This window comes from Streptomyces sp. NPDC020422, assembly GCF_044386705.1.
Taxonomy (GTDB): domain Bacteria; phylum Actinomycetota; class Actinomycetes; order Streptomycetales; family Streptomycetaceae; genus Streptomyces.
Genome location: NZ_JBIRVJ010000004.1, coordinates 1 through 115,343, shown reverse-complemented (window position 1 = coordinate 115,343; position 115,343 = coordinate 1). Strand labels below are relative to the sequence as shown.

Here is a 115,343-nt window from a genome sequence, read left to right as displayed (position 1 = left end):
TCTCCACGTCGTCGATCACCCGCTGGTCGCCCACAAGCTCACCACGCTGCGCGACAAGCGCACGGACTCCCCGACCTTCCGCCGGCTGGCCGACGAGCTGGTCACCCTGCTCGCCTACGAGGCGACCAGGGACGTGCGCACCGAGCAGGTCGACATCGAGACCCCCGTCACGCCGACGACCGGTGTGAAGCTGTCGTACCCGCGGCCGCTGGTGGTCCCGATCCTGCGGGCCGGTCTCGGCATGCTCGACGGCATGGTGCGGCTCCTCCCGACGGCCGAGGTGGGCTTCCTCGGCATGATCCGCAACGAGGAGACGCTGGAGGCGTCCACGTACGCCTCGCGGATGCCGGAGGACCTGTCCGGCCGCCAGGTGTACGTCCTGGACCCGATGCTCGCGACCGGCGGCACGCTGGTGGCGGCGATCCAGGAGCTGATCAAGCGCGGCGCCGACGACGTCACGGCGGTCGTGCTGCTCGCCGCCCCGGAGGGCGTCGAGGTCATGGAGCGCGAGCTCGCGGGCACGCCGGTGACGGTCGTGACGGCCTCGGTCGACGAGCGGCTCAACGAGAACGGCTACATCGTCCCGGGCCTGGGCGACGCGGGCGACCGCATGTACGGGACGGCCGACTAGTTCCCGCCGTCCATAGGCGGCTGACCGGCCCTGGGCGGCCGACCGGCTCCGGATCGCCGGCGGGCCTGGACGGCCGACCGGCTCCGGATCGCCGGCGGGCCTGGACGGCCGACCGGCTCCGGATCGCCGACCGGTACTGCTGATCGGCTCCGGGGGCGACCCCTCTGGGGACCGACTGCTCCGGATCGCCGACCGGCTCCGGGCTAGCAGCGGCCGGGCAGGGGCTGCTTGGGCTTGTTGAGGGCCACGAGTGCCGCGTCCGCCGCGGCCTTCGGGTCGAGCGTCTTGAAGGCCGTGCCGATGATCAGGTCGACGTCCGCCGTGGTGCGGGCGTCGACCTTTGTCGTGGCGCCCTTCAGCTGGGTGCCGAGCACGGAGAAGCTGCCCTTGGTGGCCGCCGGGGCGCCGAGCAGTATCCCGGTGCCGGGGACCTTCTTGTCGTAGGCCGCCGGGGCGTTGCCCACCTTGCCGATGGCGAAGCCGCGCTTCTTCAGCTCGTCCGCGGTCGTCTTGGCGAGCCCGGCGCGCGGGGTCGCGTTGTAGACGTTGACCTTGATCTGGGCGGGCTTGGGCAGGGCGGCGGCCGCGGGAGGCGTGGTCGCCTCGGCGGCGGGCTTGCAGTCGGCCTGCTTGCCGGCGGCCGTGGTGGTCTTCCCGTCGCCTCCGGTGAAGACGTCGACCAGCTGCAGAGTTCCCCAGCCGGCCGCACCGAGCACGACCGCGCCGGCCGCGGCTCCGAGGATGATCCTGCGCCGGCGATGGGGGCGGCGCATGCGCGGGTAGACATCGCCCGTGATGCGGTACTTTCCGCCCATTCCGGGGGGAGTGAGCATGCTCATGAACGCAGCGTAGTGCCGCCCGTGGGCGATGCCTACTGGATGATCATGTGATCGCGTCCGGATGGGGGCGAAGAGGCCCCGAAAGGATCAGTCGGGACGCGGACCGAAGGGTCAGTCCATCTCCAGGACGCGGGCGTGCAGCACCTGGCGCTGCTGGAGGGCGGCGCGGACCGCGCGGTGCAGTCCGTCCTCCAGGTAGAGATCGCCCCGCCACTTCACGACGTGCGCGAAGAGGTCGCCGTAGAAGGTCGAGTCCTCGGCGAGCAGGGTCTCCAGGTCCAGCTGGCCCTTGGTGGTCACCAGCTGGTCGAGGCGGACCGGGCGCGGGGCGACGTCCGCCCACTGCCGGGTGCTTTCCCGGCCGTGGTCGGGATACGGCTTTCCGTTACCGATGCGCTTGAAGATCACACGGAAAGCCTACCGGGCGAGCGGCTCCCGGCGCAGCCACGCACACCCGATGCGATGCTGGGGCGAATCGTGACAATTCGTACACACCTGGGACAGGGGTCCGCCATGACCGCGAGCGACCAGCCGACGGCCAACCCCTCGGCGCAGCCTCCGACGCAGCCCTGGGCGGAGATCGCCGCCGGGTACGCCTTCGACGGAGCCGCACTCGATCTGGGGGCCCTGCTCTGGGACGGGCAGTGTCACCCGGACGCGCAGGTCCGCATTCCGCTGCCCATGCTCAACCGGCACGGTCTGGTCGCCGGCGCGACCGGCACCGGCAAGACCAAGACGCTCCAGCTGATCGCGGAGCAGCTGTCCGCGAACGGCGTGCCCGTCTTCCTCGCCGACATCAAGGGCGACGTCTCGGGCGTCTCGGCGCCCGGCGAGGACGGCGAGAGGGTCAGGGAGCGGGCGGCGCAGGTGGGGCAGGAGTGGACGGCGACGGGCTTCCCCTGCGAGTTCTACGGGCTCGGGGGCACCGGCCCCGGCATCCCGGTCCGGGCGACCGTCACCAGCTTCGGCCCGGTGCTGCTCTCGAAGGTGCTCCAGCTCAACCAGACGCAGGAGCAGTCGCTGGGCCTGATCTTCCACTACGCCGACGCCAAGGGCCTGGAGCTGGTCGACCTCAAGGACCTGCGGGCGGTGGTCGCCTTCCTCGTCTCGGACGTGGGCAGGGCCGAGCTGAAGGGGATCGGCGGGCTGTCGACGGTGACGGCCGGGGTGATCCTGCGCGCGATCACGGCGTTCGAGCAGCAGGGCGCGGGCGGCTTCTTCGGGGAGCCGGAGTTCGACACGAGCGAGTTCCTGCGGACGGCGGCGGACGGCCGCGGCGTCGTCTCCGTACTGGAGCTGCCGGCGGTGCAGGACAAGCCGCAGCTGTTCTCGACCTTCCTGATGTGGCTGCTGGCGGATCTGTACGGGGACCTGCCGGAGGTCGGCGACCTCGACAAGCCCAAGCTGGTGTTCTTCTTCGACGAGGCGCATCTGCTGTTCAACGGGGCCTCGAAGGCGTTCCTGGAGTCGATCACGCAGACGGTGCGGCTGATCCGTTCCAAGGGCGTCGGGGTCTTCTTCGTGACGCAGACCCCGAAGGACGTCCCCGCGGACGTGCTCGCCCAGCTGGGCAACCGGGTGCAGCACGCGCTGCGGGCGTTCACGCCGGACGACGCCAAGGCGCTGAAGGCGACGGTGCGGACCTTCCCGAACTCGGCGTACGACCTGGAGGAGGTGCTGACCGGCCTCGGCACGGGCGAGGCCGTGATCACCGTACTGAGCGAGAAGGGCGCCCCGACGCCGGTGGCGGCGACCCGGCTGCGGGCACCGCAGTCGCTGATGGGCCCGGTCCCGGCGGCCGACCTGGAGGCGGCGGTGAAGGGCTCGCCGCTGTACGGGCGGTACGCGGAGGCGGTGGACCGCGAGTCGGCGTACGAGCGGCTCACGGCCGAGCAGCAGGAGGCGGAGGCGGCGGCGCTGCGGGCCGCCGAGGAGGCCGCGGCGGCCAAGGAGGCGGCGAGGGCTCCTCGCCGGAAGGAGGAGCCCTCGCTGGCCGAACAGGTCGTCGGCAGTGGGATCTTCAAGTCCCTCGCGCGGTCGATCGGGACCCAGGTGGGCCGGGAGATCTCCCGGTCGATCTTCGGGACCGCGCGGAGGAGGCGCTAGCGCGCCGGCGCCTACTCGGTGACCTCGTGGTGGTCGTCGTGCAGACCGCCGCCGCTGCCCGCGTCGCCGGTGGTCGGGACGGAGACGACGGGCCGCTTCAGGGAGCTGATGTCGTGGGCGTAGGTGCCCACGGCGTGGGCGATGACGTCGATGTTGACGTCGAACGCCGTCATGTCGATGTTGGCGAGGGTGTCGCCCTTCTCGTGGTAGTTCACGTCGTACGCGACGCCCGCCTGGCCGCCGAACTTCTCGGCCTGGGCCGCCGTCTTGATGCCCTCGGCACCGGTGAAGGTGCCGCCGGAGGCGATGCCGGCGTCGACGAACGGGCCGTAGTCGGAGCGGCCGGTGAAGTCGGTGCCCTCGTGCGGGATCCCGCGCTCGTCCATGAAGTCGGTGATGTCGCGCTCCAGCTGGGCGGAGCCCTCGGGGCCCGCGCCCGCGCCGACGTGGTCGGAGTCGTCGCCGTCGTAGACGAACAGCCCGTAGTTCGGCGAGGCGATCATGTCGAAGTTCAGGTAGAGCTTGATCTCCTTCTTGCCGAGCTCGCCGAGGTTCTCGACGTAGTGCTCGGAGCCGAGCAGGCCGTTCTCCTCGGCGGACCACCAGGCGAAGCGGATCTTGTTGCGGACCTTCTCCTTGGACTTGGCGAGCTCCAGGGCGGTCTGCAGCAGACCGGCGGAGCCGGAGCCGTTGTCGTTGATGCCGGGGCCCGCGGTGACGGAGTCGAGGTGGGAGCCGAGCATCACGGTGTTGGCGGCGTTGCCGCCGACGGTCTCCGCGATGACGTTGTTGGTGGAACGCTTCTCCTGGAGCTGGCGGATCTCGAAGGAGAGGCGCACCGGGCCCTTGGCGAGGTCGGCGACGAGCGCCTCGCCGGCGGCCTTGGTGATGCCGCCGGTCGGGACGCCCTCGGCGGACGGGGCGCCGAGGGTGCCGGCGAGCACGCCGTCGGCGTTGTTGTAGACGATCGCGCCGATCGCGCCGGCCGCGCCCGCGTTCTTCTGCTTGACCGAGAAGTTGCAGCCGCCGCGCTTGATGAGCGCGACCTTGCCGGTGAAGGCGCCCGCGGCGAAGTCGCCCGGCTCGCAGCCGGTGCTGCCGTCGGCGTCGACCGGGACGGCGGCCAGGTCGGCCGTGACGCCGCCGACCGCGGTCGACTTGGTGTAGGTCATCGCCTTGATGGCGAGGTCGCGCGGGGCGGGGGAGAGGACGGCGGCCTTCTCGGCGAGCGTCTGGGTGTAGATGAAGTCGAACTTCTGGTACGTGACGGCGTAGCCGGCCTTCTTGAGCTGCGTGTACACGTACGCGGCCGAGGCGTCGTGGCCGAGGGTGCCGGCCGCGCGGTTGCCGCCGGCCGAGTCGGCTATGGCCTGGAACTTCTGCAGGTGCTTGTAGGCGTCCTGGGCGGACGTCTCGCGGACCAGCTTCCTCGCCAGCCGGGCGGCGTCGCGGGCGGCCGCGGCCCCGGGGTCGGGGGTGGCGGTGGCGGGCGCGGCGAGCACCAGCGGGGTGGCGAGTGCGGCAGCGGCCAGAACGGCGGCGGCTCTGCGCTGGGTAGCGTTCACAGAAGTCCTTCCCGGTTCGTACGAGGTGAAAGGGAAGTTAGCGACGGGTGAGGGATTCTGTGAACACATCCGGCGCAATTCCTGTCAGGTCGACCGAGATTGACATCAGGAATTATCAATTCCTGTTCGTTTCGGCGCTCTTGGCCGACTTGGCCGACTTGGAGGGCCTGGCATCCTTGGTGCTCTTGGTGCTCTTGGTGCTCTTGGTGCTCTTGGTGCTCTTGGTGCTCTTGGCAGTCTTGGCCGCCGCCTTCATCTCCTGCTTGTGGGCGCGCACCTTCGCCAGCGACTCGGGGCCCGTGATGTCCGCGGCCGAGCGGTAGCAGTTCGCCTCGCCGTACGGGCCCGCCGCCTCCCGCCAGCCCTCGGGGCGCACCCCGTACCGCTTGCCGAGCAGCGCCAGGAAGATCCGCGCCTTCTGCTCGCCGAACCCGGGCAGCGCCTGGAGCCGGTCGAGGAGCTCCCGCCCGGTCGCCGCGTCCCGCCAGACCGCCTCGGCGTCGCCGTCGTACTCCTCGACGAGGAACCGGCACAGCTGCTGGATGCGCCCCGCCATCGAGCCCGGGTAGCGGTGCACGGCCGGCTTCTCGGAGAGCAGGGCGGCGAAGGCCTCCGGGTCCCGGGCGGCGATCTCGCGCGCGTCCAGGTCGTCGTGGCCCATCCGGCTCGCGATCGTGTACGGGCCGGAGAACGCCCACTCCATCGGCACCTGCTGGTCGAGCAGCATGCCGACCAGGGCGGCGAGCGGGGAGCGGCCGAGCAGCTCGTCGGCCTCGGGCTGCTGGGCGAGGTGGATCTCGGGACTCATGACCGGATCATCGCGCCCGCGCACCCCGCCCGCCCGGTGGTTCACCCCTTTGCGAAGCGTTCGAGGGCGGCGAGCACTCGCGCCCGGGTCTCGCCGTCGCCCAGGTGCCCGGCCTGCTCCACCACGTACAGCTCCGCGTCCGGCCAGCCGCGGGTGAGCTCCCAGGCGGTGGTGAGCGGCCCGCCCATGTCGAGCCGGCCGTGCACCAGGACGCCGGGGATGCCGGCGAGCCGGTGGGCGTTCCCGATCAGGACGCCCTCCTCCAGGAAGGCGCCGTGGGCGAAGTAGTGCGAGCAGATGCGGACGAAGCCGAGCCGGGCGGCGTCGACCCGGTCGGTGTACGGGGTGCCCTGGCCCTCCATCGACAGGACGGCGTCCTCCCAGGCGCACCAGTCGGCCGCGGCCTTCTCCCGTACGGGCAGCTCGGGGTGGTTCATCAGGGCGGCGTACGCCCGGACCAGCTCCGCCCCGCCGGCCGCCGGGGCCGCTCCGCCCGCGCCCGCGCCCGCGCGGAACCGCTCGTGGGCCTCGGGGAAGAAGCGGCCGACGCCCTCGTACAACCAGGCGGTCTCGGAGCGGCGGGTGGTCGTGACGGAGGCGAGCACGATCTCGCTCACCCGCTCGGGATGGGCCTGCGCATAGGCCAGGATCAGCGTCGAGCCCCAGGAACCGCCGTACAGCAGCCAGCGGTCGACCCCCAGGTGGACCCGGAGCCGCTCCATGTCGGCGACGAGGTGGGCGGTGGTGTTCACCGACAGGTCGACGGCCGGGTCGCTCGCGTGCGGGGTGGAGCGGCCGCAGCCGCGCTGGTCGAACTGGACGATCCGGTACCGCTCGGGGTCGAAGAGCCGCCGCGCCCCGGGGGAGGACCCGGAGCCCGGCCCGCCGTGCACGACGAGGGCGGGCTTGCCGTCGGGGTTGCCGGCGACGGACCAGTACACGTGGTTGCCGTCGCCGACGTCGAGCAGGCCCTCGGCGTAGGGGTCGGACTCGGGGAAGGGCCGGTGGCGATCGTTGTGCGGCATCCGGCCGACGCTAGCGGTTGGCGCCCACCCGCGCCGCCGGGTTTTCGCACCACTCCAGGACCGAGGGCCACTCCCCGTACCCGGAGTCCGGGGTCAGATGGGCCCCGCCGGGCACCTCGTCCAGGTCGAGGCCGAGCGGGACGCCGTAGTGGAGTGCGGCGCCCTCGGGGCAGTAGGGGTCGCCCGCCGCGTACACGAGCCGGGCGGGCGCGCCGAGGCGGACGGCGGCGAGGTCGAGGCCGTCGGCGAAGCCGGCGATCTCGGGGATGGAGGCGGTGACGCCGGGGGAGGGCGGCGCGACCAGGAGCACCCGGTCCGCGTGGGGCAGCCGCCCGGCCGCCGCGGCGCGCAGCCAGAGCAGTACCCCCAGGCTGTGCGCGAGGACCACGAACTCGCCCTCGGCGGGCCGCTTCCCGTGTTCCTCCAGGGCGTCGAGCCACTCGGCGAGGACCGGGGCGTCGGGCTCGGGCAGCTGCGGGTAGCGCACCTCGTGCCCGCGCTCGCGCAGCGTGCCGGCGAGCCAGTGGTGCCAGTGGCCGGGCGGGCGGTGGTTCTGGTAGCCGTGCAGGATCAGATACGTGGTCATGGCGCCGATCGTGCGGCCTGGACGGCCTGCCGGTCCACCGCTGTCCGGGGAGCGGTCGGCCCTAGCGCGCGGCGCGGCTCTGCAGCCGGAGCAACTGCCGCATGCCCGACTTGAGTTCCTCGGACGACAGGCCCTTGTCCACCGAGAGGTGGTGGACGAGGCTCGGCGAGAACGGCGCGAGGAGCAGGTGCGCGAGGAGCGCGGCGTTCGCCTCGGGGCGGGCCTGGCCGATGAGCAGGGTCAGGTGGAGGTGCATCGCGAGGTAGGCGCCGTTGCCGTAGCGCGCCACGGGCGCGGCGGTCTGGGCGGCGAGCAGGATCTCGCGCTGTTCGACGGAGCGGTCGACGAGGGCGTCGAGGAAGGCGTCGATCCGCTCGTCTGCCGGGGCGCCGGGGCCGAGTGGCGGGGGTCCGTTGAGATACGCGTCCTGGAACTGCCGCTCACGGTCGTCGAGGAGCGCGAGGAGCAGCTGGGCGACGTCGCCGAAACGGCGGTAGACCGTCCCGACGCCTATACAGCTGGCGTGGGCGACCTGGTTCATGGTGACGGCCTCGGGGCCTTCCTCGGCGACGATCCGGGCGGCCGCGTCGAGGATCTTGCGCCGGTTGCGGGCGGCGTCGGCGCGTTCGGGGGCGGGGCCTCCGGCGATCGGCAGCAGGTTGAGCATCGGCGCCGACCCGTCTCTGGCCTGCGGGTTCTTCGTGCTCATCTGCGGATGCCTCCCTTGTGGCGCACGTCCCCCTCGATTCGTTCCTGACCACGAGCATACCCGTCCCCCTTGCAAATCGGATAGCGCTCCGCTTAGCCTCGGAGAGTCGAATCGGAAAGCAATCCGCTTAGCTCGATCGAGGAGCCCGCCATGTCCGTCAAGGTCGCCGTCGTCTACTACTCGTCCACGGGGAACGTGCACCAGCTCGCCCAGGCCGTCGCCGAGGGTGCCGAGAAGGCCGGCGCCGAGGTCCGCCTCCGCCGGGTGCCCGAGCTCGCCCCCGACGCGGCCATCGACGCGAACCCGGCCTGGCGCGCCCACGTCGAGGCGACCGCCGACGTCGAGATCGCCACCCTCGAGGACCTGGAGTGGGCGGACGCGTACGCGCTCGGCTCGCCGACCCGCTTCGGCAACGTGGCCGCCCAGCTGAAGCAGTACATCGACACCGCCGGCGGCCTGTGGCAGCAGGGCGTGCTCGCCGACAAGCCGGCGACCGCCTTCACCAGCGCCTACAACACCCACGGCGGCAACGAGTCGACGCTCCTCGCGCTCTACAACACGTTCCACCACTGGGGCTCGGTCATCGTCTCGCCCGGCTTCACCGACCCGTCGGTCTACGCGGCCGGCGGCAACCCCTACGGCACCTCGCACGCCAGCACCAACGGCGCCCCCGAGGAGAACGTCCTCGCGGCGGCCCGCCACCAGGGCGAGCGCCTGGCGAAGATCGCGAAGCGCCTGAAGGGCCTGGCGGTCGACTGACCCGTCGCGCGACGGCGCGCGATGTGCGAGTACCCCCGGGGCGGAGGCTCCGGGGGTACTTCTGTTGGGGGTGTGTGGGTGTGTGGGTGTGTGGGTGTGTACGCGTGCCCGTGCGCTCGGGCCTTCGGGCCTTCGGGCCTTCGGACCTTCGGGTGCCTTCGGGTGCCCTCGTGTGCCTTCGGGCGCCCTTCGGGTTCCTTCGGCCTCAGGGGGCCGCCGGGCCTCACGCCAGGGACAGGAAGAGCTTCTCCAGGCGAGCGCGCATCTGCTCGCGGTCCTCGCCCGTCCTGCGGCCGTCCTCGACGTCGGTCAGGCACTGCTGCAGACCGGTCGCGATGATGGCGAACCCGGCCCGGTCCAGCGCCCGGGAGGCGGCGGCGAGCTGGGTCACGACCTCCTCGCAGTCGCGCCCCTCCTCGATCATCCGGATCACGCCGGATATCTGGCCCTGGGCCCGGCGCAGCCGGTTCAGCACGGACTTGAGCTCGGCGCCCGCGAGATCCAGTTCCACAACCACTCCTCCACAGATACGTGTCCGCCCAAGGATGACACCTGCCGCTGCGGTGTTCCGGTGCCCATGGGTGCCGTGGGCACGCCCGTCACGGATCGAGGCGGGCCGCGCGGGTCTGGAGGTAGCGGCGTTCCGGGAGGCTGAGGGTGCCCCGGGCGGCGGTGCGGTAGGCGTCGGCGGCGGCCTGGTGGGCGCCGGTGCGTTCCAGGAGGTGGGCGCGGACGGCGGCCAGGCGGTGGGAGTCGGGGAAGCGGGGCTCCAGGGCGGTCAGGGCGGCCAGGCCCGCCTCCGGGCCGTCGACCATCGCCAGGGCGACCACGCGGCCCAGCTCCGCCATCGGGTCCGGCGTCTTCGTCACCAGGACGTCGTAGAGGCCGAGGATCTGGGGCCAGTCGGTGGTCGCGGGACCGGTGGCCTCGTCGTGGAGGGCGGCGATCGCGGCCTGGAGCTGGTACGGGCCGGGCGGGCCTTCCGTCAGGGCCTCCTCGACCAGGGCGGTGCCCTCCGCGACGGCCGCCCGGTCCCAGCGGCCGCGGTCCTGCTCGTCGAGGGGCACCAGCTCGCCGTCCGGGCCCGTACGCGCCGCACTGCGGGCCTCGGTCAGCAGCATCAGCGCCAGCAGACCCGTCACCGCGCCCTCGCGGGGCAGCAGCCGTCGGGTCGCCCGGGTCAGCCGGATCGCCTCGCGGGCCAGCTCGCCGCGGTGCAGGGCGGGGCCGGAGGTGGCGGTGTAGCCCTCGTTGAAGATCAGGTAGAGGACCTGGAGGACGGAGGGCAGGCGGGCGTCGCGGTCCTCCGGGGACGGCGGGCGGAAGGGGTGGTCGGCGCCGGCCGCGCGCAGCCGCGCCTTCGCCCGGCTGATCCGCTGCGCGATCGTCGCCTCCGGCACGTGATGGGCGCGGGCGATCTCCGCCGTCGTCAGACCGCCCACCGCCCGCAGCGTCAGCGCGATGCGGGCGGGCGGCGTCAGCACCGGGTCGCAGCAGAGGAAGAGCAGTGTGAGCGTGTCGTCGTCGGCCGGCGCCGCCCGCGGGTCGCGCGGTTCGAGCCGCAGCGCCGTCTCCTCCCGCCGGGCCCGCGCCTCCTCCGCCCGCAGCGCGTCCGCGAGACGCCGGGACGCCACCCGGATCAGCCAGCCGCGCGGATTGCCCGGCACCCCGTCCTGCGGCCACTGCCGTGCGGCGGCGAGCAGCGCCTCCTGCACGGCGTCCTCGGCGGCGTCGAAGTGCCCGTAGCGGCGTACGAGCGCGCCGAGGACCTGCGGGGCGTGGCGGCGCAGCAGGTCCTCGGTGGCGGGGCCGGCGGCGGGCCCCCGCCCTTCCGGGAGGGTCAACCGATCTCGCCTCCGCCGAGGTCCGCCCCGCCGGCCTCGTCGATCTGCCGGATCACCACCGGGTAGACGGGCGAACCGACCGGCGCCGGGCACTGCGCCACCCGCGCCGCGATCTCCGTCACCCGCTCCAGGCTCGCGCAGTCCAGCACCCAGTACCCGGCGAGCACCTCCTTCGTCTCCCCGTACGGGCCGTCCGTGACGACCGGCCGCCCGTCCTCGTCCGCCGTCACGAACCGGGTCCTCGCGGGCTCGACCAGCCCCTGGGCGTCCACGAACTCCCCGCTCTCCGCCAGGTCGTCGTTGATCGCGTTCATATAGGCGAACATCGCCCTGAGCTCCTGCTCGCTCCAGGCGGGGCTGTGCTCGGACGCCTTGCCGTTCATGGCGTCGTAGTCGGCCTGGGCGCCCTGCACCATCACCAGGTACTTCATGGCCATCTCCTTGTCCGTGGATACGGGGTCCCTCGGTACGGGATCCCTCCGTACGGGATCCCTCCGTACGGGATCCCTTGGTACGGGATCCCTTGGTACGGGATCCCCCGTACGGGGCTCCCTCCGTGGTGCCCTTCACAGGAGACGTCGGAGCCGGGCCGCGTTCCTCGACACCTCGCCGGAGCTCACCTGTACGGGTTCCCCCGGACGGGCGAGGCGCGGCCCTCAGGCCCCGGCCGCCGACAGCTCCCGCTCCAGCGGGGTGCGGAAACGCGGAGTGATCCGGACCTCGCCGACCCACTCCGCGAGCCGCGCCGCCTCCGCCTCCACCGCCCTCGCGGCCTCGGCGCCGACGTCGGTGAGGAGCCGGTGGACGATCCGGCCGTCCGGGCGCTGCGCCCAGCCGCCGACGATCCGCCCGTTCCACCACACGGTCGGGCCGATGTTGCCGCTGCGGTCGAAGAGGGCCGGACGATGGTCCGGGTCCAGGTACCAGTCGCGGGACTGCCAGCCCATCGCCGTCGGGTCGAGCGCCGGGAGCAGCGCCGCCCAGGGGCCCGCGGCATCCGGTCGTACGGGATCGAGGTCGTCGGGCAGGACGTGTCCCGGGCCCTCGTCGAGCAGCACCTGCCGGGCGTCGACCGCCGCCAGGGCGCGCCGCACGTCCGTGACCTTCCACCCCGTCCACCACTTCAGGTCCGCCTCGGTGGCCGGTCCGTACGCGGCGAGCCAGTGCCGCACCAGCTCCGACCGGGCCTCGGCGGGAGGGAGTTCGGCGTGGGCCGGGGTCAGCGCCCAGCGGTAGCGGCTCGACGTCCAGCCGCCCTGCGGCCGGCCCCGGGCGATCCGGCCCTCCATGCCGAGGACCCGGAGCACCCGGCTGGACACCGCCTGCGGCCCCTCCTGGGCGGTGCCGACCCCGTACACGTACTGCTCCCGCAACCGCGGTACGGCGCTGCCGAGTTCCGCTCCGGTCGCCTCGCCCCGGGCCGCCAGCTCGGCGAGCACCTGGCGCTCGGTCTCGGCGAGCCACACCGCGTCGAGGTCGCTGCCCGCCGCCAAGTGCTTGAGGAGGGACGCGCGTTCGCGGGCGGCGGCGGCGTCGGCGGTGGAGTGGTGGACGGCGGCGGCGAGACCGGACGGGACGACGAAGACGGTGTGCCGCATGCCGTGCATCCGGGTCAGCGTCCGCTCCTCGTACAGCGCCCGCTCCACCTCCGCCACCGGGTCCCGGTCCGCGCCCAGCCGCGCCCCCGTCGCCAGGAACACGGTCGCGGGGTCGGTCGCGTGCAGTGCCACCAGCGCACCGGCGACCTCCTCCGCGGTCTCCGCCCGCGCCGCTCCGGCCAGCCGGTGCCGCAGCGCGAGGCGGGCGCGGCGCTCTTCGGGGCCGATGACCCGCGGGGTGGCCGCGGTGGCCGGGCGAGGAGCCCGCGGGGTGCTGTGCTCGCGGTTCTTCTGCATGGGTCCAGCATGACGCCCGGCAGGGCCTCGACGAGGTCAGACGGAACGGATCGGGAGGCCTCCCAGGCACCCCCGCCCACACACCCCCGCCCACGCACGCACCCCCGCCCACGCACGCACCCCCGTCCACGCACGCACCCTCGTCGGCACACCCAAGCCCGTCAGTCGGCCGCTGCCCTCTCTCCCACCGGGCGGCGTCGCAGGGCGGCGTCGGTGAGGGCGGGCGGGCGCCAGACCCCGTCGGGGCGGTAGAGGTCGGTGCCGGGCGGCACGATCGCGTCGATGCGGTCCAGGGCCTCGTCCGTGAGGACCACGGACGCCCCCTTGAGCAGCCCCTCCAGCTGCTCCATCGTGCGCGGGCCGAGGATCACCGAGGTCACCGCGGGGTGCGCGGCGGCGAAGGCGACGGCCAGTTCGGGCAGGGTGCAGCCGAGGGAGTCGGCGACGGCGACGAGTTGCTCGACGGCGTCGAGCTTGGCCTGGTTGCCGGGGATGGCCGGGTCGAAACGGTGCGGGGTGAGCGCGGCGCGCCCGCGGGTCAGGTCGACGGGCCGCCCCTGGCGGTAGCCGCCGCTGAGGAACCCGGACGCCAGCGGGCTCCAGGTCAGCACCCCCATCCCGTACCGCTGGGCGACGGGCAGCACGCCGGCCTCCACACCGCGGGCGAGCAGCGAGTAAGGGGGCTGCTCGGTGCGGAAGCGGCGCAGACCACGCCGTTCGGCGACGGCGTGCGCCTCGACGATGTCCTCGGCGGGGAAGGTCGAGCAGCCGAAGGCCCGGATCTTGCCCTGGCTGACGAGGTCGCCGAGGACGTCGAGGGTCTCCTCGATGTCGGTGCGGTGGTCGGGACGGTGCACCTGGTAGAGGTCGATCCAGTCGGTGCCGAGCCGCTTGAGGCTGTTCTCGACGGCACGGGTGATCCAACGGCGGGACGAGCCGCCCCGGTTGGGCCCCTCGCCGCCGACCGGGAAGAACACCTTGGTGGCGAGCACGGTGTCCTCGCGGCGGCGCCGGTCGCGGAGCGCCTTGCCGACGATCTCCTCGGACTCGCCCGCCGAGTACATGTCGGCGGTGTCGACGAAGTTGACGCCCTGGTCGAGGGCGGCGTGGATGATCCGTACGGCGTCCTGGTGATCGGGGTTGCCGACCGCCCCGAACATCATCGTGCCGAGGCAGTACGTGCTGACTTCCATCCCGGTCCCGCCGAGTACCCGATATCGCATGCGCCGCACCCTAGGGGTTGGAGTCCACTCGAAGGCAAGCACCCGGCGGGCCAACGGGCTCCCGGATCACGGCATTTCGGCGACGAAGGCCGCTATGAGGCGGTGCAGCACGTCGGGACGTTCCAGGTGCAGGTCGTGACCGGCGCCGGGCAGGCAGACGCCCCGCAGCCCGGGGCGGCGGCGGGCCATCTCGTCGTACTCCGCCGAGGCGATGATCCCGTTCTCGCCGACGACGGCGAGGAGCGGCAGCGAGGTGTCGATGGCGGCCCACTCGTCCCACCAGGCGCGTTCGCCCCGCCCGACGAGCTCGGTGAGCGAGGCGACCATCACCTCGGGGTCGAACCGGGGCCACCAGCCCCCGTCCCGCTCTTCGAGCCCGCCGGCCCAGCCGTCCCCTACGGGCCCGCCGCCGAAGTACGCGGCGGCCGCCTCCCGCGAGGGGAACGGCACCGGCCAGGCCCTGAGCCACCCGCCGATCTCGTCCAGGAGGCCCGGTTCCGCCCCGCCGGGCCCGGCCTCGACGAGGACGGCTCCGGCGAGGCGCGCGGAGTGCGCGGCGGCGGTGAGGAGGGCGGCGTGCCCGCCGTACGACTGCCCGACGAGGACGGCCGGTGCGGGCCCGAGGTCCAGGCCGGGGGCGTCGAGTACGGCGATGACGTCGGCGACGTAGGCGGCGCGCGAGGTGTCGGCGGGGTGCCGCTCGCTCGCACCGTGACCGCGCTGGTCGAGGGCGAGGACGCGGTGCCCGTCGGCGCGCAGCAGCCGCGCGAGGGCGTCCCACTCGCCGGCCTGCCCGGCGAGCCCGTGGAGGAGGAGAAAGGTTCGGCTACGGGGGCGGGGGATGGGGCTTGGGCTGGGGCGGGGGATGCCGAGGCGGCCCCAGTCGCGGCAGGAGAGCCGTACCCCGTCGTCGCGTACGAGGGTGTGCTCGGTCCAGTCGATGCCGGTAGCGTCGCTCGTCGGGGCGGTCATACGGGTTCCTCCGTAGGGCAGAGCAGGCTGTCGGCGACGGCGGTACGGGCGTAGAGGACGGATCGGCCGCTGCGGTGGGCCGTGACGAGCCCCGCGTTCTTGAGGGCGATGAGGTGCTGGGAGACGCCGGCCGCCGAGAGGCCCGAGGAGGCGGCGAGCTGGGTCGTCGAGGCGGGGGTGTCGAGCTCGGCGAGGAGGAGGGCGCGCGAGCGCCCGAGGACGGCGGCGACGGCATCGGTCGCGGTGCGGGTGGTCCGGGGCTCCCACAGGTTGCCGATCCCGCGTGCGGGATAGGCGAGTTGGGGCGGGTCGGGCGCGACGGAACGGGTCAGGACGCGCGGCCAGACGAAGGCCGAGGGGATCAGCAGCAGCCCGGAACCGGCCTGGTCGCGGGTGAGCGCGCAGGCGCGCCGTACGAGGCGCAGGGTGCCGTCGTCCCACCGCACGGTCTCGTGGAGTTCACTGAGCACCCGCGCCGAACCGTGCTCCGCGACCTGCCGGGCCCGGTGGAAGACATCGGCCTCCAGGAGGCTGCGGATACGTGCCCAGTAGGGGGCGAGGGCGAGTTCCCAGTAGGTGCCGATCTCGTCGGCCAGCCGATCGAGGTCGAGGGAGGTGCCGGGGCGGAGGCCGAGGAGCTCCAGGTCGTGGGCGATCCGGTCGGGCGGGGTCTGCCGGATGGCGTCGAGTTCGGCGTCGAGGGAGGGGAAGGGCCCGGTGGGGGTGGGGTTGAGGAAGTCGGCGAGGTAGCCGCGGGCGGGGACGAGCGAGGCGAGCCGGCCGCGGTCGAGTCCGGCCCGGACGATCCGGGGCCGCACCTGGGCGGCCCAACGGCGGTGGAGCGGAGGGTCGGCGGCGTCCCTGAGGAGCCGGAAGCTGGTGGCGACTTCCCACATGGGGGAGACGGCGAAGCGGGTCTGGGCGAGATCGGCGGCGGAGAAACTGAGCCCGGACTCCATGCGTACTACCCCCGGCGGTGTCGGTCGGATTCGGTCTGAGCTTAATCATTGGAGCCGGGAGCGGCCGGAGAGCAACCTCCCCCCATGCCTTCCGCACGGACCCCTTCCAGCAGCCCGCGCAAGTCCCACAGCCGGCGCGAGTCCTATAGCCCCCGCGAGCCCCGCGAGTCCCGCGAGTCGCGTGAGCCCCGCAAGTCCCGCGAGTTTTCCACCCCCACCACCCCCACCACCCCCTTCAGCTCGTTCAAGAACCTCCCGCCGGTGGTCTGGACGGTCTTCGGCGGCACGGTCGTCAACCGCCTCGGCTACATGGTCACGCCCTTCCTGGTCTTCTTCCTGGCCTCGCGCGGGGTGACCGGCACGGACACCTCGTACGTCCTCGGCGCGCTCGGCGCCGGCAACCTCCTCGGCCCGGCGGTGGGCGGCGTGCTCGCCGACCGCATCGGGCGCCGCCCCACGATGCTCATCGGCCTCCTGGGCGCGGCGGGCGCCCAGGGTGCGCTGTTCGTGGCGCCGGGGGTGTGGACGATGGCCGCGGCCGCGCTGCTGATCAGCGCCACGGGCACGCTCGTCGCCCCCGCCGCGTACGCGCTGATGGCGGACGCCGTGGACGCCGAACGCCGGCAGCGGGCGTACGCGCTCTTCGGCTGGGGCGTCAACATCGGCACGGCCGTCGCGGGCGTCCTCGGCGGCGTGCTCGCCGCGCAGGGCTACTGGCTGCTGTTCGCGGTCGACGCGGGAACGATGCTGATCTACGCAGCCGTCGTCGCCTTCCGGCTGAGCGAACCGCCGCGCGGGCCGCGGCCGGAGAAGGACGGCATCGGCTACGGGGTGGTGCTGCGCGACCGGCTCGTGATGCTGCTGCTGCCGTTGTTCGGCGTCGAGCTGTTCGTGTACTCCCTCACCGAGGTCGCGCTGCCGCTCGCCGTCCACGACAGCGGCCTCTCGCCGGCGGTGTACGGCGCGATGGCGGCGGTCAACGCCGTCCTGGTGGTCGCCCTGCAGCCCTTCACGACCGCGCGGCTGGCCCGGCTGCCCCAGCTGCCGGTGCAGGCGGCGGGCACCGTCCTGATCGCGCTCGGCGTGGCCCTGACCGGCGTCGCCGACGGCATCGTGGGCTTCACGGTCTCGGTGGTCGTCTGGTCCCTGGGCGAGGTCGTCGTCGCGGGCATCGCGGCCGCCGTCATCGCCAACCTGGCCCCGGCCCACGCCCGCGGCCGCTACCAGGGCGCCTACAGCTGGACCTGGGGCGTGGCCCGCTTCGGAGCCCTCACCGTCGGCGTCACCGTCTACACGGGCGTCGGCGCGCCGGCCCTCTGGTGGTCCGCCCTCGCCGCCGGACTGGCCGCGGCGGCCGCGACCCTGGCCCTGGTGGGCCGGGTGAGCAGGCGCACGGCAGGGCCCGGACTACTTGCGGTCGGCGAGGACATGGGCGACGAGGGCGTTGGCGTGGCCGTGCCCGAGCCCGTGCTCGGACTTGAGCCAGGCGACGAGCTCCATGTGCTTGACGAGCGGGGAGCCGTCGATGATCTCGAACCACTCGCTGACGGGGCGCCCGTACTTCTTCTCGATGGAGGGGAAGTAGCTGGCGGGACCCTTGACGGCGGGGGCGTCGGCGGACATGGAGAGGCCTCTTCTCTGCGGGGCGCGGGCTGAACGCGCGGGTTCGACGTCTGTCGGGCGGTCGCCGACTTCACGTAGGAAAGACCGGGGCCGCGCCGAAAACTCATCGGCGGGGCCTCAGGTGATTTTGTCGGCGGTCGGCTTGGGCCGGGCCGGGGTCGGATCAGGTCGGCTTGGACCGGGCCGGGCCGGGGCGGATCAGGCCAGCTTGGTTGGGTCGGGTCGGATCAGGTCGGCTTGGTTGGGTTGGGCCGGGTCGGGTCGGATGGCCGGTCGGTGTCAGTCCCGCCGGATGTGCTCGGGATCGACATGCCGCCGTACGAGCGGCAGTGAGGCCACCCCGCCGACCACGAGCACCCCCAGCGCGGACACCACCAGCAACGGCAGCCCGGCCCAGTCCCAGTGCACGGCGCCGCCGCCGGTGATCAGATAGCTCGACTCGGCCAGCCACCCGGTCACCACGGCCGCCCCGAGCCCCACCCCGAGCGGCAGCACCACCTGCGCACACTGCGCCACCCGCAACGTCCCGCCCCGCGCCCCCAACAGTGCGAGCGCGGTCACCTGCCCCCGCCGCTCCATCGCCCGATCGGCCACCGACACGACGAACGCGGCGACCCCGACGACGAGCCCGAGCACCATGCCGGCGGCGAGGAGGCTGCGGATGACGGTGAGCTGGTGCAGGGACTCGAAGACGATGCCTACGGGTTCGACCTTGGCCGTGGGCGCGATGGCGCCGATGGCGTCGAGGGTGCGGCGGACGGTGGCGTCGTCGGCAGCGGTGGCGAGGCTGAGGGTTCCGTCGGCAAGAGCCGTGCCTGGGGGGAGGGCAGACGGCGGGATCAGGACGTCGATTCCTGAGAACGCCGAAGGCTGCCAGGCGAACACCGTCACCTGCTCCCGCGGAACGACGACGGTGACCTTGCTGCCGTTGTCGAGCAAGAACGGAAAGCTGCGACCGGGCTGGCCGGCCGGGCTCTGCAGAGTGTCGGGATCGTGGACGCGGAGCACACTGCCGTCGACGCAGCCGCTTGATGACTTGGTGAAGGCGGCGAGTTGTGCACACGTGGCGACGCCCGCGGTGATCCTCGGAGTGTCCTCTTCGAGGGAACGAACCCATGAGTCGGCGGTGAGCCCCTGCCCCTTGACTGTTTCCACGTGACTGAGCCGAACCCGCTGATGGGCGTCGACCGAGTCCAAGGGCAAGGCGTACTCCTGAACGGGCGCGGTACGGCGGCTCACCTGGTCCAGCTCGACGAGCACCCCCTGCGTCAGCGAGGTCGCGTACACCAGCAGCACCAGCCCGGTCACGACCCGCAGCGCGCTGCCCGGCTCGACCTCGGCCCGTCGCATCGCGAGGGTGAGCGGCAGGGAGCGCACGTGGCCGGCCAGTCGGCGGGCCAGCCAGGCGGTGACGGGTGCGAGCCCGAAGACCAGCCCGGCGCCGGTCAGGAGCACGGCCCCGGGAATGAGCACCGAACTGGCGCTGCCTCCGGACGGGTCCCGCCCGAGCACGCTGAGGACGCAGTACCCGCCGATGACACCGAGCCCCGGAACCAGCAGCAACGTCCCGTACTTCTTCGGCGGCTTGCGCTGCGCGGTCCTGCGGACGTTCAACGGCGTGAGTGCGGCCTCACGGGCCGAACGCCGCCCGACGAACCAGGCGAGCGTCGGGCAGAGCACCAGACACACGGCGAGCGTGCCGACACCCGGCCGCCCGTCGGCCGGGTACCAGTGCAGCCCGGGCAGGCCGATCCGGGCCATGACCTCGTTGAAGCCGAGGTATCCGATCACCCCGACCACCGCTCCCAGGAACGCCGCGGCGACCGTCTCTCCGGCGTTGACCCGCAGGGTGTCCTTCACGCTCAGCCCGACCAGACGCAGCGCGGCGAGCCTGCGCGCCCGCGACTCGGCCGAGAGCCGGGCGCAGACGGAGAGGAACACGGCAAGCGGGAGCAGGACGATGCAGGAGAGGGTGAAGCGCAGGATGTCGAGCGTGGACTCGTCCACGACGGGAGTCGAGGGATAAGGCGTGCCGAACCAGGCGAGTTCGCGTGCATCGGATGGAAGTTGGTGCTCTGTCTGGCCGATGTACGCGTAGAGGTCGTCGGGACCGGCCAGCCCGGCGGGCCCGATGACGCCGGTCACCTTGCCCGGCACCAGTCCGGAAACCCCCGGATGATCATGCAGAATCTCGCGGAGCCGGGGCGAGGGGATGACCTCGCCAGGACCGGGAAACCGGTTCAGCCCGGGCGGCAGCGGCGTCTGGCCGGGACCTGTGCGGGCGACGAAAACCCGGTAGAGCGGCTCGGCACCATACGCGTCCTCACGAGTGGCGAAGGAGATGTGGGAGACCGGTTGAGGGTCCATCTCCTTGATGACGGGCCGGGGATTCCGGTCGCCGGAGCGGGCGTCGTGCGCGGCGGTGATCGCCGGAATGGTGAGTACGGCGGCCAGACAGGCCACCCCCAACGCGCATCCGCCGGTCATCAGCAGGAAGCGGGCCCGCCCCCGGCGCCCGCCGCGCCACAACAGCCGCAGCCCGAACAGGAAGCTCTTCACTTCAGGACTCCGTCGGACATCGTGTACCGGATGTCGGCCTGCGCGGCGACGCTCTCGTCGTGCGTCACGATGACGACGGCCGTCCCCTGGTCCCGGGCCAGCCTCAGGAACTCCTCCAGAACGGCTGCGGCGTTGGCGCTGTCGAGGGCCCCTGTGGGCTCGTCGGCGAACACCACGGCCGGCCGGTGCACCAGCGCCCGTGCCACGGCGACGCGCTGGCTCTGCCCACCGGAGAGCTGGGAGGTCCTGCGCTGGAGCAGGTCGGTCATGCCGAGCCGCCCGAGCACCTCACCGGCCGCCGCGTGCGCGGGCGCTTTGCGCTGCCCGGCGAGCCGAAGCGGCAACGCGGCGTTCTCCTCGACGGTCAGTTCGGGCAGGAGCTCCCCGTACTGGAAGACGAAGCCGAACCGCTCGCGGCGCAGCGTGCTGAGCTCGTCGTCGTCGAGGGTGGCGAGGTCGACACCGTCGAAGACGACGCGTCCGCTCGTCGGGGCCAGGACCCCCGCCAGGCAGTAGAGCAGCGAGGACTTTCCCGAGCCGCTGCTTCCCATGACAGCGGCCACTTCTCCGCGCCGCAGCGTGAAATCGGCGCCGCTGACGGCTTGGTGGGCCCCGTAGAAGAGATCCACGCCCTCGGCGCGGAGAACGGCGTTCATGATGATGTGCCCTCCCTCGCCGTCACTTCCGCTTGTAGGAGAGCTCGGGGGAGCAGTTGTCCGGTCGCAGCGAGCCTCGATCGCGGCACGTTCGAATCCAGGCCTGCGTGGAGTACAGGGCCGCGCCGTCGTACACGACCTGGTCCAGGTGGACGGTCTTCCTTTGAACGCCGTTGAAACGACTCCAGCCGTACCCCTGGACCTTCACCTGCAGATAGACGTTGTGCCCGTCATTGGGGAGGCTGTCGACCAGATCGCCCTTGAAGTGGAAGCCCCCATGGTTGCTGTCCTTGGGCTCCCAGCGGTACTTCGCTTCGCGAAACTTGGACCCGTCGGTGGTCCGCGTCGGGATCACCTTCCACGAGTCCGCCATCGCCCCACCGACGCCCCCGACGAACAACCCGGCGGCCACCGCCACCGACACCCACTTGCGCACAACGCCTCCACTCAGAGCACCACGAACGGAACCTGTGGCAGTGAGTATTGGGGCCGTTGCTCACGGTAGTGAAATGGTGGATCGTTTCCTTCCTACCATCTGGTGAATCAGAGCCCGGACCGACAACAACACCCGCACCCCCCAAGCGCGTTCGCTCACACCCCGACCCCCGCCAGGAACCCCCGCACCCGCTCCGTCAGCAGCCCCGCAGCCTTCGCGTCGTACGTGGCGAGCCCCGGGTCCGCGAACAGGTGCCCGTCCCCCGGGTAGAGGAACAGCTCACCGCTCTCCGCGTGCGCCTCCACCAGCGCCCGAGCCGCCTCCACGTCCCCCTCGCCCACGAAGAACGGATCGGCGTCCATCCCGTGGATCTGGACCGGCACCCCCGCCGGCCAGCCCGCCCCGAACTCCTCGACCGGCACACACGCCTCGAACAGCAGCGCCCCCGCCGCGCCGTCGCGGGTCTGGGCGAGCTTCTGGGCGGGGAGGACGCCCAGGGAGAAGCCGGCGTAGACGAGCCGGCGGGGGAGCGAGTCCGCCGCCCGTACGCCCCGCTCGACGATCGTGCCGAAGCCGACCTCCTGCGCGTACCCGGCACCGGCCTCCAGGCTGTCGAAGGTCCGGCCGTCGTAGAGGTCGGGCACGTGGACCGTGTGCCCGGACCGCCGCAGCTCCTCGGCGAAGGCGAGGACGCCGGGCGTGAGCCCTTGAGCGTGGTGGAAGAGCAGTACCTCGGCCATGGCGGTGGGCTCCGTTCGTCGTCCGGGCGGTCGCGGCCATCATTCAGTGCCCCACTGACAACACAAGCGAACGAAGCGAACGAAGCGAACGTAGCGAACCGAGCGAACCCGACTACCCCAACCGCCCCAACCGCCCCAACCGCTCCAGCAACCTCTCCCGGCACTCCGGCCACTCCGCATCCGTGATCGAGAAGATCGCGGAGTCCCGCAGCTTGCCCTCCTCGCCCGGCGCCCAGGAGCGGGACCAGTTGCGCAGGACGCCTTCGAAGTGGGCGCCGGTCTTGGCGATGGCCGCGCGGGAGCGGGCGTTGCGGGCGTCGGTCTTGAGGTCGAGGCGGGAGACGCGCCAGCTCTCGAAGGCGTGCCGGAAGAGCAGGTACTTGGCCTCGGTGTTGATGCCGGTGCCCTGGGCGGAGGCCGCGAGCCAGGTGAAGCCGACCTCGATCGCCTGGAGCGCGTCGCCTGACTCCCGCAGCCGGGGGTCCCAGAAGGACGTGACGCCGACGGCCCGCCCGGTGTCCCTGCGTACCTGCGCGTACGGAGCGAGCGTCCCCGCGGCGACGCGGCCGAGCTGGGTGTCGATGTACGTGTCGACCTCGGCGGCCGTCGGCACCCAGGTGTACGTGTACGAGCCGCGCTCCTCCTCCGCGGCCACCGCGAGGTCCGCCGCGTGGTGGTGACCGAGCGGTTCGAGACGTACGCGTTCGCCTTCCAGCACGGGCCCCTTGAGTACGAACGCCATCGATCCCCCAGTCTCGGCTGTCCCCATACAGGGCGCAGGGTTGCAGAGCCGCGGGTCTCGTGTCGCGCCATTTCGGCGCGGGTCGGCTCCTAGGCTCGGCCTGTGAGGGAGAACGAGATCAAGCTCAAGGCCATCGCCGCTCTGACGGCGCTGCGCGGCGGTGTCGAGGAGAGCCTCGTCTCGGACCTGCTCGGCGAGGTGATTCCACGGGAGTTCTCGGTGCCGGCCGGCGCGACGGCGGAGGAGGCGGGGCTCGCCGTCCTCGGGCAGCTCTCCGAGCCGTTGAGCGCGCTCGTGAACGGCTTCATCCTCGCCTTCGACGCCGTGGCCGACGCCCACGACGCCGCGGGCGCGGAACCCGGCACCGAACCGATCCTCCAGGAACTGGCGCTCCGCCTGGCCAGCGACAACTTCGACTGAGGGGCGCCGATCCGCGCGGCACCGACGCGGGGCCCCACGCCGACGGGCCGCCCCCACCCCCCCCAACCCCCTTTTAGAGGCGGCCAGGTGGCAAGGTGGCCTTTGCCACCTCCGCCACTCCATCACGGGGCCGGCGCAGCCACGCCGTCGGCCGGCTCGGCGGCCACGGTGACGTGCAACTTCGGCACCCCTTCTCCCGAGGCGCGGGCGCGATCCTCGCCATGAACACGCGGGTGAGCCGAGCCGCCCCACGCACGAGTGATCATGCGGCGTGCCTGCGTGAACGGGCCCGGCGCGGTTGTCGAGGATGCGCCCATGCGCCCTCCCTCCTCGCTGCCGCGCCGCGCCCTGCTGCCCTTCGTGGCGGTCGTCGCGCTGCTGACCACCGCCGGTTCCGTCACGGCGACCGCGGCGGAAGCCTGCGGCTCGATCATCACCGCCCCGCTCGCCCCGCCGGTCCCGGCCGACGACCCCTGTCCCAGCGCCGACCCGGTGGTGTGCCGTATCCGGGTGATGCCGATGGACCAGAAGGTCGAGGCCCAACGGACCCGCATCCGCTATCACGACCTCCTGGAGGACATGCACCGCACCGAGGCCGACATGCGGGCGGCGGGCGCCTCCGAGGAGGAGATCGCCCGTGAGCTCGTCGACATGCGCAACCAGGCGAAGGAGATCACCCGCGCGGGCATGACCCCCGAGGAGGTCCGGGTCCTGGAGGAGCGCAACCAGGCCAAGTACGGCAACCCGCTCGGCCCCACGGCCGACCAGCTCTACGCCAAGTACGGCTCGTGGGAGAAGGTCACCGACGCCTCCATGCGGACCAGCTACGCAGTCGACCGCGAGCTCAGCCTCGAGTACCGCCCCTGCCCGGTCTAGGCCGTTTCTTTCGGATCATCTCGCCGACCAGATGAGATGGCGGCGATGTGGAGTCCGGCGAGGTAGATGGTGGCGGTCTTGTCGCAACGGGTGGCCAGACCGGGCCATTGCTTGAGCTTGTTGATGCACCGCTCGACAGTGTTCCGCTGCTTGTACGCCTCGCGGTCGAAGGCCGGCGGGCGGCCGCCGAGTCGGCCGCGGCGCTTGCGGTTCGCGGCCTGGTCGGAGGGCTGTGGGATCACGGCACGGATTCCGCGCCGGCGGAGATGGGTCCGGATCGCGCGGGACGAGTGGCCTTGTAGGCCAGGACCACGTCCGGTGTGATCCTGGGCCGGCCGATGGGTCGGGGCACCCGTAAGCAGGCCATCACGTCCGCAAACGCGGGTGTGTCACTGGCCTGACCGGGCGTGAGGACAAACGCCAGCGGTCGGCATTGGCCGTCGGCCGCGAGGTGGACCTTGGTGGTCAGTCCGCCGCGGGACCGTCCGATGGCATGATGCTCCGGCTCGCTGGCCGGAGCCCCTTTTGACAGGCCCCGGCGGCGTGCTGGTGGGCTCGGACGATGGTGGAGTCGACCGAAACGATCCAGTCGAGGTCGCCTTCGGCGTCTGCCTGGGCGAGCAGGGCGGTGAAGACCTTCTCCCAGGTGCCGTCGGCGGCCCACTTCCGCAATCGGTTGTGGGCGCCTCTCCACGAGCCGAAGTGCTCGGGCAGATACATCCACGGCGCGCCGGTGCGGTACTTGAACGCGATCGCGTCGATCACCTGCCTGTGATCACGCCACCGCCCACCCCGCTTCGGTGTCCGGCCCGGCAGCAACGGTTCGATTCTCGCCCACTGGGCATCAGTCAACGACACGCATCAACCAACGATCAGATGATCCGAAGGCTACCGGTCAAGTACCTTGGCGCCGCTGATGCTCTCGAAGTCGTCGCACACGCCTGGCGTACTGCCCGGCCCGAGACCTTTGGGCACGGTCAATCGAAAGCACCTGGGGATCTGCCGCACGTTCGTACAGCTCGACCTCGAAGGAGTCCGTGTCCGATTCGACGAGCCGGGCCAGGGCGTCCCGATCCTGCTCAGCCGTCGGACGTGCTCTGACCTCGTCCCTCCATGCCTGGCCACTCGCCTCGGCTTCGTCCATCCCGCCAATATATGCGCGGGCAGCAGCGTGCGAAGTCAGCCCGAACCGAGATCCGGAAGAAGCGCCCTAGCCCCGAATCCACCCGGGCCGCGCGGCCGCACGGGCTTCCAGACCCGCAAACGACCTGAGGGCCGGACCGCTTCGGCGGTCCGGCCCTCAGGGCTGGCGGAGGATACGAGATTCGAACTCGTGAGGGGTTGCCCGCAACACGCTTTCCAAATGTTCGTACGGGGGCCGGCGGGGGCCGCACCTGTCCTGACCTGCAGCGAAGAGTTCAGGGTGACTCTGTGCGGACGGGCCCGGATGGGGGTGAATGAGACCAGAACTGAGAACAGAACGGGCGGTCTGACGGCGCTAGCGCTGCCGGTAGAGGCCGAAGCGATGCGTGTCTTCTGCCTCCCTGGTATCGCCGGACGCGAGGATCGGCCACGAATGGCAAGATCCTTAAGTTTCCTGCGGTCTGAGGAGCCCTCTGGTTACACTCGATCGCACTAAGTGATCAAGCGTCCTCGGGAAACGGACCCCAGAGTGACAGAGGCCAACCCCTTCGCGCCGCCACCGGGACATGCGAACCCGCAGGTGTGGTCATCCCTGGACGACTATCTGTGGCACTCGTCTGAGATCGTCGCAGACCTGCTTACGGGCGGCCTGGTTCGCCGTCCGCTGATCGCCACAGCAGCGCCACTGGAGCATGGCGACCGTGCCCTTGCCGTCGGCCCCGGTCAGCGTTCGACCTGGCGAGCCCTGGGTAACGGACGCTACCAGCACAACAGTGTGGTTGCCGTTGGCAATCCTGCATTCGTCATCGGAAGTCTTATGGGTTCCGCCGTAGGCAACTCTGCCAGGCGGCGCCAAGCGGCGCGTGACGCTCAACCGCGGTGGGTGGTCGATGGCCCGGGAGAGGTGACGATCACCCGTCAGAAGTTGCACTTTGCGAGCAGCACGATCGGACTTGACCTCGATTGGAAGGCCCTCAGCACGGTTGACCTCGTGAGCGTTGCTACGTTCCAGACCAGCTTCGTCAACACTCGCGGCCAGCAGGTGACGACGATGGTGCACACGCCATGGGCTTCCCTCGCCTTCGCTGTCGCTGCCATCACTGCGTTTCCCGCGCATCCTCGTCTGCTGAGCGGTGGATGGCTCCCCCCGGGGTTCGAGCAGAAGTGCGCCCGCTTTGGTCGGCCATGCCGCCCCGCCGCCACACTTGCGGCGCGCGCGTGATTCACCCTGCCTCCTGGCAGAATTCGCCGTCGGCATGGGCTTGGGCGGGGCATCGCCCGCCGTAGGTGTTTCGCGAGTGAGCTGCGGCGACCTACCCTGCTCGGGGATCAACTCTCAAGCAGGGTATCGATCGTGGTCTCAGGTGCCGCGCAGCGGAACCCCGTGTCGTCGTCGAGCATCTCCGTGGAGGCGTCGTTGAAGACGGCGGGGGTGGCGCGGGCGAAGGGGCTGGTCCAGGCGCCGGCCTTGAGCTCGTAGCGGCCAGGCTCGGAGCGGGTCGAGCACCACTCCCAGGTGTTGCCGCAGAGGTCGTAGACGCCGTACGGGGAGACTCCGCTGTGGTAGCGGCTCACCGGGGTCGTGGAGCCGATGCCGCTCTCGCGGGAGTTGCACTTGGCCGGGGTGGCGTTGTTGCCCCATGGGTATGCATCGCCGCGCGTGCCACGGGCCGCCTTCTCCCACTGCTGGGCGGTCGGCAGTTCCTTACCCGCCCACGCCGCGTACGCCGAGGCGTCGTGCCAGGTCACGAAGACCACCGGGTGATCGAGGATGGCCTCGGGGCACTTGCCTCGGTGCCAGTGCTGGGGCGGCTCGTGGCCGGTGGCGGCCACGAAGCGCGCGTAGTCGTTGTTGGTGACCGGGAAGACGTCGATGAAGAAGGACGGGAGCCAGACAGGCTCGTTCTTCTCGCCGCACAGGAACGTGCCGGCCTCGACCAAGGCCATCTTCTTGCCGTCGCGAGGATGGCGGACCTGGTGCTGCTGAGGCTGGGGCCCTGGACTCGGGGTCTCCTGCGTGGGGAGCACCGTGCCCAGCGAGCGGGCGAGGCTCGCGAACCGCTCGTGGACGTCGGGGGCGGAGCCGGCGAGAAGTGTGTCCAGAGCCGCTTGGTTCACCTGCCTGAGCCGGATCGTGTCCTTGCGTGATTCCCACTTGGACACCATGCGGTCGCTGACACCGAGGCGTGCTGCGAACTCCTCCGTACTCATCCGCGATGCCTCGCGTAAGGCCCGGACCTCCAGTCCGGACCATCGCTCAACTGTCGCCACCCCAGGACTCCTTGTTGCTGGACGGTCCTGTCCAGCCTAGCCAGTGGGAGTCCGGCTTCGGAGCGTTACAACAAGTCGCCCTCGATCTCCATGTACTCCTTGCGGAGCGTGTCGATGATCGCGTGGGATTCCGGCAGCTCGATTCCGTCGATCGCGCTGACGGCGCGGACGCCGATCGCCGCGTTGGTCGCGAATGCGGCCCGCATGTTCGTCAGGTCGTTCAGGCGGACCGAGCGGGTTTCGTGGCCGTGGGCGCCCTTCAGGAGCTCCATGGTCACGCCGACCAGGCAGTCGGCGTTCGGCCAGATCACCTCGCTGCCGTCGAAGAAGCCGACGTTCCAGGTGCCTCCCTCCGAGATCACGTGCTCCTGGTCGAGGAAGAGGGCGTCGTCGAATCCGTTCAGCTGGGCCTGACGACGGTGGTGCAGGGTCGCGAAGAGACCGACGCTCTTGACGCTCGGTACGTCGCGTACGTAGGTCGTGGACTGCACCTTGAGCGGCGGCAGCGGGAGGGCGCCCGCCGGCCGGGAGGTCACCAGGATGTGCGGGTCGTTGGCCTTGTCCGGGTGGCCGAGGTCGAGGCTGGGGTCGAAGACGGTGACGCGGACCGTGGTGGATCCGGTGGAGGGAGCGGCACGCCTGGCCAGCTCGCGTACACGCTGCGGGTCGAGGTCGGTGCCGAAGAGCGTTCGGCAGTCGCGCTGAAGTCGCTCCATGTGTAGGGACAGGCCGCGTACGCGCCCGTCGTCCACTCGCATGGAGGTGAAGTGGCCGTAGTTGGTCAGGGCCAGGTTCTGAAGCTGGGCCGGCTCGACCGGTTCTCCGTTGAGTTCTGCCATGCGGCCAGCGTGCCACCTCGTTCACCCCGCTCGGCCATGAACGACCTGGTAGGGCGCCTAAGTTCGGTGAAAGTTCGGTCCTGGGGCGGTGAGAGGACGTTCCGACGGGGCGGCCCAGACAGCAGCCTTGTGGTGTGAACACGAGCCCCCCCGGCTTCCTCGCTGGCGCCGGGGAGGACAGCTCCGTCTCCGGCTAGTAGGCCATCTTCGCGATCTTCAGAAGAAGGCGATCACGGCCGGGGCCACCAACGTCCGATCTGCTTCGGAACAGCTCCGAACAGTCACAGCACGAGTGGGAGCAATGCGGATGAGAACCGACTTTCGAACGTCTCCGGCGACGTCGACGCCGATCCCCATGCAGCCGACCCTCCGCTGCATCGAGGAGCCCGGAGGACGAGCCGCCGCTCCCGGTCCCCGCCCCGACACGCGTCGCCACAACCTCGTCGTGGTCGGCTTCGACGAGATCGTCGCCAACAAGTACCTGCCCTGCATCAAGGACGCCATCGAGGCCGGCCACGTCGACTCGTACTCCGTCATCGACCTGGAGTCGGAGCGGCCGACGATCGAGGAGCGCATCCAGGGCGTCGACTTGAAGCCCCGGGAGGTGGTCTACCTCCCGGAGTCGGGCCGTGGCTCGACCGCGCAGCAGACGCAGCCCGAGCTGATCGGAGCGGCATTACGGCGCCTCCGCCTGCCCGAGCTGCCGACGAAGGTGTACATCGCGACCGAGGTGCGGGCGCATGAGGCGTACCTGCGCTACTGCGTCGAGAACGGGATCGACTCCCTGGTGGAGAAGCCGGTCCTGGCGCCCATGGCGGATGGCCGGTTCGCGCCGACCCGCATTACCGAGGTCATGCGGGAGCTCATCGCCCAGGCCGGCCGCACCGGTGCCAAGCACTCCGTGATGACGCTGAGCCGGTACCACCGCATCTACAACGGGGAGGTGCTGCGCTCGCTCGAAGAGCGGGTACGGGACTGGCAGGCCCCCGTCACCTCGTTCCACCTGCGCGCCGCCGGCGGGGTGTGGAATCTCCAGCACGAGTACGAGACGCGGGACGATCACCCCTACCGGTACGGCTACGGGATGATGATGCACGGCGCCTACCACTACGTGGACCTCGCCGTGCAGTGCCTGTCCCTCAACAAGCTCGTGTTCCCCGACCGCCGCTTCCGACTCGAAGTCAGCTCCTTCGGAGCCTTCCCCGCCGATCAGCACCTCCGGATCCCGAAGCCGGCCGCCAGCCGGTTCGAGGACGGACACCCCCGCTGGCCGCACTCCGCGACCCTGGAGAACGCCTTCGGCGAGACGGACATCACCGCCACGTTCCGCCTGGTAGACGTCGAGTCGGAGCGGACCCTGACCATCGGGACGCTGTCCTTCGAGCAGACGACGCCGTCCGTCCGCAGCTGGCGTGACCTCCCGGACGACGTCTACAACAAGAACGGCCGCACCTCCAGCGTCGACCTCGAAGCGCAGCTGTCGACCCTCTACTCCGCGCACGTCCACTGCTACGACGTGCCCCGCGGACAGAACGCGGACAGGATCGACGCCTTCGCCCGGCTGACCACGAGGGCGAACGCCTCCCTGCTGCCTGAAGAGCAGTACACGTCGGTCAGGACGTTCGACGGGCTGTTCCACAGCGACAGCAACCGGCAGCTCATGGAGAACTGGCTGCGGGGGACCGAGAACCGGAGCTCGCTCGCCGCGCACCTGCTGCCGATGCAGGTCACCGAAGCGCTGGCGACCTCCCTGCTCACGCCCGGCCGGCCCGTCGAGATCGCCGACTTCTAGATGCCTCCCCTCGCTCATCCCTCCAGCCCCAGGGGGTGCCCCTTGCCTGTACAGCACTCGAAGGCGTCCCTCCACGCCTTCTACGCGGACGCGTTACGGAACGGTCGAAGCACCGGAGAGCAGCTGCATGCGCCCGTCTCGGTGCGGTTCCGCGCCCTGCTGACGTCCCTCCCCGCCGACATCCCGCGTCGCGCTCTCGACCTCGGATACGGCGCCGGGGCCTACACCATCGCCCTGGCGAAGGCCGGCTTCACCGTCGTCGCGGTGGACCAGGCCCCGGCCGAACCGCTGCTCCGGCGACTCTCGCCGCACGAGGACCTGGCGGAGCGCGTCACGGTGGTGGAGTCCCTCATCGAGCAGTACGTGGTCGAGGAGGACTTCGGCCTGGTCGTCGCCAAGGACGTGCTCCACTACCTGTCCCAGCGCGACGTCGAAGCCGTGCTCACCCAGGCCGTACAGAGCTCCCGATCGGTCAACGTGCACTACCTGGAGGTCTTCACCGGGATCTCCCGTACGGATGCCCAGGGCGGTCAGGTCCACATCGAGGGCGAGGCTCGCTACACGCCGGAGACCCTCAGCCGCGCGGTGGAGCGGATCTACGAGGGCTGGGATGTGACCGTGAGCTGGGGCGACCACGCCGAGCAGGACACGCGCTCGGGGCGCACTTACTTCGAAGCGACTCGTGCGACCGTCACCGCGGTGCGGAGGTGCCGCGTTTCGGCCGGTACCGCGACCATGAAGGGACGGGAAGCCTCGTGACGACAACCGGCCGTGAAGGCATCAGCTTCGTCATCCCTTGCCACAACGCCGGCGACTACCTCGTCGAGGCGGTGGAGTCGATCGTCGAGCAGCCGCTTCGACGTCCGTACGAGGTGGTGATCGTGGACGACGGGTCGGACGATGAAACGACCCGGAAGGCCATCGACACCTGCGCCGAGCTGCCCGGCGTACGCATCGTCCGCCTCGAACAGCGCCAGGGGCACCACGCGGCCAGGAACGCCGGCCTGGCGGCCGCCCGGCTGGAGTACGTGATGCAGGTGGATGCCGACGACCGGCTGGCCACCGAGCCGTTCCTCCTGGCGGCCGGGTCCTACCCGGACAGGGCGGTGGAGATCCTCGAATCTGACCCCGACACCGCGTTCGTGCACACGATGTCGTGGATGTTCGGTGCCTTCGAGGGCTTCACCATCTCCTCGTACCCCTGTCGCGAGGACCTCGTGGTGCGCAAGCACCACGTCCCGACGTCGATCGTCTGCCGCAGGGCTGACGCCCTGGAATGCGGCCTGTACGACCCGAGGGTCCTCAAGTGGGGAGACTGGGCCTTCGCCGTCAACCTGCTGGCCAGTCGGTTCAGGCGAGGGGCGGCCAACAACATCCACTGCGTCGCCGGCCCGTTCTACGAGTACCGGGTGCACTCGCGAGTCGACCGAGTGTCCGACGCGGAGGTCTCGGAGCTCGACATGACTCGCCTCGTCGTGGAGGAGAACCTCGACTTCTTCCGGGACCGGCTGGAGCGAAACGACAGCGCTGCCGAGATCTCCCTCGACGTGCTGGGGCAGAAGCCGACACGCCTCGACGACCTTCTGTACATGGCGCAGTTCGATCTCCACCAGGCCCAGATCGTTGCGCAGCAGCGCGAGTTCTCTCTGTCGAGCCCGTACGAGGCGCTGGGGATTCCGTAGGGCCAGGGCCGGAGGCCGAGAGCCCGAAGGGGGCCCAGACCGTCTGGTCTGGGCCCCCTTCGGGCGTGTTTCGGCGCCTACTGCTGCGGCAGCCGGTCCAGCTGGGCCTGGATGCGGGCGATGTCCTCGTCCGCCTTGGCGAGCCGGCCCTTGATCTTGTCCACGACGTTGTCGGGGGCCTTGGCGAGGAACGCTTCGTTGCCGAGCTTGCCCTCGGCCTGGGCCTTCTCCTTCTCGGCCGCCGCGAGGTCCTTCGCGAGCCGCTTGCGCTCGGCGGCGACGTCGATCGTGCCGGACAGGTCGAGTGCGACGGTGGCGCCGGCGACCGGCAGGGAGGCGGTGGCGGCGAAGCCCTCGCCCTCCGGCTGGAGCCGCAGCACCTGGCGGATGGCCGCCTCGTGCGGGGCGAGCGCGGTGTCGGCCAGCTCCAGGCGGGCCGGGACCTTCTGGCCGGGCTGGAGGCCCTGGTCGGAGCGGAAGCGGCGGACCTCGGTGACGACCCGCTGGACCAGCTCGATCTCCTTCTCCGCGACCTCGTCGCGGAAGCCGGAGTCCTTCGGCCACTCGGCGATGACAACCGACTCGCGGCCCGTCAGCGTGGTCCACAGGGTGTCCGTGACGAACGGGACGATCGGGTGCAGCAGCCGCAGGGTGACGTCGAGGACCTCGCCCAGGACGCGGGCCGAGACCTTGGCCTGCTCGCCGCCCTCGAAGAACGTCGTCTTGGACAGCTCGACGTACCAGTCGAAGACCTCGTCCCACGCGAAGTGGTACAGGGCGTCGGCGAGCTTCGCGAACTGGTAGTCGTCGTAGTAGGCGTCCGCCTCGGCGACGACCTTGTTCAGGCGGGACAGGATCCAGCGGTCCGTCGCCGACATCGCGGAGGCTTCCGGCAGCGGGCCCTCGACCGTCGCGCCGTTCATCATCGCGAAGCGGGTGGCGTTCCAGATCTTGTTGGCGAAGTTCCGGGATGCCTGGACCCAGTCCTCGCCGATCGGGACGTCGACGCCCGGGTTGGCGCCCTTGGCCAGGGTGAAGCGCAGGGCGTCGGAGCCGTACTTGTCCATCCAGTCGAGCGGGTTGACCGTGTTCCCGAACGACTTCGACATCTTCTTGCCGAACTCGTCGCGGACCATGCCGTGGAACGCGATCGTGTGGAACGGCGGCTGGCCGTCCATCGCGTACAGGCCGAACATCATCATCCGGGCGACCCAGAAGAACATCAGGTCGTAGCCGGTGACCAGGACGGAGTTCGGGTAGAACTTCTCCAGGTCCGGCGTCTGCTCCGGCCAGCCGAGCGTGGAGAACGGCCACAGGCCGGACGAGAACCACGTGTCGAGGACGTCGGTGTCCTGCGTCCAGCCCTCGCCGGTGGGCGCCTCGTCGTCGGGGCCGACGCAGACCAGCTCGCCGTTCGGGCCGTGCCAGACGGGGATGCGGTGGCCCCACCACAGCTGGCGCGAGATGCACCAGTCGTTGAGGTTGTCGACCCAGTCGAAGTAGCGCTGCGACATGTCGGCCGGATGGATGTTGACCCGGCCGTCACGGACGGCGTCGCCGGCGGCCTTGGCGAGGGTCTCGACCTTGACCCACCACTGCATCGACAGGCGGGGCTCCAGCGTCGTCTTGCAGCGCGAGCAGTGGCCCACGGAGTGGACGTACGGCCGCTTCTCGGCGACGATCCGGCCCTCGGCGCGCAGGGCGGCGACGATGGCGGAGCGGGCCTCGAAGCGGTCCAGGCCCTGGAAGGGGCCGTGGGTGGTGATCACGCCGCGCTCGTCGAGGACCTCGATGGATTCGAGGTTGTGGCGCTGGCCGATGGCGAAGTCGTTCGGGTCGTGCGCCGGGGTCACCTTGACGGCGCCGGTGCCGAACTCGGGGTCGACGTGGGTGTCGGCGACGACGGGGATCGTACGGTCGGTCAGTGGCAGCTTGATCTGCTTGCCGATGAGGTGGGCGTAGCGCTCGTCGTCGGGGTGGACGGCGACGGCGGTGTCACCGAGCATCGTCTCGGCGCGGGTCGTGGCGACGACGATGGTGTCGTCACCCTCGCCGTACTTCATGGAGACGAGCTCGCCGTCGTCGTCCTGGTAGTCGACCTCGATGTCGGAGATGGCCGTCAGACAGCGCGGGCACCAGTTGATGATGCGCTCGGCGCGGTAGATCAGACCGTCGTCGAACATCTTCTTGAAGACGGTCTGGACGGCCCGGGACAGGCCCTCGTCCATGGTGAAGCGGTCCCGGCTCCAGGCCAGGCCCTCGCCGAGGCGGCGCATCTGGCCGGCGATCTGGCCGCCGGACTCGGCCTTCCATTCCCAGACGCGCTCGACGAAGGCTTCGCGGCCCAGGTCGTGGCGGGACTTGCCCTCCTTGGCGAGCTCGCGCTCGACGACGTTCTGGGTGGCGATGCCGGCGTGGTCCATGCCCGGCTGCCACAGCGTCTCGAAGCCCTGCATGCGCTTGCGGCGGGTGAGGGCGTCGATCAGTGTGTGCTCGAAGGCGTGGCCCAGGTGGAGCGAGCCGGTGACGTTGGGCGGCGGGATGACGATGGTGTACGCGGGCTTCTCGCTCTTCGCGTCGGCCTCGAAGTACCCGCGCTCTACCCAGCGCTCGTACAGCGGCCCCTCTACCTCGGCCGGCGCGTACTGGGTCGGCAGTTCGGTGGTGGGCGCTGTCTGCTGCTGAGTGTTGTCGGTCACGACGGCCATTCTAAGGGGGTGCCCCGGCTACTCTCGCCTGGCTTTTGCTGGCGTCACCGGGGCCCGATTACTCCCTTTACCGCCTCCGGCAGGTGATTCACTGTCGAACGGGGAACGCATTGTCGAGCGGTGGCACCAGGAGCTTGCCCGACTTCATGGACTGTTGGACATCGTGGATGGTCACATAGCGTCCCTGCTGGATGACGGGAGTGATCATCTCGACGCTGCCCACCTCGGAGAGGAAGAAGATCGTCCACGGGTACGTGGTCCGATCCTCGCTTTCCCTCGTGCGCGTGATCTCCACGGTCTCGGGAGTCGTGGCCCGGGTTCCGGGAAGCTCCTGCTTGACGGTCTCGACGGCCGTGACTTCGAATACGCGACCGCCGCCGCCAGGGGTGTACATGACCAGAAGCCGTGGCCGGGCCAGGCTCAGGTGGTTGCTGGTCGCCGGACACATGTAGATGCCGTGGTCCCGCAGCTCGGCGAAGGCCAGCTCGTTGCCCGGAACGACGACCGCGTGGTCGTGCAGTGCGCGGAACCAGTCCATGGCCACCGACTTCTCCCAGATGGGCTTGCCCTGGTGCTGGTGGGTCGGTTCGGCCAGGAGGCCACGGCTGGCCATCTTCGCGACGCTCTTCGGCTCCCGCTTGGCGAGACCACCGAAATCGGCCCGGTTCAAGATCTCCGGCAGCTCGGGGCGTACTGGCATGTGGCTGTTCCTGTTCAGGTGTGATGTCGTGCGAGCTTTGTGGGGGCGATTCGGCCCGTACGTTAGCCGGTTGCCGTGTGAGTGTGCTCGGTCCCAGGAACCGCGCTAATCGCATGTTCGATCTGTCGGATGCACCACTGGGCTGTCGCTGGCGCGGAAGGATTCTGTCCGCCGGCTACCGACTCTCGCGGTCTGACTTTTGCGGTCCGATCCGGTGGACGACGGGTCGCGGCCGGTGGCGGGGAGCACTCCCGACCACCGGCCGTCGGTTTCTTGTGGCTGGGGCCGTGCCTCTGCTGCGCTCAGTCCTGGTGTCGGCGGAGGCTGCTGGCGCCCGCAGCGACGACGGTCTTCAGCCGGCCGTACTCGAGCATGTCCTCGTGGGTCATGAAGGGGATGAGGACTTCACGGTGCGGGATGACGTACTTGAACAGAAGCTCGGCCATTTCGTGCGCGGCTGCCTGGGCCTCAGCTTCAGCCTCGGGGTTGTGGACAGGGAACGGTTACGTCACCGTCGGGGTCAAGGACGACGGCACCCCGGACCGGCGCCACGTCAGCCGCAAGACCCGCCCCGAGGTCACCGAGGTCGTCCGCGAGATGGAACGGCAGCGCGACAAGGGTGCGGTCCGCAAGGTCGGCCAGAGCTGGACGCTGGAGACGTGGCTGACGCACTGGGTGGAGAACATCGCCGCCGCGCACGTCTCGGAGAACACCATCGACGGCTACCGCGTCGCGGTGAACCACCACCTCATCCCCGGCCTCGGCGCCCACCGCCTGGAGAAGCTCCAACCCGAGCATCTGGAGCGCTTCTACAAGAAGATGCAGGACTCCGGCAGCGCGGCCGGCACCGCCCACCAGGTCCACCGCACCGTACGCACGCCCTCAACGGTGTGATCGTCGGCACCCCCGGCTGGACGCCGCCACCCCGCGCCGTGAGCCCCCAGGAGAAGGGCACCAAACTCGGGCTCGCCTTCCAGGCCGTGCAGCGCGCGATGAAGGAGAACCCGGACCATCCGTGGCCCAGCGTGCCCGTGCAGGCGTCCGACGTGGGCTTCGCCCGGCCCGCCAACGGCCTCGCCCGCTGGCACTGGAACGGTGCGGAGCTAGTGCCGGACGGCCGCTTCGACATACCGGCGCAGGAAGGGGAGGTCACGATGAGTTATGGCGGCACACTGCCGGGGACCATCCGTTTCACCGTGGACCCCGAAGCGGTCCGGGAACAGCTGCGCGGTGACGGCCCGCTGCCCCGGTGATCGGTTGTTGGGGGCCAACTGCAACCAGAACTGCAACCACACAACGACGAAGGTCCCGACCGCTGTGCGGTCGGGACCTTCGTTTCGGCTGGTAAGCCGTGGCGGAGGATACGAGATTCGAACTCGTGAGGGGTTGCCCCCAACACGCTTTCCAAGCGTGCGCCCTAGGCCTCTAGGCGAATCCTCCGTGGAGAACATTACATGACCGGAGAGGGTGCTCGCGCACACGATCCGGCGCGGGGGTCGATCGAAGGGTGCAGGTGGGTGGGGGTGGCCGGGCGGGGTCCGGGGAGGGGCGGGGATCGGGTACTCTGGGCGGAGCCCCTCACGTGGCGCTATCTGACTGAACTCCCCCAGGGCCGGAAGGCAGCAAGGGTAGGTCGGCTCTGGCGGGTGCGTGGGGGGCGCTTGCGTTTCCGGGGAGTCGTTCCCCCCGGGTGTCTCCGCCCAGGGAGTCGTTCCCCCCGGGTGTCTCCGCCCAGGGAGTCGTTCCCCCCGGGTGTCTCCGCCCAGGGAGTCGTTCCCCCCCCCCGGGTGCCTCCGCCCAGGGCGTCGTCCCCGGGTGCCTCTGTCCGGGGCCTCCTTCCCTCAGCGTGCTTCCCCCGGCACCCCCGAGCCCCTGGCCCCCCCGAACCCCGCCGCGCCCGGCACCCCGAGCACCCGGCACCCCGAGCACCCGGCACCTCCGAGCCCCGCCGCCCCAGCACCCCCCGCCCCCCTCCCCCCTCGCCATGCCCGGGTTGTCAGCGGGCGCCTATAACCTCGTATACGTGTCGTCTCTCGCGCTGTACCGCCGCTACCGCCCCGAGTCCTTCGCCGAGGTCATCGGGCAGGAGCATGTCACCGACCCGCTGCAGCAGGCGCTGCGGAACAACCGGGTCAACCACGCGTACCTGTTCAGCGGGCCCCGTGGGTGTGGCAAGACGACCAGTGCGCGCATCCTCGCGCGGTGTCTGAACTGTGAGAAGGGTCCCACCCCCACGCCCTGCGGCGAGTGCCAGTCCTGTCGGGACCTCGCGCGCAACGGGCCGGGATCCATTGACGTCATCGAGATCGACGCGGCTTCGCACGGTGGCGTGGACGACGCCCGTGACCTGCGGGAGAAGGCCTTCTTCGGGCCCGCCTCCAGCCGGTACAAGATCTACATCATCGACGAGGCGCACATGGTCACCTCGGCGGGCTTCAACGCCCTGCTGAAGGTGGTCGAGGAGCCGCCGGAGCACCTCAAGTTCATCTTCGCCACGACCGAGCCCGAGAAGGTCATCGGCACCATCCGGTCGCGTACGCACCACTATCCGTTCCGGCTCGTCCCGCCCGGCACCCTGCGCGAGTACCTGGGCGAGGTCTGCGGGCGCGAGGGCATCCCCGTCGAGGACGGCGTGCTGCCGCTCGTCGTGCGGGCCGGTGCCGGCTCCGTGCGTGACTCGATGTCGGTGATGGACCAGCTCCTCGCCGGCGCCACCGAAGCCGGTGTGACGTACGCCATGGCCACCTCCCTCCTCGGGTACACGGACGGGTCCCTGCTCGACTCCGTCGTCGACGCCTTCGCCGCCGGTGACGGCGCCGCGGCCTTCGAGGTCGTCGACCGGGTCATCGAGGGCGGCAACGACCCGCGGCGGTTCGTCGCCGACCTGCTGGAGCGGCTGCGCGACCTCGTGATCCTCGCGGCCGTCCCGGACGCCGCCGAGAAGGGGCTCGTCGACGCGCCCGTCGACGTCATCGAGCGGATGCAGGCGCAGGCCTCGGTGTTCGGCGCCGCCGAGCTCTCCCGGGCCGCCGACCTGGTCAACGCCGGTCTGACCGAGATGCGCGGCGCCACCTCGCCGCGGCTCCAGCTGGAGCTGATCTGCGCGCGGGTCCTGCTGCCCGCCGCCTTCGACGACGAGCGCTCGCTGCAGGCCCGGCTCGACCGGCTGGAGCGCGGCGCCGCCGCCGCGCCCCCGGCCGTGTTCACGACGAGCTCCCCGGCGCCGCAGATGGGGTACGTGCCGACGGTCGAGGCCCATGTCCCGCCGCCCGTCGCCCCCGCCCCGGCCCAGCCGGTCCCGTCGGGCCAACCGGTCCCGTCTGGCCAGCCCGAGCCCGGCGCCTACCAGCAGGCCCCCGGAGCGCAGACGCCGGCAGCACCGGCCGCCGCCCCGGCTCCCGCGCCCCAGGCGCAGGCCGCCGACGCGCCGCGGCCCGGTGCGTGGCCCGGGGCCGCCAAGCCCGGCGGCGGTGGGCCCGGGGCCTGGCCGGGAGCCGGCCCCGCGGCCGCGCCCGCCCCGCAGGCCCAGGCGCCGGCTCCGCAGGCCGCTCCCCCGTCCGCCCCCGCGGCGGGCGGCGGGGACATGGCGGCGGGCGCGGCCCAGGTGCGCAACATGTGGCCGCAGATCCTCGAGGCGGTCAAGAACCGGCGCCGCTTCACCTGGATCCTGCTCTCGCAGAACGCCCAGGTCGCGGGCTTCGACGGCACGACCCTCCAGCTCGGCTTCCTCAACGCGGGCGCCCGGGACAACTTCGCGAGCAGCGGCAGCGAGGACGTCCTGAAGGCGGCGCTCTCCGAGCAGTTCAACGTGAACTGGCGCATCGAGGCGATCATCGACCCCTCGGGCGGCGCCACTCCGCCGCCCGCCGCCGGCGGCTTCTCCGGAGGCGGTTCCTCCGGTGGCGGTGGCTTCGGCGGAGGCGGTGGCTTCGGCAGCAGCGGAGGCGGCGCGGCCGGTGCGGGCAGCGGTGCGGGCGGCGGCTTCGGTGGGCGCCCGGCCGCGTCCGCGCCCGCCGCCGCGCAGGCCGCGCCGCCCGTCCAGCAGGCCCCGGCTCCCGCGCCCGCGCAGGCCGCGCCGCCCGTCCGGCAGGCGCCCGCCCCGTCGACGCCGCAGGCGCCGCCGCCGGTGGCGCCGGAGGACGACGTGCCGGAGGAGGACGACCCGGACCTCGTGGACTCCGCGCTCTCCGGTCACGAGCTGATCGTGCGCGAGCTCGGCGCCACCGTCCTGGAGGAATACACGAACGAGTAGCGGCGTCTCGCTCGGTGGCCCGCACAAGGGGCACGTCGCCCCGCGGGCTACCCTGGCTGGCGTGAAGGTCCTCGTCATCGGCGGCGGCGCCCGCGAACACGCCCTGTGCCGCTCCCTCTCGCTCGATCCCGACGTCACCGCTCTGCACTGCGCGCCCGGCAACGCCGGAATCGCGGAGGTCGCCGAGCTGCACCCCGTCGACCAGCTCGACGGCGACGCCGTCGCCCGCCTCGCCACCGAGCTGGGCGCCGACCTGGTCGTCGTCGGCCCGGAGGCCCCGCTCGTCGCGGGCGTCGCCGACGCCGTCCGCGCCGTCGGCATCCCCGTCTTCGGCCCGTCCCAGGAGGCGGCGCAGCTGGAGGGCTCCAAGGCGTTCGCCAAGGACGTCATGGCCGGGGCCGGCGTCCCGACCGCCCGCAGCTACGTCTGCACCACCCCCGAGGAGATCGACGAGGCGCTCGACGCCTTCGGCGCTCCGTACGTGGTGAAGGACGACGGCCTCGCCGCCGGCAAGGGCGTCGTGGTCACCGAGGACCTGGAGCAGGCCCGGGCGCACGCGCTCGCCTGTGAGAGGGTCGTGATCGAGGAGTTCCTGGACGGCCCCGAGGTCTCCCTCTTCGCCATCACCGACGGCACCACCGTCCTCCCGCTGCAGCCCGCACAGGACTTCAAGCGCGCGCTCGACGGCGACGAGGGCCCGAACACCGGCGGCATGGGCGCCTACTCGCCGCTGCCGTGGGCCGACCCCCAGCTGGTCGACGAGGTCATGGCGACGGTCCTGCAGCCGACCGTCGACGAGCTGCGCCGCCGCGGCACCCCGTTCTCCGGCCTGCTGTACGCGGGTCTGGCGATCACGAGCCGTGGTGTCCGGGTGATCGAGTTCAACGCCCGCTTCGGCGACCCGGAGACCCAGGTCGTGCTGGCCCGGCTGCGGACCCCGCTGGCGGGCGTGCTCCTGAACGCCGCCCAGGGCACCCTCGACGACCAGTCGCCGCTGTCCTGGCGCGAGGAGGCCGCCGTGACGGTGGTCGTGGCCTCGCACAACTACCCGGGCACCCCGCGCACCGGCGACCCGATCGAGGGCCTGGACGAGGTCGCGGAGAAGGACGCCCCGGAGGCGTACGTGCTGCACGCGGGCACCAAGCGGGACGGCGACGCCGTCGTCAGCGCCGGCGGCCGCGTCCTTTCGGTGACCGCCACCGGTACGGACCTGGCGCAGGCCCGCGAGCGGGCGTACGCGGCAGTCGGCCGCATCCGCCTTGACGGTTCCCAGCACCGTACGGACATCGCGCTCAAGGCCGCGGGGGCCTGACCGGTCCGCGAGGCACCCGCGGGAAACCGGGTCGGAACCCGGAAGGGGCCCGGAAAGAGCGCGGAACAAAGACGGAACAAAGCAGGACGAAAAGCAGTACCGAGCGCGGCCGTGCAGTCAACAGCACGGCCGCGTTTCCGTCATCACCTTTACCCAAAGCCATTCCATCGAGTGACTGTTCGCCCGTCTGGATGACGCCCGCCGAAGCCCCAACTAGGGTGCGGCGGAGGCGTTCCGACGCCGGTCCGGCCACTTGGCCCACCGGCATTGCGATGTCAGTGGCGGATGCCACAGTGGGGGAGTGAGCAACACCGCCACGGCTAGTCCCGATCAGGGCAGGAGGGGGTGATGTACGGCGTGTCCGGTACCGGTTCGGTGATCGGCGAAGAGCTCGGCGCACGCGCCGCGCGTGCCCGGGCCCTTGCCGTGCTCCGCGTGCGGGGCAGGGCGCTGGGGGCCGCGGTGCTCCCCGCCGCCGTCGCCGTCGTCCTCTACGCGGGCGGCGTCACCGGCCACTTCACGGGCCCCGGCTGGGACACCGCCCGCTGGGTGGTGACCGCCCTCGCCGTGGTCGTGCTCCTCGTCGCCGCGGCCGTCGCCCTGGTCGTCGCGCGGGCCCGCCCGGCCGTGACGCCGACGGTGGAGCTCGCCGAGTCCTCCGCGCCCGACCTCTACCGGATGGTCCGCGACCTCGCCGACCGCCTCGGCGTGCCCGCGCCCTCCGCGATAGCCCTGACCCCCGACTGCGACAGCTGGCTGGAGGACCGCTCGCACCCGGCGCACGGCCGGCACCGCGGCGGGGACGCGCCCGTGCTCGTCATCGGCTCGCCCTTCCTGTGGTGGATGCGGGTGGCCGAGCTCCGCGCCGTCCTCGCCCCCGTCGTCGCCGGTACGGGACCGGCCGCCCACCCCGACATAGCGGCCGCCCGCCGCTTCGTGCGGGGCCTGGACGCGGCGGTGGCGGTGCCGCGGCACCCCGACCTCGACCCGGTCCGCAGGCTCGGCGCGCGCGGCGTCGGCCGGCTCGCCCGGATCATGCTCAAGGGCTGTCGGGGACACGCCGCCGAGATGGAGCGGGGTGTCGCCGCGGCCGGCTCCGAGCGCGCGCAGGCCGTGGACTACGGCGTACGGATCGTCGCCCAGGAGCAGGTCGGCCTCGCCTACGCGGGCTGGGACCGGCTGCTGACCCGGGTCGCCCTGCCCGCCTGGCGGATGGGCCGCTGGCCCGCCCGGCTGGACGCGGGCGTGGTCTCCGCCCTCACCGAGCTCTCCCGCCGCGACCGCCTCGCCGAGGGCTTCGCCTCCCGGCTCGGCGAGCGGCCCGCCTGCGACCTCCTGGAGGAGCCGGGCGCCGTGGACGAGGCCACCTCGCTGCTCGCCGCCCGCCTCTTCCACGGCGGCCCCGCCGAGCCGGGCCCGGACTGGGCGCCGGTCGAGTGGAGCCAGTATCCGGAGGAGGTCGTCGACCGCAAGTGGCGCGCCGACGCGGCCCGCCTCCACCAGGTCCTCGACGGCCTGGGCCCGGCCGGGCGGCCGGACCCCGGACCCCACGCCGGCGCGGGCGCCGCCCCCGGCGAGGCCTCCGACGCCTCCGACGGCCCGACCCTGTCCCGTGTCATGGCCCGCCTGTCCACGGCCCGGCCCGGCGCCGGGAACACGCCCGGGGCAGCCGAAGCCGCGCACGACGCGGGCGAGGGCGCGCACGCGGCCGCCGCCGGCGAGGGCGCGTACGAGGCCGGCGCGTACGAGGCCGGCGCGGGCGAGGCCGCTGACGAGGCCGCGCTCCCGGAGGGCAACCCCGCCGCCGACGCGCTCGCCGCCGCCCTGACCGCGCAGGCGGCCCGCGAGGAGGGCTTGCGCCCGGCCGCGCCCGCCGCCGAGGGGCCCGACGGGCCGCTGCCCCTGTTCCCGCTCCAGCCGCCCCGCACCGGCCGGGACCTGCTCGCCGACCATGTGGCGGCGATGGTCTGCTGCGCCGCCGTGGACACGGCGGAGGCCGCACCGGGCCTCGACTGGCTCGACGGCCCGGCGCTGCTCGTCGCCGGCGAGCGGAGCACGGATCTGAACGCCGTGGTCCTCGCCCTCGTCGAGGACGGCGACCCGGAGCCCCTGCGCGCCTGGCTGACCAGGACCGGGGTGCGCCCGGAGAAGCCCGTCCGGCTGGTCTGAGCCGCGGTCCGCGCCCCGTGCGGGGGCCCGGCAGCGGACGCCCGGCTTCCACTCTCGTCAATTCACGACGAACGGTGACGGAGTGCGTGCGTTATGTGATGTGCTGGAGACCGGCACTGACAGAGGCAGAAACCAGAGGCACTGACCAGCCGACCGGGGGAGTCGAAGGAGGGGCGCAGCATGGGGGCGGAGCAGATCAGGCGGTGGGAATCGGGCGCGCTCGCCCATGCCGTCTCGGATCCGTTCGGCCAGGGCCCGCTGCCCTGGCTGCGCGGTTCGGAGAACTACTTCGACGACACCGGCCAGGTGGTGCCCTGGTACGCCGACGAGACCCTGGCCCGGGGTGGCGGCGGCGGCCCGCACACCGCCGACGACGTGCACGGCCAGATCAAGGGCTTCGTCTCCACCGGGGCCGTCGCGCCCGGCGAGGCGATCGATTTCCACATCACGGTGGACCCTCCGCAGCAGTTCTCGGTCGACATCTACCGGATCGGGCACTACGGCGGCGACGGAGCCGCCAAGATCACCACCAGTCCCCGGCTCTCGGGGATCGTCCAGCCGGCCCCGCTGACGGCCGACCGGACGGTCTCCTGCCACCACTGGTGGCAGTCCTGGCGGCTGCAGATCCCGTCGTACTGGTCGATCGGCGCCTATGTCGCCGTCCTCACCACCGTCGGCGGCTACCGCTCCCACATCCCGTTCACGGTCCGCGACAGCCACCCGGCGGACCTGCTGCTGGTCCTGCCGGACGTGACCTGGCAGGCGTACAACCTCTATCCGGAGGACGGCAGGACCGGCGCCAGCCTCTACCACGCCTGGGACGAGGAGGGCCGGCTGCTCGGCGAGGAGGAGGCGGCCGTCACCGTCTCCTTCGACCGCCCGTACGCGGGCGCGGGCCTGCCGCTGCACGTCGGCCACGCCTACGACTTCATCCGCTGGGCCGAGCGGTACGGCTACGACCTGGCGTACGCGGAGACCCGCGATCTGCACGCGGGCCGGGTGGACCCGAGCCGCTACCGGGGCCTGGTCTTCCCGGGCCACGACGAGTACTGGTCGGTGCCCATGCGCCGTACCGCGGAGCTCGCCCGCGATCAGGGCACCTCGCTGGTCTTCCTCTCCGCCAACACCATGTACTGGCAGGTGGAGCTGGGCCCGTCGCCGTCCGGCGCCCCGGACCGGCTGCTCACCTGCCGCAAGCGCCGCGGCCCCGGGAAGTCTGCGCTGTGGCGCGAGGTCGACCGGCCGGAGCAGCAGCTCCTCGGCATCCAGTACGCGGGGCGGGTGCCCGAACCGCACCCGCTGGTCGTACGGAACGCGGACCACTGGCTGTGGGAGGCCACCGGCGCGGGCGAGGGCGACGAGCTCCCGGGCCTGGTCGCGGGCGAGGCCGACCGCTACTTCCCGCGCACCGCCCTCCCCGAGCACCAGGGCCGCATCCTGCTCGCCCACTCGCCGTACCGGGACGGCGAGGGGGCGCTCCGGCACCAGGAGACGAGCCTCTACCGGGCCCCGTCGGGCGCCTGGGTCTTCGCCTCCGGCACCTTCGCCTGGTCGCCGGCGCTGGACCGGCCGGGCCATGTGGACACCCGGGTCCAGCGCGCCACCGCGAACCTGCTCGACCGGATCTGTAAGAGGGACTGACCAGGAGAGGGGCGGGGCACGTCACGTGCCCCGGCGGTCGGCTCCGCCCGGATGTGCGAGAGAATCGGACACGCTCCTGGATCAACCTACGCGGAGGAACCGTGTCCGGATTCGTAGAAAAGCCCGAGCCCGTCCAGGTCCCGGGCCTCACCCATCTCCACACGGGCAAGGTTCGCGACCTGTACCGCACCGAGGCGGGCGAGCTCGTGATGGTGGCGAGCGACCGCATGTCGGCGTTCGACTGGGTGCTGCCCACCGAGATCCCCGAGAAGGGCCGGGTGCTCACCCAGCTCTCGCTGTGGTGGTTCGACCGCCTCTCGGACCTGGTCCCGAACCACGTCCTCTCCACGGAGCTGCCGGCCGGCGCCCCCGCCGACTGGGCGGGCCGCACCCTGGTCTGCAAGCCGCTGAACATGGTTCCGGTCGAGTGCGTGGCCCGCGGTTACCTCACGGGCTCCGGCCTGCTGGAGTACGAGGAGTCCCGCACGGTCTGCGGTCTGGCGCTGCCGGAGGGCCTGAGCGACGGTTCCGAGCTGCCCGCGCCGATCTTCACCCCGGCGACGAAGGCGGCCGTCGGCGACCACGACGAGAACGTGTCGTACGAGGAGGTCGCCCGCCAGGTCGGCGCGGAGACGGCCGCCCTCCTGCGCCAGACCACCCTGGCGATCTACTCGCGGGCCCGGGACATCGCCCGTGAGCGGGGGATCATCCTTGCCGACACCAAGTTCGAGTTCGGCTTCGAGGCCACCCCGGAGGGCGACCGCCTGGTGCTCGCCGACGAGGTCCTGACCCCGGACTCCTCCCGCTTCTGGCCGGCCTCCGAGTGGCAGCCGGGCCGCGCCCAGCCCTCCTACGACAAGCAGATCGTGCGGAACTGGCTGCTGTCGCCGGCCTCCGGCTGGGACCGCAAGAGCGAGCAGCCGCCGCCGGCCCTCGCGCCGGAGGTCGTGGAGAAGACCCGCGACAAGTACGTGGAGGCGTACGAGCTGCTGACCGGGAAGTCCTGGTCCTAGGGCAGGCCCCGGCAACGAGAAAGCCCCCGGTCGATTCGACCGGGGGCTTCTTCATGGAGCGGACGACGAGATTCGAACTCGCGACCCTCACCTTGGCAAGGTGATGCTCTACCAACTGAGCCACGTCCGCGTGCGCCGTAGCGCGCTGCTAACTATACACAGGATCGCGGGGGCCGATGACCACCCCCCGAATCCCCCCATCGGCGGCACGCACGACGGCATGCGACGGTGCGCGACGGCACACGACAAAGGCCCCGGTTCCGAAGAACCGGGGCCTTTGCTCCCTGAGCGGACGACGAGATTCGAACTCGCGACCCTCACCTTGGCAAGGTGATGCTCTACCAACTGAGCCACGTCCGCATGCCTCCGACCGGCTTTCACCGGGCGGTGCGAGCACCACTCTACCTGATGCACCGGAGTGCTCGGTAACCGTGATGCAGAGCGGGTGACAGGGATCGCACACTGCGCCTTCCCCCTGGAAGGGGGCTGTTCTGCTACTGAACTACACCCGCACGCTGCGTGAGGTCCGGGGCCTTGCGGCCTCGCCCCTCGGCGTGATCCAGACTCTAGCGGATCATGGGGGGTGCGAGGCAAATCGGCTTCAGCTCGCGGCGCGGAAGGCCTCGTAGACCCGCTTCGGGATGCGGCCGCGGGCGGGCACGTCCATCTTGTTGGACTGCGCCCAGGCGCGGACGGCGGCCGGGTCGGGTTCGAGGGTGGTGTGCCGGAAGTCCCCGACGTCCGGCCTGGCGTTCTTTCTGTGACCTGTCGCACTCAGCTTCCGGCCCGCGGCCAGGTAGGGGGCGAGGGCCTTGCGCAGTTTCTTTGCATTGGCGGGATTCAGGTCGATCTCGTACATCTTCCCGTCCAGGCCGAACGCGACCGTTTCCGCCGCTTCTCCGCCGTCGATGTCGTCGAAGAGGGTGACCACCACACGCTGTGCCACGGATATCGGTCCTTTCCTGCGGAGAGCCATGTCGTTTCGGGGGGTTCGCACCGCTCTGACGTGCGGTGATGCCGAAGCGGTAGCTCTCCGGGGGCAATGCCGGGCCTGCTGAACTCTCGCTGTGCTCTCTCTGCATTCCCTTTGTACAGCGACCGGTGTCGCATTGTGAAGCCCAAGCAATTGTTTCCGCGTGTCTCGCTCGGCGGACGATATTCCACTTGAATTCATCGGGGTGATGTTTGAGGGTCTTTGTAGGATCCTTCAGACTTCTACCCGCGTAGAATTTGGAGGCAGGTACGCTGAGGGAACCGCCCGCAACACACCACCGGGAGTGCCAGTGGCACGCGTCGTAGTCGACGTCATGCTCAAGCCGGAGATCCTCGACCCGCAGGGACAGGCGGTGCAGCGTGCACTGCCCCGCCTCGGATTCGAAGGCATCGCCGACGTCCGCCAGGGGAAGCGCTTCGAGCTCGAGGTGGAGGGACCGGTCGACGAGGCCGCCCTCGCCCGCATCCATGAGATGGCCGAAACCTTCCTTGCCAACACCGTGATCGAAGACTTCATCGTGAAGGTGGAGTCGTGACCGCACGCATCGGTGTCGTCACGTTCCCCGGAACGCTCGACGACCAGGACGCGCTGCGCGCCGCCCGCCTCGCGGGCGCCGAGCCCGTCTCGCTCTGGCACCGCGACAAGGACCTCAAGCAGGTCGACGCCGTGGTCCTGGCAGGCGGCTTCTCCTACGGCGACTATCTGCGGGCCGGAGCCATCTCCCGCTTCTCGCCGGTGATGGAGTCGATCATCGAGCAGGCGAAGGCCGGCATGCCCGTCCTCGGCATCTGCAACGGCTTCCAGATCCTCACCGAGGCCCACCTGCTGCCGGGCGCCATGCTGCGCAACAACCACCTGCACTTCATCTGCCGCGACCAGAAGCTGCGGGTGGAGAACGCGGAGACCGCCTGGACCTCGGACTACACCCGGGGCCAGGAGATCGAGGTCCCGCTCAAGAACATGGACGGCCGGTACGTCGCCGACGAGCGCACGCTCGACGAGCTGGAGGCCGAGGGGCGGGTGGCCTTCCGCTACCTCGACGTGAACCCCAACGGCTCGCTGCGCGACATCGCGGGCATCACCAACGCCGCGGGCAACGTGGTCGGCCTCATGCCCCACCCCGAGCACGCCGTCGAGCCGCTGATCGGCACCGGCAAGACCGACGGCCTCGGTTTCTTCACCTCGATCCTCAAGAAGCTGGTCAACGCCTGATGACTCTGGACACGGTCAAGCACGCGACCGAGACGCCCGACGTCGAGCAGCCCTGGAAGGAACTCGGACTCAAGCAGGACGAGTACGAGCGCATCCGCGAGATCCTGGGCCGCCGTCCCACCGGCGCCGAGCTCGCCATGTACTCCGTCATGTGGTCCGAGCACTGCTCCTACAAGAGCAGCAAGGTCCACCTGAAGCAGTTCGGCGAGAAGACCCCCGCCAACGACGCCATGCTCGTCGGCATCGGCGAGAACGCGGGCGTCGTCGACGTCGGCCAGGGGTACGCGGTCACCTTCAAGGTCGAGTCGCACAACCACCCCAGCTACATCGAGCCCTACCAGGGCGCGGCCACCGGCGTGGGCGGCATCGTCCGCGACATCCTCGCCATGGGCGCCCGCCCGGTCGCCGTGGTCGACCCGCTGCGCTTCGGTGCCGCCGACCACCCCGACACCCGGCGCGTGCTGCCCGGCGTGGTCGCCGGCATCGGCGGCTACGGCAACTGCCTCGGCCTGCCGAACATCGGCGGCGAGGTCGTCTTCGACGCCTGCTACCAGGGCAACCCGCTGGTCAACGCCGGCTGCATCGGCGTGATGAAGCACGAGGACATCCACCTCGCCAAGGCCTCCGGCCCCGGCAACCAGGTCATCCTCTACGGCGCCCGCACCGGTGGCGACGGCATCGGCGGCGTCTCGGTCCTCGCGTCCGAGACCTTCGACGACACCAAGCCCACCAAGCGCCCGGCGGTGCAGGTCGGCGACCCGTTCCAGGAGAAGCTCCTCATCGAGTGCACCCTGGAGATCTTCAAGGAGAAGCTGGTCGCGGGCATCCAGGACCTCGGCGGCGCCGGGCTCTCCTGCGCCACCTCCGAGCTGGCCTCCGCCGGCACCGGCGGCATGCGGGTCGACCTGGAGAAGGTGCACCTGCGCGACGCGACGCTCTCGCCCGAGGAGATCCTCATGAGCGAGTCGCAGGAGCGCATGTGCGCGATCGTCGAGCCGCAGCACGTCGACCGCTTCCTGGAGATCTGCGAGAAGTGGGACGTCATCGCGGTCGTCATCGGTGAGGTGACGGACGGCGAGCGCCTGGAGATCTTCTGGCACGGCGAGCAGATCGTCGACGTCCCGCCGCGCACCGTCGCGCACGAGGGCCCGGTCTACCACCGCCCGTACGCGCGCCCCGAGTGGCAGGACGCCCTGCAGGCCGACGACGCCGGCAAGCTGGCCCGCCCGCAGGACGGCGCCGAGCTGAAGGACCAGGTCCTCAAGCTGGTCGGCTCGCCGAACCAGGCCTCGAAGTCCTGGATCACCGACCAGTACGACCGCTTCGTGCAGGGCAACACCGTGCTCGCCCAGCCCGAGGACGCGGGGATGGTCCGCATCGACGAGGAGACCAACCTCGGCGTGGCCATGGCGACCGACGGCAACGGCCGGTACGCCAAGCTCGACCCGTACACGGGTGCGCAGCTCGCGCTGGCGGAGGCGTACCGCAACGTCGCCGCCTCCGGTGCGAAGCCGCTGGCGATCTCGGACTGCCTGAACTTCGGTTCGCCCGAGGACCCGGCCGTGATGTGGCAGTTCGCCGAGGCCACCCGCGGTCTCGCGGACGGCTGCCTGCAGCTGGGCACCCCGGTCACCGGCGGCAACGTGTCGCTGTACAACCAGACCGGTGACGTGGCGATCCACCCGACGCCCGTCGTGGCCGTCCTCGGTGTGATCGACGACGTCAACCGCCGCACCCCGATCGCCTTCGCGGAAGAGGGCCAGCTCCTCTACCTGCTCGGCGACACCAAGGAGGAGTTCGGCGGCTCGGCGTGGTCCGAGGTCATCCACGGGCACCTCGGCGGCATGCCGCCGGCCGTGGACCTCGACCGGGAGAAGCTGCTGGGCGAGATCCTGATCTCGGCCTCCCGCGACGGCATGATCGACGCGGCCCACGACCTGTCCGACGGCGGTCTGGTCCAGGCGGTCGTCGAGTCCTGCCTGCGCGGCGGCAACGGCGCGCGACTGGTCGTGCCCGAGGGCCTGGACGCCTTCACCTTCCTGTTCAGCGAGTCGGCCGGCCGTGCGGTCGTGGCCGTCCCGCGCAGCGAGGAGCTCCGCTTCACCGACATGTGCGGTGCGCGGGGTCTGCCGGCCACCCGGATCGGCGTGGTCGACGGCGACGCGGTCGACGTGCAGGGCGAGTTCAGCCTCTCCCTCGAGGAGCTGCGCGCGGCGCACGAGGCGCCGATCCCGGGCCTGCTGGCCTGATCGGTCTCGCCGGCGACGCGGTCGTACGGACCGGAGCCCCCACCCCCGCAGGGTGGGGGCTTCGCCGTTCAGCCGTCCAGCGAGTAGAAGGCGTCCAGTTCCGCGATGTCCTCGACGCACTCGTCGATGTCGGAGACCTTGCCGCCGATGATCGTGAAGAAGAGGGCGCCGGGCATCTCGATGCCGCGGTCGCCGTGCTCGGCGAACCACTTGTGGCTCGCGATGGCGTGGCCGCGCCCGTCGACGCAGATGCCGCCGAGTTCGACGCGCATGCTGCCGCCGGTGTACTCGGCCAACGCGCCGTACATGGCCAGGATGTTGTCCCGGCCCTTGAAGTGCCCGCCGAAGCGGGTGCTGCCGGGTGCGTGGTGGGTGCAGTCGCTGGTCATCATGGAGGCCAGCGTCTCCATGTCGCCCTTGCCGAACGCTTCGTAGCCCCGGCGCACCAGGGCGGCATCGGGGTGCTCGTGGTGGGTCATGGTCCCGTCGCCTGCTTTCGCTGCGAGTGGCTCCCTTCCTTCCCAGTCTCGGGGCTAGCCTCGGGCCATGCCACCCGCCAAGAAGCGCACCCGCAGTTACGACTCCGCCAAGATCCGCGCCGCCGTGTCCGCCCAGTTCGGGCACGTACGCGACGCGGTGCTCGCGCTGCCGCCCGAGGCGCTGGACGGGCCGACCCGGCTGGGGGAGTGGACGGTGCGCGACCTGGCGGGGCACATCGCGTGGATGGTCGACTCGGTGCCCGCGCTGCTCGCCCGGCCCGAGCCCGCGAAGCAGGGCCTGGCGCTGCTCGACTGGCCCTTCGCGACGGCCCCGGCCGCCGAGCGGATCGACGCGCACACCCGTGGCCTCGACACGGCCGATCTGGGCGCGCTGTACGACCGGACGCGGGAGGCGTACGACGCGGCGCTCGCCGATGCCGCCGATGCCCGGCTGCTCCCGGTGAGCCTCGGCGCGATGACGCTCGCCGACTTCCTGGTGACCCGGACCGTGGAACTCGTCGTCCACACCGACGACCTGAGCGCGGCGACCGGCGTCGGCATCCCGTACGACCGGCAGGCGCTCGCCGCCTGCACCCGGCTGCTCGCCGACACCCTCGCGGTGACGGCGCCGGGCGGTGCGGTGGAGGTACGGGTCCCGCCGTTCGCGGTGGTGCAGTGCGTCGAGGGGCCGCGGCACACCCGGGGGACCCCGCCGAACGTCGTGGAGACGGATCCGCTGACCTGGATCCGGCTGGCGACCGGCCGGGCGGAGTGGGCGGTGGAGCTGGACGCGGCGCGGGTGAGCGCGAGCGGGGAGCGGGCCGATCTGTCGGGGCTGCTGCCGCTGATGGGCTGATGGGCTGACGGGCCGGGCGGGGCGGTGGCGGTCCCGGCCGGGCCGGGTCCGGAACCGGATGGCCGTGGGGCCCGTCCCATCGCCATGAAGAAGCCGCGTGTGCTCGTAGCGACAGCCCTGCTGGTCCTTCTCTCCGCGTGCGGTTCGGGGCAGGGCGCCGGCGGACCCGATGCGCCCGACGTGCCCGTCGCGGGCACCCACTGGACGGTGGGCGCGGTCACGGTGGACGGGGTGAGGTCGGTGGCCCCGGCCGGGGCCACCGTGGAGTTCACGCGGGACGGACGGGTGCGGGGCAGCAGCGGCTGCAACGGCTTCGACGCTGCCGTCGCCGTGCACGGGGAGACCCTCTCGGTGTCCCCGGCCACCAGGACGCTGATCGGCTGTCCCGACGACCGGCAGCGCTTCGAGGACGCCCTGATCGGGTCGCTGGAGGGCGAGGTCGAGGCGCGTCTGAAGGGCGGCGGGCTCACCCTGGTCTCGGCCGACGGGCGGCACCGCGTCGAGCTCGTCACCGAGCCCGACGTCCCGCTGCTCGGCACGGCGTGGACGGTGAACGCCCTGCTCGACGGGGACACCGCGGGCTCCCTCCCGGCGGGCTCGGAGGGGAAGGCGAAGCTGACCTTCGGCAAGGACGGGCGGCTGACCGGGAGCCTCGGCTGCAACCGGGTCACCGCCCCCGCGAAGGTCACCGGCGACACGATCACCCTCGGGGCGGTCGCGACGACCCGGATGATCTGCACGGGTCCGGAGATGGACCTGGAGACGAAGCTGTACGACGCCCTCGACGGGCCGCTGCACTACCGGCTCGACCACCGGACGCTGACCGTCACGGACGTGGACGGCGGCGGCTTCACGGCCACGGCCGGCTAGCCGGCGCTGCGAACTCCGTCACATCCCGACCGTCCGGCCTGTCCTGTACGAGCGTCCGCTCGGGGGCGCCCGAAGCATTGCTACCAGTCGGTAACCCTTGGGGGCCCTGCTTTGTGGGCTCCGACAAGGATCCAAGGATCAGTTGGTGGGATCCTACGAGCAGGTCAGGGGGCCTATCACGGCCCGCTCGCGCATTCGGACCGATGGTCGATCTCGCCTACACTCGGTGGCGTGCCACGTGGTGACGGACGACTCAACCACGACCTGCTCCCCGGCGAGAAGGGCCCCCAGGACGCCTGCGGCGTTTTCGGAGTCTGGGCTCCCGGCGAAGAGGTCGCAAAGCTCACGTACTTCGGGCTCTACGCCCTCCAGCATCGGGGTCAGGAATCCGCGGGAATCGCGGTAAGCAACGGCTCCCAGATCCTCGTCTTCAAGGACATGGGACTTGTCTCCCAGGTCTTCGACGAGACCTCTCTCGGTTCCCTCCAGGGTCATATCGCGGTCGGTCACGCCCGCTACTCGACCACCGGGGCCTCCGTGTGGGAGAACGCGCAGCCGACCTTCCGGGCGACCGCCCACGGCTCGATCGCGCTCGGCCACAACGGCAACCTGGTCAACACGGCCCAGCTCGCCGAGATGGTCGCCGAACTCCCCAAGCGCGAGGGCCGGTCCACCCAGGTCGCCGCGACCAACGACACCGATCTGGTGACCGCGCTGCTCGCGGGCCAGGCGGACGAGGACGGCAAGCCGCTCACCATCGAGCAGGCCGCCGCGAAGGTCCTCCCCGAGGTCCGGGGCGCCTTCTCCCTCGTCTTCATGGACGAGCACACGCTCTACGCGGCCCGTGACCCGCAGGGCATCCGCCCGCTGGTCCTCGGCCGTCTCGAGCGCGGCTGGGTCGTCGCCTCGGAGTCCGCCGCGCTCGACATCTGCGGCGCGACCTTCGTGCGCGAGGTCGAGCCGGGCGAGATGGTGGCCATCGACGAGAACGGCATCCGCACCTCGCGCTTCGCAGAAGCGAAGCCCAAGGGCTGTGTCTTCGAGTACGTGTACCTGGCCCGTCCCGACACCGACATCGCCGGGCGCAACGTGTACCTCTCCCGCGTGGAGATGGGGCGCAAGCTCGCCAAGGAGGCCCCTGTCGAGGCCGACCTGGTGATAGCGACGCCGGAGTCCGGCACGCCGGCCGCCATCGGCTACGCGGAGGCCTCGGGCATCCCGTTCGGTGCCGGACTGGTCAAGAACGCCTACGTCGGCCGGACCTTCATCCAGCCCTCGCAGACCATCCGCCAGCTGGGCATCCGGCTGAAGCTGAACCCGCTCAAGGAAGTCATCAAGGGCAAGCGCCTGGTGGTCGTCGACGACTCGATCGTCCGCGGCAACACCCAGCGCGCGCTGGTCCGGATGCTCCGCGAGGCCGGCGCGGCCGAGGTCCACATCCGGATCTCCTCGCCGCCGGTGAAGTGGCCCTGCTTCTTCGGCATCGACTTCGCCACCCGCGCGGAGCTGATCGCCAACGGCATGACGGTCGAGGAGATCGGCACGTCGCTCGGCGCGGACTCGCTCTCGTACATCTCGCTCGACGGGATGATCGAGGCGACCACGATCCAGAAGCCCAACCTGTGCCGCGCCTGCTTCGACGGCGAGTACCCGATGGAGCTTCCGGACCCCGAGCTGCTCGGCAAGCAGCTCCTGGAGACCGAGCTGGCCGCCGGCCCCGCCGCCACCGCGGCCGCCGACGCCCTGCGCCGCCCGTAAGACCCCCGCCGCTCGCGCCGCGACCCGCGGCGCGAGCGGTAACGAGCAGCACGACGACACGAAAGCTCTGAAGCCATGTCTCAGACCACCGGTGCCAGCTACGCCTCCGCGGGCGTCGACATCGAAGCGGGCGACCGCGCCGTCGAGCTCATGAAGGAGTGGGTGAAGAATACGCAGCGCCCCGAGGTCCTCGGCGGCCTCGGCGGCTTCGCCGGCCTCTTCGACGCCTCCGCCCTCAAGCGCTACGAGCGTCCGCTGCTCGCCTCGGCGACCGACGGCGTCGGCACGAAGGTCGACATCGCCCGCCAGATGGGCGTGTACGACACGATCGGCCACGACCTGGTCGCCATGGTCATGGACGACATCGTCGTCTGCGGCGCCGAGCCGCTCTTCATGACCGACTACATCTGTGTCGGCAAGGTGCACCCCGAGCGGGTCGCCGCCATCGTCAAGGGCATCGCCGAGGGCTGCGTCCTGGCGGGCTGCGCCCTGGTCGGCGGCGAGACGGCGGAGCACCCGGGCCTGCTCGGCCCGGACGACTTCGACGTCGCCGGCGCGGGCACGGGTGTCGTGGAGTACGACCGGCTGCTCGGCGCGGATCGCATCCGTACGGGTGACGCGGTCATCGCCATGGCGTCCTCCGGTCTTCACTCCAACGGGTACTCGCTCGTCCGCCACGTGGTCTTCGACCGCGCCGGCATGACCCTGGACCAGCAGGTCGAGGAGTTCGGCCGGACCCTGGGCGAGGAGCTCCTGGAGCCCACCAAGATCTACTCCCTCGACTGCCTGGCGCTGACCCGGACCACCGACGTCCACGCCTTCAGCCACATCACGGGCGGCGGCCTCGCCGCCAACCTGGCCCGGGTGATCCCGGACGGCATGCACGCCGTCGTGGACCGTTCGACCTGGGCCCCGGGCGCCGTCTTCGACCTGGTCGGCAAGGCCGGACAGGTCGAGCGCCTGGAGCTGGAGAAGACCCTGAACATGGGCGTCGGCATGATGGCCGTCGTCCCCGCCGACTCGGTGGACGTCGCGCTGGCGACGCTGGCCGACCGCGGGGTCGAGTCCTGGGTGGCCGGCGAGATCACCGAGCGCGGCGACAAGACGAGCGGCGCGGAGCTGGTCGGCGACTACGCCAAGTAGAGGAAGCCACGAAGGGACACCTCCTCGGGAGGTGTCCCTTCGGCGTTTCCGCCGAAGGGGGAGTCCTCCCCGCCCGCCCCGCGCCCTCCCACGGCACCCGGACAGCGCAAAACCCGGTCCGGGGTACCCCGGACCGGGTTGCGATGTTCAGAAGGTCAAGCGCGACGCTGAGTGGACGCCGGACCGGACTCGTCGTCCTCGTCCTCGTCGTCCGTGTTGTAGAGATCCGCGTACTGCGCGTACGGGTCGTCTTCCTCGTCGTCGTCCTCGAACGGCTCGCCATTCGGCGGCTGGCTCGAAGTCGATGCGCCCAGCTCGTTGGCCAGACGCGACAGGTCAGTCCCGCCGCTGCTGTACTTCAGCTGGCGGGCGACCTTAGTCTGCTTGGCCTTTGCCCGGCCGCGCCCCATGGCTCGACCCCCTCGGTGACGGGGCTCGACGGCCCCAGAGTCTTGACACGCGTTCATGGTCCGGAACGGACTCTCGAATGAGAGACCGGTCCGTAGGGCTTCAACGGTACCTGTTTCCGTCGGTCTACGGTACGCCGTGCGCATCACATACCTCGGTACAGAACCATCGAGGTGCCCTGTCCTCGCTGGTCAATCGCGATTTTAACCCCTTCTTGAGGGGCGACCCGCCGATCGGCGTGAGCGAAGTCTCCCGAATCGCCCCGGGAGGGGCTCCCCGGCGGCGGGCCGCCCCCGGCGGGGGTCAGGCGCGGCGGGCCTCGGCCATCCGCTGCTCGGCGATCCGGTCGGCCGCCGCGGCCGGCGGAATGCCGTCTTCCTTTGCACGAGCGAAGATTTCGAGGGTGGTGTCGAAGATCCTCGTCGCCTTGGCCTTGCACCGGTCGAAGTCGAAGCCGTGCAGCTCGTCCGCCACCTGGATCACACCACCGGCGTTGATCACGTAGTCGGGGGCGTAGAGGATGCCGCGCGCCTCCAGGTCCTTCTCGACGCCGGGGTGCGCGAGCTGGTTGTTGGCCGCACCGCAGACGATCTTGGCGGTCAGCACCGGCACGGTGTCGTCGTCGAGGGCGCCGCCGAGCGCGCAGGGGGCGTAGACGTCCAGGCCCTCGGTGCGGATCAGCGCGTCGGTGTCCGCGGCCACGGAGACCTGGGGGAACTTCTCGGTGATCCGGCGCACCGACTCCTCGCGGACGTCGGTGACGACGACCTGGGCGCCGTCGGCGATCAGGTGCTCGACCAGGTAGTGGCCGACCTTGCCGACGCCGGCCACGCCGACCTTGCGGTCCCGCAGGCTCGGGTCGCCCCACAGGTGCTGCGCGGAGGCGCGCATGCCCTGGAAGACGCCGAAGGCGGTGAGGACGGAGGAGTCGCCGGCGCCGCCGTTCTCGGGGGAGCGGCCGGTGGTCCACTGGTTGGTGCGGGCCACCACGTCCATGTCGGCGACGTAGGTGCCGACGTCGCAGGCCGTCACGTAGCGGCCGCCGAGGGAGGCCACGAAGCGCCCGTAGGCGAGCAGCAGTTCCTCGGTCTTGATCTGCTCGGGGTCACCGATGATCACGGCCTTGCCGCCGCCGTGGTCGAGCCCGGCCAGGGCGTTCTTGTACGACATGCCGCGGGAGAGGTTCAGCGCGTCGGCGACGGCCTCCGCCTCGGTGGCGTACGGGTAGAAGCGGGTGCCGCCGAGCGCGGGGCCCAGGGCGGTGTTGTGGAGGGCGATGACGGCCTTGAGGCCGGTGGCGCGGTCCTGGCACAGCACGACTTGTTCGTGGCCGCCCTGCTCCGAGTGGAACAGGGTGTGCAGTACATCAGGAACGCCGGTCACATCGGTCACGGTGGTGACTCCCAAGTTGATGCGGCGGAAGGTCCCCCCTGCGGGTGGGGGTGGGACCAGGTCGGCACGAGGGTAAGTCCTACCTGGCCGTAGCAGGGACGCAGTGCTGAGGATCACCCCCTCGCGGAGTACCTACGTGGAAGGATTTGCGACATGGCGGACCCCTCCCCTCCCTCTTCGGCACCCGTTCCGTACGCCTCCTATCTCCGGGTGTACGAGCCGCTGGCCGCCTTCCCGGAGCCGGAGCGGAGCCACTGGGCCCGCTACGCGCTGCGCACGGACCTCCCGGGAGCGCAGCAGGAGCTGCGTCGCTCGCTCGCGGACCTGGTGCGGGTGCCGCCGGCGCCGGTGCCGGCGCGCGAGAGCGGGGACGCGTTCGTGGCGACGGTGGACGGGGTGGTCCTGGTCTGTCCGTGGCGGACCCGGCTGCGCGGCCGGCTCGCGCTCGCGGAGCTGGTGGAGGGGGCGCTGCCGGCGCCGGTCCTGGACGCGATGCTGCCGCCGGTGGTGCGGGCGCAGGTCGCGGCGGACCACGAGCGGTGGCGGGAGCGGAACCCGGACGCGCGGCCGTGGATCCGCAGCGCGGTCTGGCAGGTGCCGCTGCGCTGGTTCGCGCTCTTCTCCGACGAGGAGCGGGAGTACGAGCCGGGGGAGGCGCCGGTGTTGCGCTACCGGACGCCGATGGTGCAGGCGCGGCGGCGGCTCGCGCGGGCGCTGAAGGTGCTGCGGGCGGCGACGGACGAGGGCCCGATGGCGCAGAGCCTGGTGGAGGTGGGGCGCTGGCTGGAGGAGTTCCATCCGCGGGCGCTGGTGGAGCTCGACTACGGCGGCCTGGTGCACGCGGTCGCGGCCCCGGCGTTGGCGGGCGACCGGTCGGCGGCGGACGTGGCGGCGGGGATCGCGGCGATGCGGGACGGCGACGACGAGGCGGCGCGGGAGGCGTACGGGCGTCTCGCGGAGCGGTGGCGGGCGATCCGGGACCTCCAGTTCGCCAACTGACGCTCGACGGGTGTGGTCCACCTGATGTAAATGATCTTCACCGCTGGACGTCTGTTCGGTTCTTTGGTGTGCTCTTGTGGGGCCGTTGGGGTGGGTGGGGCAGGACGTAGGTCCCGATCCGGGCCTTTGGCTCAAGCGTGACGGATAGCACTTACCGCACCCTTGCGCCCATCGCCCACCCTCGTGCCAAAATAGGACAAGGAGTCCGGGGAGGGTTCCTTCCGCCCAAGTACGGGCGGAATGCTCGACATTGCACTCTATGGGGGGTCTGAGGACTCCTGATCGCTCTGTGACTGATCGTCACAGTGGCGTGACTGTCCGTTATGGCATGGTCAGTCGACTTCCGCCGCTGATGAACACCTGCGAGGGCAATTCCATCGGTTTGGCCGACGCGGCTGGACGGATGGTGTAGTTGTAGTGCCGAGGACAAGCCGTTCGTCCTATAACCGACTCGACCCGCTTCTGCCATTTCGGGCATGGCGGGTCAAGGTGCAGAATTTAGAGGAAAGAACCGAGAAGGTTCGGTTCTCCCGAGGAGGCCGCTCATGACCGCTCGCACCCCTGATGCCGAGCCGCTGCTGACCCCTGCCGAGGTTGCCACGATGTTCCGCGTGGACCCGAAGACGGTGACCCGTTGGGCGAAGGCCGGCAAGCTCACGTCCATCCGCACCCTGGGTGGGCACCGCCGGTACCGCGAGGCCGAGGTTCGCGCTCTGCTGGCGGGCATTCCGCAGCAGCGCAGCGAGGCCTGAGGCGCTCGCGAGACACGCAGCAACACCCCGTAACACCGGGCACTTTCCAGGTCCCCCAACCTGGTCCGCCCACCCCAAGCTCTACTGACGAACTACCTGCCCCAACAGGTTCTCCGTCGTCGATCGCGCTGGACTCCGCCGGGTCCAGCGCGATCTTTTTATGTCCTCCGCCGCGCCCCCGGTCGGCCCCTGCCGCCCCCGCCCGGGTGGTGCAATTGCACATATTAAATCCGAGGCATGTAGGGAGGGTGTAAGTGGAGCACTTTCTGAAACGGATTAAGTGACACCCGTCACATCGTCAAAGTCTTGCCACAGAACAGCCTGCCACCTCGCGGAGGCGGTCCCCATACGTCGTTGGTCACCCCTTGCCGGGACCTTGGTCCCTCGGAGGCGGGAACGCAAGAAGGCCCGCACCGAATGGTGCGGGCCTTCTCTGCTTGCGATCCTGACGGGACTTGAACCCGCGACCTCCACCTTGACAGGGTGGCGAGCTAACCAACTGCTCCACAGGACCTTCGCAGCCGCTGAACTGTGGCTGCGAAGAAGACTGTACAGCAGGTCAGCGGTCTGGTCGAACTCGCCGGACCAGTCCGTCGGACGGGCTACGGCACGGCCGCGTCGATCGCCTTCACGATCCGCTTGTCCGAGACCGGGTACGCCGTGCCCAGGGCGTGCGCGAAGTAGCTGACCCGCAGCTCCTCGATCATCCAGCGGATGTCCGTGACCTGGGTCGGCACCGGCCGTCCCTTGGGGAGCTGTTCGAGCAGCCAGGCGTACTCGTCCAGCATCTCGTGGACCTTCTCCATCCGGGTGGTGTCCCGCTGGACGCCCGTCGGCATCTGCTGGAGCCGCCGGTCCACCGCCACCAGATAGCGCATCAGGTCCGGCAGCCGCTTCAGCCCCGTCCGGGTGACGAAGCCGGCCGGCATCAGCCAGGACAGCTGGTCCCGCACGTCCTTGAGGTTCGCCAGCAGCGCCGGGCTGCCGGTGGCCTTCAGGCGCCGCTCGCAGGCCTGCCAGGCCGCCAGGACCTGCTGCACCTGGCCCACGGTCCTGATGGTCAGCTCGACGAGGTCGGTGCGGACCTTGTCGTACAGCTTCCGGAAGGACTCCTCGTCCCACACCGGGCCGCCGTGGTCGGCGATCAGCTTGTCGGCCGCGGCGGTCGCGCAGTCCTCGAAGAGCGCCTGGATCGATCCGTGCGGGTTCGCCGACAGGGCGAGCTTCTGCTGGTTGGTCAGCCGGTCCGAGGCGAACTTCGCCGGGTTCACCGGGATGTTCAGCATGATCAGCTTCCGGGTGCCCCGCCACATCGCCTGCGCCTGCTCGGCCTCCGTGTCGAAGAGGCGCACGGCCACCGAGTCGCCCTCGTCGACGAGGGCCGGGTACGCCTTGACCGGCTGGCCGGCTTGCCGGGTCTCGAAGACCTTCGTGAGCGTGCCGATCGTCCACTGCCTGAGCCCCGAACGCTCCAGGGAGGGCCCTGAGCCGTCCGGGCCCGCCGTGGCCGCCTTGGCGGCCTTGGAGAGCGCCTGACGGGCCTTGGGGCGCAGTCGGAGCTTGAGGGCCTCCAGGTCCTTGTCCTCGGCCAGCTTGCGGCGCCGCTCGTCGACGATCCGGAAGGTGATCTTGAGGTGGTCGGGGAGCTTCGCCCAGTCGAAGTCCTCGGCCGTCAGCGGGACGCCGACCATCCGCTGGAGCTCGCGGGCGAGCGCGCCCGTCAGCGGCTCCTGGACGGGGACGACCGCGTCCAGGAAGCGGCTCGCGAAGTTCGGCGCCGGGACGTAGTGGCGGCGGATCGGCTTGGGCAGGGACCGGATCAGTTCGGTGACGACCTCCTCGCGCAGGCCCGGGATCTGCCAGTCGAAGCCCTCGTCGGTGACCTGGTTGAGCACCTGGAGCGGGATGTGGACGGTCACGCCGTCCGCGTCCGCGCCGGGCTCGAACTGGTAGGTCACCCGGAACTTCAGCGCGCCCTGCCGCCACGAGTCCGGGTAGTCGTCCTTGGTGACCGCTCCCGCCTTCTCGTTGATGAGCATCTCGCGCTCGAAGTCGAGGAACTCCGGCTCCTCGTGGCGCTTGTGCTTCCACCAGGAGTCGAAGTGCGCGCCCGAGACGACGTGCTCGGGCACCCGCTTGTCGTAGAAGTCGAAGAGCGTCTCGTCGTCGACGAGGATGTCCCGGCGCCGGGCGCGGTGCTCCAACTCCTCGACCTCGGTGAGGAGTCTGCGGTTGTCGGCGAAGAACTTGTGGTGGGTGCGCCAGTCGCCCTCGACCAGGGCGTTGCGGATGAACAGCTCGCGGGAGACCTCGGGGTCGATCCGGCCGTAGTTCACCTTGCGGTCGGCGACGATCGGGACGCCGTACAGCGTCACCTTCTCCAGGGCCATGACCGCGGCCTGGTCCTTCTCCCAGTGCGGCTCGCTGTACGTCTTCTTCACCAGGTGCTGGGCCAGCGGCTCGATCCACTCGGGCTCGATGCGCGCGTTGACCCGCGCCCACAGCCGGGAGGTCTCCACCAGCTCCGCGGACATGACGAAGCGCGGGGGCTTCTTGAAGAGCGCGGAGCCGGGGAAGATCGCGAACTTGGCGTTGCGGGCGCCGAGGTACTCGTTCCTGGTGCCCTCACGCTTGGCGTCCTTCGCCTCCTTCACGTCCTTCAGGCCGATGTGGCTGAGGAGGCCGGCCAGCAGGGACACGTGGACGGACTGCTCGGGCGCGTCCTCCTCGTTGAGGTGTATCCCCATCTGCTTGGCCACGGTCCGCAGCTGCGCGTAGATGTCCTGCCACTCCCGGATGCGCAGGAAGTTCAGGTACTCCTGCTTGCACATCCGGCGGAAGGAGCTGGAGCCGCGCTCCTTCTGCTGCTCGCGGACGTAGCGCCAGAGGTTGAGGAAGGCGAGGAAGTCGCTGGTCTCGTCCTTGAAGCGGGCGTGCTGCTGGTCGGCCTGGGCCTGCTTCTCGGCGGGGCGCTCGCGCGGGTCCTGGATGGAGAGCGCGGCGGCGATCACCATGACCTCGCGGACGCAGCCGTTCCGGTCGGCCTCCAGGACCATCCGGGCGAGCCGCGGGTCCACGGGCAGCTGGGAGAGCTTGCGGCCCTGCTCGGTGAGCCGCTTCTTCGGGTCCTTCTCGGCCGGGTTCAGCGCGCCCAGCTCCTGGAGGAGCTGCACGCCGTCCCGGATGTTGCGGTGGTCCGGCGGGTCGATGAAGGGGAACTTCTCGATGTCGCCGAGGCCGGCCGCGGTCATCTGGAGGATGACGGAGGCCAGGTTGGTCCGGAGGATCTCCGCGTCCGTGAACTCCGGGCGGGTGAGGAAGTCGTCCTCGGAGTAGAGGCGGATGCAGATGCCGTCGCTGGTACGGCCGCAGCGGCCCTTGCGCTGGTTGGCGCTGGCCTGGCTGATCGGTTCGATCGGCAGCCGCTGCACCTTGGTGCGGTGCGAGTAGCGGGAGATGCGGGCGGTGCCCGGGTCGATCACGTACTTGATGCCGGGGACCGTCAGGGAGGTCTCGGCGACGTTCGTGGCGAGGACGATCCGGCGGCCCGAGTGCGCCTGGAAGACCCGGTGCTGCTCGGCGTGGCTCAGGCGGGCGTAGAGCGGGAGGACCTCGGTGTTGCGCAGCTGCTTCTTGAGCAGCGCGTCCGCGGTGTCGCGGATCTCGCGCTCGCCGGAGAGGAAGACCAGGATGTCGCCGGGGCCCTCGGCCTGGAGCTCGTCGACCGCGTCGCAGATCGCGGTGATCTGGTCCCGGTCGGCCTCCTCGCCGTCCTCCTCGAGGAGCGGCCGGTAGCGCACCTCGACCGGGTACGTACGGCCGGAGACCTCGACGATCGGGGCGTCGCCGAAGTGGCGGGAGAAGCGCTCGGGGTCGATGGTCGCGGAGGTGATGACGACCTTGAGGTCGGGGCGCTTCGGCAGCAGCTGGGCCAGGTAGCCGAGCAGGAAGTCGATGTTGAGGGACCGCTCGTGGGCCTCGTCGATGATGATCGTGTCGTAGGCGCGCAGCTCGCGGTCCGTCTGGATCTCCGCGAGCAGGATGCCGTCGGTCATCAGCTTCACGAAGGTCGCCTCGGGGTTCACCTGGTCGGTGAACCGGACCTTCCAGCCGACGGCCTCGCCGAGCGGGGTGCGGAGCTCCTCGGCGACGCGCTCGGCGACCGTGCGGGCGGCGATCCGGCGGGGCTGGGTGTGGCCGATCATGCCCCGGACGCCGCGGCCGAGCTCCAGACAGATCTTGGGGATCTGCGTGGTCTTCCCGGAACCGGTCTCGCCGGCGACGATCACGACCTGGTGGTCGCGTATCGCCTCGGCGATCTCGTCCTTCTTCTGGGAGACGGGCAGCTGCTCGGGGTACGTGACCGCGGGCACGCGGGCGGCGCGCGCGTCGACCCGCTCCTTGGCCTTGCCGGCCTCGGCGGCGATCTCGTCCAGGACGGCCGTGCGGGCCTCGGGCTTGCGGATGCGGCGGGCGCCTTCGAGACGGCGGCCGAGCCGGTGGGAGTCCCGCAGCGAGACCTCGGCCAGGACGGACTGGAGGGCGGCGAAGGAAGTAGACATACGGGATCCAGGATCGCACCTGCCGAGGAGAAGCGGCGAACCGATTTACGAGGGCGGCACGGGCGGCCCCCGTAATATTTCGGGCACACCGGCCAGCACCGTCCCGAAAGGTTTCCGCATGTCCCCCGCCGCCCGCACCGCGCGCGCCCTCGTGGTGTTCGCCGCGCTGGCGGGTCTGGTGCTCGGCCTCGCGGTCCGCGGGGCCGCGACGCCCCCGGCCGCGCCGGGACCGGCCGTCGCGGGGGCCGTCACCCCCGGCTGCGGGCAGGGCCACCCGGCCGACGAGGGGGCCGCGGGCCCCGTCGTGCCCCCGCGGGCGCACGGCTTCGGGGAGCTGCTGCCCGCGCTCGTGCAGGCCCGGGACGGCTGTGCGAGCCTGGCCGCGGACGAGGGCCCGGCCGAGGCGACCAGGGGCCGGGAGCCGCCCGCGCTGGTGCCGCCCTCGCCGGTGGAGCTGTCGATCCTGAGGGTCTAGACGGCGGGCGCCACTCCTCGCCCCCCGTCCTCTTTCTCCACCCCAGGAGCGCTTCAGCATGTCCACGTCCAAGTCCCACAGCCCGTCCCGGCCCAAGTCGACGTCCACGCCCCCGTCCAAGTCCAAGCCGATCATGATCATCGGCGGTGTCGTGCTCGCCGCCACGCTGCTCGGCGTCGCCTCGTACGCCACCACCAAGCCGTCCTCGCCCTCCGCCTCCTCCGGTGCCGCCGCCGAGGTCTCGGCCGACCCGTCCGCCGGGGTCTACCCGGAGCTGGAGGCGTACGCCCGCCGGGACGCCGCCGACGGGCTGGCCCTCGGCCGGGCCGACGCGCCGGTCGTCCTGATCGAGTACGCCGACTTCAAGTGCGGCTACTGCGGCAAGTTCGCCCGGGACACCGAGCCCGCGCTGGTGAAGCGCTACGTCGACGCCGGCACCCTGCGCATCGAGTGGCGGAACTTCCCGATCTTCGGCGAGGAGTCGGAGGCGGCGGCCCGCGCCTCCTGGGCGGCCGGGCAGCAGGGCCGGTTCTGGCAGTTCCACAAGGCCGCGTACGCGCAGGGCGCCAAGGAGAAGGGCTTCGGCAAGGAACGCCTCGCCGCCCTCGCCCAGGAGGCCGGGGTCCCGGACCTCGCGCGCTTCACCCGTGACACGGACAGCGCCGCCGCCCGGGCGGCGGTGAGCAAGGACCAGGAGCAGGGCTACTCGCTCGGCGCCACCTCCACCCCCTCCTTCCTCGTCAACGGGCGTCCGATCGCGGGCGCCCAGCCGATGGAGGCGTTCACGGAGGCCATCGACGCGGCGGCCAGGGCGGCGGCGGCCAAGAAGCCGGGGCCGAAGGCGTGACCTCCGGCATCGGCTACTTCGCGGCCTTCCTCGGCGGTCTGCTCGCCCTGCTCAGCCCCTGCAGCGCCCTGCTGCTCCCGGCCTTCTTCGCCTACTCCGTGGACGGCCGGGCCAGGCTGGTCGCCCGGACCGGCGTCTTCTACGCGGGTCTGGCCACCACCCTCGTCCCGCTGGGCGCGGCCGGCTCCTTCGCCGGGCGCCTCTTCTACGGCCACCGGGACCTGCTGGTGGCCGTGGGCGGCTGGCTGATCGTGGCCCTCGGGGTGCTGCAGATCCTCGGTCTGGGCTTCGCGTCCCGCCGGATGAGCGAGGCGAGCGGCCGGATCCGCCCCACGACGGCGTTCTCGGTCTACGCCCTGGGCCTGGTCTACGGCCTCGCCGGGTTCTGCGCGGGCCCGATCCTGGGCAGCGTCCTGACCGTGGCGGCGCTCGGCGGCAGTCCGGCCTACGGGGGACTGCTCCTCGCGGTGTACGCGCTCGGCATGGCGGTCCCGCTCTTCGTGCTCGCGCTGCTCTGGGACCGCTACGACCTGGGGCGGCGGCGTTGGCTGCGCGGCCGGCCGATCCGGCTCGGGCGGCTCGAACTGCACTCGACCTCGCTGCTCTCGGGCCTGTTCTTCATCGCCCTCGGGACGCTCTTCCTGGTCTTCGACGGGACCACCGCGCTGCCGGGGCTGCTGTCCGTGGACGACTCCTTCGCGGTGGAGGAGCGGGTGGCGACGCTGGGCCGCACGGTCCCGGACTGGGCGCTGCTCGTCGCGGTGCCGGCCGCGGCGGCGGCGGGGCTCGCGGTGCGGGCGTGGCGGGGGAGGCGGCGCGAGGAGGCGTGACGGTACGGGGAGGAGGGCGCCGTCCTCCTCCCCGTACCCCCTTGGCGGGGACAGCACGAAGAAGGCCCCGTTCTCTCGAACGGAGCCTTCTCTTTGTGGCTGGGGCCGGGGTCGAACCGGCGACCTATCGCTTTTCAGGCGATCGCTCGTACCAACTGAGCTACCCAGCCTGGGGCATCCCCCTGCTCGAAGAGCCTGGGGACGAGGCTGTTTCCAGCCTCAGCGATCCTGACGGGACTTGAACCCGCGACCTCCACCTTGACAGGGTGGCGAGCTAACCAACTGCTCCACAGGACCATATGGTGTGCGAGACAAGTCTCGCACAGGGTTGTGCGTGCCCCCAACGGGATTCGAACCCGTGCTACCGCCTTGAAAGGGCGGCGTCCTGGGCCACTAGACGATGAGGGCTAAGGGCCCACCTGGGCGCTTTCCAGCGCGTCGGGGACGTGAGAAGCATATGGGATGCCGGCCGGTATCGCCAAAACGGTTTCCACCGGAGGGAGAATGGGCGCGTGCTGGAGATGACGCGCGAGGAGTTCGAGGAGCTCGTCGCCGAAGCCCTGGACCGGATCCCGCCGGAGCTCACCCGGCTGATGGACAACGTCGCCGTGTTCGTGGAGGACGAGCCGTCGCCCGACGATCCCGAACTCCTCGGGCTCTACGAGGGGACTCCGCTGACCGACCGGGGCGAGTGGTACGCCGGCGTGCTCCCGGACCGGATCACCGTCTACCGGGGGCCGACCCTGCGGATGTGCGAGTCCCGGGAGGACGTGGTCGCGGAGACGGAGATCACCGTGGTCCACGAGATCGCCCATCACTTCGGCATCGACGACGAACGGCTGCACGCGCTGGGCTACGGCTGAGCCGTCCGGGCCGGGCCGGCCGCGTCTGGGGCGTGTCCCATGCGGCGCCAAGGGAGTTGGGCAGGGCAACGCGTTCGATCAGACCGATCAGCGTTCCGATCCTGCCTGTCATGTCCTGGAGGTGCCTCCGTGCGCCATTTGCCCACCCCTGTGCGCTGGGCCGCCACCGCGTTCGCGGTCGCCGCCTGTGCGGGCCTGAGCGGCTGTATGAGTGTCAGCGACGACGGCGCCAAGCCGGCCCCCAGCAGCTCCGCCGGGAAGCGCGGCGAGGCGGCCGGTTCCGCGGAGGACGGCGGCCTGTCCGGCGGGCACGGCGGGGGAGGGTTCGACCGCACGGCCAGGAGCGGTCCCGACGCCGACGGCTCGGGCAAGGAGTCGCCGGTGCCGAGCGGCTCCGCCACGGCCCCGGCCAAGTCGGCCGGCGGCGTCGGCGCGGGTGGCGCGGGTGGAGCGGGCGGGGCGTCGAAGCCCACGCAGCCGCCCGGCGGGACGGGCGGCCCCGCCGCGAGCACGGGGGGCGACTCGGGGGCGCCCGGTGGCGAGACCACGCCGCCGGTCGATCCGCCGCAGCCCACGCCGACCCAGGACCCGACCACGCCCCCGCCGGAGCCGACGGCCGAGCCGACGGTGAGCGAGACCCCCTCGACCACCCCCGGGGCCGACACCCATATGGGTGCCATGCGGGCCGCGGAGGGGCCCGGCGGACCCACCGAGCCGGAGGCATCACCGCAGGCCAGGCCGATGTGACGCAGGCCGGTTTGCCTTGGACGGGGGGGAGTGCGTATGGTGGTAGATCGTTTGATCCCATTTGCCCGGCGCCACGACCGAAGAGCGCCGCGACTGGCGCGTACTCTCCCTTGCCGTGGCTGACCGCATTGAGGCGGTCCGTAGTGCGAAACACGGAGTTGACGGGCGCGTGCCGAGACTCCGGAAGGTTTCGCATTTCGCATGTCCATTTTCAGTTCTGATCACGCCGTCCTGCCCGAGAACGAGAACGACGAGATCGTCGCCGAGGCCGTAGCGGCCGAGGACGTCGTCGAGACCGTCGAGGCCGACGGCACCGTCGAGGCCGACGAGACCCCCGCCGACGAGACCCCCGCCGACGAGACCCCCGAGATCACCTTCGGTGACCTGGGTCTCCCCGAGGGCGTCGTGCGCAAGCTCGCCCAGAACGGCGTGACCACCCCCTTCCCGATCCAGGCCGCGACCATCCCGGACGCCCTGGCCGGCAAGGACATCCTCGGCCGCGGCCGCACCGGCTCCGGCAAGACCCTCTCCTTCGGTCTGCCGCTGCTCGCCACCCTGGCGGACGGCCACACCGAGAAGAAGAAGCCCCGCGGCGTCATCCTCACCCCGACCCGTGAGCTCGCGATGCAGGTCGCGGACGCCCTCCAGCCCTACGGCGACGTGCTCGGCCTCCGGATGAAGGTCGTCTGCGGCGGTACGTCCATGGGCAACCAGATCTACGCGCTCGAGCGCGGCGTCGACATCCTCGTCGCCACCCCGGGCCGACTGCGCGACATCATCAACCGCGGCGCCTGCTCGCTGGAGCAGGTCCAGGTCGCCGTCCTCGACGAGGCCGACCAGATGGCCGACCTGGGCTTCCTGCCCGAGGTCACCGAGCTCCTCGACCAGGTCCCGGTCGGCGGCCAGCGTCTGCTCTTCTCCGCCACGCTGGAGAACGAGATCGACAGCCTGGTCAAGCGCTACCTGGTGAACCCGGTCACCCACGAGGTCGACCCGTCCGCCGGCGCCGTCACCACCATGACCCACCACGTCCTGGTCGTGAAGCCGAAGGACAAGGCGCCGGTCACCGCCGCCATCGCCGCCCGCAAGGGCCGCACCATCATCTTCGTCCGCACCCAGCTGGGCGCCGACCGCGTCGCCGAGCAGCTGCGCGAGTCGGGCGTGAAGGCCGACGCGCTGCACGGCGGCATGACCCAGGGCGCGCGCACCCGCACCCTGGCCGACTTCAAGGACGGGTACGTCAACGTCCTCGTCGCCACCGACGTCGCCGCGCGCGGCATCCACGTCGACGGCATCGACCTGGTCCTCAACGTGGACCCGGCCGGCGACCACAAGGACTACCTGCACCGCTCGGGCCGCACCGCCCGTGCCGGCCGCTCGGGCGTCGTGGTCTCCCTGGCCCTGCCGCACCAGCGCCGCCAGATCTTCCGCCTGATGGAGGACGCGGGCGTCGACGCCTCGCGCCACATCGTCGGCGGGGCCGGCGCCTTCGACCCCGAGGTCGCCGAGATCACCGGCGCCCGTTCGCTGACCGAGGTCCAGGCCGACTCCGCGAACAACTCGGCCAAGCAGGCCGAGCGCGAGGTCGCCGACCTGACCAAGCAGCTGGAGCGCCTGCAGCGCCGCGCCGTCGAGCTCCGCGAGGAGGCCGACCGCCTGGTGGCCCGCGCCGCCCGTGAGCGCGGCGAGGACCCGGAGGCCGCGGTCGCCGAGGTGACCGAGGCCGCCGAGGCCGAGCTCGCCGAGGCCGTCGCCGCCGTGGCCGCGGAGCCCGTGCGCGAGGAGCGCCGCGACTTCGACCGCCGTGACGACCGCGGTGGCTTCGAGCGCCGTGACAACGACCGTGGCGGCTTCCGCCGCGACAACGACCGCGGTGACCGTGGCGGCTTCCGTCGCGACAACGACCGCGGCGGCGACCGCGGTGGCTTCCGCCGTGACAACGACCGCGGTGGCGACCGTGGTGGCTTCCGTCGGGACAACGACCGTCCGTCGGGTGGTTTCCGTCGGGACAACGACCGTCCGTCGTTCAACCGCGACCGTGACAACGACCGTGGTGGCTTCCGTCGCGACAACGACCGTCCGTCGGGTGGTTTCCGTCGGGACAACGACCGTCCGTCGTTCAACCGCGACCGTGACAACGACCGTGGCGGCTTCCGCCGTGACAACGACCGCGGTGGCGACCGTGGTGGCTTCCGTCGCGACAACGACCGCCCGTCGGGTGGTTTCCGTCGGGACAACGACCGTCCGTCGTTCAACCGCGACCGTGACAACGACCGTGGCGGCTTCCGCCGCGACGACCGCCCCTCCGGCGGCCACCGTGGCAGCGACCGTCCGTTCAACCGCGACCGTCGTGACGACCGCCCCTCCAGCGGCTTCCGCCGTGACGACCACCGCCCGTCGGGCGGCGGCTTCCGCCGCGACGACCACCGCCCCTCCGGCGGCGGCTTCCGCCGTGACGACAAGCCGCGCTGGAAGCGCAACGGCTGACCTTCCGTAAGGCCGTGAAAGGGCCCGCCTCCGCACTTCGGTGCGGGTGCGGGCCCTTTCCGTCGTCCGGCGGCCGGTGTGCCGGGGCCGATACCCGATCCGTTTCGGGTGGGTCTCCGGCTATGCTGCTCGGGTGTGCTTGTCCACGGGCCGTTAGCTCAATTGGCAGAGCAGTGGACTTTTAATCCATTGGTTGTGGGTTCGAGTCCCACACGGCCTACCGAAAGAAGCGCCCCGCCCGGTTCGACCGGACGGGGCGCTTCCGCGTTTCACGAGCCGTTCACGGGCTTACAGGGCGCTCCAGTTGAGGGTCGTGCGCGCGAGGGCCGCGACGTCGTCCAGGAGGGCGAGGCGGGCGGCGCGGATCGCCGGGTCGGGGTCCATGACGAGGACCTCTTCGAAGAAGGTGTCGATCGCCGGGACCAGCGGGGCGGAGACGGCCACGAGGGCGTCCAGGTCGTCCTCGCGGCCCGTCAGGGAGGCGCGGGCGGCCGCGGTGGCCTCGGCGAGGCGGAGTTCGGCCGGGGCGGTCAGGAGGGAGCGGTCGGCGGGCTCGGCCGCCGGCGTCTTCGGCAGGATGCGCAGCACCCGCTGGAGGGCGGTGGTGAGGGCGTCGAAGCCCTCGGTGCCGAGGTGGCGTTCCAGGGCGGCCAGGGTGCGGTCGCCGTGGGCCGGGCGGTCGGCCCAGGGCAGGACGGCCTGGACGAGGCGGTGCTCGTGGCCCGCGTCGGTGAGCTGCTGCTCGTAGCGGCGGGTGATGAGCTCGGCGGCCTCCGCGAGCCGCTCGGCGGGCACCTCGACGCCCTGGGCGGCGTAGCGGTCGGCGGCGGCGCGCAGGCCGTCGCGGACCCGCAGGCCGGCCACCGCGGGGGCGCTCCGCAGGACGTTGAGCAGGCCGATGGCGGCCCGGCGCACACCGTACGGGTCGGAGCTGCCGGTCGGCGCGGCGCCGATGACGAACATGCCGGTGACCAGGTCGAAGCGGTCGGCGAGGGAGAGCAGGACGCCCGCGTCGGTGGCGGGGAGCGCGCCGCCGGAGGAGCGGGGCAGCTCCATCTCGGCGAGGGCGCGCGCGACCTCGGCGGACTCGCCGGCGCGGAGCGCGTACTCCTCGGCCATCACTCCGGCGAGGCTGGAGAACTCGACGACCATCTGCGAGGCCAGATCGAACTTGGCCAGTTCGCCGGCGCGGCGCACGGTGGCGAGGGTCTCCGGCGCCAGGCTCGTCCGGCCGGCGAGTTCGGCGGCGAGGGCGGCGATGCGGTCGGCGCGGTCGGCGACGGTGCCGAGCCGCTCCTCGAAGGTGAGCTTGTCGAGCCGGCCGCGGAACTCCTCGGGGGCGACCTTCAGGTCGGCGCGCCAGAAGAAGGCCGCGTCCTCGTAACGCGCCCGGAGCACCGCCTCGTTCCCGGCCCGCACCACGTCGTCGTCGCAGGTGCCGTTGGCGAAGGTGAGGAAGTGCGGCAGGAGGCGCCCGTCGGCGTCGAGCACCGGCAGGTAGCGCTGGTGCTTGCGCATCACGGTGGTGAGGATGCCCGACGGCAGGTCGAGGTAGGACTCGTCGAAGGAGCCGCGGACCGGGCGCGGGTACTCGACGATGTCGGTGATCTCGTCGATCAGACCGGCCTCGCCGGCCACGTCGACACGGCCCCCGACCTCGGCCGCCGCCTCGTGGGCGCCGCGGACGACCGCGGCACGGCGCTCGTCGCGGTCCAGCAGGATGTTGTGCATCTTGAGGAAGTGGGCGTAGCCCTCGGCGGACGCCACCGGGACCACCGGCTCGGCGGCCGTGCGGTGGACCCGGGTGGTGGTGCCCGAGGCGAGCGAGGAGACGGCCACCGGCAGCGGGGTGTTGCCGAGCAGGGCGAGCAGCCAGCGGACCGGCCGGGAGAAGGACAGGGTCGGGTCGTTCCAGCGCATGTTGCGGCCGGCGCGCAGCTCGGCGACGACCTCGGCCAGCAGCTCGCTGAGCACCTCGACCGCCGTGCGGCCGGGCGCCTCGCGGGTGAGCGCGATGTAGTCGACGCCGTCGACGTCCAGGACCTGCAGGTCGGCGGGGTCGACGCCCTGGCTGCGGGCGAAGCCGAGCAGGGCGGGGGTGGCGGCGCCGTCCCGGTAGGCGGCGGCGGTCTTGGGGCCGCGCACGGTCCGGACGGTGTCCGGCTCGCGCGGCTCGACGGCCTCGACCGTGACGACGATGCGGCGGGGGGTGGCCATCGCGGTGACCGGGCCGTGCGCCAGGCGGGTGGCGGACAGCTTGGCCGTGACCGCCTCGCGTACGGCGTCGGTGGTGGCGACCACGTCGGCGTACGGGAGTTCCTCGACGCCGATCTCGAAGAGCAGTCGCTCGGTGCCGGGCACGTTCGGCAGTTCGGCGCGCACGGCGGGGGCCGGGACGGCGGCCGTGCCGAGGGGGTGTTCGAGGGCGGCGCGGCGCTGGCCCCAGAGCTTGGCCGACTCGTGGGTGAGCCCGCGCATCAGGGAGAACGCCTTGGCGCGCTCGGTGGTGCTGAGCGCGCCGCGCGCGTCGAGCACGTTGAAGGTGTGGCTGCACTTGAGGACGTAGGTGTACGCCGGGATGGGCAGCTCCAGGTCGAGCATGCGCCGGGCCTCGGAGGCGTACTCCTCGAAGAGCCTGCGGTGGGTGTCCACGTCGGCGTCGTCGAGGTAGTGGCGGCTCCACTCGTACTCGCTCTGCCCGAAGACCTCGCCGTAGGTGATGCCCGGCGCGTAGGCGATGTCCTTGAAGTGGTCGACGCCCTGGAGGTTCATCAGGATGCGCTCGAGGCCGTAGGTGATCTCCACGGAGACCGGGGCCAGGGTGACGCCGCCGACCTGCTGGAAGTAGGTGAACTGGGTGATCTCCATGCCGTCCAGCCAGACCTCCCAGCCGAGGCCCCAGGCGCCGAGGGCCGGGGAGGCCCAGTTGTCCTCGACGAACCGCACGTCGTGCGCGTCGAGGTCGATGCCGAGGGCCTGGAGGCTGCCCAGGTAGAGCTCCTGCGGGTTGCCCGGGTCGGGCTTGAGGATCACCTGGAACTGGGTGTGGGTCTGGAGCCGGTTGGGGTTCTCGCCGTAGCGCGAGTCGTCCGGGCGGACGCTCGGCTCCACGTAGGCGACGCTCCACGGCTCGGGGCCGATCACCCGCAGCGCCGTGGACGGGTTGGCCGTACCGGCTCCCACCTCCGTGTTCAACGGCTGCGTGATCATGCACCCGTTGTCGCTCCAGTACTTCTGCAGGGTGAGGATGGCTTCCTGCATGGTCAGCGGTGTCTGGCCGTTGTTCATGGTGATCGAATCGCCTGTTTTCCGAGTCGGTCGAGCAAGGGGTCTGGTGTGGGGGTGTCCGAGGTGCCGGGGCCTCAGCCGGCCTGGCGCCAGTCTGCCAACAACTTGGCGGCCGTCTCACCGGGGGAGAGCTCGACGACGTCCTCGCCGGGCGGGCTGGCGTGCCGGCGCAGCCGCTCCTCGGCCGCCGCGACCGCTTCGGCGGCGGGCTGCCACCGCTCGGCCGGGCCGGCGATGCGCTCGCCGAGCAGGCGCAGCAGGGCGCGGTAGTTCTGGCCGCGGCCCCGGGCGACCGGGCGCAGGCCCTCCATGGCCAGCACGGTGGCCGAGGACAGCGCGTCCAGGGCGGTCAGGTCGCTCACACCGTGCCGGACGGCGGCCGTGGCCGGTCCGGCCAGGACGGGGTGGGCCAGGCTCATGGCCTGGACGAGGACCATGTTGACGCCGAAGGCGAGCTCGACCCCGATCGGCTGTCCGGACTCCTCGATCACGATGACGTTGGCGACGTCGGCCCAGCCGCGCGGGCCGCGCAGGGCGATGTTGGCGTTGCGGCCGGTGACGCCGGGCATGCCGAAGACGTGCCGGAAGCCCTCGGGGGAGCGCTCGGGGGCGACGGCGAGGCCCGCCTCGATCCCCGCCTCGATCAGGTCCCGGTCCTCGGCCAGGACCCGCAGGCGTACGTCGCCGGGGGCGAGGCCGAGCCCGTCGACCAGGAGGTCCCGGGCGAGCGCGGAGAGCCGGGGGGCGTCGCCGGTGGGGCCGAGCGCGCCGAAGGACATGAAGGAGCACCCGAACGGGGACATCGCACCGGTGCGCCGGACGTGATCGAGGTTGCGCAGCCGCAGGGCGGGCTGGACCAGGAAGGCGCGCTCGCGCACCCCGCCGGCGAGCAGTGGCTTCAGCACGCTGATCGTGGAGTTGGTGTAGCGCACGGACGGGTCGTGGCGGGAGACCACGGGCCGGCGTTGCCGCTCCTTGTAGCCGGCGGCCAGGCTCGCGTCCCGGAAGGCCTCGACGACGTCGACGGCGGCACCGGGGACGGCCTCGATCGCCGCGTGGCCCTCGGCGGGCTTCGGCAGGGTCACCATCCGGCACCGCCCGCGGGGCGCGCCACGACGGCCGGGGCGTCGAGGGAGAACGTCGTGCCGTCGAGGGTGGCCCGTACGCCCAGGGGCAGGGTCACCATGGGGCTCGTGTGGCCGGAGGGGAAGCCGATGACGACGGGGAAGTCGTGGCTGGCCAGCATCTCGGTGACCGCGTGCCCCAGTTCGGGTATCTGCTCGTCGGTGTAGGGCCAGCCGAACACGACCGCGCGTACCCCCTCGAACATCCCGGCGAGCCGCATCGTCAGCAGGTCCTCGGCCGCGTTCACCATGGAGTACGGCGCCTGCGGGGTCTCCAGCAGGACGATGCCGTCGGTGAAGTCGGGCTGCCACGGAGTGCCGACCAGGCGCCGCAGCACCGGCAGACAGCCGCCGGTGAGGGTGCCCGAGACCCGGCCGGGGCGCAGCACCTCGACCGGCGGTACGGGATCGGCGCGGCGGACCCGGCCGGGGCCGCCCCAGTCCGCGCCCTCCCGGACGATCCGCTCGGGCCGCGGCACGGGCCCGGCGGGTGCGGCGGTGCCGGTGACCTTCAGGAAGTGCTCCGCCGTCTCCCGCAGCGGCGCCGGGTACTCCGCCCACTCCGCCATGATCGACGGCCCGTAGAAGGTGACGAGGCCGGTCCGGGCGCGGATCGCGGTGTGCAGCGTCGAGATGTCCGAGTAGCCGCAGAAGACCTTGGGGTGCGCGGCGATGAGCTCGTAGTCGAGCTCCGGGAGGAGCTGCGCGCTGAGGCTGCCGCCGATCGCGCACAGCACCCCGCGGACCTCGTCGTCGGCGAATGCCTCGTGGAGGTCCGCGACCCGCTGCTCGACCGTGCCGGCGGTCCAACGGCCGGTGGCGAGCGCGTTCTTGGCGAGCCGGGGGCGCAGACCGACGTCCCGCAGGGCCTGCAGTCCGCGCTCCAGGCGTGCGGGGTAGCTGCCGGCCGCGCCCGCGGCGGGGGAGACGACGGCGACCACGTCACCGGGTGCGAGGGCGGGGGGCAGGACCGGCGCGGGCGCCGGGTGCCGCCACGGTGGTGCGGGTGTCATGAGCGGGCCCTTCCCTTGGTTCCGGGGTTTATACGGAAAGACATGCGACTCCTCACGGGAACGGCATTCGCCCAGTTTTCCGGTCCCTGCGGGAAGATTCGGACGGCGGCGTGCCGAAAATGCTGATCCGGTCGGACTTCCTCTCGAAAGAATGGCAGAGTTCCTCGCGGATCCTCGCGGAGTAAAGCTACGCGATAAACGGTCGGGGCCTCGCGGATCCGCCAGTCCTGAATGTGCCAGGCAGCAACGTGCCAGCTCATGCCCTTGATGCCGCGGCGACCTGGTCCGTAGATTCTGGTTCACCGGAAGCCGCCGGGCGTTCCGGGTTCGCAGTGACGAACGTTGAATCACTCCAGGGGGATCCCATGAAGTTCCTGACGCGCGCTATTTCCGCTCTCTCGCTTGTCGCGGCCGTTCTGGCGCTGGGTGCCACGACCGCAAGCGCCGATGAAGCGACCGCTCCGGACGTCACGGCGAGCACGGTTTACCCGGCGAGCCTGAACTGGGACTAGCAATAGCCCGGTAATTGTCCTGAGCGCTGAAAAGGTAGAGCGGCGAGGTATGAGCGAAATGAATGTCCTGGTCTATTCGTGGAACGCGGTCACGCTGGAGGCGCTCCTCGACGGAGGCGCCCGGGTGACCCTGGTCTTCGACGGGTGGGAGGCGACGCACCGGACCATCGACCCCGAGCTGCTCGCCCGGGTCGACCGCCACTATGTGATCACCAGCTACGACGCGCTGGGCGAGGTGGCGCAGCTCGCCGTCGAGCTCCGCGCCACCGGGGTGAAGATCGACCGGGTCATCAGCCTCTCGGAGTTCAGCCAGTTCAGCGCCGGCTACATGGCCACGGTGCTCGGCCTGCCGCAGCCGTCGATCGAGAAGTCGGTCCTCATGCGCGACAAGCGCGCCATGAAGGACCGCGCGGCCGGCGCCGGCATCGCCTGTGCCCGCTACGAGTCGCTCTCCACGGGCGACATCGAGGGCTCGGTGCGCCGGGTCGAGGAGCGGCTCGGCTTCCCCGTCATCGTGAAGCCGGCCGCGGGTCTCGGGTCGGTCGGCACCTCCAAGGTGCACGACGCGGAGGAGCTGACCGCCGTGCTGGCCAAGGCCCGCAGCGGCGGAGGAGCGGCCGGCGTCACCCAGTTCCTCATCGCGGAGGAGCCGATCGACGGGGACGAGTACCACGTCGACGCGGTCTGGGAGGGCGGGACCGCGCAGATCCTGGGCGTCAGCCGCTATCTGCGCCCGCGGATGCTGGTGGAGACGCCGGGCCGGGACAACGGCTCGATCCTGCTGCCCCGCGACCGCGAGCCCGAGCTCTACGCCGAGGTCGAGGAGCTGCACGCACGGATCAACGCGGCCTTCGAGATCACGGACGACATCACCCACCTGGAGATCTTCCGGCGGGCCGACGGCCGGCTGTGGTTCTCCGAGATGGCGACCCGCTTCGCCGGCGGCGCGATCCCCGAGAGCTTCAAGCCGTACGGCGCCGACCTGCGCGAACTGTGGATCGACGCCGTCCTGAAGAAGGACCGCGAGCCGCTGAAGCTGGCCACGCCCCCGTACCCGTACGTCGGCTGGATCAACCTGGCCCCCACCGCCGCCGGTGTCATCACCAAGGAGCCGAGCGACGAGCAGCTGGCGCCCTTCCCGTACGTCCTGGACGTCATCCGGGCGCGTGCGGTGGGCTTCGACATCGAGGAGCTGCACCCCTCGGTCTGGTGCCTGATGCTGGTCATCGGCGCCGACAGCGAGGCCGAGTTCCGCGAGCGGGCCGCCGAGCTGGAGGAAGCGCTGCTCTCCTCGTACGAGACCTCGGAGCAGGTGTCGTGAGCACGGCCGCAGAACCGGCCGAGGCACCCGCCGCGCTCGGTTTCGGGGCCCGCTTCACCGCCGGCATGGTGGTGTCCCGCTGGACCGCGGGCGAGGGCTGGTCGCCGCTGGAACTCGTCCCGCACCAGGCGCTCGCACTGTCCCCCGCGGCCATGGCCCTCCACTACGGCCAGGCCATCTTCGAGGGGCTCAAGGCCTTCCCGCGCGCGGACGGTTCGCTCGCCCTGTTCCGGCCGCTCGCCAACGCCGAGCGCTTCAACCTCAGCGCAGAGCGGCTCGCCATGCCCGCCCTGCCCGTGGAGACCTTCGTCGACGCGTGCGCCCGGCTGGTGCGGCACGACGCCGACGAGGTGCCGCGGGGCCCCGGACAGAGCCTCTACCTGCGGCCCTTCATGATCGCGGTGGAGCCGAGCCTGGGGGTGCGCCCGGCCCGGGAGTACCTGTTCGCCGTGATCGCCTCGCCCGTCGACCACTTCTTCGCGGACGGCTACGCGGGCATCGACGTCTGGTGCCCGCCCGACCAGATCCGCGCGGCGCCCGGTGGCACCGGCGCGGCCAAGTGCGCGGGCAACTACGCCGCCAGTCTGGCCGCCAAGTCCCGTGCCGTGGAGCAGGGTTTCCACGAGGTCCTGTGGCTCGACGCCCGGGAGCACCGCTTCGTCGAGGAGCTCGGTGCCATGAACTTCTTCGGCGTCACCCGCGACCCGGCGGGCGAACCGGTCCTAGTGACCCCGCCGCTGTCGGGGACGATCCTGGCCGGCAACACCCGTGACGCCCTCCTCGCACTCGCGGCCGACCTGGGCGTGCGCACCGAGCAGCGCCCCGTCGACATCGCCGAGTTGACCTCGGGCGGGGGCTTCGAGGAAGCCTTCGCCTGCGGCACCGCGGCCTCCGTGGTGCCCATCGCCAGCGTGACGACCGTCGGGGGACGGTACGTCATCGGCGACGGCAACCCGGGCGCCCTCACCTCGCGACTCCGCGAGGAACTGGCCGCCCTGCAGTACGGGGAACGCCCCGACGTCCGGCAGTGGATGCACACGGTCTGACCCGGGAGCGGCTCGGCCGCCGGACGGACCGTCCGGCGGCGGGACCCGTCCGGCGGCGGACCCGTCCGGTGGCGGACCCGTCCGGTGGCGTCCCCAGCACCTCGCGCGACCCACTTCTCGCGTGACTCACACCTCGCGCGACCCACTTCTCGCGCGACCCAACACCCCGTGCGACTCACACCCGTGCGACCCGCACATCTCCCACACCACTCGCTTCACCTCACCGTCAGGAGAACCACCTTGGCCACGCCCACGTACACGCACGGCGGATGGCGTCCCTCCGAGGGCCGCTTCCTCGAGATCGTCGAGCAGCCGCTCTACCGCACGCTGGTCGACCTCCAGGACCTGGTGACCGTCGAGACCGCCCTCTTCTGGCGGGAGCGCGGCGTCAAGTCCGTCCACCTGCCGATCACCACCAACAGCATCTCCAGCCCGATGGGCCTGGGCAGCGACTCGCTCCCGGTCGAGATCGACCTGTTCGGCCAGCGCACCTTCCTCGCCGACTCCATGCAGTTCATGCTGGAGTACGGCTGCCGCCTCAGCCCGCAGGGCAGCTGGTACCTGATGCCGAGCTTCCGCGGCGAGGACTGCGACGAGTCGCACCTCAACCAGTTCTTCCACAGCGAGGCCGAGCTCCCGGGCGGTCTGGACGCCTGCATCGAGGCCGTCAACGCCTACATGCGCCGGCTGGCCCAGGCGGTCCTCGACCGGCACGCCGACGCCGTGCGCGAGATCGCGGGCACCACCGAGCACCTGGAGCGCATGGCCGGGCTGGAGAGCTTCCCGCGCATGACCTTCGACGAGGCCGTCGCCCACCTCGGCGACGACCCGGACGCGGTCGAGTACCAGCAGGGCTGGCGCACCCTGACCCGTCACGGCGAGCGCCGCCTGATGGCCGAGATCAGCCCGATCCTGTGGATCACGCACTACGACCACCTGTCCGTGCCCTTCTACCAGGCGTACGGCGACGAGGAGGGCCGCACGGCCCTCAACGGCGACCTGCTCTTCGGCATCGGCGAGACCGTCGGCTGCGGCGAGCGCCACGTCGACGGCGAGCAGGCCCGCAAGGCGCTGGCCCACCACGAGGTGCCGGAGGAGGACTACGCCTGGTACGTGCAGATGAAGGACGCGTACCCGCAGCACACCTCGGGCTTCGGCCTCGGCATCGAGCGCTGGCTGATGTGGGTCCTGAACCAGAAGGACATCCGCGAGCTCCAGCTCGCCCCGCGCCTGAACGGCGTCACCGTCACTCCGTGACCGGCGCCCCCCGCCACCCGGACCCCGGGCCTCCGCCGACGGAGCCCGGGGCCCCTTAGGGAAGACGAGAGATGTACTGGTCCTTCGGGCAGACCACGGCCGCCGGCGCGACCGCGGAGCGCGGACCGGGGCGGGAGGCGACGCGCGCCTACCTGGGTGCGCGTCCCGCGCTGGTCAGCGTCCACGAGCAGGCCGGCGCGGAGCGCATCCACCACCCTGACGACGTCCGGTACACCCGCCACCAGTCGGTCCCCGACCTGATGGCGCTGCTCGGTGTGCTCGGCGGGGGACTGCTGCCCGGGACCTCCGGCGTCGTGGCGGCGGTGATCGCCCCGATGCCGTACTACCGCCGGTTCAAGCCGGCGGGCGCCCCGATCGACCCGGCGGCCTGCGGGCGGGTCATCCGCGAGCGGAACCGCGAACTGCTCGACTCCTGCGCGCGGTTCCGGTCCGGCCACCCGCCGTCCGCCGGACTGCCGCTGCCCGCGCTGATGGCCGACCCGTTCCGCGAGGCGGCGGCCTTCGCCACGGACTACGCCGGCCGGCTCGGGGAGGTCTTCGCCCTGAAGTGGCACCCGTCGGCCGCCGAGCGGTCCGTCGCCACCTTCGTGGAGCGCGGCTATCTCGACCTCGCGGCGGACCTGGGCGTACCGACCCTGCTGCACTGCCCGCCGGACGGGGACCTCGGCGACCTCGCGGAGATCGCGGCGACCGCCGTACCCGCCGCGGCCGCGGCCGGTGCCCGGACCCTCCTGGTCCACCCGGGCGCGGACAGTCCCGTACTGCCCCGCCTCCTGGGCGGCCCCGGGGTGTTCGCGGCGCCGCGGGCCGCGGGCTCCGAGGCCGGGCTCGTCCGGCTCCTCGCCGCGCACGGGGAGCGCCTCGCGGTCTCCTTCGACGCCCCGTGGCACCTCCCGTACCGGGACGGCGCCTGCGGCCCGGGCGCGGGGACCGTGCCCGCGTACCGCCGGATCCTCGGCGCCCCGGAGCTCGACGGTACGGATCCGCACCCCCTGCTGGCCGGCAACGCCCTGCGCCTCCTGTTCGGAGCGGCGTGAGGGCTCCCGGCGCCGACCCGATGTCAAAGGCCCACCGGGTGGAAAAGGCCCGCCGGATGGAGAACGCCCACCGGATGGAGAACGCCCACCGGATGGAGAACGCCGACCCGATGGAGAACGCCGACCCGATGGAGAACGCCGACCCGATGGAGAACGCCGACCCGATGGAGAGGGAAGAGCCGTGTCCCTGCTGAAGGACGTGCGCGCCCTGCCGCGCACCGCCCGCACCCTGCTGCTGCTCGGGGCCCTCAACAACGTCGGCTCGGGTCTGGTCCTGCCGTTCCTCGCCGTCTACGTGCACCAGGTCAACGGCCTCGGCCTCGGTACCGCGATGAACGCCGTGTCGGTGACCGCGGTCGCCGCCGTCGTCGCCGGTCTCAACGCCGGGCGCCTCATCGACCGCATCGGCGCGCGCCGCACGGCGGCCGTGCACATGATGCTCAGCGCGGTGGGCGTGACCGGCTACGCCGTGTCCGGCGAGGTCTGGCAGTTCCTGCTGTCCGCCGCGGTCTGGGGCCTGGGCCTGGGCGGCTCCCCGGCCTGGAACACCCTGCTCGCGGGCTCGGTGCCGGCCTCCTCCCATCCCGTCGTCTTCGGCTTCAACTTCACCCTGACCAACGCCGCGCTGGGCATCGGCGGCCTGCTCGGCGGCGCCCTCGCGAGCACCGCGGAGCCGCTGTCGTTCCGCCTGCTGTACGGCGCCAACGCCCTCAGCTACCTGGGCATCGGCCTCGCGGTGCTGGCCGTGGGCGGCCTGGGCGCCGACCGGGCCGAGGGCGCCGGGCGAGCCGACGGCGCGGCCGACCGGGCCGGGGCCCCCGGAGGCGGCTACCGGCAGGTGCTCGCGCACGGCCCGTTCGTCCTGCTCCTGGTCCTCGCGACGGCGCTGTACTTCTCCTCGTACGGGCAACTGGAGTCGGGCTTCCCCGCCTTCCTCCTGACGAGCACGGACGCGGGGGCGTCCGGGATCGCGGTGCTCTTCGCCGTGAACACCGGAGCGGTCATCCTGTCCCAACTGGTGCTGCACGAGCGGATCAAGCGCTGGCGGCACGTACGGACCGTCGCCCTGGCCGCCGCCGCCTGGTCGGCGAGCTGGCTCGTGGTGCTCGCCGCGACGGGCGTGGGCGAGGGCCTTCAACTCGCGGTGCTCATCGGCGGCATGGTGCTCTTCGCCTGCGCCGAGACGCTGTACGCGGCGGGCATGCCGTCCCTGGTGAACTCCATGGCCACGCCCGCCCTGCGGGGGCGCTTCAACGCCGCCTACTCCACCGCCACCTCGGTGGGCTTCGTCACCGGGCCGCTCGCGGCGGGCTCGCTGGTGGGCGGTGGCACCGGGACCGCCTTCGTGGCCGGTCTGACCGGGCTGTGCGCGGCGGTGGCCGTGGTGCTCCTGCTCGCGGCGGGCGCCCTCGGACGCGCGGCCTCGACACCGGACGAGAGGGCCGTCGCCCCAACGACGCCCTCCCACCCGGCCGTCGAGGCCGCCGCGGTCACCGAGGCGGGCGCGGGCGCCGAGACCGCCGAGAGCGCCAAGACCGCCGAGCCAGTCGAGGCCGTCGCGGCTGCCGGGGCCGCAGGGTCCTCCGAGGCCGGCAGGCCCACCACGGCCGCAGGGCTCACCGAGGCCATCGAGGCCGCCGGGCCCGTCGCCGAGGAGGTCGTCCGTGGCTGAGCGGCTCCTGCTGCGCGAGCTCTCCGGTCTCCTCGGTACGCGTCCCGAGGACGCCCCGGCCGCGCTGCGCACCCGGCTGGCGCTCCTCGCGGACGCCGAGGCCGAGCTGGAGCGGCTGCACCGGGCCGAGTTGGCCTCGGCGGCGCGGGCCCTGTCCCAGAAGGCCCAGGTCGTGCCGGGCGGGCTGCTGGTGGCGGCCCGGGTCGACGGGGTGACCGGGCGCAGGCTGCGGGAGCTGGCGTCGGCCGTGGCCGAGCACGTCTCCTCGGGCCTGGGCCTGGTCGTCCTGTGCACCCCCTGCGAGGGGCGGGCGCTGCTGGTCTGCGCCGTCGGGCGACGGCTGCGGGAGCGGGTGGACGCCCGGGAGGTGATCCGGGAGGCCGCCGCGCTGATCGGCGGGAGCCCTTCGGGCCGGGGGGCCTGCTCGAACGCCGCGGGACCGCGGACGGAGGAGCTGGGCAGCGCCCTGCTCGAAGCCCGCGCGACTGCCGTGGGCGCCCTGCGGCGGAGCATGGGATGAGGCTGCGGGCCGACGGCGGCGCGGGGCCCTCAGAGCCAGCCGCGCTCGGCGACCCTGAGGCCGGCCTCGAAGCGGCTGCGCGCGTCGAGCCGGTCCATGATGTCGGACATCAGCCGGCGGACGCTGCGCACGGAGATGGCGAGTTGCTTGCCGGCGGCCTCGTCGGTCATGCCCTGGGCGAGGAGCCGGAGCAGCTCGCGCTCCTGCGGGGTGAGTCCCTGGTCGTCCGGGAGCTCCGCGGTGCCGAGCGGGCGCGCGGCCTCCCAGATGTGCGAGAAGAGCGCCAACAGGGCGGTGACGACGCCCGGTTCGCGTACGACCAGGGCGCCGGTGGAGGAGTCCTCGGGGTCGATCGGGAGCACGGCGAGCTTGCGGTCCACGAGGATCAGGCGCATCGGGAGCACCGGATGGGTCCGCACCTGTCCGCCGTACTCGTTCAGCCAGGCCGCGTAGCGGCGGGTGGCGCTGTGGTTGCGGACGCTGTCGAGGTAGATGGTGCGGATGGTCCCGCCGCGTTCGACGACCTTCGCGTCGAGGGCCTGGCTCGCGGCCATGCTCTCCGCGGTGAGGGAGGCTCTCGGAATGAGGGCGAGCACTTCCGTCTCGATCTGATGCGACATTTCCTCGAGATATCCGCGGACGGAATCCATGCCCCGCAGGTACTCGATCCTGCTTCCGTCGAATCCGTCGTGCCGTTGCTCGAACTCGGCAACGATGTCGGAGAGCGCGACCCGGCATTCGGCGAGCCTGCGCTGGTCTTCGTAGACGTCCCTCTGCCGGGTGGAGATCAGCTCGGCGAGGGCCACGCTCGGCGGGACCACGACGACACTGCCCGGCACCTCGCCCGACGGTCTGATCAGGGAGAAGGCGGTCAGCTCGGCGAGTCCGTCCTCGACGTCCGACGCGCTCAGACCGGTCTCCTCGACAAGTTCCGCGACGCTCCACCGGGGTTTTTGGATCATGCCCCGGTATACCAACTCGGTGCTTTCCGAGATCCCCAGACCGGCGAGCGAAGCACGTGCGTGCACCCCGAGTCCCAGAGCGTCCGTCATTCTGCCCATCCCTTGCCGATCACAACTCTCAACCATAGCCGGTCGCGATTTCGCCGCCACATTCCTCGGGCCGCCCGAAGGGCCGCCCGCGCATTTCAAGATCACTCCGAAGGGGGAGCAAGAAATGGCCCGCACGACTACGGTCCTGCTCGTCGGAGGCTCGGGTCACTGGGCCGGCCGGGAGAACCACGCTCCGGCGCTGCTGGAGATGCAGCGGTCCGGCCGGCCGGTCCGCACGGCCGTCATCTGTGATCCGCGCGATCCGGAGAAGCGCGCCCAGGACGCGGACATGGCACCGCTGCGCGCACTCCTGGAGCGGGACGCGCCGGACTGGGTGAACCCCGACGGGCTCAGCCCCCGGGAGCTGGCGGCCGTCCTCGACCGGGCCCATGCCGCCCACCGGTTCTCCCTGGTGATCATCGCGTGCAACCCGGTCCACCACCGCGACTACATCCTGTGGGCGGTCTCGCGGGGCATCAGCGTGCTGTGCGACAAGCCCCTGCTCGTCGCCGAGGGCGCCGCCCACGATCCGGCCGCCGCCGCGCGGATCACCGCCGGGTACGACGAGATAGGCCGGGCGCTCGACGAGGCCAGGGCCCGGACCGGCGGCCCGGTCCACCTCGCCATGCCGCTGCGCCGCCGCGCCAACGACGTCTACCGCTCGATCGCCGCCGACATCGGCGAGATCCAGCGCAGCCACGGTCAGGGCATCACCTCGATGCAGCTGATCAAGAACGGCGGCCTGTTCCGCTACCCGGAGGAGTACCTGCTCGGCGACGCCCACGGATACCGCGGCGGCGTCGGGGCGCTGTCGTTCTCCAGCTACCACTACATCGACCTGCTCGCCTGGTACCTGGAGCTGGCGCCGGGGGAGGCGACCGCGCTGCGGGTGACCAACCCGTACGTGCGCAGGGTCGGGGAGTTCCTGCGCACCCGTCAGGCCACCGCGCTCGCCGAGCTGGTCGACGGCGGCGAGCGGCCCCGCCGGCCCGAGCTGCCGCCGGAGGTGGCGGCCGCCGAGACGGACTTCGTCTTCCACCTGGAGCTGCTCGGGGAGGACGGCCGGAAGGCGGGGCTGGTGAGCTACGCCTGCCACTCCAACACCTACTCCCACCGATCGGTCGGGCTGCAGGAGTTCGACCTCGCCGACCGGCAGCCGTTCCGCGAGAAGGGCCGGATGTCCCAGTTCAGCCTGGACGTCAACCAGGGCAGCCTCCAGCACATCGGCGTCTTCAAGAACGACGTCGTCGGCGAGGACTACCGGATCCGGGTGCAGCGGCGCCGGAACCCGGTCCTGACCGCCGAGCCGTACGGCGAGGAGGTGTTCCACAACGCCCACGCGGGCAGCTCGGTCACCCCGCAGGACGTGCTGCGCGCCATGGTGCTCCTGGCGAGCGGCGAGGCCGCCCCCGCCGAGGTGGCCGACCGGATCTCCTTCTTCGAGGACCAGCGGCTGAGCCACCGCCTCTTCGGCGCCTTCTACGAGCTCATCGCCGCGAACCTGCACGGGGGCGGCGCCGAGCGCCTCGTCGAGCTGACCCGGTGACCGCGGCTCCGGCCGGCCGCCGGCGGGGGCTGACGGCCGGGCTCGTCCTGGTGATGTTCCTCGCCGCCATGGACAGCGCGGTGACGGCCGCCGCCGCGCCGCAGATCGTCGCCGACCTGGGCGGCGGAGCGGCGTTCGGCTGGCTCCTCGCCGCGTACGTCCTCGCCGCCACCGTCTGCCTGCCGCTGTCCGGGCGGCTGGCCGACACCCATGGGCGCCGGCCCGTGCTCCTCGCCGGCACCCTGGTGTTCCTGCTGGGCTCGGCGCTGTGCGCGGCCGGGTGGGACATGCCGAGCCTCGTCGTCTTCCGCTTCGTCCAGGGGCTGGGCGCCGGGGCGCTCCAGGGGACCGTGCAGACGGTCGCGGGCGATCTCTACCGCCCGCACGAGCGCGGCCGCATCCAGGCGGTGCTCGCCTCGGTCTGGAGCGTCGCGGCCCTGGCGGGACCCGCGGTGGGCGGCGGACTCGCCCAGTACGGCGACTGGCGCGGGATCTTCCTCCTCAACCTCCCGCCCGGGGCACTGGCGCTGTGGCTGCTCGTCCGCCGCTTCCCCGAGGAGCCCGTACGCGGTGCCGCCGGCGGCCCGGTCGACTGGCGGGGCGCCCTGAGCCTCCTGCTGACCTGCGGGACGCTGATGACCCTGTCGGTGCAGGGCGGCACCGCCTGGCCCTGGCTCTCCGCGCCCGGCGCGGCGCTGGCCGCCCTCTTCGCGGCCCTGGTGCTCCTCACCGTACGCGTCGAACGCCGGGCGGCCCGGCCGCTGATCCCCCGCGGCCTCCGGCGCCGGCGCGAGGTGGCGGGGGCGAGCCTGGTCCTGGGGCTGCTCGGGGTGATCATGACCGCGCCGATGCTGCTGCTCCCCGTCCACGCTCAGGCGGTCCTGGGGCTGGGCCCGGCGCCCGCCGCGGCCGTGCTCGCCGGGATGACCTTCGGCTGGCCGACCGCGGCGGTCTTCAGCAGCCGCCTCTATCTGCGGGCCGGGTTCCGCCGGGCCGCCCTCGCGGGCGCCCTCACCGCGACCACGGCCCTGGCGACCACGGCGCTGCTTGCCTCGGCCGGGGCGGGGGCCCTGGCGTTCGCGGCGGCCTCGACGCTGCTCGGCGTCGGCTTCGGGCTGCTCCAGCCGGCCCTGCTCGTGGGCGTCCAGGCGGCCGTCGGCTGGTCCGGCCGGGCCACCGCGACGGCCCAGCTGATGTTCTGCCGCGAGGTGGGCCAGACCCTGGGGGCGGCCCTGTTCGGCGCCCTGTTCAACGCCGCCGGAAACCGGGGCATCGCGGTGCCCGCGGAGTGCGCGGCCACCTGCGGGAGCCACGTCGCCGCGGGCCTCGAAGCCGCGTACGCCACGGCCACCGGCCTCGCCGTCGCGATGGTGCTCGTGCTGCTCCTCGGCGGGCGCCGGGAGCGCCGCGGGGCCGCAGGACCGGCCGGAGCCCGGACGGCGGCCGGAGCGGGGCCGTCCGGTGAGCCGTCCGGGTGGCCCGGGATCAGCCGGTGATGCCCAGGGACGCCAGCCGCTCCGGGTCCGCCACGATGTCGATCTCGACGATGCGGTCGTCGACGATCGTGAAGGACATGAGGCCGACCGGGCGCCCCTGCGCGAGGGAGACCAGGCCCGGCGCGCCGTTGACCAGGACCGGGCGCGCCGCGTACCGGAACCTGGCGAAGGTGAGGGCCGAGGAGGTGACCGCCTCGGCGCCGCGGAGCAGCTTGGAGGCGGCGGGCAGCCGGCCGCCGTCGACGCGGAGCACCACGTCCGGGTCGAGGACCGCCAGGAGGCCCTCGAAGTCACCGGCCCGGGAGGCGGCCAGGAAGGCGTCGACGACCTTGCGCCGGCGGGCCACGTCCGGCTCGGGGGCCGGGGTGGCGCCCTGCACGCGGCGCCGGGCGCGGCTGGCGAGCTGGCGGGTGGCGGCGGGGGTGCGGTCGACGATGGGCGCGATCTCGTCGAAGGAGACCGCGAACATGTCGTGCAGCACGAAGGCGAGGCGCTCGGCCGGGGCCAGGGTCTCCAGGACGACGAGCAGGGCGAGACCGACCGAGTCGGCGCGCAGCGCCTCCTGCTCGGGGTCGGCGACGCCCTCGTCCCGGACGACCGGGTCCGGCACGTGGTACTCCAGCGGGTCCTCGCGGCGGGCGGCGCGGGAGCGGAGCAGGTCGAGGCAGACCCGGCCGACGACCGTGGTCAGCCAGCCGCTGAGGTTCTCCACACCGCTGACGTCGGAGCGGTTCAGTTTGAACCAGGCCTCCTGGACGGCGTCCTCCGCCTCGCTGATCGAGCCGAGCATCCGGTAGGCCACCGCCCGCAGATGGCCGCGGTCCGCCTCGAAGCGGGCGGCCAGAAGGTCCTTGTCCATCGGTGCTTGTTCCCCTTCGCGTCCGGTCACACGGGTATGACGGACGCGCCGCCGCGGATGTGACAGGTCCCGGTACGTGAGATCCCCGCCGGGTCGCGGCAAACGGCCGGGATTCCCCGGACGAACCCCCCGACCACCGTGGATCACCCCTTCAGAGTGATGATCACCGAGCCTAGATTGATCTGTATGACGACGACATCGACGCAGGTCAACCCCGTGAACCCGGTCCTTCGCACCCCGCCGGCCGCGCCGGCCGCCGCGGTCGCGTACTTCTCCGCGAGCCTCGCCTTCCACGCCGACGTCTCCGATGTGGCCGCCGCTCTCGCCGAGGCCCGCGCCACCGGCGGCGACCCCGGATTCGTGGTCGTCGACTCGCGTTCCACCGCCTCCTGGGACCAGGGGCACGTGCCGGGCGCCGTCCACCTGCCGACCGCGCTGATCCCCGAGCAGGCCGAGCAGCTCCTCGACAAGAGCGTGCCGGTCGTCACGTACTGCTGGGGCCCCGGCTGCAACGGCGCCACCCGCGCCGCCCTCGCCCTCGCCCAGCTGGGCTTCCAGGTGAAGGAGATGCTCGGCGGCTTCGAGTACTGGGCGCGCGAGGGCTTCGCGTACGAGACCTGGGAGGGTCCGGCGCAGCAGGCCGCGGACCCGCTGACGGCGCCGGTGGACTCGGACGACTGCGGCTGCTGAGGAAACCGATTTCTGTTTCCGCCGCCCATGCCGTAAGGTCATATTCACCGACGCGGGGTGGAGCAGCTCGGTAGCTCGCTGGGCTCATAACCCAGAGGTCGCAGGTTCAAATCCTGTCCCCGCTACTCAGTAGCACGAAGGCCCGGATCCGGAAACGGATCCGGGCCTTCGTCGTATCCAGGTCGCCGGGCCCCTTGGTCTCTTGCCCCCTTGCCTGCTCGCCCTCTTGGCCCCTGGGTTCCCGGGCGCCCGGGTCCCCGGGTGCCTTCGGGTTCGCTCGGCCCGATGTAAAGGCTGGCCAAAACCGGGCCCGCGCTTTTGCACCCGCCGTGTGCGCCTCGTAGCGTCACGCGCACCATGAGTGACCGGAGTGCGATGCGTACGGCAGGACGGCGGGCGCCCGCCGTCCTGCTGCTGTGCGCGCTCGTCGCGCTGCTCGCCGGCGTCTGCCACGGCGCCCACGGCCACGGGCTGCCGTCCGTCGGCGCCGCTCCCGGCCTCTCCGCCCCCGGCGTCTCCGCCCCCGGCCTCTTCGCGCCCGAGCTGCCGCACGGCTGCGAGCGGCCCGGCGAGGGCTGGTCCTTCGACGCGCATCTGCCGGCGCAGGCGGCGGGGACGCAGCACCCCGCGCCGCAGGCCGCCGGCCCCGCCCTGCTCACCTCCGACGAGCCCTTCGGGCCGGCCCCGCACACGCGCTGCGTCCGCGACCGGGCGGGGCCCGGCCCCCGGCCAGGCAGTCTGCTGATCTCCCTCGGGGTGGACCGGAACTGAGCCGCGTCGCGCATCCGCAGCGATCTCGGTTCCTTCCGTACGCGCCCCGGGCAACGGGGCCGCCCCACCCAAGGACGTCACCCCCATGAGCAACCCCGCCCACCTCTTGTCCGTCGCCCGGCAGACCGTCGGCAACACCCCCGTCCTGTGGATGGACGACGGCTACTGGGCCAAGCTCGAAGGCTTCAACTTCGGCGGCATCAAGGACCGCGCCGCCCTCCACATGGTCGAGCAGGCCCGCCGCCGCGGAGAGCTGCGGCCGGGCGCCCCCATCGTCGAGTCCACCTCCGGCACCCTCGGGCTCGGGCTCGCGCTCGCCGGCATCCTGCACGGCCACCCGGTCCACGTCGTCACCGACCCCGGCCTCGAACCGATCGTCGAGCGGATGCTGACCGCCCACGGCGCCCTCGTGCACGTGGTGCCCGAGCCCAGCCCGCACGGCGGCTGGCAGCAGGCCCGGATGGACCGGGTCGCCGAACTGCTGCTCGCCCTCGACGGGGCCTGGTGGCCCAACCAGTACGGGAACCCCGACAACCCCGAGGCGTACGGCGCCCTCGCCGCCGAGCTCGGCGAGCAGCTGGACCGGGTCGACGTGCTGGTCTGCGCGGTCGGCACCGGCGGCCACTCGGCCGGCATCTCCCGCGCGCTGCGCGCCACCACCAGCCCCGCCCTCGAACTGGTCGGCGTGGACTCCATCGGCTCGACCGTCTTCGGCCTGCCGGCCGGCGAGCGCCTGATGCGCGGGCTCGGCTCCTCCATCCACCCCGGCAACGTCGACCACGCCGCCTTCGACGAGATCCACTGGGTGGGCCCCGCCGAGGCGGTACGGACCGCCCGGCGGCTCGCGGCCCGGCAGTTCGCGACCGGCGGCTGGAGCGTGGGCGCGGTCGCGCTGGTCGCGGGCTGGCTGGCCCGCACCCGGCCGCGCGGCACCCGGATCGCGGCGGTCTTCCCCGACGGGCCGCAGCGCTACTTCGACACCGTCTTCAACGACGAGTTCTGCGCGGCGCACGGGCTCCTCGACGGTCCCGTGCGCACGGACCCGGCGGCGTACGTCGAGGGCGAACCGGTCAGCGGCTGGACCCGACGGGTGCTCGACCGGGCGGAGCGGGTCCGTTGAGCGCCACGACCGCGCCCGCGACCGGCGGGATCTGGAAGCAGAGCCGCAGCTTCGACCCGGCCGTGCGGCTGCTCTTCCTCAACCAGCTCACCATCAACCTCGGCTTCTACATGCTGATGCCGTATCTGGCCGCGCATCTGGCCGACGGCCTCGGCATGGCGGCCTGGGCGGTCGGACTCGTCCTCGGCGCACGGAACCTCTCCCAGCAGGGCATGTTCCTCGTCGGCGGCGCGCTCGCCGACCGGCTCGGCTTCAAACCGCTGATCGTCGCGGGCTGCGCCCTGCGGACGGCCGGCTTCGGGGCGCTCGCCTTCGCGCAGTCGCTGCCGATGCTGATCGCCGCCTCGCTGGCGACGGGCCTCGCGGGGGCGCTGTTCAACCCGGCGGTGCGGGCCTATCTGGCGGCGGAGGCGGGGGAGCGGCGCGTGGAGGCCTTCGCGCTGTTCAACACCTATTACCAGGCGGGCGTGCTGCTCGGCCCGCTGGTCGGGGTGGCGCTGACCGGGGTGTCGTTCCGGCTGACCTGCGTGGTGGCGGCGGTGCTGTTCGCCGGGCTCACCTGCGTACAGCTGCGGCACCTGCCCGTGCGCAGGGACGTGCCCGGCGGAGAGGCACGGGAGCGGGGGCAGTTCCGGACGGTGCTCGCCAACCGGGTGTTCTGGCTGTTCTCGCTGGTGATGACCGGCTCGTACGTGCTGTCCTTCCAGGTCTATCTGGCGCTGCCGCTCGCGGCGGGCGGCACGGCGGTGACGACGGCGCTCTTCGTGGTGTCGGCGCTGGTGGCGCTGGTCGGGCAGCTGCGGATCACCGCCTGGTGCCGGCGGCGGCTCAGCCGGGAGCGGTGCCTGGTGCTGGGCCTGGCGCTGATGGGCCTGGCGTTCCTGCCGCCGGCGCTCCTCGGCGGCGGGCGTTCACTGGCGGGGCTGCTGCTGTGCGCGGCGGCCCTGGCGGCGGCGAACGCGGTGCTCTACCCGTACGAGATGGACACCGTCGTCGCGCTCTCCGAGGACCGCTGGGTCGCCACCCACTACGGGCTCTACAACACCGTCTGCGGGGTCGGCATCACCCTGGGGAACCTGGGGACGGGCGCCCTGCTGGATCTGACCGGCTGGTCGGCGGTGCCCTGGCTGACGCTGTGCGCGGTCGGTCTCGGCTGCGCGGCGGCGATGGCGGCGCTCGCGCGGGGCGGGCGGCTCGCGGCCCGTCCGGCCGTACGCCAGTCGGACGAGCGGGAGTCGCCGACGGGCACCGGCTGACCGCACCCTGGGGAGGGCGCGGGTCCCCCGTCGCCCTCACGGCGGGCCCAGGTCGAGGCGGGAGAGCACAGGTGGCGCGAGCAGCGGTGCGACCCGGGGCCGGCGGCGCGGGCCGCGGTCCGTACCGCGGTGCCCGGCGCTTCATCCGCGCGCTTCCTCCGCTGATCATCGCGGGCGGTGTCTGCTTCGACCTGGCGACCCCGCCCGAGTACACCGCGGCGCCGCTGTTCTCGGCGGCGCCGCTGGTCGCCGCTCCCTTCTTCTCGACGCTGACGACGCTCCTGACGGGGATCGCCGCGGTCCTCGCCAGCGTCGGCCTGCACCTCTACAACGGCACGGTCGGCGACATCCCCGCGCTCACCGAGACGCTGACCGTCGTCACGGTCGCCGCGCTCGCGATGCTGATCAACCGGGTGGTCCGGCGCAGCGGCGAACGGCTCGCCTCGGCGCGGGTGATCGCCGAGACGGCGCAGAAGGCGGTGCTTCCGACGCCCGCCGAACGGATCGGCGGACTGCAGATCGCGGCGCGGTACGAGGCGGCGCAGGCCGACGCGTTCATCGGCGGCGACCTCTTCGCCGTGCAGGACACCCCGCACGGGGTACGGCTCGTGGTCGGCGACGTGCGCGGCAAGGGGCTCGACGCGGTGGAGGCCGTCGCCGTGGTCATCGGCGCCTTCCGGGAGGCGGCCGAGCAGGAGTCGACGCTGGAGGGCGTGGCGCAGCGCCTGGAGCGGGCGCTGGACCGCGAGGGCACCCGGCGGGACGGGCTCGACGCGTTCGAGGGGTTCACGACGGCGGTGCTCGCCGAGATCCCGCGCGGCGACGGGCTCGTACGGGTCGTGAACCGCGGCCACCCCGAGCCGCTGCTGCTGTACGGGGACGGGGGCCTCGCCCGGCTCCGGCCGAGCGAGGCGGCGCTGCCGCTGGGCATGGGGGAGCTCGCGGTGTGGCCGGACCGGGCCGACGAGACGCCGTATCCGCCGGGCGCGACGCTGCTGCTCTACACGGACGGGCTCTCGGAGGCGCGGGACGCGCAGGGGGTCTTCTACGATCCGGCGGAACGGCTCGCGGGGCGGCTCTTCCCCGGCCCGGAGGAGCTCCTCGACGCGCTGGTGGCGGATGTGCGCCGGCACACGGGAGGCGGCTCGACGGACGACATGGCGCTGCTCGCGGTGAGCCGGCCGGCGGCGGGGCAGCCGGAGCGGCGGCGGACGATGCCGGTGGTGCCGCCGGGCGGCTCGGGGCGGCGGTGACGGGCGCCCCGGCGGGGCGGTGACCGGCCGTAGTCGCGGGGTGCCACTCCGATAACAATTGATACAGCGTCAGATTTCGGGTGTGATGCGGATCCCGTCTGACCGGGGGTCAACTCGGGCCATTCCGCCTCAATTCAGTGAATGATCAAGGGGAACAGCTTGGAATCGGGAGGCCGTGTCTATTAACGTTCGATAACGCAGCGCGGTCGTCACAGCCGTCGCAAGAGACGGCACCGTGCGCGCGCGCCGAATCCCGCAAGGGAACCGGGGAACCACCACTTGGGGTGAATCGGGCCCATGCCGCACCCGTGCGGCACACCCGTAGGAGACCTTCCTGCTCCGAACCCGTCAGCTAACCCGGTAGGCGAGAAGGAAGGAAAGGAGAGCGCCTCCGTGGCGTCCAACACCCCTGCCCCCGAAGCCCCCTTCGACTCTTTCGGCGCCTACGGCGCCGCGGGCGCGGACGGGGAGGAGTGGAACCCCACCGAGGACTCCCTGCGGGCCCAGAACCGTTCCGGCGGCCGTCACCGGGTCGTCAAGCAGCGCTCCAACTTCGCCCGCTCCTCCACCGTCCTCGGTGTCGGCGTCATCGCCGCCGTCGGCGCGGGCGGCCTGGCCACCGCCCAGGAGAAGGCCCCGGTCGCGATATCCCTGCCGGACCTCGACCTGCCCGACGCCTCCGAACTGCCCGGCATCGGCGACCTGATCGGCGGCGACGAGCACACCGCCGCCAAGACCGCCGAGACCGCCACGGGCACGAACAACCCGCAGCCGCTCACCGCCCTCACCTACACCGCCCCCGAGGGCGACGCCGCGGGCACCGAGGCGGGGACGAAGCAGCAGGCGGCCGACGCCGGCGAGGCCCTGCGCGCCCGCATCCTCCAGCAGGCCGAGCAGCAGCAGGCCGCCGCCGACGCCGCCGAGAAGGAGGCGGCGCAGAAGGCCGCCGCCGAGAAGGCGGCCGCGGAGGCCACGGCCAAGGCGGAAGCCGCGGCGAAGGCCGAGGCCGAGGCGAAGAAGAAGGCCGAGGCGGAGGCCGCCGCGAAGGCCGAGGCCGCCCGCCTGGCCGCGCTCGCCGCCAGCTACTCGCTGCCCACCTCCTCGTACACGATCACCTCGACCTTCGGCGAGGCCGGCTCGATGTGGTCCTCCGGCTACCACACCGGCCTGGACTTCGCCGCGCCCACCGGCACCCCGGTCAAGGCCGTCCACGGCGCCACCGTGAAGTCGGCCGGCTGGTCCGGTGCGTACGGCTACCGGATCGTCCTGGAGCTCGAGGACGGCACCGAGATCTGGTACTGCCACCTGTCCTCGATGACGGTCGGCGTCGGCCAGTCCGTCGGCACCGGCGACACCATCGGCCGCGTCGGCGCCACCGGCAACGTCACCGGCCCCCACCTCCACCTGGAGGTCCACACCCCGTCCGGCGGCGGCATCGACCCGGCGGACTGGCTGCGGTCCAAGGGCCTGACCATCTGAGGCTCCACCGTCCCCGGACGGCACCGGAATAGGCCCGGCGGTGCGGAGGGTTGACCACCCCATGACCTCTCTCCGCAAGCTGGGCTCCTCCGACCTGCACGTCTTCCCGCTCGCCCTCGGCGGCAACGTCTTCGGCTGGAGCGCCGACGAGGCGCAGTCCTTCGCCGTGCTCGACGCCTACGCCGCCGCCGGCGGCAACTTCGTCGACACCGCCGACACCTACTCCTCGTGGGTCGAGGGCAACGAGGGCGGCGAGTCCGAGACCGTCATCGGCCGCTGGCTGGCCTCCCGGGGCAACCGCGCCGACGTCCTCGTCGCGACCAAGGTCGGCGCCCACCCCCGCTTCAAGGGACTCGGCGCCACCACCATCAAGGCCGCCGCCGAGGAGTCGCTGCGCCGCCTCGGCACCGACTACATCGACCTCTACTACACGCACTTCGACGACGAGTCCGTGCCCGTCGAGGAGATCGTCACCGCCCTCGACCAGCTGGTGAAGGACGGCAAGGTCCGGGCCGTCGCCGCCTCCAACATCTCCCCGGAGCGACTGCGCGCCTCGCTCGACTTCGCCGAGGCCGAGGGCCTCGCCCGCTACGTCGCCCTCCAGCCCCACTACAACCTGGTCTCCCGCGAGACCTACGAGGGCGCCCTGCTCGACACCGCCGAGCAGGCCGGGCTCGCGGCCGTGCCGTACTTCTCGCTCGCCTCCGGCTTCCTCACCGGCAAGTACCGCCCCGGCACCACCGTCGACAGCGTCCGCGCGGGCAGCGCGGGCCGGCACCTGGAGACCGAGCGCGGCCGGAACGTGCTCGCCGCCCTCGACGCCGTCGCCCGGGCCCACGACGCCGAGCCCGCCACCGTCGCCCTCGCCTGGCTGGCCTCCCGGCCGACCGTCGTCGCCCCGATCGCCTCGGCCCGCACGGTCGAGCAGCTCCCCGCGCTCGTCGCGGTCGCCGAGCTGGAGCTGACCGCGGCCGAGCTGGCGAGCCTGGACGAGGCCTCGGCGGTCTGATCCACCGGCTCCGCTAGCTGCGGTACGGGTTGTAGCCGCCGTAGTCCAGATACTGCGGCGGCGCCCAGACCCGGCCCGTGGCGCGGGCCGCGTAGGTCAGCGCGGGGGACGCCAGCTGTCGGCGCTGCCACAGGTGGTGCAGCAGCTCCTGCTCGCGGGCGGCGAAGTCCGGGGCCGCCTGGCCGAGCCCGGCCCGGTGGCGCAGGAAGGCCAGGGTCGTCGCGAACGCCTCGTACTCGCCGACGGCCTGCGCGCCCGGCTTCCCGTACGTCCGGGCGGCGAAGCCGCGGGCCAGCGCCCGGGCCCGCATCGAGGAGAGCGCGAGCGGCTCGTCGTGCGCCAGCCAGCCGGCCGCCGCATAGGCCGGGAGCTCGCCGGATATGGTGCGCAGCTCCTTCTGCCGGCTCCATATCGCGAGCCAGGTGAGCAGGCCGAAGACCGGCACCATGAACATCCCGTACACCGCGAGGAACGCCAGCGGGTGGAAGCTGGCCGAGCCGTTCCACAGGGCGTGCATGCCCATGGCGAGCAGCAGTCCGCCGAGCGGGAGCAGGACCAGCCGGGTGCGCCGGAGCCGGGCGGCGGCCGGCAGGAGGGCGGCGAAGCCGAAGCCGAGCCCGGTCAGCGAGGTGAACAGCGGGTGCGCGAACGGCGACATGATGATCCGGACGAGGAAGGTCCCGACGGTCATGGAGCCGAGCCCGCCGGTGCCGATCTGCTGGTCCTCGCCGAAGGCGTTGCCCAGATAGAGGATGTTCTCGGTGAACGCGAAGCCGGTGGCGGTGAACCCGGCGTAGACCAGGCCGTCGACCGGGCCGGTGAAGTCCCTGCGGCGGAAGAGGAAGAGCAGCAGCACGGCGGCGCCCTTCGCGGTCTCCTCCACGACGGGGGCGACCGCGGTCGCCCCGAGGGTGTCGGCGGAGCCGGGGTCGGCCGTGGCGCTGCTGATCCACTCGACGGCGAAGGAGTTGGCGAGGATCGCCACCAGCGTGGAGGCGAAGGCGCCCCAGGCGAGGGCGAACAGCAGGTTCTTCCAGGGGGCCGGCTCGACCCGGTCGAGCCAGCGGAACGCGGCCAGCAGCAGCGGCACCGGGAGGACGGCGAGGCCGAGACCGACGAAGAAGCCCTCGGTGCCGGTCTCCTCCCGGACCAGGGCCAGGATCGCCAGGGCGCACAGCGCGAGCAGGGTGATCAGCGTGATGGCCCGCAGCAGCTTGCTGCGCCAGAAGGCACGGCGCGGCTTGTACCGCCACTTCGCCCGTTCCGGGACGGCGGTGAAGTCCGGCTGGTCGGTCTCCAGGGCCGGCACGGGTGCGGGCGCGGGGATGACCGCCAGGGCGGGTGCGGGCTCGTGCTCGGTGGCAGATCCGACGATCGGGTTCGACGACACGCAACGACCCTAACCAGCGGCACCGACAGCGGCGAGGGGGTTCTCGCAGCCTGTGGAAAACCCCGCCCCGCGGGGTCAGCGGCGGCGGAACAGCAGGTCGTGGACGACGTGCCCCTTGTCGAGGCCCTGCCCCTCGAAGCGGGTCAGCGGCCGGTAGCCGGGCCGGGGCGCGTAGCCGCCGTCGGCCTGGGTGTTCTCGAAGTCGGGGTGCGCGGTGAGCACGTCCAGCATCTGCTCCGCGTACGGCTCCCAGTCCGTGGCGCAGTGCAGCAGGCCGCCGCGCTCCAGCCGGGGTGCGAGCAGGGTGAGGAACTCGGGCTGGATCAGCCGGCGCTTGTGGTGGCGCTTCTTGGGCCACGGGTCCGGGAAGTAGACCCGGCAGCCGGCCAGGGACTCGGGCGGGAGCATCTCGCGCAGCAGGATGATCGCGTCGCCGTTGGCGACCCGGATGTTCTCGAGGCCGTTGCGGTCGGCGAGACCGAGCAGGTTGCCCTGGCCGGGGGTGTGGACGTCGACCGCGAGGATGCCGGTGCCGGGGTCGGCGGCGGCCATCTGCGCGGTGGCCTCGCCCATGCCGAAGCCGATCTCCAGGACGACTGGCAGCCCGCCGAACATCTCCTTCGGATCGAGCTGCCGCTTGCCGTCGATGTCGAGCCCCCAGTCGGGCCACCGCTTCAGCATGGCCTCGGCCTGCCCCGCGGTGACGCGGCTGCGCCGCGGCTGGAAGCTGCGGATCCGCCGCTCGAAGTGCGCTCCCGCCGGATCGGGCGAGGGCCCTTCCCCCGGCGCGAACATCCGACTGCCCCGGCGCGCGACGGGCTGCTCGGCGGGGGAGGTGTGGGGGGCGTTCTCAGGCTGCTCAGACACAATGCCCGAATTCTACGGCGCGTCCCGCCCCGCCGTCGTGGGCAGTCGCCCCGCCGTCGTGGGCAGTCGCCCCGCCGTCGTGGGCCGTCGCCCCGCCGTCGTGGGCGGGCGCCCGTCGGCGCCGGGGCTCCCGCTCCCACGGCGCCCGCCCCGTCCCGGGCCGCGCGGTCTACAGCAGCGCCAGTGCCCGCCCCGCGACCTCCCGCCCGATCGGCAGCGAGGCCGTCGCCGCGGGCGAAGGCGCGTTCAGCACGTGCACCGTCCGGACCGACTCCCGGATCAGGAAGTCGTCCACCAGCGTCCCGTCCTTCAGGACGGCCTGCGCCCGCACCCCGGCACCCGCCCGCCGCAGATCCCGCTCCTCCACGATCGGCAGCATCCGCCGGACCGCCTCGGTGAAGGCGCGCTTGGACAGCGACCGGTGCAGCTCGCCCGCGCCGTAGCGCCAGTGGGCCCGGGCGATGGCCCAGCTGCCGGGCCAGGCGAGCGTGCCGGCGAGCTCGCGGGGCCGGACCACCGACCAGCCGTAGCCCTCGCGGGCGAGGGCCGGGACCGCGTTCGGCCCGACGTGGACGCCGCCGTCGATGCCACGGGTGAGATGGACCCCGAGGAAGGGGAAGGCCGGGTCCGGCACCGGGTAGACCAGTCCGCGCACCAGCGAGGGGTCGGCCAGCTCGTAGTACTCCCCACGGAAGGGGACGATCCGCATCTCCGGGTCGTCGCCCGCGAGCCACGCCACCCGGTCGCAGTGCAGCCCCGCGCAGTTCACCAGGACCCGCCCGCGGACCACCCGCCCGGCGGCCGTGCGCACGGCCACGCCCCAGGGGCGCCGGTCGACCGCCGTGACCGCCGACCCGTACAGGATCCGCGCCCCGGACGCCTCGGCGAGCTTCGCCGCCACCGCCCCGTAGTCGACGATGCCGGTCGTGCCGACGTGGATCGCGGCCACGCCCCGCACCCGCGGCTCGTGCTCGCTGATCTGTGCCGGGCCGAGCTCCCGCACCGGGATCCCGTTCTCCCGGCCGCGCTGGACCAGCGCGTGCAGCCGGGGCAGCTCCTCGCGGTCGGTGGCGACGATCAGCTTGCCGGTGACCTCGTGGGGGATGCCGTACTCCGCGCAGAACTTGACCATCTCGGCCGCGCCCTCGACCGCGAACCTGGCCTTGAGGGAGCCCGGCCGGTAGTAGATGCCGCTGTGGATCACGCCGCTGTTGCGCCCGGTCTGGTGACGGGCGGGGGCGTGCTCCTTCTCCAGGACGGTGACCCGGGTGCCCGGCGCGGCGCGCGTGATCGCGTACGCCGTCGACAGACCGACGATCCCGCCGCCGATCACCAGCACGTCACAGTCGTAGTCATAGCGGACAGACACCAGCGCCACCTCCCACCCCTGATAGTGCACTGGCCCACTGACAATCCCGCTAAACCGCTCACGTCTGGGACACGCGTCACGCCGGGGCCACGAGGAGCGGGCGGGCCCGTTCCCGGAGCTCCATGACCCGGGGCTCGTCCCCGTACGGTTCGAGCCTGGTCAGCAGGTCCCGTACGTACTCGGTGGTGCGGGCCGAGGAGATCCGCCCCGCGACCTCCACCGCGCGGGTGCCGGCGGCGCAGGCCGCGTCCAGGTTGCCCGACTCCAGCTCGGCCACCGCCGACACGACGAGCCGCAGCCCGTGCGAGCGGACGTACTCCTCCGTCGGCCGCGAAAGCGCCTGCTCGGTGAAGCGCCGCACCTGGCGGGGCAGCTTCAGGTCCCGGTAGCACTCGGCGGCGTCGGCGCAGAGCCGGTCGTACGAGTAGAAGCCCAGCCACGTCGGGTCGGCGTCCCCCTCGCGGGAGCGCTCCAGCCAGCCCTCCGCGGCCTTGAGCGCGGCGGCCGCGGCCGCCCCGTCGTTCGCCTTGGCGTGCGCGCGGGCCTCGACGAGGCGGAAGAAGGACATGGTGCGGGCGGTGGCGAGGCCCCGGTTGCGTTCGAGCGCGGCCTGGGCCAGGTCGACGCCCTCGTCGGCGAAGCCGCGGTAGGTCGCCTGGAGCGACATGGAGGCCAGGACGTATCCCCCGAGGGGCACGTCGGCCGCCGCGCGGGCGAGCCGCAGGGCCTGGATGTAGTAGCGCTGGGCGGCCTCCTGCTGGCCGGTGTCGAAGGCCATCCAGCCGGCCAGCCGGGTCAGCTCGGCCGTCGCGCCGAACAGGGCGCGCCCCACCTCGTCCGAGTACGAGCCGAGCAGCAGGGGCGCCGCGTCCACGCGTAAGCACTCGGGCACCATCGACGAGCGCCAGTCCCCGCCGCCGTACTTGGAGTCCCAGCGGCGCGCGTCCTCGGCGGCCTCGCGCAGCTTCGCGACGTCGCTGTGGCCCACCCGCGCGTGGTCCCCGGGCTCGCCCGCGGCCGGGGGACGTACCGCGCGGCGCTCGACCGAGGGGTCGGCGGGGGTGATCAGCCAGCGCGAGGCGGGCGTCGCGTACGCGCTCACCGCGAAGGAGCCGGCGAGCGACTGCCAGATCCCGCCGCCGCCCCGACGGCCGGCGAGATCCAGCCGGTACAGCTCGGTGGCCGAGCGGACCGCCTCGCCGACGTCGCGCGGGAAGGCGAGGCCGACCTCGGGAGCGGGGTCGGCGTCGGCGAGCCCGATCTCGTGCAGCGGCACCGGCCGGCCGAGCTTCTGGCCGATGGCGGCGGCGATCAGGTGCGGGGCGGCGCCCTGCGGCACCATGCCCTTGGACACCCACCGGGCCACCGACGTCTTGTCGTAACGAAGCGTCAGACCACGCTGTGCGCCGAGGTCGTTGACGCGCCGGGCGAGCCCGGCATTGCTGATTCCCGCGAGGGCGAGAACCGTGCCGAGCTTTTCGTTCGGCCCGCGTTGCTCCCTGGACATGACGCCACCCCTCGACACGACACCCAGACGGCCGCCACGACGCCGGGCATAGGCGTGCGGCATTCGTAAACACAGCGTAGTTCGCCGCATCCCTACCGTTAAGGGGCGGTGTTCCGTATGGCGAGATTGTTGTGTGACGGTCCGATGGGTCCGCTCGCGGGCGCCGCTCGTGCTCCCGCCGTGTGGCCGTGCGCCCGGCCGTGCGCTCTCGCCGGGCCCTTGGGGGAGCGCTTCCATGAGTGCTGCGTGGGTCGGCCCACTTGGCCGAGGACCGTTGTCCGGGTCCGGTGGGCTGGGGGACACCGCCGCCCCATTCCCCGCGGGCGGCGGACGGCTCCGGGAGGCGACCGCCTCCCGGACTGCCGAGGGCCCCGGCAGGATCCGTGGGGCCTCCAAGGGGACGTTTCCGAGCCGTCGCGGGATCCGTGCCGGGCCGAGAATGGCCGAAAAGCGCCGGTTGGCTGCCGGTCTGTCGGAGGTTGTCCCGGGGCTGTCCGGCGGTGTGCCCGGCGGTCTGTCTGGCGGTGTGCCCGGCGGTCTGTCTGGCGGTGTGCCCGCCGTTCGTCTGGCGGTGTGTCCGGCGTTCGCCCGGCGGTGTGTCCGGCGGTGTGCCCGCCGTTCGTCCGGCGGTGTGCTCGGCGTTCGTCGGGCGGTCTGTCCGGCGGTTGTCGGGACGGCGTTCAGCCGCCCGCCGGACCGTTCCGGAGCCGGTCCCAACTGGCCCATGCCAGGGGCGCATTCGCGCGCCGTGCGATGCCTCGTGTGCGCCGTTGTCATGGCAGCATGTCCTCCACTCGACCTTATGTGGAGGCGGCGATGCGGTGGCTGGTGGGCTGGAGCAGTGTCGCCGCGCGGTTCGGCGCCCCGCCCGGCTCGGCCGGGACCGTGGGCGACCCCGCCGAGGGACGCACGGTGCAACCGGTGGGCGCGCAGCTCCTGTGGGGCGATCCCGATCCGCTGTGGGCGGTCGGCGACTGGCGCCCCGACGAGGTGCGCCTGGTGAGCGTCGACGAGCACACCCGCCTCGCGGTGCTCGGCTGTTGCGCGGCGAGCGACGAGGAGCTGCGGCGCGGCCTGCTGACCGCGCGCGGGGGCGCACTGCGGCACCTGACCGCGTGGGCGGGTGGTTACACCGTCGTCGTCAAGGTCGGCCGCCGCATCACCGTCACCGGTGATCTCGCGGGCGCCCGGCCGGTCTTCCACACCCCCTGGGCGGGCGGCACCGCCTACGGCACGGCGGCCCTGCCGCTCGCCGACCTCACCGAGGCCCAGCTCGACATCGGACACCTCGCCGCCCTGCTGGCCTGCCCCGAGACCCCCGAGGCGCTGCGCGACTCCACGCCCTACGAAGGGGTGCGCCGGGTGCCGCCCGGGCACGCGCTGATCCTGCGCGAGGGCTCGCGCGAGATCACCGGTTACGACCCGGTCGCCTCCCTCGCCGTGGCGGCGCCCGAGGCCGACCCGCGGCAGGCGGTGGAGGGCGTCCGGGACGCGCTGGTCGAGGCCGTACGGGCCCGGCTGACCGCGCCCCGGCACGCGCCCGAGGTGCCGCTGCCCGACCCGGGGCCCGTGCCCGGGATGGGCCCCGCCGACCGGCGCGCGGCCCGTGGCGGCGGGCCCGCCCCGGGGATCGGCGCCGACCTGTCCGGAGGCAGCGCGTCGGGAACCCTCGCCCTGCTCGCGGCCGGGCTGCCGGGCGTCCCCGGCACGGTCCTCGGCCACGGGACCGGCGCGGGGGAGCGGCTGCTCGCCGTCACCTTCAACGACCTCGCCGGCGCGGGCAGCCAGGAGGAGCTCGCCCGCGCGGGGGAGATCGCCGCCAACCCGCGGCTGCACCACGTGGTCGTCGCGGCGGGCGAGGAGGCCCTGCCGTACGCGGAGCTCGACGGGCCGCTCACGGACGAACCGGGCCCCTCCCTGGTGGCGGCCGACCGGCACCGCAGGCGGCTCGCGGGGGGCAGCGCCGACCACTTCACCGGCTTCGGCGCCCGGCAGGTCCTGGACGCCCACCCGGCGCGCCTCGCCGACCTCCTGATGGACCGCCGGCGCCGCTCGCTGGTCCGCCCGGTGACGGCCCTCGCCAAGGCGAGCGGCCCCTCCGCGGGCGCCCTGCTGGTCCCGCTCCAGGTGTACCGCGCGGCGCGCCGACTGGCCCGTACGCCCTACCGCACCGGCCTGGAGGCCGCCGCCACCCGGGTCCTGGAGGCCAATCGGGCGCCGGGCGGGTCCTACGGCCCCCTGGAGGCGTCCCTCTCCGCCCTCGCCTGGTCCCGGCCGGGTCCGGCGGCGCGCTGGCTGACGGGGGAGGCGCTGGCTGAAGTATCGGTTCGCCTGACCCGGGCGGCGACCCTTCCCGCCTCGGTCCAGCGGCCCGGCGAGGCCCGTGCGCGCGCCGCCCTGGCCCGCGCGGCCGCCGACCACCGGGTCCTGGAGCAGGCCGCGGAGATCCGCAGCCAGCGCCTGCACGCCCCGTTCCTGGACAACCAGGTCGTACGGGCCTGCCGCGAGCTTCCCGAATCCCTGCGGGTCCAGCCCGACGCGCGCGCCATGGTCCTGCGCACCGTCCTCGCCGGCGCCGGCATCCGCGACCTCCCGACCGGCTGGGGCGCCCCCCACCCGGCGGTCCCGGCCGCCACCACCCGCGCGGGTCTGCGGGCCGCGCTCCCGCACCTGATCGCCCTCTTTGAGGCCCCGCTCCTCGCGGACGCGGGCCTGATCGAGGCCCGCGTGGTCCGCCGCGCCCTGCGCGCCGCCGCCGACGGCGAGCAGGTCCCCCTCGACGGCCTCGCCGACCTGATCTCCACCGAACTCTGGCTCCGTCGCCTGCTGTCCCGCCGAGGCTCCTGCTGGACGGGCACGGCCGCCCCCCGCCACCGAGCGGTCCCGGGCCCTCTGATCCCCTCGGCCCGCTCCCTACCGGCGTAAGACCCGCGCCCCCGCCCCGCCGATCCCCGCGACCCTGGCCCCCCACCACCGCCCCGCGTGGGCCGCCTCCACCCGCGGACTGCGCGGGCGGGCGCCGCCGCGGCGGAGCGGGTGGGCACAACGGCCGCCGGCCGTAACGGGCTGGGCCGCAGGCCCACGGCGGCCGGGGAGGGCGGGCGCCCCGTCGTGCGCCCCTCTCCGGGGAAACCCCGAGGCGTCCGCCATCCCCAGCCGCGACAATGTTCCGGTGCGGTATCTCATCCTCGGCACCACCGACGCCCTCGACCCCCACGGCACCCCCCTCCCCCTCGGCGGTGCCCGGCTGCGGGCGCTGCTCGCCGCGCTCGCGCTGCGCGGCGGGCGGACCGTGTCCGTCGGGGAGCTCGTCGACGACGTCTACGGGGACGAGCCGCCGTCCGACGCCCCCGCCGCGCTGCAGGCGCTCGTCGGACGCCTGCGGCGGGTCCTCGGCAGGGACGCCGTCGCCTCGGGCCCCGGGGGATACCGGCTCGTCGCCGACGCCGAGGACATCGACCTCCACGTGTTCGAGCGGCTGGTGCGCGACGCGGCCGCCCGGCTCGACGCCGACGACCCGGAGTCCGCCGCCGCACTCCTGCGCACCGCCCTCGCCCTCTTCCGCGGCCCCGCCCTCGCCGACCTCCCCGAGCACGCGGGCGTGCGCCCCGAGGCCCAGCGGGTCGCCGCGCTCCGGCAGCGCGTCGAGGCCGACCTGCGGCGCGGCGCCACCACGGGCCTCGTGCCCGAGCTGACCGAGCTCACCGCCACCTATCCGTACGACGAGACCTTCCACGCCCAGCTCATCCGCGCCCTGCGCGCCGAGGGCCGCCCCGCCGACGCGCTCAACGCGTACGAGGACGCCCGCCGCACGCTCGCCGAAGGCCTCGGCGCCGACCCCGGCCCCGAGCTCGCCGCCCTGCACGCGGAGCTCCTCGCCGGGGACGCGCCCCCGCCCCCACGGCCGGAGCGGGCCGCCGCCCCCGTCGCCGAGCAGGGCAACATCCGCCCCCGGCTCACCTCCTTCGTCGGCCGCGAGCCCGAGCTCGCCGCCCTCCGCGCCGACCTCGACCGCAACCGGCTCGTCACCCTCACAGGTCCCGGCGGCTCCGGGAAGACCCGGCTCGCCGAGGAGGCCGCCCTCCAGGCCGTCGGCCCCGCCGCGTGGAGCGCCGAACTGGCCCCGCTCGACGACCCGGGAGCCGTGCCGGGCGCCGTCCTCTCCGCCCTCCGCCTGCGCGAGACCAACCTGATCACCCGCGACGGCCAGCCCCTCCAGGACGACCCCACCGCCCACCTGGTCGAGCACCTGGCCCACCGCCCCCTGCTCCTCGTCCTCGACAACTGCGAGCACGTCATCGGCGCCGCCGCCGCCCTCGCCGAGACCCTCCTCACCCACTGCCCCGAGCTGCGCATCCTCGCCACCAGCCGCGAACCGCTCGGCGTCCCCGGCGAGGCGGTCCGCCCGGTCGAGCCGCTCCCGCCGGACCCGGCCCACCGGCTCTTCGCCGAACGGGCCCGCGCGGTGCGGCCCGCCTTCCGCGTGGAGGACGACCTGGCGGCCGTCGACGAGATCTGCCGCCGCCTCGACGGCCTCCCCCTCGCCATCGAGCTGGCCGCCGCCCGGCTGCGGCTGCTCACCCCGCGGCAGATCGCCGACCGCCTCGACGACCGCTTCCTCCTCCTCACCTCCGGCTCCCGCACCGTCCTGCCCCGCCAGCAGACCCTGAGGGCCGTCGTCGACTGGTCCTGGGAGCTCCTCGACGCCCAGGAGCGCGCCCTGCTGCGCCAGGCCTCGGTCTTCGCCGGCGGCTGGGACCTGGCCGCCGCCGAGGCGCTGCACCAGGACACGGCGGCCGACACCCTCGGCGTCCTCGGCGCCCTCGTCGAGAAGTCCCTCGTCGTCGCCACCCCCACCGACGACGGCGAGATGCGCTACCGCCTCCTGGAGACCATCCACGAGTACGCGGTCGAGCGCGCCGCCGAGACCCCGGAGCTGCGCGCCGCCGCCGAGGCCGCGCACACCGCCCACTTCACCGCCCTCGTCGAGACCGCCGAACCCCTGCTCCGGTCCGGCGAGCAGCTGCCCTGGATCGCCCGTGTCGAGCGCGACCTCGACAACATCCGCGCGGCCCTGCACCGCACCACCCTCACCTCCCCCGACGAGGCCGCCGCCCACCGGCTGGTCTTCGCGATGGGCTGGTTCTGGTGGCTGCGCAACTACCGCCCGGAGGGCCTCGGCTGGGTCGAGCGCGCGCTCGCGCTCGGCGAGGACCCCGAGGACCGCGCGGACCCCCGCTTCTGGCCCCGGATGCGGCTGCGCCTGCTGCACTTCTTCCTCGCCGTGGAGAACCAGACCATCGCCGCCTACCGCGACGACCCGGAGCTCGCCGCCGTCGTCGCCCGTGTGCGGGCCGCGTTCGCGACCGACCCCGGTCCCGAGTCCGCGCGCTTCCCCGGGATCCTCTGGCCGTTCACGGCGTACCTCACGCACGAGCCGGCCGACGTCCGCACCCTCCTGGACACCTCCGTCGCCAACGCCCGGCGTCACGGCGGCGAGTGGGACATCGGCGTCAGCCTGATGTTCCGCACCCACATGGCCGTCGACATGCCCGGCGGGATGGCGGAGGTCGACAGGGACCTCGCCGAGCTGCGCGTCCTCTCCCGCAGGGTCGGCGACCGCTGGATGCGCGCCCAGGTGGCCAGCGCCGCCGGCGAGGCCAACATCATGCGGGGCCGGTACGCGCAGGCCCGCGAGGCGTATCTGGAGGCGCTGGGTCTGGCCCGCGAGGTCGGCGCCCACGCCGAGGCGCCGTTCCTGCTCGCCCGGCTCGCCGAGCTCGACTTCCGCGAGGGCGACCCGGCGGCCGCGGTCAAGGGCCTCGACGCGGCGGAGGCCGAGGCCGAGCGCCTCCACGTGGGCGACACCCGGACGTACGTCGGCTTCCTACGGGCCTACATCGCCCTGTTCGAGGGCGATGTGCCGGCCGCCCGCCGCCATGTGGAGACGGCCGGCGCCCTGGTCTCCACGAGCAACCCGCCGCCGCACTTCCTGGCGGTCGTGTACGGGCTGGCCGCCCGCATCGAGGCCCACGAGGGCGGCGGCAGGGCCGCGGTCGGCTCCGCTGTCGCGGCCCTGCGCACGGCCCGGGACGGGCAGTGCGCCGAGTTCATCACGGCCAATCTCGCCGAGGGCCTGGCCACCGCCCTGGCCCTGGCCGGCGAACCGGGCGTCGCGGTACGCGTCCTGGGCGCCGGCGACGGCTGGCGGACGGAGGCGCCGCGCGGGATAGCGGAGCTGCGCGAGACCGAGGCCGTCATGACCCGGGCCCGCGCCGAACTCGGCGAGGAGGCGTGCGCCGCCGCCCGCGCCGAGGGCCGCGGCCTCACCCTCGACGAGGTCCTGACCCTGGCGGAGCCGTACGGAACGGAGCCGGGCGACCCGGAGCCGGGAGAGCCCGAGCCCGGCGAGCCGGCGCCGGCAGAGTCGAAGCACGCCGAGCCGCAGTCGAGGGCGGCCGGCGCCTGAGTCGGGGAGCGCCCGCCTCGGTGCCCTCGTGGGCCACCCGGTCTCACGAGCAGGTGAACTGCGACTGGGCCCAGTCCGCGACCGCCGCCCGGCCGAACGGCGTGTGCTCCTCGACGACCAGGCGGATCTGGCGCCGCCCGGAGATGCCCACGTGGACCGGGACCGGCGCGTCGCCGGGGCGGATCACATCGGAGCGCCACAGGCGTTCGCCGTCGCCGAAGACCGAGAAGCGGACGCCGCCGACACCGAGCGGGACGGTGATGTCGTCGATGCCGACGACCGCGTCGTAGCTGGTGCACTGCCGGTTGAGGTCGATCAGCAGAGAGGACGGGGCGTGCACGCTCACACCGTGGGCGTAGCGGGTGCCCTCCATGGAGAGCCGGGAGCGCTGCCACATCCAGCTGCTCTCGCCGAGGTTCACCTCAGGCTTGGTGCCGTCGCCGAAGACCCCGTACTCCAGCCGGTTGAGCTGGTAGACGGCCGGCGGCGCGGGCGGCGGAGTCGGCTTGACCGTGGCCTTCGACGGGGTGGGCCGCGGGGGCGTCGGCTTCGGCGTCCGGGTGGGCGTGGGCCGGGGGCTCGGCTTCGCCGGCGGCGTCTTCGAGGGCGTCGGCTTCGGCGTGGGAGGCGGCGCTGGGGCGGGCGGGGCCTGCACGGGCGGCGGCGTCGGCTTGGGCGTCGGCTTCGGGGCGGGCGGCACCGTGGCGACGGGGGAGGCGACCGTCGGCGTGACGGCGGGCTGGGCGACCGGCTCCGGCTCGGCGCCGGTCAGCGCCCAGACCAGGCCGGCGGTCGCGGCGACGGCGGCGACCGCGGCGATGCCCGCCTTCGCGGGGATGCCCAGGCCCTCCGCGGCCGCGGACGAGGCCCCGGCCGACCCGGTGGCGGCGGCGCCCGAGCCGGTGGCGGCCGCCGCGGCACCGGCCGCGCCCACGCCCGCCGCGCCGCCGGCGACGACACCGGCGGCCTTGAGCGAGTACCCGGCGGCGAACCAGCCGATGACGGCGATCGGCAGCACCGCGGGGATGCCGGCGTTCACATGGGCCAGCTCACCGGCGGCGAGCCGGCACTTGGCGCACTCGTCGAGGTGCTTGCGCAGCCCCCGCTCGGCCCGCATCCGCAGACCGCCGCGCGCGAACGCGCCGAGCCGGTCGGCATAGCGGGCGCAGTCGCCGCCCGCGGTGAGCGACTGGCTGACGTGCGCCTGGAGATAGGCCTGCTTCAGCCCCTCGCGGGCCCGGCTGGCGAGCACCGCGGTGGCGTTGGCGGTCAGTCCGAACAGCGGGGCGACGTCGCTGGGCGACTCCTCCTCGACGGTGGTGTGCCACAGCACGGCCTGCCAGCGCTCGGGCAGCGACCGGAACGCCTGCATGGCCAGGGACTGTTCGGCCTCGTGCATCGCGAGCACATCGGCGCCGAGGTCCAGGCCCGCTCCGAACGTCGAGGACTGGTCGGAGACCTCGGCGCTGCGGGCGGCCTCGTCGGCGAACACCGCGAAGTCCTCGACCAGCTGCTCGCGCTTCTGCGTCTTGGTCCAGGTCGCCGCGACCCTGCGGACGGTGGTGAGCAGATAGGCACGCACGGCCTGTTCGGGCCCGGCCCCGCCGCGTACCGCCTGGAGGGTGCGGGCGAAGACCTCGGCGGTCAGGTCGTCGGCGGTGTGGGCGTCCCGGCAGCAGGTCCTGGCATAGCGGCGGACGGCGTCGGAGTGGCGCCGGAACAGCTCCTCGTAGGCGCTGTCGTCGCCGCCCCGCATCAGCTGGACGAGGTCGGCGTCGGAGGGCGGCAGGTCGAGCGGCGGCGGCAGCACGCCTTCGTGCTCCTCGGGCGCGGCCGGCACGGGGGTCCCGCCCTCGCGCTGCTGCGGCACGCTCCTCCCGGGAGCGGACCCGGCACCCGATCCGGCGGAGCCGGCGCCGGAACCGATCGGCCCGCCCTGGCTGGGCACCTGAGCGGAGGACAGGCCCCCGGTCTCCGTGGTGTCACCGGCGCCCAGCGTCTCGTCCCGACTGTCACCGCTCATCGCGGAAGCCCCCGTATGCACGCTCGGACCCGAACACCGGCCAAGCCTGCCACAGAGCGCGGGCATGCCGAACCCCCGCGTCCACTTACCACTCGTCCGGGGCGACTTCCCGCGTCCGGGCGTAACCGCTCATCCGTTCGTGTGAGGGGCGACGGCCACCTGGACCGCCGTCCCGTCACCCCGGTGTTCGACTCGAACCCGCGCCGTCCGCGAAGGCGGATCGACCAGCCTCCGCGGAATCGCGGCGCGATCACCGCACTACCGCGAGCGCAGACCCTCGAGAAGGATGTCGAGCAGGCGGGACGAGGCCGCCGCCTGCTGCACCGCGTCCGGCAGCGCGGGTGCGGCCGTGGCTATCACCAGCAGCACGTCGGACACGGTCACGTCCGGGCGCAGCTCGCCCGCCTCACGCGCCCGGTCCACCAGCCGGCCCACGACCTCCAGGAGCTCCGCGGCCCCGGCGTCGTCCTGCTCGGCCGCCGGCACCGCGCGCGGCGCGACCACCCGCTGCTCGCCCAGCTCCCCGTACCCGTTCGAGACGGGCGCGACGGAGACGCGCTGCTGCGGAACCCGCGCCGCGTCCTCGGCCACGCCCGCCGGCAGCAGCACCTCGTCCACGCCCACCCGCAGCACCTGAGGCGGCAGCAGCCGCCCGGCGCCGGAGGCGACCGAGGTGCGCAGGAACCGGGAGAGCGCCGACCAGGGCTCGTCCTCCTGGCCGAGGGCGGTCCGCGCCTGCTCCGTCAGCCGCGCGGTCTCCTCCTCGGCTATCCGCCGGACCAGCACGTCCTTGCTGGGGAAGCGGCGGTAGACCGTGCCGACACCGACCCGGGCGCGGCGCGCCACGTCCTCCATCGGAGCCCCGTAGCCCAGCTCGCCGAACACCTCGCGCGCTGCGCGCAGCACGTGCTCCAGATTGCGCTGCGCGTCCACCCGGAGCGGCGCCGAGCGCCCGTTCGGCGCGGCCTGCGCCGTACGGAGCTGCCCATACGAATCCTGAATCTGCATAAGCGTTCCCCCGCTCATGATGTCTCCCCCCGGAGACTCCCCGCCCTGACACGGAGCTCCGACCCCACCGCGTTCATGGTCCACGCACGGCGATCCGACACTCCGACGAAGTACGAACATAGTTGAGTCCGGGTCAATTCAGAAGGGGCAGTTCCGTACGGTGCGCCCCCCGATCGGAGCAAGGACCGGAACCCTCCCGATTCCGACCCCACGGCCACTCGGCCGCCCCCACCCTGACCTGCGGACTTCACCACCCGTACCGCCCTTTCGCCACCCCACGCCTCCGCCCCGCTCCGGTCACACAATTTGCCGGGCCTGTGGACAAACCCCGGACGGCGTTGCGTCATGGGACAGTGACCGAACCTGTGCGCATTCTCGTTGTCGGCGGTGGCTACGTCGGGATGTACACCGCGCTGCGCCTCCAGCGGCAGCTCAAGGCCGAGCTCAGAAGCCGCGCCGTCGAGATCGTCGTGGTCACGCCCGAGCCGTACATGACCTACCAGCCGTTCCTCCCCGAGGCCGCCGCGGGCTCCATCTCCCCGCGCCACGTCGTCGTCCCGCTCCGCCGGGTCCTGGACGGCTGCCGGATCATCATCGGCGAGGTCCACTCCGTCGACCACGCCAAGCGCACCGCGACCCTCTCCACCCTCGCCACTGAGGAGGAGGGCGCGGGGAACGTGCAGCTCCGCTACGACGAACTCGTCATCGCCCCCGGCTCGATCTCCCGCACCCTCCCGGTCCCCGGCCTGGCCGACCACGCCATCGGCTTCAAGACCGTCGAGGAGGCCATCGGCCTGCGCAACCACGTCATCGAACAGATGGACATCGCCTCCTCCACCCGCGACCCCGCCATCCGCGACGCCGCCCTGACCTTCGTCTTCGTCGGCGGCGGCTACGCGGGCGTGGAGGCCCTCGCCGAACTCGAGGACATGGCCCGCTACACCGCGCGGTACTACCACAACCTCAAGCCCGAGGACCTGCGCTGGGTGCTCGTCGAGGCCTCCGACCGGATCCTGCCCGAGGTCGGCGAGGAGATGGGCCGCTACGCCGTACGCGAGCTGCGCGGCCGCAACATCGACATCCGCCTGGGCACCCGCCTCGACTCCTGCGAGAACCGCGTCGCCGTCCTCAGCGACGGCACCCGCCTGCCCACCCGTACCGTCGTGTGGACCGCGGGCGTCAAACCCGCGCCGCTGCTCGCCGCCACCGACCTGCCCCGCGACGAACGCGGCCGGCTCGTCTGCACCGCGCGGCTCACCGTCGACGGCGTCGAACACGCCTGGGCCGCCGGCGACGCCGCCGCCGTCCCCGACCTCACCGCCGAGGAGCCCGGCCGCGCATGCGCGCCCAACGCCCAGCACGCCGTCCGCCAGACCAAGGTGCTCGCGGAGAACATCGCCGCCTCCCTGCGCGGGGAACCGCTCAAGGAATACGCACACAAATACGCCGGCTCCGTGGCCTCGCTGGGCCTCCACAAGGGAGTCGCCCACGTCTACGGGCGCAAGCTCAAGGGCTACCCGGCCTGGTTCATGCACCGCGCCTACCATCTCAGCCGGGTCCCCACCTTCAACCGCAAGGCCCGCGTCCTGGCCGAATGGACCCTCTCCGGCCTCTTCAAACGCGAGATCGTCTCCCTCGGCTCGCTGGAACACCCGCGCGCCGAATTCGAACTCGCCGCCGCACCCCCACCCGTGCCCAAGCCTTCCGGCGAGGACGAGTCCTCGGGCTGACATCACTGTCAGTGCACTCGTCCACACTGGACGTGTGACCATAGGTGGGCTCACACCTGCACAGAGTGACTCTGCACGGCAACGACACCACGAGGCATACACATCCGTGAACTTCACCCGTTGGAGCGCCCGGCTCCCCGGCACGCAGCGCCGCGCGGCGCGGGGGACCGAAGGCTCCGTGCCCGCGGCCCGCGGTGAGTACGGGCAGCAGATGGAGCATCCCGCCGCAGACGCTTCCGACGCCGCCGAGCCCACCGCCCACGGCACCGACACCGACGTCCCCGCCCTCGAGGACTTCACCGTGCGGGAGCTGATCGGCCGCCTCCCCGGCCTGGTCGCGCTCGTGTACGGCCCGGAGCACCGCATCGCGTACGTCAACGACGCGTACGCCGCCGCCTTCGGCCCCCGCCCCGCCGGGGCCACCGTCGCCGACACCTGCCCCGAGGCGGAGGAGCTCGGCCTGCTCCCCCTCATGGACCAGGTCCTGCGCAGCGGCAAGCCCCGCACGGTCAAGTCCCGCCGCACCCACGACGGCGGCTCCTACACCGTCACCTGCCTGCCCGTCGAAAGCCCCCGGCTCCCCGACGGCGGCGTCCTCGTCCACGCCGCCGACGTCACCGACCACGCCGAGGCCGCCGAACGGCTCCGGGCCAGCGAGCGCCGCCACCGCGAGACCGCCGTCACCCTCCAGCGCTCCCTGCTCCCGCAGGAGCTGGAGCAGCCCGACGACCTGCGCATCGCCGCCACCTACCAGCCCGGCGTCGCCGACGCCGCCGTCGGCGGCGACTGGTACGACGTCATCACCCTCGGCGCCGGCCGCACCGCACTCGTCATCGGCGACGTCATGGGCCGCGGCGTGCGCGCCGCCGCCGTCATGGGCCAGCTGCGCACCGCCGTCCGCGCCTACGCCCGCCTCGACCTGCCCCCGCACGAGGTGCTCCAGCTCCTCGACGGCCTCGCCGCCGAGATCGACGCCAGCCAGATCGCCACCTGCGTCTACGCGGTCCACGACCCCAACGAGGGCAAGCTGGTGTACGCCTCCGCGGGCCACCTGCCGATCCTCGTCCGCGACGAGGACGGCACCGTCCGCCGCGCCGAGGACCCCACCGGCCCCCCGCTCGGCACCGGCGGCTGGCTCCACACCTCCGGCACCATCGCCCTGCCGCCCGGCTCCACCGCCGTCCTCTACACCGACGGCCTGGTCGAACGCCGCCGCGAGGACATCGACGAGGGCGTCGCCGCCCTGGAGCGCGCCCTCTCCGGTGCCACCGGCACCCCGCAGGTCGTCTGCGACCGGCTGCTGCGCTCCCTGGGCGTCACCGCGGAGCACGACGACGACGTCGCCGTCCTCGTCGTCCAGCACCCCGCGCGCAAGGGACCCGCCGCCGAGCTCTTCCACAACGCGGCCCTGGAGCTCCTCGGCGGTGTGGAGGCCGCGCCGCGCGCGCGTGCCTTCGCCTCCGGCGTGCTCGCCAGCTGGCGCTTCCCGGTGGAGCTGTGCGACCTCGGCGTCCTCGCCACCAGCGAGCTGGTGGCGAACTCCCTCCAGCACGGCACCCCGCCCATGCGCCTGCGGCTGCGCCGCACCGACCGCCGCCTGATCGTCGAGGTGACGGACGGCGACGACCACCTGCCGCGCCGGCGCCGGGCGGAAACGGAGGACGAGGCGGGTCGCGGGATCTCCATCATCGCGACGATCGCCTCGTCCTGGGGAAGCCGCCGCACACCGGGCGGCGGCAAAGCGGTCTGGTGCGAGTTCGCCCTGCCGGACTGAACCCGACCCGGCCCGACTGATGCCGTGGGAGGGATCAGACGGCCGCGGTCTCCTTCGCGGGCTGGTGCTGTGCCACCACCCGCGAGGGCTTCGCCGCGAGCGACGGCTGGTTCTGCACCGGCGTGAGCCGCTTGCCGAGCCGGACCGCGAGGACGGTGATCCCCAGCGAGAACAGCACGAAGGTCACGATGTACGGACCGTGCAGCGAGGCCCCCATCGGCCCGCCCACGGCCGGACCGACCGCCAGCGCGAGCTGCTTCACCAGGGCGAAGGCCGAGTTGTACGTCCCGACCATCGACTCCGGCGCCAGATCGGCCACCAGGGGCGCCACGGTCGGCGACAGCATCGCCTCGCCGAGCCCGAACAGGGCGTACGTGGAGATGAACGCCGCGGTCGCCATCGCCTGGCTGCCGTGCCCGAGCCCCGCGTACCCGGCGATGATCCACGCCACGGTCCAGATCAGACCGACGGCCGCGATGACCCGGGTCCGCTTGCGGCGCTCGACGAACTTCAGCACCAGGAACTGGGCGGCCACGATGACGGCCGTGTTGGCGGCCAGCGCGATGCCCAGCGTCGACGGGGCGATGCCGGCGGCCTCGGTGCCGTAGGCCGCGAGACCCGACTCGAACTGTCCGTAGCAGGCGAAGAAGAGCACGAAGCCCAGCACGCACAGCTGCACCATCGCCTTGTGCCCGAGCAGCGCCCGGACCCCGCCGCCCTTCTCGGCGGCCGGCCGCGCGCCCTGGAGCGCGGGGGAACCCGGCATCCGCACGGTCAGCACGATGGCGCCGAGGACCAGGAACATCGCCGACTCGATCGAGAACAGCAGCAGGAAGCTGCCGGGCCGGCTCTCGTCGACCAGCTGGCCGCCGATCAGACCGCCGACGCCCAGACCGAGGTTCTGCAGGAAGAACTGCATGGCGAAGGAGCGGGTCCGCGTCTCGGGCGTCGAGCACCAGACGATCATCGTCGCCAGTGCCGGCTGCATCACGGCCGTACCGGCACCGAGCAGCGCGGCGGCCCCCACGGCCGCGGGGACGGACGAGGCGAACCCCATCCCGAGCGCGCCGAGCGCGGCCAGCACCGAGGCCACGAGCAGGACGGGCACGGGCCCGCGCCGGTCGATGGCGCGACCGCTGAAGGGGAGGACCACGAGGGCGGCCATGGCGAAGACGGCCAGCACGACACCCGCCGTGGTCGCGCCCAGATCCCGCACCTGCGCCACGTACACATAGAGGTACGGCACGGTGAAGCCGAGTCCGAACGCGCTCAGCGCGCTACCTGCCTGAATCCGGCGCATCGCGGCGCCCATCGCCTTGGTCACACTCACCCACTTCGGTCGCGGGTTCATCCCTGTAGGCCTGAACCCTGAAGACTTCAACACTAAAATTAGATCCTTAACAATACACATGGAAGGACTTCAACGCCAACGAGCCCCGTGGGATACTCGCCGCATGTCCGACACCCCCGAGCAGTCCGGCCCTCAGTCTCCGCAGGAGCCGACCCTCGACGAGCAGATCGCCGCCTACCAGCGCGAGTTCCGCGACCTCGACCCCCAGGTCGAGAAGGTGGTCTCCGCGCTCGGCCGGCTGAACCGCCGGATGAACGTGGCGTACGGCCGCCAGGTCGCCGACCTCGGCATCAGCAACGCGGAGTGGGAGGTCCTCAAGACCCTCGTCCTCTCCGGCGCCCCCTACCGGCTGGGCCCCGGCGAGCTCGCCAAGCGCCTCGGCCTCACCCCGGCCGCGATGACCCACCGCATCGACCGCATGGCGGGCGAGGGCCTGGTCACCCGCGACCGCGACGAGAACAACCGGGTGCGCGTGATCGTGGAGCTCACCGACGAGGGCCGCCAGAAGTGGCTCGAGGCGATGCGCATGGCGACGGACTTCGAGGAGGAGCTCCTCCAGGACCTGTCGACGGAGGAGCGCGGCGCCCTCGGCGAGATGCTGATCCGCCTGCTCCGCCGCGTGGAACTGACCCAGCCGGACGCCGGCGGCCGCCTGACGGACCTCGACTGACCCTGACCGCCGCGGGCCCCCCGGCCGATGTTTGACACGCCTCTCCGGGACGCGTAGTGTTCTCCGAGTTGTCACGGAGCCGGAACGGTTCCTCGACAGCCATCCCGCCGCGAGAGCGGCACCTCAACTCCGCACGATCTCCCAACCGGGACGAATTTCGGCATGCCGAAATTCATTTCGAAAGACTCGATTATGAGTCGCCGGGAAAATCCGCTAGAGTTTGAGACGTCGGAACGGCCCAACAGCCCGGAAGACAAAATCCCGCCGACTGGGAATCAGGCCCGAAAGGATCTGATAGAGTCGGAAACGCAAGAACGAAGGAAGCGCCCAGAGGAAAGCCCGAGAGGGTAAGTACAAAGGAAGCGTCCGCACCTTGAGAACTCAACAGCGTGCCAAAAATCAACGCCAGATTAGTTGATACCCCG

General features: G+C 72.4%; 94 protein-coding genes, 10 tRNA genes, 1 other RNA gene, 3 pseudogenes and 1 riboswitch (1 of these 109 running past the window's edge). Of the genes and pseudogenes, 57 read left to right on the top strand and 51 right to left on the bottom strand.

The window, feature by feature from the left end; all coding sequences use genetic code 11:
• Positions 1-631, top strand: partial view of a uracil phosphoribosyltransferase gene (gene upp, locus ACH414_RS11290; protein ID WP_382538689.1) — the 3' portion only. 5 nt of this gene lie to the left of the window's left edge; the window shows 631 of its 636 coding nt (coding positions 6-636); the start codon falls outside the window, past its left edge; it ends in the stop codon at positions 629-631.
• A gap of 203 nt (positions 632-834) precedes the next feature.
• On the opposite strand, the gene ACH414_RS11285 is transcribed toward upp, so the two are convergent.
• Positions 835-1,470: a LytR C-terminal domain-containing protein gene (locus ACH414_RS11285; RefSeq protein WP_398941599.1), complete on the bottom strand. Its 636-nt coding sequence runs from the start codon at positions 1,468-1,470 to the stop codon at positions 835-837.
• A 111-nt stretch (positions 1,471-1,581) separates the two neighbouring features.
• Positions 1,582-1,878, bottom strand: a complete 297-nt coding sequence (locus ACH414_RS11280; protein ID WP_017240525.1) for a type II toxin-antitoxin system VapB family antitoxin — start codon at positions 1,876-1,878, stop codon at positions 1,582-1,584.
• A gap of 105 nt (positions 1,879-1,983) precedes the next feature.
• Here ACH414_RS11280 and ACH414_RS11275 point away from each other — a divergent pair, with 105 nt between their 5' ends.
• Positions 1,984-3,576 (top strand): helicase HerA-like domain-containing protein, encoded by a 1,593-nt coding sequence (locus tag ACH414_RS11275; RefSeq protein ID WP_398941597.1) that lies wholly within the window; start codon positions 1,984-1,986, stop codon positions 3,574-3,576.
• Positions 3,577-3,587: 11 nt separating this feature from the next.
• Here ACH414_RS11275 and ACH414_RS11270 read toward each other — a convergent pair whose 3' ends face one another.
• The 5 genes from ACH414_RS11270 to ACH414_RS11250 all read right to left on the bottom strand — a co-directional run bounded on the left by ACH414_RS11270 (position 3,588) and on the right by ACH414_RS11250 (position 8,269).
• Complete coding sequence (locus ACH414_RS11270; RefSeq protein ID WP_386562993.1) at positions 3,588-5,141, bottom strand: M28 family metallopeptidase; 1,554 nt, start codon at positions 5,139-5,141, stop codon at positions 3,588-3,590.
• A 115-nt stretch (positions 5,142-5,256) separates the two neighbouring features.
• The gene (locus tag ACH414_RS11265) at positions 5,257-5,949 is read right to left on the bottom strand and encodes an HhH-GPD-type base excision DNA repair protein (protein ID WP_398941595.1); all 693 of its coding nucleotides are present in this window, start codon (positions 5,947-5,949) and stop codon (positions 5,257-5,259) included.
• 41 nt (positions 5,950-5,990) lie between these two features.
• Complete coding sequence (pip, locus tag ACH414_RS11260) at positions 5,991-6,974, bottom strand: prolyl aminopeptidase (RefSeq protein WP_398941593.1); 984 nt, start codon at positions 6,972-6,974, stop codon at positions 5,991-5,993.
• 10 nt (positions 6,975-6,984) lie between these two features.
• Positions 6,985-7,560: an RBBP9/YdeN family alpha/beta hydrolase gene (locus ACH414_RS11255; RefSeq protein WP_398941591.1), complete on the bottom strand. Its 576-nt coding sequence runs from the start codon at positions 7,558-7,560 to the stop codon at positions 6,985-6,987.
• 61 nt (positions 7,561-7,621) lie between these two features.
• On the bottom strand, positions 7,622-8,269 hold the full coding sequence (locus tag ACH414_RS11250; protein ID WP_382538667.1) for a TetR/AcrR family transcriptional regulator: 648 nt from the start codon (positions 8,267-8,269) through the stop codon (positions 7,622-7,624).
• A gap of 150 nt (positions 8,270-8,419) precedes the next feature.
• Here ACH414_RS11250 and wrbA point away from each other — a divergent pair, with 150 nt between their 5' ends.
• Complete coding sequence (gene wrbA / locus ACH414_RS11245) at positions 8,420-9,028, top strand: NAD(P)H:quinone oxidoreductase (RefSeq protein ID WP_382538664.1); 609 nt, start codon at positions 8,420-8,422, stop codon at positions 9,026-9,028.
• Positions 9,029-9,251: 223 nt separating this feature from the next.
• Here the strand turns inward: wrbA and ACH414_RS11240 are convergent, their stop codons facing one another.
• The 7 genes from ACH414_RS11240 to ACH414_RS11210 form a co-directional block, all read right to left on the bottom strand.
• Complete coding sequence (locus tag ACH414_RS11240; protein WP_382538661.1) at positions 9,252-9,539, bottom strand: metal-sensitive transcriptional regulator; 288 nt, start codon at positions 9,537-9,539, stop codon at positions 9,252-9,254.
• A gap of 88 nt (positions 9,540-9,627) precedes the next feature.
• Positions 9,628-10,872, bottom strand: a complete 1,245-nt coding sequence (locus tag ACH414_RS11235) for an RNA polymerase sigma factor (protein ID WP_391769700.1) — start codon at positions 10,870-10,872, stop codon at positions 9,628-9,630.
• Positions 10,869-11,303, bottom strand: a complete 435-nt coding sequence (locus tag ACH414_RS11230) for a YciI family protein (protein ID WP_386562976.1) — start codon at positions 11,301-11,303, stop codon at positions 10,869-10,871. Before ACH414_RS11230 ends, ACH414_RS11235 begins: the two co-directional genes overlap by 4 nt.
• A 225-nt stretch (positions 11,304-11,528) precedes the next feature.
• Positions 11,529-12,767, bottom strand: a complete 1,239-nt coding sequence (locus ACH414_RS11225; protein ID WP_391769699.1) for a winged helix DNA-binding domain-containing protein — start codon at positions 12,765-12,767, stop codon at positions 11,529-11,531.
• A gap of 161 nt (positions 12,768-12,928) precedes the next feature.
• On the bottom strand, positions 12,929-13,990 hold the full coding sequence (locus ACH414_RS11220; protein ID WP_382538649.1) for an aldo/keto reductase: 1,062 nt from the start codon (positions 13,988-13,990) through the stop codon (positions 12,929-12,931).
• A 66-nt stretch (positions 13,991-14,056) separates the two neighbouring features.
• Positions 14,057-14,962, bottom strand: coding sequence for an alpha/beta fold hydrolase (locus tag ACH414_RS11215; protein WP_398941586.1), 906 nt, complete (start codon positions 14,960-14,962; stop codon positions 14,057-14,059).
• Positions 14,959-15,921: a DUF5937 family protein gene (locus tag ACH414_RS11210; RefSeq protein ID WP_391769697.1), complete on the bottom strand. Its 963-nt coding sequence runs from the start codon at positions 15,919-15,921 to the stop codon at positions 14,959-14,961. Before ACH414_RS11210 ends, ACH414_RS11215 begins: the two co-directional genes overlap by 4 nt.
• An 84-nt stretch (positions 15,922-16,005) precedes the next feature.
• On the opposite strand from ACH414_RS11210, the pseudogene ACH414_RS11205 reads away from it, so the two are divergent.
• Positions 16,006-17,172, top strand: a pseudogene (locus ACH414_RS11205) (MFS transporter); the annotation flags it as partial.
• Between the two features lie 156 nt (positions 17,173-17,328).
• On the opposite strand, the gene ACH414_RS11200 reads toward ACH414_RS11205, so the two are convergent.
• From ACH414_RS11200 to ACH414_RS11175, 6 genes are all read right to left on the bottom strand, one after another.
• On the bottom strand, positions 17,329-17,544 hold the full coding sequence (locus tag ACH414_RS11200; RefSeq protein ID WP_398941927.1) for a DUF4287 domain-containing protein: 216 nt from the start codon (positions 17,542-17,544) through the stop codon (positions 17,329-17,331).
• 279 nt (positions 17,545-17,823) lie between these two features.
• Positions 17,824-20,103 carry an FtsX-like permease family protein gene (locus ACH414_RS11195; RefSeq protein WP_398941584.1) on the bottom strand — a complete coding sequence of 760 codons (2,280 nt, stop codon included), beginning with the start codon at positions 20,101-20,103 and terminating at the stop codon, positions 17,824-17,826.
• Positions 20,100-20,759, bottom strand: coding sequence for an ABC transporter ATP-binding protein (locus ACH414_RS11190; protein ID WP_398941582.1), 660 nt, complete (start codon positions 20,757-20,759; stop codon positions 20,100-20,102). Before ACH414_RS11190 ends, ACH414_RS11195 begins: the two co-directional genes overlap by 4 nt.
• Positions 20,760-20,781: 22 nt before the next feature.
• Complete coding sequence (locus tag ACH414_RS11185; protein ID WP_398941581.1) at positions 20,782-21,195, bottom strand: hypothetical protein; 414 nt, start codon at positions 21,193-21,195, stop codon at positions 20,782-20,784.
• A gap of 155 nt (positions 21,196-21,350) precedes the next feature.
• Positions 21,351-21,935, bottom strand: a complete 585-nt coding sequence (locus tag ACH414_RS11180) for a dienelactone hydrolase family protein (protein ID WP_398941579.1) — start codon at positions 21,933-21,935, stop codon at positions 21,351-21,353.
• Positions 21,936-22,047: 112 nt separating this feature from the next.
• Entirely contained in the window at positions 22,048-22,677 is a 630-nt protein-coding gene (locus ACH414_RS11175) for a GNAT family N-acetyltransferase (protein WP_398941577.1), read from the bottom strand.
• Between the two features lie 102 nt (positions 22,678-22,779).
• Here ACH414_RS11175 and ACH414_RS11170 point away from each other — a divergent pair, with 102 nt between their 5' ends.
• On the top strand, positions 22,780-23,097 hold the full coding sequence (locus ACH414_RS11170) for a hypothetical protein (protein ID WP_382538628.1): 318 nt from the start codon (positions 22,780-22,782) through the stop codon (positions 23,095-23,097).
• 315 nt (positions 23,098-23,412) lie between these two features.
• The gene (locus ACH414_RS11165) at positions 23,413-23,973 is read left to right on the top strand and encodes a hypothetical protein (RefSeq protein WP_398941576.1); all 561 of its coding nucleotides are present in this window, start codon (positions 23,413-23,415) and stop codon (positions 23,971-23,973) included.
• Here ACH414_RS11165 and ACH414_RS11160 read toward each other — a convergent pair.
• Positions 23,970-24,831, bottom strand: a pseudogene (locus tag ACH414_RS11160) (IS5 family transposase). The gene ACH414_RS11165 and the pseudogene ACH414_RS11160 sit on opposite strands and share 4 nt — an antisense overlap.
• Positions 24,832-25,645: 814 nt before the next feature.
• Here ACH414_RS11160 and ACH414_RS11155 point away from each other — a divergent pair.
• Complete coding sequence (locus ACH414_RS11155) at positions 25,646-26,338, top strand: hypothetical protein (protein ID WP_398941574.1); 693 nt, start codon at positions 25,646-25,648, stop codon at positions 26,336-26,338.
• 107 nt (positions 26,339-26,445) lie between these two features.
• Here the strand turns inward: ACH414_RS11155 and ACH414_RS11150 are convergent, their stop codons facing one another.
• Positions 26,446-27,387 (bottom strand): SUMF1/EgtB/PvdO family nonheme iron enzyme, encoded by a 942-nt coding sequence (locus tag ACH414_RS11150; protein ID WP_398941572.1) that lies wholly within the window; start codon positions 27,385-27,387, stop codon positions 26,446-26,448.
• A gap of 65 nt (positions 27,388-27,452) precedes the next feature.
• A complete protein-coding gene (locus ACH414_RS11145; RefSeq protein WP_398941570.1) occupies positions 27,453-28,226 on the bottom strand; it encodes an aminotransferase class IV family protein in 774 nt (257 codons plus the stop codon).
• Positions 28,227-28,581: 355 nt separating this feature from the next.
• On the opposite strand from ACH414_RS11145, the gene ACH414_RS11140 reads away from it, so the two are divergent.
• Genes ACH414_RS11140 through ACH414_RS11130 form a run of 3 tightly spaced genes read left to right on the top strand, consistent with a single transcriptional unit; the run spans position 28,582 to position 31,700 of the window.
• Positions 28,582-30,018, top strand: coding sequence for a hypothetical protein (locus ACH414_RS11140; protein ID WP_386562938.1), 1,437 nt, complete (start codon positions 28,582-28,584; stop codon positions 30,016-30,018).
• 42 nt (positions 30,019-30,060) lie between these two features.
• On the top strand, positions 30,061-30,777 hold the full coding sequence (locus ACH414_RS11135) for a class I SAM-dependent methyltransferase (protein WP_398941568.1): 717 nt from the start codon (positions 30,061-30,063) through the stop codon (positions 30,775-30,777).
• Positions 30,774-31,700: a glycosyltransferase family 2 protein gene (locus tag ACH414_RS11130; protein WP_386562932.1), complete on the top strand. Its 927-nt coding sequence runs from the start codon at positions 30,774-30,776 to the stop codon at positions 31,698-31,700. Before ACH414_RS11135 ends, ACH414_RS11130 begins: the two co-directional genes overlap by 4 nt.
• Positions 31,701-31,777: 77 nt before the next feature.
• Here ACH414_RS11130 and ACH414_RS11125 read toward each other — a convergent pair whose 3' ends face one another.
• The 3 genes from ACH414_RS11125 to ACH414_RS11115 all read right to left on the bottom strand — a co-directional run bounded on the left by ACH414_RS11125 (position 31,778) and on the right by ACH414_RS11115 (position 35,554).
• Entirely contained in the window at positions 31,778-34,399 is a 2,622-nt protein-coding gene (locus ACH414_RS11125) for a valine--tRNA ligase (protein WP_398941566.1), read from the bottom strand.
• Between the two features lie 97 nt (positions 34,400-34,496).
• On the bottom strand, positions 34,497-35,108 hold the full coding sequence (locus ACH414_RS11120) for a hypothetical protein (protein ID WP_386562926.1): 612 nt from the start codon (positions 35,106-35,108) through the stop codon (positions 34,497-34,499).
• A 302-nt stretch (positions 35,109-35,410) separates the two neighbouring features.
• On the bottom strand, positions 35,411-35,554 hold the full coding sequence (locus tag ACH414_RS11115; protein ID WP_386562923.1) for a hypothetical protein: 144 nt from the start codon (positions 35,552-35,554) through the stop codon (positions 35,411-35,413).
• Between the two features lie 37 nt (positions 35,555-35,591).
• On the opposite strand from ACH414_RS11115, the pseudogene ACH414_RS11110 reads away from it, so the two are divergent.
• Both ACH414_RS11110 and ACH414_RS11105 read left to right on the top strand, forming a co-directional pair.
• Positions 35,592-35,987 (top strand): annotated as a pseudogene (locus ACH414_RS11110) (site-specific integrase); the annotation flags it as partial.
• An 11-nt stretch (positions 35,988-35,998) separates the two neighbouring features.
• Complete coding sequence (locus ACH414_RS11105) at positions 35,999-36,361, top strand: hypothetical protein (RefSeq protein ID WP_386562921.1); 363 nt, start codon at positions 35,999-36,001, stop codon at positions 36,359-36,361.
• Between the two features lie 99 nt (positions 36,362-36,460).
• Here ACH414_RS11105 and ACH414_RS11100 read toward each other — a convergent pair.
• Positions 36,461-36,548, bottom strand: a tRNA-Ser gene (locus tag ACH414_RS11100).
• 129 nt (positions 36,549-36,677) lie between these two features.
• Between ACH414_RS11100 and ffs the strand changes: the two genes are divergently transcribed.
• From ffs to ACH414_RS11070, 6 genes are all read left to right on the top strand, one after another.
• An RNA gene (gene ffs, locus ACH414_RS11095) (signal recognition particle sRNA small type) lies at positions 36,678-36,776 on the top strand.
• Positions 36,777-37,131: 355 nt separating this feature from the next.
• A complete protein-coding gene (locus tag ACH414_RS11090) occupies positions 37,132-39,360 on the top strand; it encodes a DNA polymerase III subunit gamma and tau (RefSeq protein ID WP_398941563.1) in 2,229 nt (742 codons plus the stop codon).
• A gap of 61 nt (positions 39,361-39,421) precedes the next feature.
• Positions 39,422-40,672 (top strand): phosphoribosylamine--glycine ligase, encoded by a 1,251-nt coding sequence (gene purD / locus ACH414_RS11085; RefSeq protein WP_382538620.1) that lies wholly within the window; start codon positions 39,422-39,424, stop codon positions 40,670-40,672.
• 348 nt (positions 40,673-41,020) lie between these two features.
• Complete coding sequence (locus tag ACH414_RS11080; protein WP_398941562.1) at positions 41,021-42,841, top strand: hypothetical protein; 1,821 nt, start codon at positions 41,021-41,023, stop codon at positions 42,839-42,841.
• Positions 42,842-43,021: 180 nt separating this feature from the next.
• Complete coding sequence (locus ACH414_RS11075) at positions 43,022-44,482, top strand: N,N-dimethylformamidase beta subunit family domain-containing protein (RefSeq protein ID WP_382538615.1); 1,461 nt, start codon at positions 43,022-43,024, stop codon at positions 44,480-44,482.
• Between the two features lie 101 nt (positions 44,483-44,583).
• A complete protein-coding gene (locus ACH414_RS11070) occupies positions 44,584-45,495 on the top strand; it encodes a phosphoribosylaminoimidazolesuccinocarboxamide synthase (RefSeq protein ID WP_382538612.1) in 912 nt (303 codons plus the stop codon).
• A gap of 54 nt (positions 45,496-45,549) precedes the next feature.
• Here the strand turns inward: ACH414_RS11070 and ACH414_RS11065 are convergent.
• From ACH414_RS11065 to ACH414_RS11050, 4 genes are all read right to left on the bottom strand, one after another.
• A tRNA-Gly gene (locus tag ACH414_RS11065) sits at positions 45,550-45,625 on the bottom strand.
• A 157-nt stretch (positions 45,626-45,782) separates the two neighbouring features.
• A tRNA-Gly gene (locus ACH414_RS11060) sits at positions 45,783-45,855 on the bottom strand.
• Between the two features lie 80 nt (positions 45,856-45,935).
• Positions 45,936-46,007 (bottom strand) — tRNA-Gly (locus ACH414_RS11055).
• A gap of 89 nt (positions 46,008-46,096) precedes the next feature.
• The gene (locus ACH414_RS11050) at positions 46,097-46,441 is read right to left on the bottom strand and encodes an Lsr2 family protein (RefSeq protein WP_382538609.1); all 345 of its coding nucleotides are present in this window, start codon (positions 46,439-46,441) and stop codon (positions 46,097-46,099) included.
• Between the two features lie 337 nt (positions 46,442-46,778).
• On the opposite strand from ACH414_RS11050, the gene purS reads away from it, so the two are divergent.
• From purS to purL, 3 genes are read left to right on the top strand one after another with little or no spacing between them, the layout of a single operon-like run.
• Positions 46,779-47,024: a phosphoribosylformylglycinamidine synthase subunit PurS gene (gene purS, locus ACH414_RS11045; protein WP_362467710.1), complete on the top strand. Its 246-nt coding sequence runs from the start codon at positions 46,779-46,781 to the stop codon at positions 47,022-47,024.
• Entirely contained in the window at positions 47,021-47,701 is a 681-nt protein-coding gene (purQ, locus tag ACH414_RS11040; protein ID WP_382538605.1) for a phosphoribosylformylglycinamidine synthase subunit PurQ, read from the top strand. The genes purS and purQ overlap by 4 nt, the downstream gene beginning before the upstream one ends.
• On the top strand, positions 47,701-49,950 hold the full coding sequence (gene purL / locus ACH414_RS11035) for a phosphoribosylformylglycinamidine synthase subunit PurL (protein WP_382538602.1): 2,250 nt from the start codon (positions 47,701-47,703) through the stop codon (positions 49,948-49,950). Before purQ ends, purL begins: the two co-directional genes overlap by 1 nt.
• Before the next feature lie 68 nt (positions 49,951-50,018).
• Here purL and ACH414_RS11030 read toward each other — a convergent pair whose 3' ends face one another.
• Entirely contained in the window at positions 50,019-50,429 is a 411-nt protein-coding gene (locus tag ACH414_RS11030; RefSeq protein WP_382538599.1) for a nuclear transport factor 2 family protein, read from the bottom strand.
• Between the two features lie 67 nt (positions 50,430-50,496).
• Here ACH414_RS11030 and ACH414_RS11025 point away from each other — a divergent pair, with 67 nt between their 5' ends.
• The 4 genes from ACH414_RS11025 (at position 50,497) to purM (ending at position 55,056) form a co-directional block, all read left to right on the top strand.
• Positions 50,497-51,285 (top strand): sterol carrier family protein, encoded by a 789-nt coding sequence (locus tag ACH414_RS11025; RefSeq protein ID WP_398941558.1) that lies wholly within the window; start codon positions 50,497-50,499, stop codon positions 51,283-51,285.
• Between the two features lie 99 nt (positions 51,286-51,384).
• Positions 51,385-52,155: an META domain-containing protein gene (locus ACH414_RS11020; protein ID WP_382538593.1), complete on the top strand. Its 771-nt coding sequence runs from the start codon at positions 51,385-51,387 to the stop codon at positions 52,153-52,155.
• 231 nt (positions 52,156-52,386) lie between these two features.
• On the top strand, positions 52,387-53,913 hold the full coding sequence (gene purF / locus ACH414_RS11015) for an amidophosphoribosyltransferase (RefSeq protein WP_382538590.1): 1,527 nt from the start codon (positions 52,387-52,389) through the stop codon (positions 53,911-53,913).
• Positions 53,914-53,988: 75 nt separating this feature from the next.
• Positions 53,989-55,056 carry a phosphoribosylformylglycinamidine cyclo-ligase gene (gene purM / locus ACH414_RS11010; protein WP_398941556.1) on the top strand — a complete coding sequence of 356 codons (1,068 nt, stop codon included), beginning with the start codon at positions 53,989-53,991 and terminating at the stop codon, positions 55,054-55,056.
• Positions 55,057-55,211: 155 nt separating this feature from the next.
• Here purM and ACH414_RS11005 read toward each other — a convergent pair whose 3' ends face one another.
• Both ACH414_RS11005 and ACH414_RS11000 read right to left on the bottom strand, forming a co-directional pair.
• Positions 55,212-55,466, bottom strand: coding sequence for a DUF3073 domain-containing protein (locus ACH414_RS11005; RefSeq protein WP_265861184.1), 255 nt, complete (start codon positions 55,464-55,466; stop codon positions 55,212-55,214).
• 301 nt (positions 55,467-55,767) lie between these two features.
• Entirely contained in the window at positions 55,768-56,856 is a 1,089-nt protein-coding gene (locus ACH414_RS11000; protein WP_398941555.1) for a Leu/Phe/Val dehydrogenase, read from the bottom strand.
• Positions 56,857-57,009: 153 nt separating this feature from the next.
• Here ACH414_RS11000 and ACH414_RS10995 point away from each other — a divergent pair, with 153 nt between their 5' ends.
• Complete coding sequence (locus ACH414_RS10995) at positions 57,010-57,855, top strand: hypothetical protein (protein ID WP_386562902.1); 846 nt, start codon at positions 57,010-57,012, stop codon at positions 57,853-57,855.
• Positions 57,856-58,400: 545 nt separating this feature from the next.
• On the top strand, positions 58,401-58,607 hold the full coding sequence (bldC, locus tag ACH414_RS10990) for a developmental transcriptional regulator BldC (RefSeq protein WP_003949541.1): 207 nt from the start codon (positions 58,401-58,403) through the stop codon (positions 58,605-58,607).
• 440 nt (positions 58,608-59,047) lie between these two features.
• On the opposite strand, the gene ACH414_RS10985 is transcribed toward bldC, so the two are convergent.
• Positions 59,048-59,121: transfer RNA gene (locus ACH414_RS10985), tRNA-Asp, on the bottom strand.
• Positions 59,122-59,209: 88 nt separating this feature from the next.
• Positions 59,210-63,169, bottom strand: a complete 3,960-nt coding sequence (gene hrpA, locus ACH414_RS10980) for an ATP-dependent RNA helicase HrpA (protein WP_398941554.1) — start codon at positions 63,167-63,169, stop codon at positions 59,210-59,212.
• Between the two features lie 118 nt (positions 63,170-63,287).
• Between hrpA and ACH414_RS10975 the strand changes: the two genes are divergently transcribed.
• From ACH414_RS10975 to ACH414_RS10965, 3 genes are read left to right on the top strand one after another with little or no spacing between them, the layout of a single operon-like run.
• Positions 63,288-63,644 carry a hypothetical protein gene (locus ACH414_RS10975; RefSeq protein ID WP_398941552.1) on the top strand — a complete coding sequence of 119 codons (357 nt, stop codon included), beginning with the start codon at positions 63,288-63,290 and terminating at the stop codon, positions 63,642-63,644.
• Positions 63,645-63,702: 58 nt separating this feature from the next.
• Entirely contained in the window at positions 63,703-64,491 is a 789-nt protein-coding gene (locus ACH414_RS10970; protein WP_398941551.1) for a DsbA family protein, read from the top strand.
• Positions 64,488-65,321: a cytochrome c biogenesis CcdA family protein gene (locus ACH414_RS10965; protein ID WP_398941550.1), complete on the top strand. Its 834-nt coding sequence runs from the start codon at positions 64,488-64,490 to the stop codon at positions 65,319-65,321. Before ACH414_RS10970 ends, ACH414_RS10965 begins: the two co-directional genes overlap by 4 nt.
• Before the next feature lie 96 nt (positions 65,322-65,417).
• Here ACH414_RS10965 and ACH414_RS10960 read toward each other — a convergent pair.
• From ACH414_RS10960 to ACH414_RS10950, 3 genes are all read right to left on the bottom strand, one after another.
• A tRNA-Phe gene (locus ACH414_RS10960) sits at positions 65,418-65,491 on the bottom strand.
• Between the two features lie 53 nt (positions 65,492-65,544).
• Positions 65,545-65,618: transfer RNA gene (locus ACH414_RS10955), tRNA-Asp, on the bottom strand.
• Positions 65,619-65,656: 38 nt separating this feature from the next.
• Positions 65,657-65,729: transfer RNA gene (locus ACH414_RS10950), tRNA-Glu, on the bottom strand.
• A 104-nt stretch (positions 65,730-65,833) separates the two neighbouring features.
• On the opposite strand from ACH414_RS10950, the gene ACH414_RS10945 reads away from it, so the two are divergent.
• The 4 genes from ACH414_RS10945 (at position 65,834) to ACH414_RS10930 (ending at position 69,638) form a co-directional block, all read left to right on the top strand.
• Positions 65,834-66,184 carry a metallopeptidase family protein gene (locus ACH414_RS10945; protein ID WP_365762440.1) on the top strand — a complete coding sequence of 117 codons (351 nt, stop codon included), beginning with the start codon at positions 65,834-65,836 and terminating at the stop codon, positions 66,182-66,184.
• 129 nt (positions 66,185-66,313) lie between these two features.
• Entirely contained in the window at positions 66,314-66,931 is a 618-nt protein-coding gene (locus ACH414_RS10940; protein WP_398941549.1) for a hypothetical protein, read from the top strand.
• 201 nt (positions 66,932-67,132) lie between these two features.
• Positions 67,133-69,418 carry a DEAD/DEAH box helicase gene (locus tag ACH414_RS10935; RefSeq protein ID WP_398941548.1) on the top strand — a complete coding sequence of 762 codons (2,286 nt, stop codon included), beginning with the start codon at positions 67,133-67,135 and terminating at the stop codon, positions 69,416-69,418.
• 147 nt (positions 69,419-69,565) lie between these two features.
• Positions 69,566-69,638 (top strand) — tRNA-Lys (locus ACH414_RS10930).
• Positions 69,639-69,706: 68 nt separating this feature from the next.
• Here ACH414_RS10930 and ACH414_RS10925 read toward each other — a convergent pair.
• From ACH414_RS10925 to ACH414_RS10915, 3 genes are all read right to left on the bottom strand, one after another.
• Positions 69,707-72,706 (bottom strand): glycine--tRNA ligase, encoded by a 3,000-nt coding sequence (locus ACH414_RS10925; RefSeq protein ID WP_398941547.1) that lies wholly within the window; start codon positions 72,704-72,706, stop codon positions 69,707-69,709.
• 74 nt (positions 72,707-72,780) lie between these two features.
• On the bottom strand, positions 72,781-73,794 hold the full coding sequence (locus tag ACH414_RS10920; protein WP_398941546.1) for a hypothetical protein: 1,014 nt from the start codon (positions 73,792-73,794) through the stop codon (positions 72,781-72,783).
• On the bottom strand, positions 73,788-74,843 hold the full coding sequence (locus ACH414_RS10915) for an LD-carboxypeptidase (RefSeq protein WP_398941545.1): 1,056 nt from the start codon (positions 74,841-74,843) through the stop codon (positions 73,788-73,790). The genes ACH414_RS10920 and ACH414_RS10915 overlap by 7 nt, the downstream gene beginning before the upstream one ends.
• Before the next feature lie 365 nt (positions 74,844-75,208).
• On the opposite strand from ACH414_RS10915, the gene ACH414_RS10910 reads away from it, so the two are divergent.
• The 8 genes from ACH414_RS10910 (at position 75,209) to ACH414_RS10875 (ending at position 82,229) form a co-directional block, all read left to right on the top strand.
• Positions 75,209-75,355 carry a hypothetical protein gene (locus ACH414_RS10910; RefSeq protein ID WP_382538552.1) on the top strand — a complete coding sequence of 49 codons (147 nt, stop codon included), beginning with the start codon at positions 75,209-75,211 and terminating at the stop codon, positions 75,353-75,355.
• Between the two features lie 49 nt (positions 75,356-75,404).
• Complete coding sequence (locus ACH414_RS10905) at positions 75,405-76,676, top strand: acetyl-CoA carboxylase biotin carboxylase subunit family protein (RefSeq protein WP_382538549.1); 1,272 nt, start codon at positions 75,405-75,407, stop codon at positions 76,674-76,676.
• Positions 76,673-77,722 (top strand): branched-chain amino acid aminotransferase, encoded by a 1,050-nt coding sequence (locus ACH414_RS10900; protein ID WP_386562877.1) that lies wholly within the window; start codon positions 76,673-76,675, stop codon positions 77,720-77,722. The genes ACH414_RS10905 and ACH414_RS10900 overlap by 4 nt, the downstream gene beginning before the upstream one ends.
• Positions 77,723-77,962: 240 nt before the next feature.
• The gene (locus ACH414_RS10895) at positions 77,963-78,979 is read left to right on the top strand and encodes an amino acid--tRNA ligase-related protein (protein ID WP_382538544.1); all 1,017 of its coding nucleotides are present in this window, start codon (positions 77,963-77,965) and stop codon (positions 78,977-78,979) included.
• Between the two features lie 71 nt (positions 78,980-79,050).
• Positions 79,051-80,037: a hypothetical protein gene (locus ACH414_RS10890; protein WP_382538541.1), complete on the top strand. Its 987-nt coding sequence runs from the start codon at positions 79,051-79,053 to the stop codon at positions 80,035-80,037.
• Positions 80,034-80,231 carry a hypothetical protein gene (locus ACH414_RS10885; protein WP_398941543.1) on the top strand — a complete coding sequence of 66 codons (198 nt, stop codon included), beginning with the start codon at positions 80,034-80,036 and terminating at the stop codon, positions 80,229-80,231. Before ACH414_RS10890 ends, ACH414_RS10885 begins: the two co-directional genes overlap by 4 nt.
• A complete protein-coding gene (locus tag ACH414_RS10880) occupies positions 80,219-81,709 on the top strand; it encodes an MFS transporter (protein WP_398941542.1) in 1,491 nt (496 codons plus the stop codon). The genes ACH414_RS10885 and ACH414_RS10880 overlap by 13 nt, the downstream gene beginning before the upstream one ends.
• Positions 81,702-82,229 (top strand): DHHA1 domain-containing protein, encoded by a 528-nt coding sequence (locus ACH414_RS10875; RefSeq protein WP_398941541.1) that lies wholly within the window; start codon positions 81,702-81,704, stop codon positions 82,227-82,229. Before ACH414_RS10880 ends, ACH414_RS10875 begins: the two co-directional genes overlap by 8 nt.
• A 29-nt stretch (positions 82,230-82,258) precedes the next feature.
• Here the strand turns inward: ACH414_RS10875 and ACH414_RS10870 are convergent, their stop codons facing one another.
• Positions 82,259-83,191, bottom strand: a complete 933-nt coding sequence (locus ACH414_RS10870; protein ID WP_382538529.1) for a LuxR C-terminal-related transcriptional regulator — start codon at positions 83,189-83,191, stop codon at positions 82,259-82,261.
• 214 nt (positions 83,192-83,405) lie between these two features.
• On the opposite strand from ACH414_RS10870, the gene ACH414_RS10865 reads away from it, so the two are divergent.
• Positions 83,406-84,827 carry a Gfo/Idh/MocA family oxidoreductase gene (locus tag ACH414_RS10865; protein WP_382538526.1) on the top strand — a complete coding sequence of 474 codons (1,422 nt, stop codon included), beginning with the start codon at positions 83,406-83,408 and terminating at the stop codon, positions 84,825-84,827.
• Entirely contained in the window at positions 84,824-86,323 is a 1,500-nt protein-coding gene (locus ACH414_RS10860) for an MFS transporter (protein WP_386562860.1), read from the top strand. Before ACH414_RS10865 ends, ACH414_RS10860 begins: the two co-directional genes overlap by 4 nt.
• On the opposite strand, the gene sigJ is transcribed toward ACH414_RS10860, so the two are convergent.
• A complete protein-coding gene (gene sigJ, locus ACH414_RS10855; protein ID WP_382538521.1) occupies positions 86,313-87,182 on the bottom strand; it encodes an RNA polymerase sigma factor SigJ in 870 nt (289 codons plus the stop codon). The two genes, ACH414_RS10860 and sigJ, sit on opposite strands and share 11 nt — an antisense overlap.
• Before the next feature lie 186 nt (positions 87,183-87,368).
• Here sigJ and ACH414_RS10850 point away from each other — a divergent pair, with 186 nt between their 5' ends.
• The 8 genes from ACH414_RS10850 (at position 87,369) to ACH414_RS10815 (ending at position 94,760) form a co-directional block, all read left to right on the top strand.
• Positions 87,369-87,872 (top strand): rhodanese-like domain-containing protein, encoded by a 504-nt coding sequence (locus ACH414_RS10850; protein WP_382538518.1) that lies wholly within the window; start codon positions 87,369-87,371, stop codon positions 87,870-87,872.
• A 51-nt stretch (positions 87,873-87,923) separates the two neighbouring features.
• Positions 87,924-87,997 (top strand) — tRNA-Met (locus ACH414_RS10845).
• Between the two features lie 232 nt (positions 87,998-88,229).
• Positions 88,230-88,643, top strand: coding sequence for a hypothetical protein (locus ACH414_RS10840; protein WP_398941537.1), 414 nt, complete (start codon positions 88,230-88,232; stop codon positions 88,641-88,643).
• 85 nt (positions 88,644-88,728) lie between these two features.
• The gene (locus tag ACH414_RS10835) at positions 88,729-89,763 is read left to right on the top strand and encodes a PLP-dependent cysteine synthase family protein (RefSeq protein WP_382538512.1); all 1,035 of its coding nucleotides are present in this window, start codon (positions 88,729-88,731) and stop codon (positions 89,761-89,763) included.
• Positions 89,760-91,019 (top strand): MFS transporter, encoded by a 1,260-nt coding sequence (locus ACH414_RS10830; protein WP_398941534.1) that lies wholly within the window; start codon positions 89,760-89,762, stop codon positions 91,017-91,019. Before ACH414_RS10835 ends, ACH414_RS10830 begins: the two co-directional genes overlap by 4 nt.
• Before the next feature lie 71 nt (positions 91,020-91,090).
• Complete coding sequence (locus tag ACH414_RS10825; protein ID WP_382538506.1) at positions 91,091-92,272, top strand: PP2C family protein-serine/threonine phosphatase; 1,182 nt, start codon at positions 91,091-91,093, stop codon at positions 92,270-92,272.
• A gap of 234 nt (positions 92,273-92,506) precedes the next feature.
• Positions 92,507-92,654: riboswitch (cyclic di-AMP (ydaO/yuaA leader) on the top strand.
• A gap of 11 nt (positions 92,655-92,665) precedes the next feature.
• Positions 92,666-93,751, top strand: coding sequence for a M23 family metallopeptidase (locus tag ACH414_RS10820; protein WP_382538503.1), 1,086 nt, complete (start codon positions 92,666-92,668; stop codon positions 93,749-93,751).
• Positions 93,752-93,812: 61 nt separating this feature from the next.
• Complete coding sequence (locus tag ACH414_RS10815) at positions 93,813-94,760, top strand: aldo/keto reductase (protein WP_382538500.1); 948 nt, start codon at positions 93,813-93,815, stop codon at positions 94,758-94,760.
• 13 nt (positions 94,761-94,773) lie between these two features.
• On the opposite strand, the gene ACH414_RS10810 is transcribed toward ACH414_RS10815, so the two are convergent.
• The 4 genes from ACH414_RS10810 to ACH414_RS10795 all read right to left on the bottom strand — a co-directional run bounded on the left by ACH414_RS10810 (position 94,774) and on the right by ACH414_RS10795 (position 99,893).
• A complete protein-coding gene (locus ACH414_RS10810) occupies positions 94,774-96,096 on the bottom strand; it encodes a PrsW family intramembrane metalloprotease (protein WP_382539546.1) in 1,323 nt (440 codons plus the stop codon).
• Positions 96,097-96,225: 129 nt separating this feature from the next.
• A complete protein-coding gene (trmB, locus tag ACH414_RS10805; protein WP_382539543.1) occupies positions 96,226-96,945 on the bottom strand; it encodes a tRNA (guanosine(46)-N7)-methyltransferase TrmB in 720 nt (239 codons plus the stop codon).
• 241 nt (positions 96,946-97,186) lie between these two features.
• Entirely contained in the window at positions 97,187-98,389 is a 1,203-nt protein-coding gene (lhgO, locus tag ACH414_RS10800) for an L-2-hydroxyglutarate oxidase (protein WP_382539540.1), read from the bottom strand.
• 73 nt (positions 98,390-98,462) lie between these two features.
• Positions 98,463-99,893 (bottom strand): MFS transporter, encoded by a 1,431-nt coding sequence (locus tag ACH414_RS10795; protein WP_386562848.1) that lies wholly within the window; start codon positions 99,891-99,893, stop codon positions 98,463-98,465.
• An 816-nt stretch (positions 99,894-100,709) separates the two neighbouring features.
• On the opposite strand from ACH414_RS10795, the gene ACH414_RS10790 reads away from it, so the two are divergent.
• Together ACH414_RS10790 and ACH414_RS10785 are read left to right on the top strand one after the other, a co-directional pair.
• On the top strand, positions 100,710-102,818 hold the full coding sequence (locus ACH414_RS10790) for an asparagine synthase-related protein (RefSeq protein ID WP_391769796.1): 2,109 nt from the start codon (positions 100,710-100,712) through the stop codon (positions 102,816-102,818).
• A gap of 247 nt (positions 102,819-103,065) precedes the next feature.
• Positions 103,066-106,362: an ATP-binding protein gene (locus ACH414_RS10785; RefSeq protein WP_398941532.1), complete on the top strand. Its 3,297-nt coding sequence runs from the start codon at positions 103,066-103,068 to the stop codon at positions 106,360-106,362.
• Positions 106,363-106,405: 43 nt separating this feature from the next.
• On the opposite strand, the gene ACH414_RS10780 is transcribed toward ACH414_RS10785, so the two are convergent.
• Entirely contained in the window at positions 106,406-108,385 is a 1,980-nt protein-coding gene (locus tag ACH414_RS10780; protein WP_398941530.1) for a sigma-70 family RNA polymerase sigma factor, read from the bottom strand.
• Positions 108,386-108,643: 258 nt separating this feature from the next.
• A complete protein-coding gene (locus ACH414_RS10775) occupies positions 108,644-109,393 on the bottom strand; it encodes a TetR/AcrR family transcriptional regulator (protein WP_398941529.1) in 750 nt (249 codons plus the stop codon).
• A gap of 353 nt (positions 109,394-109,746) precedes the next feature.
• On the opposite strand from ACH414_RS10775, the gene ACH414_RS10770 reads away from it, so the two are divergent.
• Together ACH414_RS10770 and ACH414_RS10765 are read left to right on the top strand one after the other, a co-directional pair.
• Positions 109,747-111,123, top strand: coding sequence for an NAD(P)/FAD-dependent oxidoreductase (locus ACH414_RS10770; RefSeq protein WP_386562840.1), 1,377 nt, complete (start codon positions 109,747-109,749; stop codon positions 111,121-111,123).
• Between the two features lie 106 nt (positions 111,124-111,229).
• On the top strand, positions 111,230-112,897 hold the full coding sequence (locus ACH414_RS10765) for a SpoIIE family protein phosphatase (RefSeq protein WP_386562837.1): 1,668 nt from the start codon (positions 111,230-111,232) through the stop codon (positions 112,895-112,897).
• Positions 112,898-112,931: 34 nt separating this feature from the next.
• Here ACH414_RS10765 and ACH414_RS10760 read toward each other — a convergent pair whose 3' ends face one another.
• Positions 112,932-114,209, bottom strand: coding sequence for an MFS transporter (locus ACH414_RS10760; RefSeq protein ID WP_382539534.1), 1,278 nt, complete (start codon positions 114,207-114,209; stop codon positions 112,932-112,934).
• Between the two features lie 142 nt (positions 114,210-114,351).
• Here ACH414_RS10760 and ACH414_RS10755 point away from each other — a divergent pair, with 142 nt between their 5' ends.
• Positions 114,352-114,918: a MarR family winged helix-turn-helix transcriptional regulator gene (locus ACH414_RS10755; protein WP_398941527.1), complete on the top strand. Its 567-nt coding sequence runs from the start codon at positions 114,352-114,354 to the stop codon at positions 114,916-114,918.
• The last annotated feature ends 425 nt before the right edge of the window (positions 114,919-115,343 follow it).

Bases quoted from the DNA above. Each gene is read 5' to 3' on its own strand.
- ACH414_RS10920 (WP_398941546.1), bottom strand. From the start codon at position 73,794: ATGGTGACCCTGCCGAAGCCCGCCGAGGGCCACGCGGCGATCGAGGCC.
- ACH414_RS10975 (WP_398941552.1), top strand. From the start codon at position 63,288: ATGTCCCCCGCCGCCCGCACCGCGCGCGCCCTCGTGGTGTTCGCCGCG.
- ACH414_RS10795 (WP_386562848.1), bottom strand. From the start codon at position 99,893: ATGTCCAGGGAGCAACGCGGGCCGAACGAAAAGCTCGGCACGGTTCTC.
- ACH414_RS10790 (WP_391769796.1), top strand. From the start codon at position 100,710: ATGCGGTGGCTGGTGGGCTGGAGCAGTGTCGCCGCGCGGTTCGGCGCC.
- ACH414_RS10850 (WP_382538518.1), top strand. From the start codon at position 87,369: ATGACGACGACATCGACGCAGGTCAACCCCGTGAACCCGGTCCTTCGC.
- ACH414_RS11215 (WP_398941586.1), bottom strand. From the start codon at position 14,962: ATGACCGCCCCGACGAGCGACGCTACCGGCATCGACTGGACCGAGCAC.
- ACH414_RS11120 (WP_386562926.1), bottom strand. From the start codon at position 35,108: ATGCCAGTACGCCCCGAGCTGCCGGAGATCTTGAACCGGGCCGATTTC.
- ACH414_RS11200 (WP_398941927.1), bottom strand. From the start codon at position 17,544: ATGTCCGCCGACGCCCCCGCCGTCAAGGGTCCCGCCAGCTACTTCCCC.
- ACH414_RS11220 (WP_382538649.1), bottom strand. From the start codon at position 13,990: ATGCGATATCGGGTACTCGGCGGGACCGGGATGGAAGTCAGCACGTAC.
- ACH414_RS10840 (WP_398941537.1), top strand. From the start codon at position 88,230: ATGAGTGACCGGAGTGCGATGCGTACGGCAGGACGGCGGGCGCCCGCC.
- ACH414_RS11255 (WP_398941591.1), bottom strand. From the start codon at position 7,560: ATGACCACGTATCTGATCCTGCACGGCTACCAGAACCACCGCCCGCCC.
- ACH414_RS11230 (WP_386562976.1), bottom strand. From the start codon at position 11,303: ATGAAGTACCTGGTGATGGTGCAGGGCGCCCAGGCCGACTACGACGCC.
- ACH414_RS11075 (WP_382538615.1), top strand. From the start codon at position 43,022: ATGGGGGCGGAGCAGATCAGGCGGTGGGAATCGGGCGCGCTCGCCCAT.
- ACH414_RS11210 (WP_391769697.1), bottom strand. From the start codon at position 15,921: ATGGAGTCCGGGCTCAGTTTCTCCGCCGCCGATCTCGCCCAGACCCGC.
- ACH414_RS11285 (WP_398941599.1), bottom strand. From the start codon at position 1,470: ATGAGCATGCTCACTCCCCCCGGAATGGGCGGAAAGTACCGCATCACG.
- ACH414_RS10910 (WP_382538552.1), top strand. From the start codon at position 75,209: ATGAAGTTCCTGACGCGCGCTATTTCCGCTCTCTCGCTTGTCGCGGCC.
- ACH414_RS11025 (WP_398941558.1), top strand. From the start codon at position 50,497: ATGCCACCCGCCAAGAAGCGCACCCGCAGTTACGACTCCGCCAAGATC.
- ACH414_RS10915 (WP_398941545.1), bottom strand. From the start codon at position 74,843: ATGACACCCGCACCACCGTGGCGGCACCCGGCGCCCGCGCCGGTCCTG.
- purL (WP_382538602.1), top strand. From the start codon at position 47,701: ATGACTCTGGACACGGTCAAGCACGCGACCGAGACGCCCGACGTCGAG.
- ACH414_RS10835 (WP_382538512.1), top strand. From the start codon at position 88,729: ATGAGCAACCCCGCCCACCTCTTGTCCGTCGCCCGGCAGACCGTCGGC.
- pip (WP_398941593.1), bottom strand. From the start codon at position 6,974: ATGCCGCACAACGATCGCCACCGGCCCTTCCCCGAGTCCGACCCCTAC.
- ACH414_RS11265 (WP_398941595.1), bottom strand. From the start codon at position 5,949: ATGAGTCCCGAGATCCACCTCGCCCAGCAGCCCGAGGCCGACGAGCTG.
- ACH414_RS10970 (WP_398941551.1), top strand. From the start codon at position 63,703: ATGTCCACGTCCAAGTCCCACAGCCCGTCCCGGCCCAAGTCGACGTCC.
- ACH414_RS10935 (WP_398941548.1), top strand. From the start codon at position 67,133: ATGTCCATTTTCAGTTCTGATCACGCCGTCCTGCCCGAGAACGAGAAC.
- ACH414_RS11080 (WP_398941562.1), top strand. From the start codon at position 41,021: ATGTACGGCGTGTCCGGTACCGGTTCGGTGATCGGCGAAGAGCTCGGC.
- ACH414_RS11175 (WP_398941577.1), bottom strand. From the start codon at position 22,677: ATGGCGTTCGTACTCAAGGGGCCCGTGCTGGAAGGCGAACGCGTACGT.
- ACH414_RS11250 (WP_382538667.1), bottom strand. From the start codon at position 8,269: ATGAGCACGAAGAACCCGCAGGCCAGAGACGGGTCGGCGCCGATGCTC.
- trmB (WP_382539543.1), bottom strand. From the start codon at position 96,945: ATGTTCGCGCCGGGGGAAGGGCCCTCGCCCGATCCGGCGGGAGCGCAC.
- purM (WP_398941556.1), top strand. From the start codon at position 53,989: ATGTCTCAGACCACCGGTGCCAGCTACGCCTCCGCGGGCGTCGACATC.
- hrpA (WP_398941554.1), bottom strand. From the start codon at position 63,169: ATGTCTACTTCCTTCGCCGCCCTCCAGTCCGTCCTGGCCGAGGTCTCG.
- ACH414_RS11115 (WP_386562923.1), bottom strand. From the start codon at position 35,554: ATGGCCGAGCTTCTGTTCAAGTACGTCATCCCGCACCGTGAAGTCCTC.
- ACH414_RS10815 (WP_382538500.1), top strand. From the start codon at position 93,813: ATGACCTCTCTCCGCAAGCTGGGCTCCTCCGACCTGCACGTCTTCCCG.
- bldC (WP_003949541.1), top strand. From the start codon at position 58,401: ATGACCGCTCGCACCCCTGATGCCGAGCCGCTGCTGACCCCTGCCGAG.
- ACH414_RS10995 (WP_386562902.1), top strand. From the start codon at position 57,010: ATGGCGGACCCCTCCCCTCCCTCTTCGGCACCCGTTCCGTACGCCTCC.
- wrbA (WP_382538664.1), top strand. From the start codon at position 8,420: ATGTCCGTCAAGGTCGCCGTCGTCTACTACTCGTCCACGGGGAACGTG.
- ACH414_RS11190 (WP_398941582.1), bottom strand. From the start codon at position 20,759: ATGAACGCCGTTCTCCGCGCCGAGGGCGTGGATCTCTTCTACGGGGCC.
- ACH414_RS11145 (WP_398941570.1), bottom strand. From the start codon at position 28,226: ATGGCAGAACTCAACGGAGAACCGGTCGAGCCGGCCCAGCTTCAGAAC.
- ACH414_RS10905 (WP_382538549.1), top strand. From the start codon at position 75,405: ATGAGCGAAATGAATGTCCTGGTCTATTCGTGGAACGCGGTCACGCTG.
- ACH414_RS10890 (WP_382538541.1), top strand. From the start codon at position 79,051: ATGTACTGGTCCTTCGGGCAGACCACGGCCGCCGGCGCGACCGCGGAG.
- ACH414_RS11140 (WP_386562938.1), top strand. From the start codon at position 28,582: ATGCAGCCGACCCTCCGCTGCATCGAGGAGCCCGGAGGACGAGCCGCC.
- ACH414_RS11005 (WP_265861184.1), bottom strand. From the start codon at position 55,466: ATGGGGCGCGGCCGGGCAAAGGCCAAGCAGACTAAGGTCGCCCGCCAG.
- ACH414_RS11165 (WP_398941576.1), top strand. From the start codon at position 23,413: ATGCGCCCTCCCTCCTCGCTGCCGCGCCGCGCCCTGCTGCCCTTCGTG.
- ACH414_RS10780 (WP_398941530.1), bottom strand. From the start codon at position 108,385: ATGAGCGGTGACAGTCGGGACGAGACGCTGGGCGCCGGTGACACCACG.
- ACH414_RS10775 (WP_398941529.1), bottom strand. From the start codon at position 109,393: ATGCAGATTCAGGATTCGTATGGGCAGCTCCGTACGGCGCAGGCCGCG.
- ACH414_RS10925 (WP_398941547.1), bottom strand. From the start codon at position 72,706: ATGAACAACGGCCAGACACCGCTGACCATGCAGGAAGCCATCCTCACC.
- ACH414_RS11225 (WP_391769699.1), bottom strand. From the start codon at position 12,767: ATGCAGAAGAACCGCGAGCACAGCACCCCGCGGGCTCCTCGCCCGGCC.
- ACH414_RS10760 (WP_382539534.1), bottom strand. From the start codon at position 114,209: ATGGGCGCCGCGATGCGCCGGATTCAGGCAGGTAGCGCGCTGAGCGCG.
- ACH414_RS11275 (WP_398941597.1), top strand. From the start codon at position 1,984: ATGACCGCGAGCGACCAGCCGACGGCCAACCCCTCGGCGCAGCCTCCG.
- ACH414_RS10870 (WP_382538529.1), bottom strand. From the start codon at position 83,191: ATGATCCAAAAACCCCGGTGGAGCGTCGCGGAACTTGTCGAGGAGACC.
- ACH414_RS10755 (WP_398941527.1), top strand. From the start codon at position 114,352: ATGTCCGACACCCCCGAGCAGTCCGGCCCTCAGTCTCCGCAGGAGCCG.
- sigJ (WP_382538521.1), bottom strand. From the start codon at position 87,182: ATGGACAAGGACCTTCTGGCCGCCCGCTTCGAGGCGGACCGCGGCCAT.
- ACH414_RS10865 (WP_382538526.1), top strand. From the start codon at position 83,406: ATGGCCCGCACGACTACGGTCCTGCTCGTCGGAGGCTCGGGTCACTGG.
- ACH414_RS11180 (WP_398941579.1), bottom strand. From the start codon at position 21,935: ATGGCCGAGGTACTGCTCTTCCACCACGCTCAAGGGCTCACGCCCGGC.
- ACH414_RS11030 (WP_382538599.1), bottom strand. From the start codon at position 50,429: ATGACCCACCACGAGCACCCCGATGCCGCCCTGGTGCGCCGGGGCTAC.